Source organism: Paenibacillus sp. J22P169 (assembly GCF_059691995.1).
On sequence record NZ_JCAUAO010000001.1, the window covers coordinates 288,357 to 403,699 of the forward strand.

Below are 115,343 nucleotides of genomic sequence, written 5' to 3' on the forward strand. Positions count from 1 at the left end.
TCAGTTAAAATGGGATGAGTTAGCATGTTTAGTCAACCTTGCGAATATGATTGGTATTGGAAGCTATCCATCATTTCCGAGGAGGTACTATTCATGGATGTATTAAAAGTTTCAGCAAAGTCCAATCCAAACTCCGTAGCAGGTGCATTGGCAGGCGTATTGCGTGAGCGTGGAGCCGCTGAGCTTCAAGCGATAGGTGCAGGCGCATTGAACCAAGCCATCAAAGCAGTAGCTATCGCAAGAGGATTTGTGGCGCCTAGTGGAGTCGACTTAATATGTGTACCAGCCTTCACGGATATCGTTATTGATGGGGAGGACCGGACAGCTATTAAATTGATTGTCGAGCCTCGGTAGACGGTAAGGCAACTGTATAAGTGTTGACTTTCATGACTGACAACCAGTTCAAACGAAATGTTATCACAGTACCTATGAAACCTCTGTATAGAGGTTTTTGTGCTGTCTAGGCACTTATTTTCGAAGTTGAGAGGCGGTTATTGGATGAGAATTGTAGATGGACACTGTGACGCATTAACGAAGTTATATCAGCATACGAAGCTTGATTTTAACCAAGAAGGCTTAGAGCTTGATGTAAGCTTTCCGAAGTTACAGCAGGCAGGTGTTAAAGTGCAATTTTTTGCTATCTATCTTTCAGAATCCATCCCCAATCCAAGTTTTGAACATGTTTTGCAAATGATAGATATATTCCATCAGAAGATTACAAGCCATCCACAAATGAGATTTATACGATCCGCATCAGATTGGTTAGCCTTGGAGCAAACCCAGGAGATTGGAGCTGTATTAACATTGGAAGGAATGGATGCAATCGCTGGCAATTTTACATACTTACGAATTCTATATCATTTAGGCGTACGCTGTGCAGGACTCACATGGAACTACGCGAATTGGGCGGCTGATGGCATTATGGAGCATAGAAAAGGCGGTTTTACAAAAAAAGGGAAGCTCATGTTAAGAGAAATAGAAAGTATGGGTATAATAGTCGATGTGTCCCATCTTTCTGTTGCTGGATTCTGGGAGCTTGTTGAGATTTACAATAAACCATTCATTGCTTCACACTCAAACGCCTATCGCCTATGTCCTCATCCAAGAAATTTATCAGATGATCAAATTAAAGCTATCATCCAATGTAAAGGTTTGATGGGAATTACGTTTGTTCCTTACTTTTTAGAGAACATAAATACTACGGTTCAGATCTCTTCGATTCTGAAACATATCGATCATATCTGTGCATTAGGCGGGGAGTCCCATGTAGGATTTGGATCGGATTTTGATGGGATCGAACAGTGGGTAAAAGATTTAAGACATGTTGGAGATTACGGAAATATTATAGAAGCTTTGTGTAAAAACTATACGGAGTCGCAGGTGGAGGCATTTTTGTATGGGAACTGGCGTAATTTCATGTTGCAGAACCTTCCGCAATGAATAAGTGGAAATCAATCTAATATTGATATGGATACAATCTAAAAACTCTATCTTTTAGAAACGTTGAAACCTCTTGCAATTTACTCTGTAAAGGCATAGAATTTGGATGACAAGTGAAAGAAATTTTTTATTGAACATCTTAAATTACTAAACAATCAGCTTATCAAATTTTCTTCACGCAGCTACAATCAAAAGGAGTGGACGTACGGTGATTAGTCAGTTATCTTGGAAAATCGGAGGTCAGCAGGGTGAAGGGGTCGAAAGTACAGACCGCATTTTCTCTACTGCATTGAACCGTCTCGGTTACTATTTGTATGGGTACCGTCATTTCTCTTCACGGATTAAGGGGGGACATACAAATAACAAGATTCGCATCAGCACCAAGCCGATTCGCGCAATTTCAGACGATTTAGATATTCTTGTTGCTTTTGACCAAGAAAGTATCGATTTCAACGCACACGAACTTCGCGACAATGGTGTTATCGTTGCGGATGCTAAATTTAACCCTGTTTTACCTGAAGGAATCAAAGCTAGATTGTTCCCAGTGCCGATTACTGCAATCGCAGAGGAATTAGGAACTTCCCTATTTAAGAACATGGCCGCGTCAGGCGCTTCATGGGCTCTACTTGGCTTGCCGATTGACGTGTTTAATAAAGCAGTTGAAGAAGAATTTGGACGTAAAGGTGCAGCGGTTGTTGAGAAGAACATCGAGGCAGTTCGTAAAGGTGCGGAATCCGTACTTGAGCTTGCTGGCGGACCTATCGCTGACTTCCAACTTGAGCCTGCTGATGGACAACAAAAATTGTTCATGATCGGGAATGATGCAATCGCTCTTGGAGCTGTTGCTGCAGGTTGCCGTTTCATGCCAGCTTATCCAATTACACCAGCATCTGAAGTAATGGAATACTTGCAAAAAGTACTTCCTAAATTAGGTGGAACTGTTATTCAAACAGAAGATGAAATTGCAGCATGTACAATGGCAATCGGCGCTAACTACGCGGGTGCTCGTGCGCTTACAGCTTCAGCAGGTCCTGGTTTGTCCCTAATGATGGAAGCTATTGGTCTTGCAGGTATGACAGAGACTCCAGTAGTTATCGTAGATACACAACGTGGTGGTCCAAGTACAGGTCTACCAACGAAACAAGAACAATCCGATTTGAACGCGATGGTTTACGGAACACATGGTGAAATCCCGAAAATCGTATTGTCCCCAAGCACGATCGAAGAGTGCTTCTACGATACAATCGAAGCTTTCAACCTAGCTGAGAAATATCAAGTACCTGTTATTTTAATGACAGATCTTCAGCTTTCTCTAGGTAAACAATCCGCAGAAATGCTGGATTACAACCGCATCGTAATCGACCGCGGAACGCTAGTAACTGAAGCACCTGAACAAGAACCAAATCAGTTGTTTAAACGTTATGAGTTCACTGAGAACGGTGTTTCACCACGTGTAATTCCAGGCGTTAAACACGGTATTCATCACGTAACAGGTGTAGAGCATGACCAAACGGGTCGTCCTTCGGAAAGCACTGAAAACCGTCAACGTATGATGGATAAGCGTCTTGAGAAATTGAAACACATTCAAGTAACGGACGCAATCAAATTTGATGCTCCTCATGAGAATCCAGATCTACTTATTATTGGTATGGGTTCAACGGGTGGAACGATTGATGAAGCTAGAAGTCGTGTTGAATTGGAAGGTATCAAAACCAATCACGCAACTGTTCGTTTGATTCATCCGTTCCCAGCTGACCAACTTCGCCCGCTTGTTGAAAAAGCGAAACAAGTTATCGTTGTTGAAAACAATGCTACAGGTCAATTGGCAGATCAAATTAAATTGCATGTTGGTCATGCAGATAAAATCAAGAACGTACTTAAATATAACGGTAACCCATTCTTGCCAGCAGAAATCGAACAAAAATGTAAGGAGTTGACTTTAGCATGGCAACATTAAAAGACTTTCGTAACAATGTAAAGCCTAACTGGTGTCCTGGATGCGGAGATTTCTCCGTACAAGCGGCAATTCAACGTGCTTCAGCTAACGTAGGATTGGAGCCAGAAAACTTAGCAATCGTTTCAGGTATCGGATGTTCTGGACGTATCTCCGGTTACATCAACGCATACGGATTCCATGGTATTCACGGAAGATCCCTGCCTATCGCACAAGGCGTGAAAATGGCTAACCGCGATTTGACAGTTATTGCTTCTGGTGGAGACGGAGACGGCTTTGCAATTGGTATGGGGCACACTGTTCATGCTATTCGTCGTAACATTGATGTAACTTACATCGTTATGGATAACCAAATCTATGGTTTGACAAAAGGTCAAGCTTCTCCACGTAGTGCGGAAGGCTTCAAAACGAAAAGTGTACCATCAGGTACAATTGAGTCTGCAATTTCACCACTAGAAATTGCTATGGCTGCTGGTGCTTCTTTCGTAGCACAATCTTTCTCCAGTAACTTGAAACAGTTAACAGCTGTTATTGAAGCTGGTTTGAACCATAAAGGTTTCTCCTTGATCAACGTATTCAGCCCATGTGTAACTTTTAATAAAGTAAACACATATGACTGGTTCAAAGAGAACATCGTAGATTTGGATGAGATTCCAGACTATGATTATACAAATCGTGTTATGGCGATGACGAAGATCATGGAAACAAACTCCATGTTAACGGGCATCATCTACCAAAACAAAGATAAAAAGAGCTACGAAGATTCCATTCCTAGCTTTGCTAAAGAAGGTCTTACTAAACAAGATCTTAAGCTTTCCGAGGCTGACTTCAGCAAATTGCTTACAGAGTTTAAATAAACAATTTCCTTTGAAGGCATACGGTGAAATTCCGTATGCCTTTTTTGACGAGCGGCAATACTGAAAACTATGAACGTAATGAGAGGACGATTTCGACTATGCCCATGATTCCAATTGGAGTTTCAGCAAGACATATACATCTGTCCAAAAACGACTTATTCACTCTCTTCGGTGATGGTTATGAGCTTTCGGTATTCAAAGACCTTTCGCAACCGGGGCAATACGCGGCGCAAGAAACTGTTGCCATTGTTGGTCCCAAATGCCAATTTGATAAAGTCAGAATTCTAGGTCCGATACGGCCGCAAACACAAATCGAGGTTTCACGCACAGATGCCTTCTCTTTAGGGATTCATCCGCCGGTACGTGAATCAGGTAAAATTGAAGATACACCTGGATTACGTGTGGTCGGGCCAAAAGGGGAAGTTACCTTAGAAAAAGGGGTTATCGTTGCTGCGAGACATATCCATTTCCATACTTCAGATGCAATTCAATGGGGGATTCAAGATAAACAACTTCTTCGTGTTAAATTACGTGGAGAACGGCCATTAATTTTGGAAGATGTGATTGCACGTATTTCGGACCAATTTGCTTTGGATATGCATATTGATACAGATGAGGGCAATGCAGCAGGCGTTAAAACAGGAGACGAGGCAGAGCTTCTCCTTTAAAAATTAATGTCATTAATTATTTAACAGATTAATTATGCAAATGAAAACATCCTTTTGACAGACATGTAAAGGATGTTTTTTATTTGCATTTTTTACATTAAAATTACGTTAAGATGTAAGATTTGCATGTTTTCGAGTATATTCGACGTAAACATATAGTGGCAGTATTTAAATCATGGTAAGATGATTGTCTATAGAAACCAATAATTTAACGTAGGGTTAGGCTAATTTTTCAGGAAATGACTCCTGTGGTTTGTTATTATTAATGCCTAAAGTTAGGAGACAACATCGTGGAAACAATCTCAAGTACGTATAACTTACCACTCGTCATCTTCTCAATCCTTATTGCTATTATTGCCTCGTTCGCTGCATTGGATCTTGGCATTCGAATTCATAAGGCCAAAGGTTCAACGAGACAAGCTTGGCTGGCTGGTGGAGCATTTGCCATGGGAATGGGCATTTGGTCGATGCATTTTGTTGCGATGTTAGCCTTCCATTTACCTATAGCCGTCACCTATCAATTGTCTACGGTAATTTATTCGATTATACCCGCGCTGTTTGCATCTTGGTTAGCCTTGCATATTATCAGCCGACCTATCATGCGCAAATCACACGTATTCATCGGTGCGACGTTTATTGCTACAGGAATTGTTTCTATGCATTACATTGGCATGGAAGCGATGGTGATGGGCGCAACAATTATATATAATCCCTTTCTATGGGGGCTTTCTGCTATCATTGCTTATGTTGTTTCACTAGTTGCACTCCTGTTATTATTTTCGATAAAGCAAAATGCAAGCTCGCCACGGATTTTGTTGCGGAAATTAGGAAGTTCGTTGATCATGGGCGTAGCCATTTGTGGTATGCATTATACGGGCATGGCAGCTGCAACCTTCAAACATGAGCATGCACATGTGACAACTGAGCTTACTTTTGATACTACCTTGTTAGCTTATTTAATAGGCTTTGGCATCTTGTTCATTCTAGGGCTGTCATTTGTCAGTACGTTTATTGATAGACGATTTGAATCACAGATGTTAATGTCGGAGAAAAGGTTTCGTTCTGTCGTGGAATCAGCGCATGACGCAATTATTTTGGCAGATAACAAAGGAACGATCATTTCTTGGAATAAAGGTGCAACCCTCATTTTTGGCTACGAAGAAGGGGAGCTCATTGGTGAAAAGCTTCACAGTATTTTTCCGGATCGTTATCTAGCGGTTCATCAAGAACGGTTGGAGATTCTTCTAGCTTCACAGGATACGATTGAGCTAGGTAGAACACATGAATTGCAAGGATTAAGAAAAGATCAAACTGAGTTGCCAGTTGAATTATCGGTTGCTGTTTGGAAAGAAGAAGGAAGCACCTACTTCAGTTGCATCATCCGAGATATTTCAGAAAGAAAAAGGGCAGAAGAAAAAATCAATCAAATGGTGTATCGTGATCCACTAACAGGTCTGCCTAATCGTCTATTATTGAATGATCGTCTCGAGCAAGCGTTAGATCAAGCTCATGAAAATCAACAAAGCATTGGTATTATGTTTATTGATCTGGATCGGTTTAAGTATATTAATGACACGCTTGGTCATGCCATGGGCGATAAGTTATTGATAGAGGTAGCGAAACGATTTGAGGCGTGCATCGGCAAAGGCGATACGGTTTCGCGGCAAGGCGGCGATGAGTTTATAGTTCTTTGGACGAACACTACCGCTGATGAGATGATAAAGAATGCGAACAAAATGGTACGAATATTCTCAGAATCGTTTAACATCCTTGATCACGAGTTATTTGTTACTCCCTCAATTGGAATTAGCATCTATCCTTCGGATGGTGGAGATATTGAGACATTAATTAAGAATGCAGACACCGCGATGTATCGGGTGAAAGAACTTGGTAAAAACAATTTCCAGTTTTATACGCCTGAGATGAACGAAGCTGTGACCAAAAAAATGCAGATGGAAATCGGGTTGCGCAAAGCTTTGGAGCGAAATGAATTTAAAGTGTACTATCAGCCACAGATTGATGTGAATTCCGGTAAGATTATCGGCGCTGAAGCATTAATTCGTTGGCATCATCCGGAGTGGGGACCGATATCTCCAGCTGATTTCATTCCTTTAGCAGAAGAAACAGGATTAATTATCCCAATTGGTGAATGGGTGCTAAATGAGGCTTGCCGCCAAAATAAAGAATGGCAAAATCAGGGTTTTACGCCAATTCGTATGGCCGTCAACATATCATCTAGACAATTTAAGCAGAGCAATTTAATAGATATGGTGAGTAAGGCTTTAGATGAGAGTGGACTAGATCACCGATATCTAGAGCTTGAGCTAACGGAAAGTATTATTCAAGATTCCAAGTATGCAATAGAGACCATGCACGAACTAAAATCAATGGGTATCTTTTTATCGATCGACGATTTTGGTACGGGTTATTCTTCCTTGAATTATTTAAAACTTTTTCCAATCGACAGCTTAAAGATCGACCAATCTTTTACCCGAAATATGTTTGAGGATATCAAGGATGCAGCACTCGTACATACGATTATTTCAATGGCTCATAATTTGGATTTAAAAGTAATTGCAGAAGGCGTAGAGACGAAGGAGCAGCTTCAATTCTTATTGCAAAAAGAATGCAATGAAGCGCAAGGATACTTATTTAGCCGACCAGTACCTGCGCAGGAGATGACGGGTATTATGAAACAACAATATACGTATGGTTAATCGTGATTTCTAAGCCTTCTCTTCAGAGAAGGTTTTTCTAATCCTCGTGTTATGGAACCAATATGGATATACAGGTATCTTTTGTGCTATAATTTGATATTGGGTTAATACAATTAAGAGCTATATTTATAGATAAAGGGAAGTGAATTCATCATGCCAAAGGAGAACCAAAATACATCGGACTTAAAATCCGACAAGGTTAAGGATTACTCCAAATACTTTGACTTCTCGGATGCGAAAGTGTTAAGTCAAGAAGAGGGCAAAACGACTTATCGAATTAAGGGTCGGAATATCCAAATCAATTCTGCACCCAATTATAAGGATGAGAAGCAACGTGGTAAAGAGGACATTCAGGTTCATTACGATTTTACCATTCCGGAAGATATGCAGCAGTTTGGCAGGGATAAATTTTATTTAATCACAACGTATGGTTGTCAAATGAATGAGCATGACACCGAAGTTATGAAGGGCCTTTTCGAGCAAATGGGCTATACGGCCACGGAAGACAAGCAGATTGCAGATGTCATCTTGTTGAATACATGTGCAATTCGCGAGAATGCTGAAGATAAAGTGTTCGGTGAGCTTGGTCATTTGAAAACGTTAAAGGCGCAAAAGCCAGGACTAATTCTTGGTGTATGTGGATGTATGTCTCAGGAAGAATCCGTCGTTAATCGGATTATGCAAAAGCATGCTTTTGTCGATATGATTTTCGGTACGCATAATATTCATCGCTTGCCAAGCCTTTTGAAGGATGCCTATTTCAACAAAGAAATGGTTGTGGAGGTATGGTCCAAAGAAGGCGATATCGTAGAAAATCTCCCCAAAAAACGGGAAGGTATCCGTGCTTGGGTTAACATTATGTACGGCTGCGATAAGTTCTGTACGTACTGTATTGTTCCATATACACGTGGTAAAGAGCGAAGCCGTAGACCGCAAGACGTTTTGGCAGAAGTCAGGGATTTGGCTCGCCAGGGCTTTCAGGAAATTACGCTACTTGGACAGAATGTCAATGCCTATGGCAAAGACTTTGAAGATATAACGTACACTTTCGCTGATTTGATGGACGATATTCGTAAGATTGATGTTCCACGTATTCGCTTCACAACCTCGCATCCGCGCGATTTCGATGACCGCTTGATTGAGGTATTAGGCAAACGAGGTAATCTCGTTGAGCACATCCATTTACCTGTGCAAGCTGGCAATACGGAAGTATTGAAACGGATGAGCAGGAAGTATTCGAGAGATCATTATTTGCAGCTTGCTGGCAAAATCAAAGCTACGATGCCTGATGTTGTGTTAACGACGGATATTATCGTTGGTTTTCCAGGTGAGACGGATGAGCAGTTCGAGGATACGATGACGTTGTACGAGGAAGTTGGTTTTGATTTTGCGTTTACTTTCATTTATTCTCCGAGAGTAGGCACACCTGCAGCTGAGATGGAAGATAACGTGCCTATGGAAGTGAAGAAGCAACGGTTATACCGTCTGAATGAGCTGGTTAATAAGCTAAGTAAAGACAGTAATGAGCGTTTGCTAAATCAAACCGTTGAAGTCTTGGTTGAAGGTGAGAGCAAGAATAATACGGATGTGCTTGCTGGCCGTACGCGTACGAATAAACTAATCCATTTCACAGGCGATCCTTCCTTAATTGGTCAAATGGTTGATGTGAAAGTGACTCATGCACAAACGTGGATTTTGAAAGGCGAGATTGTACAAGAGCCTCTTCAAATGTCCGTTTAATAATATCGAACAGGATAAATAGGAGCGTGTTAAGAAATGTCCCAATGTGATCATACACATAATGATAATCAGCCTCATGCATTTCAAGTAGAGGAATTTACGAATACAGAAATGATCGTTCGTGAAGATATTTTGGCAAAAGCAAAAGAATTAGCTAATTTGCTTACAACTTCCAATGAAGTTCAGTTCTATCAAAAAGCTGAAAAGCAAATCGCAACAAATCCTGATATTCAAGGGCTGATTAGTTCAATTAAGAAAAAGCAAAAAGAGATTGTTGCTTTTGAAACGTTCCAAAACAAGAAAATGGTGGAAAAGATTGAGAATGAGATCGAAGTTCTTCAAGATGAATTAGATGGGATTCCGATCGTGAACGAGTTTAAACAAACGCAAGAGGATATTAACTACTTGCTTCAACTTGTCATGTCAGTAGTCAGAGACACGATTTCGGAGAAAATTAATGTTGAAGCTGGCGCGGCAGAAGCACCGACTTCTTGTGACTAAGATTGCCATGTAGAAGGTAAGAAATCGCCCTCAACGAGCACAGCAACAGCTTGACTTGAGTGGCGATTTTTTCCAAAATATTAGAAATTAGATGGTCTTACGTGAAGGAGAGTTGTCATGCTGACAGTTCGAAATTTAAGTAAAGTATTTCCTCCGGACAATCAGGTCCTATCGCAAATTAGCTTTCAAGTAGATGCAGGAGAATTTATCGCGGTGATTGGCAGCAGCGGCAGCGGAAAAACAACGCTTCTTCGTTGTATTAGTCATCAAGAGAAATGGACAAGCGGTCAGCTCATCTATAACTCGAATGATATTTCGAAACCAGGTCCATGGGACCGGTTTAAATTGGGGAAAGATTTCGCTTACCTTGAAGAGAAGCCTTTTCTAAATCGGAATAAAAGCGCTGTCAAAAATGTGTTGATGGGTAGGGTGTATCAAGCTCCGCTGCGTATTCTAACTGGAATGACCTCCAGAAATGAGCATGTAGATAGCATGGATTTCTTGGAGAAGGTTGGGCTTTTGGATAAAGGAGATAAAAAGGTAGGTCAACTTAGTGGTGGTGAACAACAACGTGTTGCTATTGCGAAGGCATTAATTCTTGGGCCGAAAGTTCTCGTTGCAGATGAACCGGTATCTGGCCTTGATCCGAAGTCTACGGAGTACATTCTTCAAGATCTGAAGTCACTATGCAAAGAACGGAACATGAGTGTTATCGCAACACTTCATAAGGTTGAACTCGCTGAGCGTTTCGCAACACGAATTTGGGGTGTCTCGGAAGGCCGAATTGTATTGGATATTCCAGCTCGACCGCTCACATTGAATGAAAAAATGCTTGTCTTTGGTCAAATATGATTAGGGTCTTATTCGTTTGTTTAGGAAATATTTGTCGTTCGCCCATGGCAGAAGCATTGTTTCGTCATCAAGTGAAGGAAGCCGGTCTTGATGGTGTCATCTCCATTGATTCTGCAGGTACTGGGGATTGGCATATCGGTCATCCACCACATCAAGGTACACGCGATATTCTTGATCGTCATCAGATTAGTTATGATGGTCTGCAAGCCAGGCAGGTTCGCTCCGATGATTTTCATCAATTTATGTATATCATCGCGATGGATGAAAGTAATGTCGTGAATCTCGCCTCATTTGCTCCTGAAATAGCAGGGGATGAGAAGCACGCATCGATACATAAATTGTTGGATTTCTCAAGTAATAAGGAGCATACTGACGTGCCTGATCCATACTATACAGGTAAGTTTCAAGAAGTGTATGAGATGGTAGAGGAAAGCTGCAGTCGGTTACTGGCTTTTATCGTTGAAAAGGAAAAAATAGTTACATAAGGGTAATATACATAATTAAAAAAGCAAGCTGGATAAGAGTGAACTCTTGTCTAGCTTGCTTTTTTAGTAGGTTCAGTATTGTTGGAAAACAATTGAACACTGTGTTCCACGATTAAGGCTGCTAGAGAATGAAATCTTGCCGTTCATTTTCTTTATTAGACTAATGACTACGACAAGCCCAAGACCTGTACCGTGTTCCTTGGTCGTATAGAACGGCTTACCTAAGGAATTCAATTGCTTATCCGTCATGCCTACCCCTGTGTCTGTAATCGAGATCTGCACAGCACTAGGATGTTTCCAAGTTCGTAGCGACAGCCTGCCACCATTAGGCATAGATTCAATTGCATTTTTAATGAGATTTAGTAAGCATTGGCGAAGCTTTTGGGACTCACCTAGAATATACAGCGGAGCTTCACAGTCGTGTGAGATATCAATAGCAATTTTGAAATCAATCGCGTAGGGTGTGATAAATCGAATGGTGTGTTCTAGCTCTTCTTTAATATCAAGTTGCTCCTGCAAGTCGAGTGATGGCTTCGCATAGTTTAGGAAATCGGTTAATAGGCTAATGGCTTGGTCTACGCCTGTTAAGGCATGGTCAACATAACGTCTACGGTCTGAAGTAGAAAGATCTGATCTCAGTAGTAATTGCAAAAAACCACGCGTTGAAGTCAGGGGATTTCGGATTTCATGTGATACTGTAGCGGATAACTCAGCGAGCATGCGATTTTTCTCCAAATGAGTGATATGCTTTCGCTGTACTTCATATTTGTTAATAAAATATAGTAGAGCGGTCATAATCCATAAAGAGATGAAAGCAAAGGCAATGACGTAGGCTGTATATAAGGAAATTGGTGCTAAGACATAAGGCGCCAGCGGAGCATACAAGAGTTCATACACGATAAGAATGGCAGTTGCATAAGTTAGTTTGATCATCAGTGGAGCATGAGTTACACGATTTCGAACTAAAAAGCCCAGAATGAGCAAGAATGTGCTGCTTAGCAGAGCGGGTTCCCAGTAATAGTGGAGTACGAACATACAACCGATATTGAAAATGATCCATGTCATGATCGATGGCGCAGTACCAACAGATAACGTCACAAAGAGTAAGCAGATAGGCACTAGTTGTAGTGAATAGATTAAAGGGTCAATATCCGCAAAGTTCCAGTATAGGAGTATAAAGACACCTAGAATCAAAGTGAAAAAGAGATTCAAATGCCGTTCTTTGTGCATAAAATGAGGCGCAATAATTAGATGAAGCAAGGAAGCGCTCATGATATAGAAAATATTGTGCAGCTCATTGGCAATGATGAAATGAAGCAATTCTAAGCATCCTTTCCATATTTCGACAATTTGGTAATTATTTCTACATTATCTCACAAATGCGTTTTGAATCAAGTGAATTGACCTGTTTGGAATGCTAAAGATTTCATAAAGACTTATAGTCATCCGCATATAAACCACTGTATAATAAAGAAAACATGAGATGCAAACGTTTACAAAGTTGGGGGATTTGAAGCCGAGGAGAGATGTGAATGCGATTGTGCTCACAGGTTTGCGGTGTTGTGTTTAATCCGATTGAAGACGATTATGTAGACGTTTGTGAGGATTGTGAGCAAAAGCAGAAGAATGAAGAGACGAACGAGGAGTCGTTAAGTTTCTATATGGGAAAATGCGGGTTAATCATTGATTATTTGCTTTAAATGGCTAATTTAAAAAAAGGTTGATTACCTGCCATTTCTTGTTACAATAATAGTAGATTTATTATTCACGCTATTCACTCTATATGCGGTTCATTTTTGAAAGGAGACCAAGCATGGTAACTTTACCTAAATTGAACGATCTCGGCTTTTTCGAGATAAGACTGGAATCCATCGGCGGTCTAGGCGCGAATCTAGCAGGTAAGATGCTAGCTGAAGCAGGAGTCGTTGGCGTTGGCTTGAACGGTGTCAGTTTCTCATCCTACGGGTCTGAGAAGAAAGGATCAGCAGTAAAAGCACATATTCGTTTTTGTGACATGGATACGAAGATTCGGGATACATCGCCCGTTGAACGACCGCATGTTGTAGGTGTTTTTCATGAATCACTTTCCAAAACTGTAAACGTTATCAGTGGCATCTATGAGGATAGTACAGTGTTAGTAAACTCAACCAAAACACCTGATGAGCTGAAGGAGAAGATGAAGCTCAGAGGAGGAACAATTGCCGTCATTGATGCAATTGGTATTTCACTCGAAGAGAAAAATCGCGTAAATATGGCAATGTTAGGAGCCATGTTCAGATTGTGTGATTTTCTGGATCCTGATGTCATGCGTGGCGTAATACGGAAGTCTCTTGAGAAGAAATATCCGCTTGCAGTTGCTCCAGCCTTGCGCACTTTCGATCGTGGCTACAATGAAGTGGTTTTCCAAACGTATGCGCTTCCAGAAGGGGAGTCCATGCCAGATTTTGTACGGTATGATACCCCGGTCTTGGGCTTCGCTACACAGCCTATCGGAGGTGTCGTTACGAATCCTGGTAATAGTATACTCAAAGATTTGAGCATATCCCGTGCAGGGATGATGCCGCATTTTCATGAAGATAAATGTATTCATTGCGCATCTTGTGATAATGTGTGTCCTGACTTTTGTTTCGTATGGGATGAGCTTCCCGACAAAAAAGGCCGTCCCCAAATGTTCCTGCAAGGCATAGACTATCAGTACTGTAAAGGTTGCCTTAAATGTGTACAAGCTTGTCCAACCGACGCGCTCTCCAGTGAGCGGGAAGAAGATGGTTATGCAGATCTAAATCGCATGCCTCATCGATTCAATCTAGCTATAAACTCTTAGAGAGTATTTATGGGAGAAGGGTGGAACTACTCGCATGTCCATTGATATCAAGCAGGAATTAGGGCAAGCCAAAGTCGAGCAACGCATCGTGTATGAATCCGGAAATGAAATGGCGGCCTATGCGGCGCATCAAATTAATTATCATGTTATGGGATACTTTCCGATATCACCATCCACGGAAGTAGCTCAGTTTCTAGATCTCATGAAGTCTAATGGACAGCATGACATTGTATTAATTCCTGCCGACGGTGAGCATGGCTCAGCAGGTATATGTTATGGCGCTTCAACTGCTGGTGGCCGCGTATTTAACGCGACGAGCGCCAACGGTTATTTGTACATGTTAGAGCAAATGCCAGTTCAATCCGGAACACGTTTTCCAATGGTTATGAACTTGGTTTGCCGATCCGTATCCGGCCCTCTGAATATTCACGGCGATCATTCGGATCTTTACTATGCCTTGAATACGGGTTGGCCGATCGTGATGTGTCGTGACCCGCAAGCTGTGTATGATATGAATATTATGGCGCTCAAATTAGCCGAGGATCCTGAGGTGCGTTTACCAGTTATGGTCGCTTCAGATGGCTATTTCACCTCTCACCAGAAGCGCAGAGTACAAACCTTCGCACATCGGGCTGATGTGCAGGCATTCGTAGGTGAGAAGCCACAGGGCTTCCCAGATACTTTGGATCGCAATAATCCGATAACTGTTGGTCCCTATATGAATGAGCCGGATTATATTAATAATTGCTATCAGCAATCGATGGCCATGTATAACGCTGAAGGTGTGTATGATCGCATTCGGCAGGAGTATGCCGAGTTGACGGGCCGTGACTATCCGATTCTTGAGCTATATCGGATGGAGGACGCGGAAGTCGCGGTATTCCTGATGAATTCGGCCTCCGAAATCATCAAGGATGTCGTCGATCAGCTCCGCGAGAAGGGCATTAAAGCAGGATCGATTGCTCCCAATCTGATCCGTCCTTTCCCAGCGAAGCAGATCGCAGAGGCGCTGAAGCATGTGAAAGCGATCACCGTTGGCGATCGCGCGGATTCCTATGGCGGGCATGGCGGCAACATGGTCAATGAAATTAAAGCGGCGCTGTTCACACATGGGAACAGAGATACGCTTGTCATAAGCCGAATCTATGGCTTAGGTGGCAAAGACTTTTATGCCGAGGATGGGCATAATCTGTTCCAATTCGCCATTGACGCGATGGAAAGCGGCAAGGTTGAAGTGCCTTTTGATTACTACGGGCATACACCTGGAGATCCTTCAAAGGCACCGAAGCGGGTATTGACGCCAATGAAATATGAAGATTTAAAGACAGGTCTTATTACCGTTTCACCTGATGAGACTACAGGGAAATTGAATGTTCGTATTCCGCCACTTCGTTCCTTAACGAAGAAACCGAAGCGGATTGCTCCAGGTCATGGCGCGTGTCCAGGCTGTGGTATTTTCTCAGGGCTTGAACTGTTCTTCAAAGGCATTGAAGGGGATATTGTTTCCATTTTCCACACAGGCTGTGCGATGGTTGTAACGACGGGGTATCCGTATTCCGCTCATAAAGCTACGTATATCCATAATCTGTTCCAGAATGGCGCAGCCACCTTGTCAGGCGTTGTAGAAATGTTCTGGGAGCGTAAGCGTCGCGGGGAGCTGGATCATCTGGGGTTGAAGGATGATTTCACCTTCGTCATGATAACAGGTGACGGCGGTATGGATATCGGGATGGGGCCTGCGATTGGGGCTGCACTTCGTAATCATAAAATGATTATTCTTGAGTACGATAATGAAGGTTACATGAACACAGGAGCTCAGCTGTCATATTCAACGCCGATGGGACATCGGACATCCACGTCCAATGTTGGGAAGCATCAGGGCGGTAAAGTGTTCCATCATAAGGATACCGCGCAAATCATGGCGGCGACTCATATTCCGTATGTATTTACCGGTTCTGAAGCGTACCCGCAAGATCTGGTTAAGAAAGCGGCGAAGGCGCAATGGTATGCGCAGCATGAGGGGCTAGTGTATGGTAAAATCCTCATCGCTTGTCCATTGAACTGGCTATCTGATGATCAAGAGGGCTCCAATATCGTCGGTGCTGCAGTTGATTCCTGTTTCTTCCCGCTGTATGAGGTGGAACATGGGGTGACGTCGATCACTTACAATCCGGAAGATAAGAGCAAGAAGATTCCACTTTCGGACTGGTTGAAAACGATGGGGAAAACGAAACATCTAACGAAACCAGAGTATGAAGGCTCACTGAAATCGTTCGAGACGGAAGTGGAGCGTCGTTGGAATATGCTGAAAGCGAAGCATGAAAATGCGTACTTGTAAGACGGTGTAACCGTTAATTACAAAGCACGCATACAATCGAAGCACATTCCCCTTGCGGTGAATGTGCTTTTTAATTAGGAGGTATAGCAGGATGCCGTATGTGCTGCAGCAAAAAGAAACCGAACAAATTTACACGACAACGCTTGTCAATCATTACGGACTTGCTTATTATGGTGTGAAATTCTGGACAGAACATGAGGAAGCTAATGAGCAAGCCTTCTCCTTTTTAGAATCACAAGCTACCCAGGATCCAAGTAGTTGGCAAGTGATCGAAATGGATGAGAGCGAGATGAAAATAAGTAACGTCAAGCTAAAAAACTCCTCGGTGTGGCAGCTGTTTTGGTCTGCGATAACACGAAAACCGGAAGTGCGTAAATTGGAAAATTAAACCTTGGCGTCAATAGGCATATTGCCTCGCATCCATTGACAATAATCGCTACCAAACACCTATGTTCGCATAAGACCCCCACAATCTATAATTAGGGTACGAAAGAAAAATTTAGCATCATACCCAGTGGAGGGAAAGACGATGAGAAAGTGGACAATGGTTATTGCGGTATGTATGGTAGCTTTCATGGCGCTATTACCCAAAGCTACGCAAGCGGAAGAAGGAGTCGTGACAAAGGCTCAGATCGTTGCAGGTGTAAGCTTTCGAGACCAGCCTAGTACATCCAGCAATGTCATGCGTATGTTGAAGGCGAACGAAATGGTTACGGTGAGCGCGTATACAACACCGAATTGGTTTCGAATCAAGGATGCACAAGGAGTAAGTGGATACGTATCTACAAACAGCAAATACATAACGATTGTAAGCAATGCAGAAATCAATTATGGCGTTAATTTCCGTACATTACCTTCATCAGAAGCTAGTTCAGGCTCGAAGGTAATTCGTATGCTTGCCAAAGGCGAAGAAGTGCTTGTCACTGATAAAGTCAATGATAACTGGTATAAAGTGAAAGATGCTAACGGCGTCAGTGGATATATGAGCAGCAGCAGTAAATACATAACTGCAGATTTCTCTGTGATCAAGCCCAATATGCCACTAACTGATGAAATTGAAGCGGTGATTGACGCAGGAGAAGTGTACCTGGGAACTCCTTATGAATTTGGTTCAGACCGTAATGATCCCTCTACATTCGATTGCTCTGATTTCGTACAAACGATGTTCTGGGATGCGCTTCGTCTGTCTTTGCCGAGCGATTCTGCTTCTCAAGGAACGTATGTTCGATCGTTGGGTCCTATCGTGAAAGATTGGACAAAGCTGAAGCGGGGAGATCTTTTATTCTTTAGTAGTTATAAAGGATCGAAAGCGTCTGATTACGATGGCATCAATGTTTTAACAGAGCCGATCACACATGTTGGTTTATATTTAGGCAACGGTCAAATGGTTCACACGTATTCCGTTGAATCTGGTGGTGTACGCGTAGATACGATTGATGGTAAGCAGTGGGAAAATCGATTTTTGTACGGTGGGCCTGTTTTAAAATAAGTTGATGGTTCGAACAGGCAAGGTTTGCCATATACTATAGTAGAGGTGGGTGCTGCCTTGAGCATCCACCTTTTTCTATAGTTTAAGGAGAAAGGGAGAGCCTTATCTTTGAAACCTTCGACGACGAACCAACCACTGGAATTTAGGAACACAACGGAAAGAGGACTTAACCTGGATACCGTGCACGAGCGTATTCTTCATTTCATGCGTCTTGACCCCGTGGCAACCTATAAATTCATTATTGGTACGGACTGCCAGGTGCACACAGGTCATACGAAATTCATTACCGGCGTAGTGATCCAGCGGCTAGGGAAAGGAGCGTGGGCATGTTATCGTCAAGTCATCGTACCAAGAGCACTTTACTCAATCAAAGAAAAACTTTCCATGGAAACCACCTTGAGTGAAGAAATTGCGATGTATTTTGACGAAAACAAGCGATTAGATATGGAAAATATTATTCTTCCTCATCTGTATCAAGGTGCCACTTTCGATATGTTCATTCATATTGATGCGGGGGATGATGAGAATAGAAACCGGACGGCAAAATTCGTCCAAGAAATGGTGAGACGTGTGGAATCTGTCGGTATGGTTCCGGTCATAAAACCCGATTGTTATGTTGCATCGGCGTATGCGAATCGCTTTTCCAAGAAACCATATCGACCCCAGTACGAGGACCATGAGGTGCTCGATGGCAGTATATAAGTTGGGAAAAGAACCGTTAGCTCGAATGGTCAAGGCGATCTAGGGAGCTAGCGGTTTTTATTTTACAAAGCATGGTTATTGTGTGTTTCTACTTAAAAAAAGGATTTTGGATGATTCTTAGCGAAGTATTGCTGAATGATGATTGTAGCATTAGGGGGGAAATCCATGAGCAAAACGTTTATTATCGAAGCTGTGATGTTAGCCGTGCATGGCCAGCTCATGCTGCCATCAAAGCCTGTCACTTATTTAATACCTTATACGACCATTCAAGAACTTTATGAGCTGCATAGTAGTCCCGAACCCATTATGCTTGAACAAGAGGATGATGGATTCGTCAAACAAATGATTGGAGAGCTCATTGCATTCTTTGAAGAATCTTTTAATAAGAAAAAAATTGAAAAAGCCTTGTCTGTGCCTTGGGGGAAAAGTCCACCGTTACCGATTAATGAGCATGTGACATTGAAGATCGTTTTTGCAATAGATAATGAAGCCTACGGGGATCAATTTGACCCCATCGAAACGGAATTAATTTTGACTGCGATTAAGGAGCAAGCTGTCTTATTGACAGATCAATTTGATTTTATTGAGAGATTAGTGGAGTTTGCTATACCAGTAGAGGCTTTCGATGTGGAGGATTTTGAGTTCGCGGTAGAAGGCGATAATCAAGTATAAGAGGAGCTGAGTCAGGGTATTATGCGAGTCATTGAACAAGAGGAGCAATTAGCATTACTCCCCGCTAATTGGTTCCCAACCCAAACATGGACACTACGTGTTGGTGCAGGTGGAATGAATAATACAACACGATTCGTCGAAGTAGAGGATTGCACTTATGTTCTGAGATTGTATGAAACACACCGTGACCGTAACAAAATAAAGTTTGAACATCGTGTCTTACTTCAATTGGCTGAAAGGAAAGACGAGCTTCCATTTGAAATTCCGATGCCATTAGAGCTTCCAACTGGAGGCACGGTGGTGACGCTTGGGGATGATGGCGGGAAGCTCGCGGCCTTATTTACTTTTACGGAAGGTTGCAATCCTATCGAGATTGGCTTGAGTCAACTGAAAGATATGGGGAAAGCAGCAGGACAATTATCCGCTTGCTTAGCCAAGATTACGATGGCGGATAAACCGGAGTACGCTCCTTACTATGAAATTGAACATATTCATCCTAGCTGCAAGCCAGATGCGATTCGAGCGTTTTCACTGCAACCGCCCGAGCCCTTCATAGCTCAGCAGGAAGAACTTGCGTATATATTTGATCGCTACATGGCTTTGTATACAGCCATTCCAACGATTCGTCAGCTGCCGCATCAGCTCGTTCATGGGGATATTAATGGTTCCAACATGCTAGTGAATGATGAGGGACGTTTTGTTGCCATTCTTGATTTTGAATTTGTTACGATCGATGCGCGTGTTATGGAACTAGCCGTGTGTTTATCCGATCTTATTGATCCTTTGCTTCCCGAAGATAGACTCCGAGCAAATAGTGAAGCGTTCTATGATGGGTACCGTCAGTTTGTTCAGTTATCAGAAGATGAGATCAGGATATTACCGCTGCTTATCGAACTTCGCAGGCTAGATGTTTTCATTCATTTCCTAGGACGTTACGTAGATGGGGTGGATCCGCAAGGCGTACTAGTCGATATTATTCGCAATACATATGAGAAGACAAAGTGGCTCCAGGAGCACAATACCTTATTACGTTTTGATTTGATGTAATCAATTGAACGTGTCCTACTAACCTGAAGGTTAGTAAGACACGTTTTTTTCAGTTCTTTTTTTGTTGATTAGCTTCATCTATACTAGTACATAGGAAACAGGGTACTTGTGAAAACTTTAGTGAATACATATGTTATTTGCTTAAGAAGGTTTTCTTAGAAATCTTAAGGAGGATAATCATGGTCTATCAAGCAAGTTCAACGCGCTATGCAGAAATGAAATATAATCGTACGGGGAAATCAGGGCTTAAGCTTCCAGCAATTTCTCTTGGTATGTGGCACAATTTTGGGGGATTAGATTTACATGAGAACGGAAGAGCCATGCTGCTTCGTTCATTTGATTTAGGGATAACACACTTTGATTTAGCCAATAACTATGGGCCGCCGCCAGGTTCCGCAGAGGAGTTAATGGGGCGCGTGCTTAAGAGTGACCTGGGCGCATATCGTGATGAGCTAATTATTTCTACAAAGTCGGGCTACCACATGTGGGAAGGTCCATACGGTGAGTGGGGCTCCAAGAAAAACATGGTGTCCAGCTTAGATCAAAGTTTGAAAAGAATGGGTCTAGACTATGTAGATATTTTCTACTCACACCGACCAGATCCGAACACACCATTCGAAGAAACAATGGCGACATTGGATTTAATCGTACGTCAAGGTAAGGCGCTCTACGTTGGTCTTTCTAACTACACGGCTGAGCAAACAAAAGAAGCTGCTTCCATTCTTAAAGGTTTGGGTACTCCGCTTCTTATTCACCAACCATCTTACAGTATGATGAACCGTTGGATCGAGGATGGTTTGCAGGATGTACTGGATGATGTCGGTGCAGGAAGTATCGCATTCTGTCCACTTGCTCAAGGATTGCTAACGAATAAATACGTGAACGGAATTCCAGCGGATTCGCGAGCTGGCGGAAAGAGCCAATTTTTGAAAGAAAAAGACATCACAGAAGAAAAGCTGAACCAAATTATTCAACTGAATGAATTGGCTAGCTCACGTGGTCAAAGCTTAGCGCAGATGTCGCTTGCTTGGGTACTTCGCGGCGAACGAGTTACATCCGCATTAATTGGTGCCAGCCGCGTATCGCAAATCGAGGAGAACGTTGCAGCACTCAAAAATTTGGAGTTTGCTCCAGAAGAATTAGCTGCTATTGAAAAGATCTTGAAGTAATCTCTGGTTACCAAGGATGATCATAAAAGATTTGAATCATACTAGATAGAAAATTGAATTGTGAGAAGCAAAACAAACCATGGGGGACCCTTCCCTTATGGTTTGTTTTAGTTAGTTCGATCAACAAATTGAAAAATTCATTAAAGTGAATAGCAACATTTCATGTGGGTTGATCGTTAGGGAACTGTAACTAAAATAAATAGAGGTGACTGATATGAAAAAATACAATCGAAAAACAACGATATATACTTTGCTTCTGTCGACTATGCTCATGGTAACGGCATGTTCTTCAACACAAGAACCGGCGTCGAATACGACGACTCCAAGTCCTAGTTCATCACCGAGTCCATCCGCTACGCCTGCAACGACTCCAGTGGCTAGTCCATCTGCGAGTCCTTCTGTGACTCCTGCTTCACCAGTGCCTTCGTCATCTACAAGTGCTAGCACAGTATCGAAGCAAATTAAGGATATGTTTGAACTTGCAAAATCAGGTAAAGTTAGCGGCATTGCGTTTGCAGCAAAGACTGGACTAATCGACGATGTCGAGAAATCGTGGGGAAAAGCAGATAAGAAAGAATCAGCGGGTAGTGGGATTTACGCGACATACTCGAAGAAGAATGCGGTTATTGGGTTTAACAAGGGAAGTCAAATCATCGATATCCGCTCCAATGATCCACAATTGCATTCGTTGACGTTAAACCAGATTGAACAAGCCCTGGGCAAACCAACTGACACCAAATTAAATGGTGATGATACGATTTATATCTATCAAGCCTCACAAGTATTTCAACTTAAATTTATTATTCCCAAATCCACTGGCAAAGTAGATCATATTTCTGTATTCGATACGGTTGATTCTATCAACAATATGGCTAATTAATGTTAAATCAATGAGCGTGTGTGGCTATTTTGTTATTTCCTGCGTGTACTTGACATCTGCCTCTTGCTCGTACTAATCTTAGTGTCAAGAGGTGGAGTAGATGAGTAAGAAACAGGACATTATGGCTGCCACGCTCGACTTAATACATGAAGAGGGATTGCAGGCAGTTACCTTCTCCAAAATATTTAAGAGAGCAAACGTAGGATCGGGCACGATATATAACTATTTTGCAAATAAAGAAGAAATCGTTAATGCTGTCTATAAAGAGGCACGAATGCATATGGGCGAATACCTAGTGCAAGGTTTCACACCCGAAGCGAGCCTATATGAGCGTTTTAAGCGTCTTCAGTTGAATAGACTTCAATTCGGCATCGATTTTCCAAAGGAGTACCTGTTTATTGACAGCTTTTCCTTTTCGTCATATATTTCGCCTGAGCTGCGTAACATGGATGATGCCCACAATTCTCGAGAAGTTGTTCTTTCTGTCATTGTCGAAGGCCAGAAGCAAGGAATCTTTAAGGAGATGGAATCTCACTTATGCCACCAACTGATCCACGGCATTATTACTTCCATCCTGAAAGGGTATTATGTACAGAAATATCCTTTGAACGAAATCCAGATTCAACAAATTCTGGAGGCATCTTGGAAGGCTATACTTGTATAGAAACAGCCATTTGGACGACTGCGAACCGTGGTCACGAAGGGCTGTTTTTTTTATTTTATAATGGAATTTTAATTCCAAAAGTACGGGGAATTAGTTATTATTTAGTCTAGTTACAAATGCTTGAATGTGGGTCGTTTCTGCATTTATTCGGCATTGTCCAGCCTTGATTTTAGACATGGAGACTATTCAGTACCTATATAAACAAATGGAATAACCTACTATGATGAAAATTTTGGATCACTTGGTTTGGAATTAACATTCCAAAATTCCTTGACTTGAAAGTCGTGCGGGGATATACTAACCATGGAATAAACATTCCAAACGCATGCTGAGGAGGAAAATGATATGTCTAAAGTTTGGCTCATTACAGGAAGTTCTAGAGGATTTGGCCGAAGTCTTGCTGAAGCGGTGCTGGCTAAAGGAGACCGACTAGTCGCCACGGCCCGCAATACAGAGCAACTCGCCGACCTTAAAGCCCGTTTCGGGGAGCTGGTTCGCATCGTACAGTTGGATGTAAATCGCTTGGATCAGGCAGAAGCAGCCATCAAAGTCGCTTTCGATACTTTCGGACGTTTAGATGTCCTTGTAAATAATGCGGGTTACGGGAACGTTTCTTCGATTGAAGAAACGTCGATGGAAGATTTCCGTGCTCAAATAGAAACGAACCTTTGGGGCGTCATTAACGTAACCAAAGCCGCGCTGCCCAAGCTGAGAGAACAGGGCTATGGTCATATCGTTCAGTTCTCTTCCATTGGGGGCCGGACTGGCGCTCCAGGTCTTGCAGCCTATCAGACGGCAAAGTGGGCTGTGGAGGGCTTCTCAGAGGTATTGTCAAAAGAAGTGAGACCACTGGGACTCAAGGTCACGTTGATTGAACCAGGTGGCTTCCGAACTGATTGGGCTGGCTCTTCCATGCAGCATATCGAACCTCGCGACGAGTACAAAGAAACAGTAGGAGGCTTACTGAAACATTTACGCGATACAACGGGGAAGGAGAACGGCGATCCGGATAAAGCGGCGCAAGCGATTATTAGGATCGTAAACGAAGATAATCCGCCACTTCGCTTATTGCTCGGTAGCGATGCCGTTGCCATTGCTAACGCAGTGGACGAAGGCAAGTTAGCTGAAACGAAGCGTTGGGAAAAGCTTAGCCGCTCTGCTGACTTTGAAACAAAAGAATTGGATACGGCTGTATCGCAAATGTACGATGAGTTTGAAGAATAAGCTTGTACATGTACGATAGGAAGAAGGTGCGTTGTTGAAACTAAGTATCAAAATTACTTTATTAGCACTGGCTGTTACTACTACCTTCGGAACGATGATGCCTGCGCCAGCAGTTAAACTGCTGGCCGTGGCTTTCCCGGATACCAACGCTTTGTTGGTTCAGTGGGTAGTTACATTGTCGTCCTTATTTATTTTGCCAACATTATTTATGGCAGGAAAGCTTGGCAGACGATACCCTCGGAAAAATATATTAATTGCAGGTTTGCTTCTTTATCTCATAGGGGGTGTCGGCCCGGCATTCATGCACTCTTTTGATATGATTTTAGTATGTAGGGCGCTCTTAGGACTAAGTATTGGTCTCATCTCGCCAACCTTTAATGCACTAATCTCAGAGAGCTTTCAAGGCGAAGAACGCTCACGGATGAATGGCATACAGACATCCGTCAACGGTATTGGAGGGGCGATTTTCCTTTCCTTAGGTGGAATTATCGCATCGTTTGGGTGGAGAGACGTATTCTTAACGTATAGCTATGCGGTTGTATTGCTCATTATGGTGGTGATATTTCTCCCGAAATATCCACCGATTAAGGTAGATCAGTCTGTGCAAGTCTCCGTAAAGCTACCGAAGTTTTTCTATGCAGTTGCGGTAGCTGGCGGTCTTCACACGATGATGTTTACATTGATTCCGACTAATCTTTCATTATTTCTTTCCAATAACGGTATAGGTAGCGTAACTTCGGTAGGATACTTGACGGCTTGCGCACTAATCGGCGTATTCGTTGGAGGGCTTACGGTGACGCCACTCAGCGGTGTTTTTAGGAAGATACTAGTCCCACTGGATTTAGGTTTGATGGCCAGCGGCTTCCTACTGCTCAGTTCGGCACACAGCTTGTGGATGGTCTCGCTCTCAGTATTCATGATTGGCTTAGCAGAAGGCATGCTGTTCCCTTTGTCCTTGATTAAAACAGCAGAGGTCGTTCCTAAACTCGGCTTAACAACGGGGATTTCCCTACTACTAGCGTTTGTGTATACTTGTCAGTTCCTCAGTCCGTTATTTGTAAAAGGGTTAGAGATGCTGCTGCATACGGATTCAACCCGCGGTGTGTTTTTGTTTGTTGCTGCAGCATTGGCATTATCGGCTGTCATCTATTTGCCGTTTGCTCGAAATAGGAAGACTGCATTGGTGCACTCATCCAGCTCGTCCATTTCATAAGCATTGTTACCGAAGGGAATACGGCCTTGGAGCTTAGTCCTTCTTAGCATACTTGTATAAAAAGTTGACGTGAATCCAAAGATAAGCAAAAAAAACTTATCCCATTGGATAAGTTAAAATAAATATGAAATGGAGATATCATAATGACTCATATATCTATGAATACGGACATGGTTACACTCATCAATGTATTTACAGTTGAACCCGCTAATCAGGAACGTCTAGTTGAGTTACTAATAAGTGCAACTGAAGTTTCTGTGAAATACGCTCCTGGATTTATTTCTAGTAGTCTCCATCGAAGTCTAGATGGCACGAAAGTTACCATGTATGCACAATGGAGAAGTGCGGAAGATTACCAAGCTATGCGAAATGACCCTAAACCACTTCCGTACCTACAGGAAGCTATGACGATAGCTACGTTTGAACCCGGTATGTATGAAGTTGTCAAAACATTTGAACCGTCCAAAGAATAAAGGGGATGGCTAACTAAGAATCACCGTAAAGCTCTAGGATTCTAAGCGCTTGTCAATCGCTTCAGACATCGTACGATCTGTGAGATGTGCATAGATTTGCGTGGTCTCAGGGGATGCATGGCCGAGCTGTTCTTGCGTTTTGTACAAGTCGTTCTGTAAGTAATAATCGGTAGCAAACGAGTGTCGCAGCTTATGTACAGACAGGTACGGCTTACCAAACCTTTTCGCGTATTTGATCACAAGTTCTTGAATCGCACGTTTCGTCATACGCTCGCCTTCTTTTTTGCCATTGGCCATGGCAACGAAGAGGGCTTTTTCTTTTTTTGCTGGCTTGTATCGCGAAGAGCGAATAGCCAAGTAGTCCGTGAGGGTTTGAATGGCATCAAAACGGAAGTATACCGGCGTTTTGAAGGTATCGTCATTTTTACCTTTTCGATACACATGGACAAGCTTTAATTTCATATCAATATCGTCGACGTTCAGGTTAAACACCTCAGATACACGTAGTCCTGAATTAAGGATCAGCGTAACGATACAAGTATCCCTGACTTTATTTAATTCATAGGCGTAGAGTGCCTGTTTATTCGTCGCTACATCGTGTCCGTAGCCTTCTTTCAAATAAGCAATGAACTCTGCAATTTCCTCTTCCTGCAGAAGCTTGCCTTCAAGCTTCGCCGCACTGTCTTTCGCCTTGTGTGCACGCTTAATTTCTACCTTAGCCATCACATTTCGCTTTAGGAGCGGATAGAAGTTATCATCTTCGGCAATTTGACTCAAATAATGAAATAAGGATCGAAGCGCAGACAATTTGCGGTTAATCGTTGTTTTACCATTAGCTTGTGCTTTACGAGTTGCAAGGAACATGCGAAAATTATTAACGCTGTCCATATGTAATCGCTCTAAGTCCTCAAGGGGAACTTGATTCATAGCAGTTGCTGTACTTAACCCTTCAGCAAGAAGCCAGGATAGGAATATTTCATAATCACGTACATATTCGAGCAGCGATGAAGGTGAGAGATCAGGGAGCTTATAATTAATGAATTTCTCAATATACCAGGGCATCGAAGGTACGCGTCGATCTAACTCATGACGGTCTTTGACTTTAATAATATTCATAGCGGTTCACCTCATAAGCGTCTTGCTGTTAGTATACCAGTGGATTCTCAAAATTGGTAGGGAAGGCAATCAAACTATTTTACACCCTGAGACGTCTTAGCTACAACACGATTAACTGCGCGGTAAAAGGAGCGTCATCAACGACATGACTAAGAATAGGAAGCTAGAAAACGAATTAATTACCTGCATAACCGAACATAAGGAGAATGTGTATCGTCTTGCTTATAGCTATGTAAAAAATCAAGAGGATGCTCTCGACATTGTGCAAGAAGCGATTCAAAAGGCTTTGGCTGGTTCTGATACATTGAAAAGCCAAGCTGCCATCAAAAGCTGGTTTTACCGAATTGTCGTCAATACATCGCTAGATTTCTTACGAAAACATAAGAAGCTTACCGTCATGGATGATGTGACCATGGAAGCCATAACGCCTGGCAGTGAAGATGCCTATACGAATATTGATTTGGAGCGGGCGTTGGATGATTTGCCAACGATGTATCGCAGTGTGATAACACTACGGTATTTCGAGGATTTGAAAATCGATGAAATCGCGGATGTGTTAAAAGAAAACACGAGCACAATCAAGACGCGGCTCTACCAAGCACTTAAGCTTTTACGGATAAAAATGAACGATGATACGCTTGTGGAGGTAAACTAATCATGGATGAGAAGCTAGAACAAATGAAACAAAACTATATGGACGTTCCAATCCCAGCAGAACTTGATTTCGTTGTAAATCAAGCGATAAAACAACATAGAAAAAAGCCGCGGACTAATCTGAAATGGATGACTGCTGTCGCGGCAGCGGCTATCGTATTAGTAGCGGGTCTTAATACAAGCCCAGCCTTTGCACATTCATTATCTGAAATGCCCGTCGTTGGCAAATTGATTAAGGTCCTAACATTTCGTGAATACCAATATGATGATGGCGCAAACAAAGCTAAATTAGAAGTTCCCATCATTACAAATCTGGAGAACAAAACGTTAGAGGAATCCCTAAATACGAAGTACATGGAAGAAAGTAAAAAGCTCTACGCCGAATTCATGACAGACATTGCGAAAATGAAGGCAAGTGGACTTGAGGGACACCTTGGGGTAGATAGTGGCTATATCGTTAAAACGGACAATGATCAAATCTTTTCAGTGGGTAGATACGTTGTCAATACGGCAGCTTCTTCGTCAACAACCTTCCAATATGACACGATTGATAAGAAAAATCAGTTACTTATTACGCTCCCTAGCTTATTTAAGGATGAGGGGTATATACAGGTTATAAGTGACTATATCAAGGCTCAAATGATACAACAAATGAAAGATGACCCTGCCAAAGTTTATTGGGTAGAGGGTATTCCGAATGATGTGAAGTTTTACTTTAAGTTGATCAAAAAGGATCAAAGCTTTTATATCAATAAGGATGGCAAGCTGGTTATTGTATTTCAGAAATATGAAGTTACGCCAGGTTATATGGGTGGACCTGAGTTCATTATTCCGACCAACCTACTAGAGGATCAGTTAAGTACACATGCTTATCTTTTGCCCGAATAAAATTGGACTTGGTTGCCTACATTAATTGGGTATGCAAAACATCAGCTGGGGGTATTACCATGCCGCAACAAAACGAACTTGGTTTAGCGCAAATTAAGGATGTTGCCCAAAAGGCAGAACAAGCAGCCGAACAAACGCTGCAAGTTGCACAGCAAATTTATTCGCAAGCTACGGCTGCAGCTCTCACTGAGGCGGAACAGCAGCTAGCGGATCTTCAAACTCAAATCAAGCAAGCGCAGCAAAAGACGGAAGATTTGAAGCAGGAAATGAAAACCCAAAGTGAGTCAACACAGTCATAGAAGGTAGGGAGCCCCACTCTCGTGGGGTTATACGTTCTGACTAAGGAGGAAACGATATGCCAAGACGTCGAAGTGGTCCACATACGATAGATCCGAATAAAGCGATGATTCAATCCGTGCATTATGAGAACGGGAGTATTGAGGCAGTTAAATTTCAAAATGGTCAAGTGGTGGATGTCCAGACTGCCATTGAGATGACCGAGGCTGATTTAATCGAAGATGCGAATACGGGTGTGAATCGAAAAGGCGAGAAAACATTGAGATCGTATCCAGATGGAGATCCAAGCAATAATTTATCAAATTTACCCCGATTTTAGTTTCCATGTTTATGTATATCAAGCTGTTTGCCATTGGTGAACAGCTTTTTCGGCATTAAAAAAAGCTGCTGAGTGGACTCAGCAGCTTTGAATGCGTTTGCACATTATTTTTTAAAATAGCCTCCGACATAATGGTAGACGACGCCAAGTGCACCGAGATAGTACGCGATTTTCAGAATAAAATCGGTATGATCTAGAGGCATCATGTTGGAAAGCAAGAATAAAGGGAACACAAAGTACAATAGGTCTTTCAAGTAAGATGTAACCGTAGAGCCTGAAAATGTTCCTGCTCCAAACGATTTGAACAAATCTACTACAAAGCTAAGACCCATGACCCCTAAGACAAGCCACATTGCATAAAGCATTAAACCCGATAGTGTAAGTGCCATGTCTGATTCACCTCCACATACGATGATTTGCTTTCAATCTATCATATGCGGTAATGTGACAAGTCGTGCTAAGTAGTCGAAAATTTTTGTAGTTAGGTATGCATCGTATTTCGAAAAATAAGAGGGGACACGCCTACATATTTCTTGAAAATACGTGAAAAGTAGAACACATCCTTGTAACCTAATGAATCGGCAATTTCTTTGACGGAATTGGTCGTATTCAACAAAACATTTTTCGCTTCGGCCATTTTCATTCTGTGCATGTACGTATTTAGCGGATATCCGGAATATTCACTGACAATTCTGCGCAGGGTAGAAAGTGAGATGTGATGGCGTTTGGCGATACTTTGCGCATCAAATGGCTGATATAACAAATTACTGAGCTCATCAATGAGATTGATGAATTGTTGCGTTTTGGTCGTCTCAATCGTGGCTTCAGCCCGTTGAATAAACTCAAATAGCAGTGACTCTACAAGTAAGGCTGCCCGATCAATATTAGCAGGAATGCCGCTTTCCATCCCGATGAAAATACGTTCAATCCGATTGAGTTGTGTTGTGTCCTCATAGCCAACCTGCTTCACTTGATCTAATTCTGTGAGCCAGCTGTTCTGCCATTCCTTTACACGGCTGCCTTCAAGTGTGAAGTAATATTCATCCCAGTATCCCCCGGGATCCGGGCCATATTGATAGACCTGATTCGGACGAAAGAAGAAAAGGCTTCCACTTTCGACTTTCTGCACCGGCCCGTCATTGACGCGGAAAGTTCCCTTGCCTCCTGCGATATAGACAATAGCAAAGTTCTCGAATTTGGCATGTCCCCGATACATAATCCGACCCGGCAAATGTCCAACATGGAGAATACGAAGAGATTGTAATTTTAATTTACTGGCATCGATAGGTAAAGTGATGATTCGTAGTGGATAGGGGCTTATCGTATTGTCCATGAATCTAGGCATAACATACATTCCTTCCGAGCAAACTCCGTGGTATGATGTTGAAAGTTAAACCGCATAAACTTTCGTTTATTTTCATTATAAGGGAGAATTCATGCACACGTAACCAGTTTACCAAAATTTCGTTTAGAAAGTGAGTACATCATGACAACCGCGCTTAAACGATTATTACTAATGAGTGCAAGTTCTGGCATTATTTTTAACTATATGGGCATATTTATTAACCTTTTCATTTGGGAGAAAGGGAATCAAATATTCGACGTTGCCTGGTTTAACCTGATCATGTTCCTAGCTTGGGGAGCTGCCTTTATGTTTGGTGCGAATCTCTTATCTAAGTTCACTATTGGTTCGGTAATGCGCGTTGCAGCGATAGGGGCAGGAGTCACATTCGTCCTTCTATCCTGGGTACACTTTGAACCCAAAATTCTGTATATTACGCTGATCGCTATTCCTGTTGGGCTTACAAATGGTCTGTATAGCTCTGCGCAAAATATGGGGATCTCTCTTTTCGGAAAAGGGAGAGAGTTTACCGCGTTTTTCTCCGCTGTGAATGTGATCGGTCAGTTGATTTCTTTCCTTAATCCCTTACTATTCGCAGTGATCATTAAGTGGATGGGTTTTACAGCGTCCTTCTTCATTATGTTCATCTTCATCGCACTTATGATTTTTACATCGTATTTCGTTCCACCCATTTCTTTAAAAGAAGCTAATGAACCCGTGTTTCGTAAGTTCCGTTTGGGCCAAGTATTCTCAACACCACAGTTGAAATGGATGGTTCCTTCACTAGTTGCTGGCGGATTTTTTATTCAGTTTCAGGGGATTTTCTCGCTGATCTTTACTTTTTCGGTAACACAAGATAAGCTCAACATTGCTTTGCTGCAAATTATGTACACATCTTTCACGATTGCCTGCGTATTCATTTATCGCCGTTTTAGTCGTACTCGTCAGATTAGCGATAACAAATGGTTAACCTTTGGCATGGGGGCCGCGGCAGCAGGCTTCTTGTTAGCGTTATTCCCGACGCCTTTGATTCTGATACTATCCAACATATTAACGACGATCGGATTGTTTTTCTTCGCTACGATTTGGAGCTCACGACAGTTTCTTGTGACCTATCAATTAGCACCCATTCATCAAACAAGAGTGATGGTATGGCGGGAGCTTATCCTTGTGATTTCACGAATGTTTCTGTTGGCGTTAATCCTCGGCATACAAGACTTCGATGGTTTCGTATTCAAGGCCGTGATGATCTTCAGTTTCTCAAGTGTCCTATTAATACCGTATTTTTCTAAAAAAAGCGATGAAACAGCGAATAAAACTGTCTTACAAAGCGCGGAATCATAGGATTCCGGCTTTTTTTGTGCTTGGATTTTATTTTATGGAGTGAAATATTAATGTCATTAATTAATTTGGGAAGGATAAAATGTTCATCGAGATGGGGTAGATGGGGAAACTATGGTATAATAAATCACAATATGGCATGAAAGCAGGCGACATACGCAGCATGAATGGACAAAATCGAAAAGATGTTATGCCCGGCAAAGAAGTAAATATCGTGTTAAAGCAAGACCAGCGAAGCGGGAAACTTACACGCGGGATTGTGAAGGATTTATTGACGAACTCACCTACACATCCTCATGGTATAAAAGTAAGACTCACAGATGGCCAAGTTGGTCGCGTGAAAGAAATTATTACGCCGTCCAACTGACGGAACATGGAGGAGAATAGGGGATGGCAAAAGCAAAGGTAGCGAAACGGCCAACACGTGACGAGTTCGTACTAGAAGAGATCGGGAACCAGTTGTCGGAAGCGAAGATGGAGAATTCCGAGATTGTGTTAACGGTTTGGGGACGCGAAGAAACGGTGCGAGGCACGATCGCGACAATGGATTCACGCACGGGCAGAGTACATATGGATTGCAAGGGTGAGTTGGATAAGGTGCCGTTCATGGATATTATGAAGGTGGAGTATCCGCGGGATTAATCGTTACTTATGAAAGGAATCCAACAATACGCTTATTCTTTACTCTAGTAAGTGCCAGTCATTACGAAACTGGTTTTGAGAGTAAAGAATAAGCATTTTTTCACCTCAAAAAATTGCACTAAATCTATATTTAACGCAATTTAGATTGTAACGGACGGAGTTTAACAGCATGGACACTAGTTTAACGTTTGATGATGAGTATTTGGAGCTTTTTGACTCCTGGATGAAGGATCAGGGGTTCACGAAACGAACACAGCAAGCTTATCTTGGTGATGTTCGTTTATTTCTTGCGAGTCTCGGTGACAAAGAGTTGGCATCGATTGCAGCGATTGATATTATGCGCTTCCTGACGAAGATGCGTCAGGGAGGGGCAGGGGATGCGGCGAGGAATCGGTATCTCTCGTCAATCCGCACTTTTTTTGCAGCGCTTGTTGAGCTGCAGATTGTCGTTCACAATCCATCGAGTACGGTGAAGAAATCGAAGGTTGAGAAGAATTCAGTTCCGACTTTTTTGAGTGAGGAGCTGCTTTCTGTTTTTTTGCAATCCATCGAAGGGAAATATCAAATTCGGAATGTAGCGATGTTCCTATTAATGAGCTATGCGGGCTTACGGGTCAGTGAGCTTCACCGCTTAAATATCTCCGATTTCAACAGGGGTACGAATTCATTGATGGTCCTAGGGAAAGGGCGAAAGTGGCGTGTGATCCCGCTTCCGAACGAGATCATTCACGTACTTCAGCGAGCACTTGATGAACGCATGGAAGCGAGGAATGGGGCCGAGCAGCCGTTCTTTGTCTCCCAATTCGGTCGGCGCATTAGCATTCGAATGATTCAAACGATCGCCGAGAAGCATTTCGGCCAATTGAAGGGGCAGTATATCGAGCTGCAAGGGAAGTCGTTCTCGAGTCATAAGCTGCGGCATACGTTCGCCACGATGCAAGTACTTGCTGGGACGGATATCCGGACGCTGCAGGAGCTGTTAGGACATGCGAGTATTCAAACGACGCAAATTTATACACACGTAGGGGATAAACAAAAGCAGGATGCGATGAATCGCGTATCGGCGTTCATACCTGTAGGCATGGGGATTTAAGTGTCATAATTCGTTGAAATGGTGCATATAAGGCAAAGGAGAGACTTTCCATTTCTAGATGATTTTTTAGCTAGGAGGCAGAATTATGGCTATTCGTCCCCCCATATTACAAAGTGGAGATACCATTGGAATTGTTACGTTAGGAAGTCCACTTGACGCGAGCACGATAGATGCCAGGATCCAGACGCTTGGAAATATGGGTTTCAACGTTGTTGTGGGGAAGTACGCTTATGCGTATGGGGGGATCGTTGCGGCTACAGCTCAGCAGCGGGCGGAAGACCTGATGAATATGTTCCTTAATCCGAATGTGAAGATGATCCTACCCACAAGAGGGGGGACCGGGGTTAAAGATATATTACCCAATCTGGATTATCCCACCATCAATCGTAATCCGAAAATAGTCACAGGATACAGCGATATTACGATATTATTAAATACCCTTTATCAATTTGCTAATTTAATTACGTTTCAAAGTCTGCTATTGATTGATTTTAATACGAGTACACCTGCCTATAATTTCAACCAATTTTACACGGCAACATCGACACTGGTGAGCCCGAGAGTGATACAGAATCCACCGGATATGCCATTAACTAGTTTGGTAAAAGGAAATGTAAGAGGGCAAATCGTTGGTGGTAATCTCACATCGTTCATAGGTACGCTGGGAACGCCGTTTGAAGTGAATACAAAAGGCAAAATAATCGTCATTGAAGAGACGCATGAACCAACGAATGCGATTTATCGTTCTCTAACGCAATTAATTATGGCAGGCAAATTCCGAGATTGTGTCGGGATCGTCATGGGCCAATGTACAAATTGTTCTGTTTCGTATTTTACGACTTATCAAGATTTAATTGTAGGATTAATTGCTCCGTTAGGTAAGCCTCTTCTAATTAACTTAAGCACAGCCCATGGTTTATATAAAGCAGCGATTCCTATTGGGGCCATGGCTGATCTCGATACGTACAATAATACACTTACTATCATTGAGCCTACAGTCAGTTCCTAGTGTATATAATTTCAAGCTGATTAATAGAAAGAATAGCCGACGGCAGTAACCGCGGCTATTTCTCATCCTTAGTTGATTATACGACGTGCTCCCCAATAATGCGCATCGTAATAGGGAGTACCAAACAAAGTGCTAATTTTAACTTCTCTCGTTCCCATCGTACCTGCCTGAAGAATTTGGTTATTACCAAGATAGATACCTACATGGGAAACACCAGTTGTATAAGTTCCTTGTAGGAAAACTAGGTCTCCTTTACGTAGATTGCTCTTCTCCACAGGCGTTCCCAATTGACTTTGCAAGGCAGCGGAATGAAGCAAGTTAAAACCATGCAGATTAAACGCATATTGAACAAAGCCAGAACAATCGAAAGCAACATTTGGCGTGCTGCCACCAAAAACATAAGGGACGCCAAGCTGCTTCATCCCCGTTGCAATAATCGCATCAGCTTTAACTTCCCAGCTTGCTTTCTGTGATACCTTAGCAGGAATAGAAATGATAACGCCTTCATAAATGTTTTGTGAATCGACTTTCGGATTACTTGCGATAAGCTCGGACAGTGACACATTAAACTTCTGTGAAATAGACCAGAAAGTATCGGAATCCGTGGCTATGTAAGAACTGGAAGGCGCGGCTTGCGCAATTCCGCCGAACATAAGACTAGTAGCGACGACCGTTGTTAGAATCAGTTTTCTCATCTTTTTCCTCCTTGATGTCTGATGTGTGTACTAACACATTCTATCAAATTGAAGAAATAGAGAATATGATCAAAATATGGATATCGATGAAATGCCACTAATTTGTTTACATAATATTAGTTATGTCTATTTAATCGCGAATGGGAATTAACAAATGAATTAAGTTCAAGAAAGTGGTTGCTGATTTTACACTATGTCAAATGGTAATTCTAATTTAGGAACAGAATGTATAATGAAAATTAAAGAAATCGTTATATAATATAACATATAGGGTTATTTATACTCACAGATATATGACGCAAGTGTACGTGGATAGAAGGAGGAACCCGATGAATTCAGACTTTTTCCGTTCGAAAGTGGAAATTTCGTTAGAAGGCGTCGGTATGGTGTTCGGTAAAAAGGGGAGGCAAGTAACTGTCCTTCAGAACATTACCTTCGATGTAGGGCAGAATGAATTCGTCACGATATTAGGGCCTTCAGGTTGTGGTAAATCTACATTACTTCGTCTCATGGCTGATCTCCTTCAGCCGTCCAGTGGTCAGATTACAATTCAGAAAGAGCACCCCAAAGAGGTGCGGTTACGTCGTAAGTTCGGCATTATATTTCGAACACCAAACTTATTTGAATGGCGAACTGTGCGAGAGAATATCGAGCTGCCGCTTGAAGTTCTCGAGCAATCCCGTCAGACATATCAAGAACGAGTAGACCAGCTCCTCGATACCGTTGGCCTAGCAAAGTTTAAGGATTACTATCCCTGGCAGCTCAGTACTGGCATGCAGATCAGAGTGGCTATGGCACGTGCGTTATCCCTCGACCCTCCCATCCTTTTTATGGATGAACCTTTCTCTACCTTAGACGAATTTACGAAGGATAAATTACAGCTAGATTTACTTGAAATGAAGAAGAAAATGAACAAAACCATCGTTTTCGTCACCCGCAGCGTTACAGAAGCCGTATTCCTCTCAGATCGGATCATCGTATTATCCGCAAATCCAGGCCGCGTGCATACGGTCCACCAAGTCCCCTTAGGTGGCGATCGTACTTTGCAAACGCGAGAATCCCCACTTTTTCATGAATTAATTGCAGCGATTCGAAAGTGTGTTGACGAGGGAAGTGAACCCTCTGACGATTAACTTTTATTAAAGCTAAGGTTTCATTTCACCTAATCCCACTCCGCACTTTTCCAGAAGAACCGACTCTACTAAATGAAAAATAACAATAAAAGCTAGGGATGACATTCTATTTGCTAACATAGAAATATAGGAGAGACAACGTTACAAGACAATTGGATATCGCTAGTTATCGTTCGTAAGGTCATCTATATGTAATTCTTGTTCTATCAACAGGAGGGGACCACGTATGAGTGCTCAAGGAGACGTTGATCCATTGAATAAAGAGGCGCTGCTCGAGAAAGATCGCAAATATGTTTGGCATCATATGTCGGCACATAATGAGAACCCCATGATCATCGCTTCCGGTGAGGGAAGCTGGGTGAAGGATATCGATGGCAACCGCTATCTGGATGGCATGTCAGGCTTATGGTGTGTGAATGTGGGTCACGGCAGGAGGGAGATTGCGGAAGCAGCGGCGGAGCAGATGATGAAAATCGCTTATGCGACGCTGGTACAATCCCACATCCCGGCTATTGAGTTAGCGGCGAAATTGAATGAGTGGCTCGAAGGGGAGTATCGCATTTTTTATTCCAATTCGGGATCAGACGCCAATGAAGTCGCATTCAAAATTGCCCGTCAATACCACCATCAGAATGGAAAGCCGAGTAAACATAAGTTTATCTCACGTCACCGAGCCTATCATGGGAATTCCATGGGCGCTTTGGGCGCAACGGGCCAAGCCCAGCGTAAATTGAAATACGAACCACTGGGAGTTGGCTTCCAGCATGTGCCTCCGCCTTATTGTTATCGATGTCCCTTCGGACAGACGAAAGAGACTTGCAGCTTACAATGTGCCAAAGCCATCGAGAATGCCATCGTCTGGGAAGGTGCAGATTCTGTGGCCGGTGTAATTCTGGAGCCAGTGATTACAGGAGGTGGAATGATTGTTCCTCCTGATGATTATTTACCGATGGTTAGGCGTATTTGTGATAAATATGATGTTTTGCTCATCGTAGATGAAGTTATTTGTGGTTTTGGTCGATCGGGCAAGCCCTTCGGTCATCAGAATTATGAGGTGCGACCGGACATCGTCACGATGGCAAAAGGCTTAACAAGCGCATATTCACCGCTCTCTGCAACCGCAGTATCCGCCGAATTATACGACTCATTCAAAGAAAAAGAGGCTACGAGCCATTTCAGACATGTCAATACGTTTGGTGGGAACCCGGTTTCTTGTCAGGTAGCCTTGACGAATCTCGAGATTATCGAGCGAGAGGGATTAGTCGAACGTTCGGCTAACATTGGGAAAGCATTCAGAACTGGATTAGAGCCGTTGCAGCAGCATCCGCACGTTGGGGAGATTCGCATTTTCGGTTCGGCTATGGGCATTGAGCTGGTGGAGGATCGTGAATCGAAGATTCCCGCTTCGGTAGAACGGGTAACAAGCATTATCCTAGCATGCAAAAGCAAGGGACTTCTCGTCGGTAAAAATGGGGATACCGTACCTGGCTATGCCAACATCATTACACTTAGTCCTCCGTTATCCTCAACGGACGAAGATGTGAATTTTATCATTGAAACTTTACTTACCGTGTTTGGTGAAGTGCAAGAGAAAGGATGATCTGACTTGTCGACAATCCCACATATCCGCATTAATGCAGAACGTCTACAGCAGCATATCGATGAACTCGCTCTAATCGGCAAGATCGGTGAAACGGGCGTTTGCAGACTTGCCCTTTCGAAGGAAGATCGAGCTGGCGTGGAGCTGGTGAAATCCTGGATGGAGGAAGCCGGGATGGAGGCTTATATCGATCCTTTCGCTAACCTGATTGGCGTATGGCGCGGGAGCGATCCACAAGCCCCTGTTCTGATGCTCGGTTCACATGTCGATTCGCAGCCCTATGGAGGTCGATTTGACGGCGCGATTGGCGTGCTGGGCGCGATAGAAGCCGTGCAAACGATGATTGAAGAAGGATTGCAGCCAGCGTGTAATATTGAGGTTGTCGCTTTCTGTGATGAAGAAGGCAGTCGCTTCAATAAAGGGTTGTTCGGGGTAAGGGGGATGACTGGTAAGCTGGAAGAGGATGAACTGGAGAGAACGGACAAAAACGGCATCACGCGTCGTGAAGCCCTCTTAGCGTTCGGATGCGATCCAGCGGATTTTGAAGGATATGCCTTCCAAGAGGGGCGGATCGGAGCATTTCTTGAGCTCCATATTGAACAAGGGCCCGTGCTTGAGTCCATGAATGAACCGATTGGAATCGTGAGCGGGATCTCAGGCCCATTATGGCTCACAGTGGAAATGACAGGCTTCGCCGGCCATGCAGGCTCTGTGCCGATGTCGATGCGTCATGACGCGCTGCTCGGCAGTGCCAAAATCATCGTTGCACTTAACGAGCTTGTGCAGTGTGAATCAGGCGCCCCAACGGTAGGGACGGTCGGCTCCCTCACGGTGTTTCCTGATTCCCGGAACATCATTCCAGAGAAGGTCAGCTTCACGATTGATCTGCGCGACATCGATATCAATCGCCGTAACGCGCTAGAAGTTGAGCTGCTTAGTGTCATCGAGAACGTAGCTTGTGAGCATGGACTCACCTACACAATTCGAGAAGATACGAACAGCGAGCCTCGTTATTGCGCGCCTTGGATCAAAGATACGCTTCACAAGGAAGCGGGTTTAATGGGGATGAAGCCGCCAGAGCTGATGAGCGGACCATTCCATGATTCGCTAACCATGTCTTACGTGTGTGACTATGGGATGATTTTCGTACGGTGCCTTGAGGGCATTAGTCACAATCCCAAGGAATATGCTAGTCCTGAGGATATTACATTGGGGGCTGAGTTGTTATACCGTACTGCTCGTCGTATTGTGTTTGAGAAAGGGGGCTCCCGAGCATGAGTCTCGTTCAAATCGGTCTCATCCAAGCCTCACATGACGTGCATGGAGATGCACCGATCGCCGAGCATAAAGAACTGGCCATTCAGAAGCATCTTGGCTTGGTACGCAAAGCGGCTGCAGAGGGAGCACAAATCATCTGCTTACAGGAGATTTTCTACGGGCCATATTTCTGCGCTGAGCAAACTACGAAATGGTACGATGCGGCCGAGGAGATCCCGAATGGGCCGACGACGAAGCTTTTTCAAGAAGTGGCGCAGGAGCTTGGCGTTGTGATTATACTCCCAATCTACGAGCGCGAAGGGATTGCCTCCTATTACAATACGGCGGCTGTTATTGATGCTGACGGTGCGTATTTAGGGAAATACCGGAAGCATCATATTCCTCACGTAGCGGCAGGCGGCGGATCTTGTGGGTTCTGGGAAAAGTATTATTTCAAGCCGGGAAATTTCGGATATCCCGTATTTGATACCGCTTTTGCCAAGGTGGGCGTATACATTTGTTATGATCGTCATTTCCCCGAAGGCGCTAGGGCGCTTGGGCTCAGTGGTGCGGAAATTGTGTTTAATCCATCAGCTACGGTTGCAGGTACATCAGAGTATTTATGGAAGCTTGAACAGCCTGCGCATGCTGTGGCTAATGGGTATTATGTTGCTGCTATCAATCGTGTGGGAACGGAAGCACCGTGGAACATGGGAGAGTTTTACGGCCAGTCCTATTTGGTAGATCCGCGCGGGTCGATCGTGGTGATAGGCAGTCGGGATCAAGACGAGGTAATTATCGGGAGCATGGATAAATCGCTGATTCGCGAGGTTCGTAATGTCTGGCAGTTTTATCGAGATCGCAGGCCCGAAACCTATGATCAAATTACCCAACTTTAAACGAGGGAGGAGGAGCGAAGATGAGTTCGACATTTATTTCGCTAACGGATTTGAAGCGTAATTTTGCCGAAGTGAAGGCGGGAATGAAGCCCAAAGAGGCGATCGAAGAATCTAACCGCTGTTTGTTCTGTTATGACGCTCCTTGTATAAACGCCTGTCCAACAGGCATTGATATCCCTTCTTTTATTAAAAAGATTGCCTCTGGCAACCTAAAAGGCTCCGCCCGAACGATAATGGATGCTAATCCGGTTGGCGCTTCCTGTTCGAGGGTATGTCCCACAGAGGAATTGTGTGAAGGGGCTTGTGTACTCAATCATTCGTCCAAGCCTATCTTGATTGGTCAGTTGCAACGTTATGCGACGGATTGGGCCATGAAGAATGAGCAAATCTTATTCAAAGCGGGTGTAAGTAACGGCAAATCAGTTGCCATTGTAGGAAGTGGACCTGCTGGACTTTCCGCAGCTCGTGAGCTAGCTCGCTTCGGCTTTAAGGTTACAGTGTTCGAAGCGAAGGAGCAGGCAGGAGGCTTGGATACGTACGGCATCGTGTCGTTCCGATTGCCGCAGGAAATCTCGCTGTGGGAGGTCGAACAAGTGCGGCAGCTCGGTGTCGAGTTTCGAATGAACACACGTGTTGGTGTTGAAGTAAGTCCTGCGGAGCTGCTAAATGATTATGACGCTGTTGTATTAGCTATTGGAATGTCCAAAGTGCCCATGCTCGGTATTGCCGGAGAAGCATTGACGGGTGTCTATGATGCGATTGATTTCGTAGAATCGACGAAAATCGCTCCGGATCTCGATGAGTCGCTCGTTGGGAAGCGCGTGGCCGTGATTGGTGCAGGGAATACCGCTATTGATGCGGCGACCTGTTCGATTAGGCTTGGCGCGAAACATGTACAAATCGTATACAGACGAACACAAGAAGAAATGACAGCGTATGATTTTGAATATGAGTTCGCTAAGCTCGATGGTGTTGCTTTTCAGTGGCTTACGGCACCGAAACAGATCCTCGGTGATGAACAGGGGAACGTGGTTGGTATCGAATGTGTACGCATGGAGCTTATTGAGACTGATGACGGGGGGCGCAAACGTCCAGTCCCTGTTCCTGACTCCGAATTCGTCATCGAAGTGGATGCTGTGATCAAAGCGATCGGGCAGACGAAGTATATCACGCTGATTGAGCAGTTCGGACTAGTGCATTCCCGGGGAACCGTGACGTTGGTTGATTCAACTGCCGGTCTAACGTCGAATCCGAAAGTGTTCGCTGCTGGTGATGTCATTTTCGGCGATGGGCAGGGCGAAGCGATGGTCGTATCTGCGGCCCAGCAAGGTAAGCTAACGGCGTATGCGATCTATAAGCAGCTAGTGAAAGGGCAAGAGGCATCGGCTTGAGTAGGCTTACTACAGAATCAGGAGGGATTCAGCATGGCTGATTTACGAACGAATCTAGCTGGAATTGTGTCACCCAACCCTTTCTGGTTGGCATCGGCTCCACCGACGAATACGGGGTATCAGGTTCAGCGGGCATTTGAAGCGGGCTGGGGAGGCGCGGTGTGGAAAACACTAGGAGATCCGATTATTAATACCTCTTCTCGCTTTGCGGCTGTTCACTTCAATGGGCAGCGTGTTGCGGGCTTCAACAATATCGAGTTGATCACAGATCGTCCGCTTGAAATCAATCTTAAGGAAATCTATGAAACAAAGAAACGGTTTCCCAATCATGCTTTGGTCGTGTCCCTGATGGTTGAGCCTAAGCGGGAGAAGTGGCACGAGATCGTCAAGAAGGTTGAAGCCGTAGGCGTTGACGGACTTGAACTGAACTTCGGCTGTCCACACGGGATGGCTGAACGGGGGATGGGCTCGGCATCTGGCCAGCAGCCTGACCTTGTTGAGGCACAGACCATGTGGGCGAAGGAAGCCGCACAGACACCTGTCATTGTGAAGCTGACGCCGAACATCACGGATATCACGAGCACCGCATTAGCGGCTGTTCGAGGTGGTGCAGATGCAATTTCGCTCATCAACACGATTAATTCGCTTGCTGGCGTAGACATTGACTCGTGGAACACAATTCCACATGTCGGCGGTAAAGGCTCGCATGGCGGCTATTGCGGTCCTGCTGTGAAGCCAATCGCGCTTCACATGGTCGCGGATTGTGCACGCAATCCAGGAGTGAACATTCCCATTTCCGGCATTGGCGGTATTTCCAATTGGCGTGACGCTGTAGAGTTTATGTTGATGGGTGCAACAGGGGTTCAGGTATGTACAGCCGCCATGCATCATGGCTTCCGCATTGTGGAGGATATGATCGACGGATTGAATAACTATTTGGATGAAAAAGGTCTTGCCAGCGTATCAGATCTCATTGGCAAATCCGTTCCTCGGTATTCGGATTGGGGCAACTTGGATTTGAATTATGCCGTGGTTGCGAAGATTGACACAGAAACATGTATTAACTGCAATAAGTGCCATATTGCCTGCGAGGATACCTCGCATCAATGTATTGAGAGACATACGGACGATCAAGGAAAAGCCTTTTTGCAGGTGCGAGAAGAGGACTGTGTTGGTTGTAATTTGTGTGCGATCGTGTGTCCTGTAGATGGGGCGATATCCATGGTTGAGGTGAAAGACACGGAGGAACCAATGACATGGAACGAGCGTCAAGTAACCGTCGCCAAGTTGTCAGAAGGTAAAGATTCGGATAAGAAGGAGGCTGTGTAGCCATGGCCAAGCTCATTAAGAATGGAACAATTGTCACTGCGTCCGATCAGTATCAAGGGGATATTCTCATCGAAGACGGCATCATTACCGGGATCGGGCTTAACCTCACGCGAGAAGATGCCGAGATTGTGGATGCCACAGGGAAATACGTCTTTCCTGGCGGCATTGATCCGCATACCCATCTGGATATGCCATTCGGAGGAACGGTCACAGCCGATGATTTCGAGACAGGGACAATGGCTGCGGCCTTCGGCGGAACGACGACGGTTATCGATTTTTGCTTGACGAATAAAGGGAAGCCCCTAAGTGAGTCTGTTCAGACCTGGCATCAGAAAGCAAAAGGGAAAGCCGTCATTGATTACAGTTTTCATCTGATGATAGCGGAAATCAATGATGAGGTGCTTGCTGAGCTGCCGTCCATGATTCATGATGAGGGGATTACTTCTCTGAAGGTTTTTATGGCGTATAAGAACGTCTTCCAAGCGGATGACGGCACACTTTATCGGACTTTGCTTGAGGCGAAAAAGCATGGTGCTCTCGTGATGGTACATGCGGAAAACGGCGATGTCATTGAATATTTAATCAAGGAAGCGCTCGAAGCGGGTCAGACCGACCCCATCTATCATGCATTGACGCGGCCCTCTTTAATAGAAGGAGAAGCGACGGGGCGCGCTGCTAAGCTCACGGCTTTAGCCAACTCGCAGCTCTACGTGGTTCATGTGACGTGTGAAGAGGCTGTGCAGCAAATTACGGAAGCACGCAATCGCGGTGTCGATATCTGGGGTGAAACGTGCCCGCAGTATTTGATGCTCGATCAAACGTATTTGGAAAAGCCTGATTTCGAAGGTGCGAAATATGTATGGTCACCGCCACTCCGGCCGAAGTTTCACCAAGACGTACTGTGGAATGCGTTGAAAACGGGCCAGCTGCAGACGGTGGGCTCGGATCAATGCTCGTTTAATTTTAACGGTCAAAAGGATTTAGGGCTCGGCGACTTTAGTAAAATTCCCAACGGTGGGCCATGCATTGAGGACCGTTTCTCCATTCTGTTCTCCGAAGGGGTAGGGAAAGGGCGGATCACGTTGAATCAGTTCGTAGATATCGTATCGACGCGAAGTGCGAAACTCTTTGGTCTATTTCCGAAAAAGGGGACGATTGCGGTTGGCGGGGATGCGGATATTGTGATTTTTGATCCGAATGCGAAGCGCACGATTTCCGCCGAAACCCACCATATGAATGTGGATTATAATCCGTTTGAAGGGATTGAGATAAAGGGAGAGCCGGTAACCGTTCTTTCTCGTGGAGAGTTCGTTATTCTGGATAAACAATTCGTAGGCGAGGCGGGAAATGGTCAATTCATCAAGAGGGGAACATATGTTTCATTATCGTCGAATGTGAACGAAACGAAGAAGGAAACTGTCCAGGGAGGCGCGCCCTATGTCTGAATATGAGCTCTTTCAAGCTGAAAAGCAAAAACTTGACGGCTACGTCGCACAGAAATTCAAAATTGTCGGAGTGCTCGAGGATCTAGAAGGGGCATGGCTAGACCTCGAGCACCCCGGCGGGGAAACGGCGAAGCTTCATTTGAAGACGGCTAACGCTAGAAAATACTACGTTAATGTGTTGTTGTCGCAAGGTAAATCGAAAGCTTAATCAAAAGCTTAATCAAAAGCTTAATGGATGGCTCCATTCAGATATTCATAGCCATGCAGGGCGAGCTCCAGCGCTATTCGCTTTTGAGGCAGCATGAAATCGTCCCCGAGAATCGCGGCGATTTTGTCCAGCCGATGGTACAGCGTTTGCCGAACTATAAACAGCTCCTTCGCTGTTTCCTGTTTCGAGCCGGATAGCGTTAGGTACATGTGCAATGTTTTCAAAAGCTGACCATTTTTCTCGCGATCATATGTGATTATTCCACCGAGATACTCATCAATGAACGATGTGAGTTGACCAGCTTGTTTCATAAGTAGGATCACCTTGTAGGCGTGCAGCTCGTGATAGAAAGGCTTCGGAAGCGCGCCGATATCCTTCTGAATCTCCAACGTTTCTAAAGCAGTTTCATAGCTGATATGAAGTTGAAGCGGGTCAATGATCGCTTTGCCAATGCCCATAAGTGTCGGAAATAGATTCGTTTCTTGTGCTTTTTGAAAACGTTGGATCGTTCGGAAGATACGCTCATGACTAGTTCCTGAAGACATTTGATCTAAGAGGATGAAGATGATCCGCTGCTCAAACACCGTAGGAAGTAAATAGAAGCCTTCTCTTTCAAACAAGGAGCGGGCGAGCATTTGTTTCTGAAAGAGGAGTGTTTCTTGCGATTTGGAGCCACCGTTTCCTGCAGCTTTATCGAATACACAAACGATGACTGGACCTAGCTTCACGACAGGCTTGACGCTCAGCACATAGTCGCGAATATCTTGAAGGGAATGCTTACCGCTTAACCAATCGGTCACCCATAGATCCTGTTTGTAGCGGGTTTTCTCCTCGATATAGGTGGTACGCATCATTTCTTGCGCAATAGCGGTCGCGCATCGATCTAAAGCGAGAATTTGGAACTCACTCAACTCTTGTTCGGCAAATAAAAGTAGGTCTGCGAACAAATGTTCTAGCGCAAGGATAGGGCGATGGGCGAGCTTGTTTTTGACATCGGATAAGTGAAATAGTTCACCGAAAATCCATTTTTCATAAAAGGCAGCGCCCTCTTCTTTCGGTAAGGAGGGTACAAACATGGCATCTGTATCGAATGGAAAAAAGGCAACCTGCACTTGTGTTGTCTCTTGTAGCAGCTTAAGCAGCGGCAGCAAGCCTTTACCGGATAAAAGCAGCTGATTGAGCTTCGTGGAAAGAGATTCAAGATCAGACACCATTTTGTGATGTTGATGAATGAAATGCGCATGTAAATCCTGTGTGATATCAATATAACGAACTTCCTCGTGGAAAAAAATGAGGGGGAAATTTGCCTGCAGGGCTAGCATCTTCATGCTTTCAAGCGGGTGCTTCGTATAGGTGCCTAACTCGATACACAGCCCGGAAGCACCGCTGTCGATCAATTGCTGAAGGAACGAAAGGCTCGTTTCCTCATTGTCCTGCCAACCAATTCCCGTGCTAAGAATGAGTTCATTTCCGTTCAAAAGGTGACCCACTTGCGTAACTTCCATGATGTGAACCCAGCGAACTTTACGAGCCAATGCTTCTTCGGTTGCAATCGCCTCAGCCTTTAAGAAGAGAGGGCGCTGCAGAATATCGTGCACGGTTAATTGTAAAAGGGTCTGTACCAGGCAAAATCACCACTTTCATGTGAGGAAAGATGACGTAATTGCGAATGTTAGGGGAATGAACTTTATTATACAATGTGTCCAATGTGTTGTGGAGAAAATTTCTAGCCCCCAGGAGATGAACGACAATGACGGACCTGCAAAATTTAATTAATGGCGTTTGGGTAGATGCAGTTGGTCGTGAAGTGAGTGATGTCATTAATCCTGCAACGGGAAAAGTGATTGCGCGTGTGCCGCTATCGAGCGCTATTGATGTGGAACAAGCCGTGGTCGTTGCCCAACATGCGTATGAATCATGGAGTAGAACGCCTGTTCCTAAACGCGCGCGCGTATTGTTTCATTATTGGCAGTTGCTTCAAGCTAACGAGCATGAACTTGCTGAATTGATTACCAAGGAGAACGGGAAAAGCTACAAAGAGGCGCTAGGTGAAGTACTGCGCGGCATCGAATGTGTGGAATTTGCTGCTGGTGCCCCCTCTCACATGATGGGAACTACACTAGCCAACATTTCTGCGGAAATGGATTCCGAGCTATTTCGAGTACCGCTAGGCGTTGTCGGAGGCATAACGCCGTTTAACTTCCCCATGATGGTCCCGTGCTGGATGTTCCCGCTTGCCATTGCTTGTGGGAATACCTTTGTCCTTAAACCATCTGAACGTACACCGTTGACCGCTATGAAATTAGCCGCATTGATGCAAGAAGCTGGACTTCCTGATGGTGTGCTGAATGTCGTGCATGGTGCCCATGATGTGGTCAATGCGCTGACGACGTCACCATCGGTCAAAGCCGTCTCCTTTGTTGGCTCGCAGCCTGTTGCTAAGTATGTGTACGAGAGGGCCTCAGCTGCAGGTAAAAGAGTGCAAGCCCTGGCAGGCGCTAAAAACTATCATATCGTCATGCCCGATGCGCACGTGGAGAAAACGATTGAGAATATCGTCATGTCGTCGTTCGGTTCTGCTGGCGAGCGCTGTATGGCGTGTTCCGCTGTCGTAGTTGTAGGAAATGGGGATGCGTTTGTCAACGGTTTGCAGGAAGCTGCTCATAATCTTGTGCTTGGCAATGGGATGGAGGAGCGGGTTACGCTGACTCCGATTATTCGTGATGAGCAGCGCACGCGAATAGCGGGCTACATCGAGAAAGGGATCGCAGAAGGAGCCGAGCTGCTGATCGATGGGAGAACGGCGGAGGCGTGTGAAGGCGAGGGCTTTTTCCTCGGTGCAACGATTTTCGATCACGTGAAGCCAGAGATGACGATTGCCAGAGAGGAGATATTCGGGCCTGTCTTGTCGTTATTCCGCGCGGCGGACTTGAAGGATGCGCTAGCTTTAGTGAATCAATCGCGATTCGGGAATTCAGCGGTCATTTACACGGAGAATGCGAAGGCAGTCCGTCAATTCCGCGAGGAAGTTGAAGCAGGGATGCTTGGCATCAATGTTGGTGTCCCAGCTCCGATGGCCTTTTTCCCATTCTCAGGCTGGAAGGATTCATTCTATGGCGATTTGCATGCCAATGGCAAGGACGGCGTTGAATTTTACACAAAGAAGAAGATGATCACTTCGCGGTATTTTTGAGCGTCGATGTGAGGAACTCCTGGGGCGATGCCTCAGGTGTTTTTGTTGTTGGGGGAGTTGTGAAATGCTGTAAGGTTGAAAAACACTGATACAGCTATCAAACTATTCGCTACGTGGACTATTCGTAACGACATGAACCGCCGATCGGCGGCTTTTTTCATTTTAGCCAAAGAGTCCGTTGTCGGGAAGGTGTCAATTTAGTATGATGGAATGTACGTCAAGAGGAATACGGAGGACTCCATTACGATGAAGAAGAATCGAAAAAATAGCAACTCCATGGGGCAATATCGCGAGCTGCTCGGCCGCTATTTGTTTCCGCAGAAGGGGACGCTGATCGGACTGACACTCCTGTTGTTCGCGTCCATTGGGCTGCAGCTGATTAATCCGCAAATTATCCGCTATTTTATTGATACGGCACAGTCGCAGGGGGCGATGCAGCCACTTTTTACAGCGGCGATCCTATTTATTGGCTTTGCGCTGGTGCAGCAGCTAGTATCCGTGATTGCGACCTATTACAGTGAAAATGTCGGTTGGAAAACAACGAATAAGCTGCGCGTCGATTTAGCGGCACATTGTCTATCGCTGGATATGTCCTTTCATAAGAGTCATACGTCTGGCTCGCTGATTGAACGCGTGGATGGAGATGTGAATGCGCTTGCGAATTTCTTCTCCAGTATGATCATTCATTTATTTGGGAATGTGCTGTTGATGGCAGGCATTCTGATCCTTTTATTTCGTGAAAATTGGTTAATTGGTGTGGGGATGGCTGTTTTCGTCGTCTTCGCGATCTATATGATTGGGTGGATTCGTCAGTTTGCTGTACCTGTTTGGGCGGGGTGGCGGCAGGCGAATGCTGAGTTTTATGGGTTTATCGGTGAGCATTTGGAGGGGACAGAGGATATTCGCGCCAACGGTGCGGTACGCTTCGTGATGAATCGCTTCTATACCATGCTCCGAAAAATGCTGCCGTTACGCGTCAAAGCATTTCTTGGTTTCTGCGCGATGTGGAACATGTCGATCTTCGTTTTCGCGTTAGGGAATGCCATGGCGTTTGGGATCAGCGCCTACTTATGGCATGGCCACCATATTTCCTTAGGAACCGTGTATTTAATTTTCTTTTATACGGAATTACTTGCTAAGCCGATCGAAAAGATTCGGACGCAAATGGAGGATTTGCAAAAAGCAGACGCAAGTATTTCCCGCATTCGTGAGCTATTCGCGATTCAGTCCAAGATACAAGATGGACCAGGGGCACAGCTTCCAGATGGACCGCTTGGGGTTGATTTCAAGGATGTCGTATTTAGCTATGACGAGGATCAGCCGACGATTGATAACCTGACGATGACGTTGAAGCCTGGCGAAGTGCTGGGATTGCTAGGTCGTACAGGGAGTGGGAAGTCCACGATTGCTAGGTTATTATTACGATTCTATGATCCGCAAAGCGGTGTGATTGCACTCAGCGGAACCGACATTCGCGCTTGTAGACTAGCTGATCTGCGTAAGCGTGTCGCGCTCGTGACCCAAAATATTGAAATCATCCAAGGGACAATTCGCGATAATTTAACCTTTTATGATGCGTCGATTCGTGATGAACAGATTATTGCCGTACTTCATGAACTTGGCCTAGGTGCTTGGTATGAAGCGATGCCAGATGGCCTGGATACGGGGCTCGCATCGGGGGGAAGCAGTTTATCTGCTGGGGAGGCGCAGTTGTTGGCTTTTGCACGTGTATTCCTGACGAATCCGGGACTCGTTATCATGGATGAAGCTTCATCGCGTCTGGATCCTTTGACTGAGCAGCGTATGGAGAAAGCCGTTTCCAAATTGTTAACTGAGCGCTCCTGTATTATGATTGCCCATCGACTTGCTACTGTACAGCGTGCAGATCACATCGTTATTTTGGATGGAGGGCGTGTGTTGGAATCAGGTCGAAGAGAAATTCTGGCTGCTGACCCGAATTCCCGCTTCAGCCAATTGCTCGCGACAGGGTTAGAGGAGGTGTTGGCATGACGACGTTTCAATATTTAAAAGGACTTATTATGTATCGGCCATTCCGGTATTTCATTAATGCTCTAGCATGGACAATCATTTACTTGGCGCCGATTGCTCCGGGTCTAATTACAAAAGCTTTTTTCGATACGTTAACGGGGAATGCCACTTTAAAGTTTGGTGTGTGGGGCTTAATCGCACTGCTGATCGGGGCAGCCCTGGGACGAATCTTGTTGATCGTTATTGGATTCATTACAGATGTACATTTTCGCTTTCGGATGGGGATGTTGCTTCGCCGCAATTTGCTAGAGCATGTTCTCAAGCAACCTGGTGCACAAGCCATCCCTGTATCACCAGGGGAAGCAATCAGCCATTTCCGGGACGATGTGGATCAATCCGAGGAAGCGGCCAGTTGGTCGGTTGATGTTTTTGGTATGACGTGTTTCGCCCTCGTGTCCGGATACATATTGATTCGTATTGACGCACAAATGACGCTGCTTGTGTTTATGCCAATCGTTATCGTTATCACGGCGGCTCAACTTGCAACCGTTCGATTGCAGAAATATCGTGCGGCGAGTAGAGAATCAACTTCGAAGGTAACCGGGGAGATCAGCGAAATGTTCGGCAATGTGCAGGCCATTCAAGTGGCTGGTGCGGAGAAGCGAGTGATGGAGCGGTTTCGCAGCTTCGGTGACAATCGCAGAAAAGCGATGCTTAAGGATCGGCTGATGAGTGAACTGCTCGATTCCGTCTTCTCCAATTCGGTGAATTTGGGTACTGGATTACTGCTTCTGTTAGCAGGGACGAAAATGAGAGCTGGGACTTTCACCGTAGGGGACTTAGCGTTGTTTGTTTACTATTTGACCTTCGTGACGCAGTTTATTACGAATGTCGGGAAGTTTATTACTTACTTTAAGCAAATGAGTGTTTCACTGGAGCGACTGACCTTCTTGTTGCAAGGAGCGTCGGCGAAAGTGTTGACGATGGTGAAGCCGTTGTATTTGAAGAAGGAGCGGGTGGTTGCCCGAAAGACGATAGATCGAGAAGAATTGAAAGATCGAAAACAAGCGAAAGAACGAGGTCATCAAGCGATAGATCTAGATCAAGCGAACGACAGCGTCGTTGCACCTCCGCTGCAACGCTTGGAAGTGAATGGGCTCAGCTACTCCTACCCGGATACGGGTAGAGGGATCTCTGACATTCACTTCGCCATGCAAAGAGGATCGTTCACTGTTATCACGGGAACGATCGGCTCTGGCAAAACCACGCTGGTTCGTTCCCTTCTTGGGCTGCTGCCCAAGGAGAAAGGAACGATTGCGTGGAATGGCGTGCCCGTCGAAGACCCGGGCACCTTCTTTACACCGCCGCAGAGCGCCTATACCGCGCAGGTGCCGCGGTTGTACAGCGATACGCTGCGCAATAATATTTTGCTCGGGCAGGCGGAGCAAGGTGACAGCTTGCAGCAAGCTTTGAACGCGGCGGTGCTCGAGTACGACGTCGCGCAGCTGCCTGGCGGGCTGGACACGGTCATCGGCCCGCGCGGGGTGAAGCTCTCCGGCGGCCAAGCGCAGCGGACCGCCGCAGCCCGCATGCTCGTGAGGGACGCCGAGCTGTATGTCTTCGACGACCTGTCGAGCGCGCTCGACGTCGAGACGGAGCAGAAGCTCTGGGAGCGGATGTTCGAGCGTCGCAGTGATGCGACATGTCTGGTCGTTTCGCACCGCAAAACCGCGCTGACGCGTGCCGATCACATCATCGTGATGAAAGACGGCCACATCGAAGCGGAGGGCACGTCGGAGGAGCTGCTGCGACACAGTTCCACATTCCGTGAGCTATGGTATGGGGACGACCGCAAGGCATAGCCCTTAGATGTATTCCTGCGCGCTTCGCGATCACCAATAAAGGAAATCCGAGCTGCGTCACGAATAGTAAAACATAAGCATAGCAAGGGGGAGACTGTCGTAGTTAGTCTGTCGTAACTCCAATAAACACATCATCAACATCCAAACACTTAAACAAATTAAATCAATTAACTGTAAAAACTACAGCTAATCTTCACGATTTTTCACCAAAATTCAAATTAACTGGATTTCCTGTAGTTAATTTCAACGGAACTCGCTGATAAGGATGAGATCCGTGAAATTAACTACATATTTTCCATCTAAATTGTCCAGTTCGGTGTAATCGACGAAATTAACTACATGTTTTCCATCTATTTCCGGCAGCTCCACCGAACGAAGGGAATTGAGGCTAGAAAATGTCGCCCAACCTCCGGCCAGGAGGCGCGAGGCTAGAATTTGCGATTGTACCACCGAACGAAGGGGACCGAGGCTAGAATATATTGCTCGAACCTCCGACCAGCAGGCGTCATGCTACAATTGGTCACTCTACCCTCCGATCAGTGGGTAGAACACAGATTATCCCTCACCCAATCCTCAAGAAACCCACCCGATGCAACCAACAGCAGGTGGGTTTTCGTTCGCTTTAGCACCTATCACTCATGAAAAGGATGAGAGCTGCGCATGATCAACACACTCATTTTGGTTTTCATATTAACGATGATTATTCACACCGCAGAGACGCTTTCGTACTCAATTCGTTATGCAGGTGTCCGAGTGAACAAACTCGCGGTAGCGCTATCGTTGGTCGGCATCGTCGTGCTCGTTTCGCGCACAGCGAACTTGATTCAGGCGCCTATGACGGCGCACTTTGTGGATTTTGCCAAGCACGAGCCTACGTTTGATTTGGTGCGATATTTACGCATATCATTGTTGGCGTCGTCTATCGGGACGATCATAGCTATCGCGTTATTCCCTACTTTTATCAACATCAGTGCTAGAGTTATTGCTCGTCTCGAGCTTGCAGGATCACTGCCGAAGATGCTCACGAATGTCACTATTTCACAACTCAAGAACACGACCAAATATATCAAGAAGCCTAAGGTGAAGCTAAGTCAGTTTCGTTATCTAGGTATATCCAAACGGTTTCTGTTCATCAATATCGTCGTGACGGCGTTCTATTCCGTAGGTGTTCTTGCCTCACTGTATGCGGCTCATTTATGGCCCGATCACGCGACGACAGCCTCACAAGCCTCTGGTCTAATCAATGGGATTGCCACTATTTTGCTAACGATATTCATAGATCCACAATTAGGTCTCATAACCGACAAAGCCTTACACGATGTGGAGCAGCGAAAGCAGTTGGGCAAAATCTACGCATTACTCATGACGACACGCTTCCTAGGAACGCTTCTAGCTCAAGTTTTTCTAGTTCCGTCAGCGTATTTTATCGGCTGGATTGTTCAATTGTTTTTCTAAAGTGGGTGAAATCCTTTCTTTCATCGCCCTCGCTTGGTATAATAGCCACTATCATAGTAGCGCAGCTAGAAACGGAGTCTGAACATGAAGAAGTTCAAGAAGTTTTATATTGAAATTACGAGCGTATGCAATTTGGCTTGCACATTCTGTCCGCAGACGAAGCGTCAAGCGAATTTCATCAAAATAGATACGTTTACGAATATCCTTGACCAAATCAAGCCTCATACGGATCACATCTATCTGCATGTGAAGGGGGAGCCGCTGCTCCATCCCAAAATTGATGAACTGCTCGATCTGAGCCACGAGAAGGGCTTCAAGGTGAATATCACAACAAATGGGACGCTCATTAACAAAAACAGGCACAAGCTGCTGGATAAACCGGCGCTTCGCCAAATGAACTTCTCCTTGCATAGCTTTGACGGTCATGAAGGTTCCGAGGATAAGGAAGGTTATGTGACGAGTATTCTGCGGTTTGCCAAGGAAATCGTCGCGAAATCGAATGTCATTATTTCCTTCCGATTATGGAATTTGGACACGGACAATCAGACGAATTTGGAGCGGAATCGGAATCGTGAAGTGCTGGAATTGCTAGAGAAAGAGTTCGAGCTTGATTACAAAATCGATGAGAAATTCGTCCGCGGTACTGGCGTTAAGCTTGCTGATCGCGTCTATCTGAATCAGGATCACGAGTTCCAGTGGCCTGATTTGAAAGCGGAGGAGATTGAGGGTCCTGGCTTCTGTCACGCCCTGCGCAATCAAGCGGGTATTCTCGTTGATGGAACCGTCATTCCATGTTGTTTGGATGGAGAAGGGGTTATCAATCTGGGGAACATTAACCACACGCCCTTCTCCGAAATCGTAGAGGGCGAACGTGCGAATCGTTTGTTTGAAGGCTTTTCCAGACGAGAAGTGGTCGAGGAATTATGTCGGAAATGCGGCTATCGCGAACGTTTTAGTATGTAAAAGGATGGCTCATTCCGGACAGCGGCTATGCTGTGGGAGTGGGCTTTTCATTTACTGCTCGATTTTTTGCTTTTAATAGACATTCATGAGATAATACAAGTTTGATTCAAACTATGGGTTGGGGGCACAAACGTGGGACGTTATCCATTTGCATATGATCATGCACAGCCATATATGCAGCAGGTGTCCGACTGGATTGCGGATATCTTCTATGACATTTTGCCTGAAGCAGGCTTTGAAGTTCGAGATGAACAGATTTACATGGCGTTTCAGCTAGAGCGGGCTTACGCGGAGAAACAGACGATTTTTGCGGAAGCTGGCGTCGGGACTGGCAAAACGTTGGTCTATTTATTATACGCGCTGTGTTATTCACGCTTTACGAAGAAACCGGCTATTATCGCCTGTGCCGATGAATCGCTCATTGAGCAGCTCGTGAAACCAGGCGGGGATATCGACAAAATTTCTCGTCATTTGAATTTGGAAATTGATGCACGGCTCGCGAAGTCACCGGATCAATATGCTTGCTTGGTCAAGCTGGACGAAGCTAGATTCGGCCACGAGGATACTGGGCTATACCGTGAAGTCTATGAGAGTCTACCTGATTTTGTTCATACACGTGAAGCCCTACAAACGTTCTATGCATACGGGGATCGCAAGAACTACTCGCAACTGAACGATGAGCAGTGGCACCGCATGAACTGGGATGCTTACCAAGACTGCTTCGTGTGTGATAAACGCCATCGGTGTGGACAAACCTTATCCCGTGAATCCTACCGGAAGTCAGCTGATTTAATCATATGTTCGCATGATTTCTACATGGAGCATGTATGGACATACGATGCTAGAAAGCGTGAAGGACAGCTGCCATTGCTGCCAGATCACTGTACCGTCGTATTTGATGAAGGACATTTAATGGAATCCGCTGCACAAAAAGCGTTGACCTATAAATTGAAGCATATGGTGTTCGAGGAATTGGTTATTCGTTTGCTAAAAGGGGAAGTTCGTGAAACCTTAGCGGTCTGTATTGATCGTGCAATTGAGCAGAGCGAACGTATGTTTGAGGTGCTGGAAAACTCCTGTCGCCCGATTGCAGGCTCTGATCGTAAGCAAATTATCATGAGTGATCTCTTGAAAAGAGAGATTCATACATTCTGTGATATTTTGTCCGAGATTGAAGAGGAGCTCGTCTTTGAAGGAGAAATGTTTACCCTCAATGACTATCAGCTGAAGATTGTCGAGGAGCATTTGGAGATGATGCAGAAGGCACTTGCGTTATTCCGCAACGATCATTCTTTCATTTGCTGGGCGACGGAAAGCATAACTGGACTCAGTCTTGTCATTATGCCAAGAACGGTGAAGGAAGTGCTGAAGGAGCACGTCTTTTCATCTAAAATGCCGATTGTGTTCTCCTCGGCGACACTTTCGGTGGAGGGCAGCTTCGACTATGTGGCGAATAGCTTAGGCTTGGAGAAATATCTCTCATTCTCCGTAGATTCTCCGTATGACTATGCGGAACGGATGGAAGTCATTGCCCCGCGCTTCACGGAAGGCGGAACGTTCCAAGAGAAGATGACTTCAGCCGTTAGTTTGTTGAAAAGAACGGAAGGCAGAGCGCTGATTCTGTTCCCGACACATCAGGAATTACAACGGTTCAAAACGGAGATGTCATCCCGTTCGGATTGTAAGGATCTAACCTTTTTCTATGAAGGAGATCAAGAAATCTCGCATGTGATTGCTTCGTTCCAAGAAAATGAACACAGTGTATTGGCTGCCGTTAGCTTGTGGGAGGGGCTGGATATTCCTGGTCCATCACTTTCGAATGTGATTGTCTGGGCGCTGCCGTTTCCTCCGCAGGATCCAGTGTTTAACGCCAAACGTGAGGCAGCAGCTTCACCTTATGAAGAAGTCGATATTCCGTACATGCTGCTAAGGCTGCGTCAAGGTATGGGCCGACTGATCCGAACGCGAGAAGATAGCGGGATTATTGCAATCTTCAGTGAAGAGCTGCATACGAATGCTTCCTTGCGTGAGCATGTGGAGCGGGTTTTACCAGCTGGCGTTGTGATGAAATCAGAGTAGGCGATTAGTAAATCAACAAATATATATACAGGGGGTTAGACTATGTCTAGCCCCTTTTTCATTTTAGTTTGTTTTCAAACCGCCGCTTTGTCTTGATTGAACGCTATTGTGGGTGATGAGCTTCTCTGAGATATTTTAATTGGAAATAGTACAGCTATTTCAGCAGTTTTCGAATTTATATACGAATTAACTGGATTTTCTGACGTTAATTTGAGACGAAATCGGTAGAAACGGCTAAATCCGCGAAATTAACATCATATTTTCCATCTAATCGATCGCATATGGAGAATCTCGCTAAAATAACTGTATAATTTCCAGTTAAACCCACTAGCAAGCGGTTATGAGGAGATAGGAGGAAGATGTAGCATACAAGCGGTCATGAGGAGACAGGAGGTAGATGTAGCATACAAGCGATCATGAGGTGATTGGAGGTAGATGTAGCGATCATGAGGTGATTGGAGGTAGATGTAGCGATCATGAGGTGATTGGAGGTAGATGTAGCGGTCATGAGGAAATAGGAGGTAGATGAAGCATACAAGCGGTCATGTGGAGATAGGAGGTAGATGAAGCATACAAGCGTTCATGAGGAGATAGGAGCTAGATATAGCATACAAGCGGTATGAGGAGATAGGAGCTAGATATAGCATACAAGCGGTATGAGGAGATAGGAGGAAGATGTAGCAAGCGGTCATGAGGAGACAGGAGGTAGATGTAGCATACAAGCGGTCATCAGCTGTAAGAAGTGGTTGTAACTTACAAACGAGAATGAAGCAAAAAGAGCTAGATGTAACACACAAGTGTGCAAGCGGCAACGATTTTCGCCCACTAGCGCTTTTCGAAGAGCAAGTTGATCATTTTTTACCTATGAACAGTCTATTGCCTAACAAAAGCGTGTATATATAACATATATTTGAAAGCGTTTACAACTTGTCCAAAGAAGTACGATCGACCCAATCAACCTCGGCCAATCAGGTGTTAGCAGCATGAATACGTCGAAGGAGGTCGTCGCATGCAATTCTCTTATACCCCTGATCAGCAAGATATGCGAACGAAGGTTCGTGAATTCGCACTCACACGAATGGAGCCAACTTCAACAGAAAGGGATGAACATGAGCGATTTGATCGTGGAATTTTCGACAGCCTAGGTGAACTTGGCTGGGCCGGGATACCCTGGCCAAAAGCATTTGGTGGCAGAGGGGCTGATTTTCTAACCTATGCGATGGTGATTGAAGAGCTTTCCCGTGTGTGTGCTTCGACAGGCGTCATGCTCTCCGTGCATACGTCGCTAGCCAGCTGGGCGATTCATACGTATGGGACGGATGTACAGAAAGCAAGGTTTTTGCTCCCAATGGCCCAAGGGCATAAGCTTGGCGCCTACTGTCTGACGGAGAGCGAATCCGGCTCAGACGCTGGAGCTATGCGTACGACCGCTACCAATGTGGGAGATGCGTATGAGCTTAACGGCTCCAAGCTATTCGTTACGAATGGCGGGGAGGCGGAGGTGTATATCGTTTTTGCGTTAACGGATGCAATGAACAAGCAAAAGAGCTGCACAGCCTTCATCGTTGAAAAAGGGATGGGAGGGCTTATTTTCGGTACCAAGGAAAAAAAGCTAGGCATCCGCTCATCCACAACGATGGAGTTGAGGTTTGAGGGGTGCAGCGTGCCAGCGGAGAACCGACTAGGTCCCGAAGGGGAAGGTTTTCGAATTGCCATGCGAAGTCTGGATGGCGGAAGGATTGGGATTGCTGCGCAAGCAACGGGAATAGGCCAAGGAGCCTTGGACGCTGTCGTTGCTTATGGAGCGGGATCTGGCTCGCGCAGCGGCGAGCTATTCGAAGCTCATATTTCCGAGATGGCCACGCACATTGAGGCCGCAAGGCTGCTGACCTATCAAGCCGCTTGGCGTAAAAGCCAAGGGCTCTCGTATGGGAAGCAGGCTGCCATAGCGAAGCTTTTTGCCAGTGATACGGCTGTTAAAGTGTGCTTGCGAGCTGTCCAGCTCTGTGGCGCATGGGGTTGCCTGAAGGAGTCAAAAGTAGAGCGTTATCTGCGAGATGCCAAAGTGACGCAAATTTATGAAGGGACGAATGAAATTCAGCGTATTGTGATTTCGCGTTTGTTGCTTTCTGAAAGTACGTAGGAAGGGAGAGCGAAAACATGAGTGATCACTATTTGCCTGGACTTGAGCATGTGATAGCCAGTGAGACTAGCATTTCATATCTCGATGTGGAGAAGGAAGAAATTGTGATTCGTGGGTATGATCTGATGGAGCTTGCTGAGCAAATGACCTATTTGGATGTTGTTGGGTTGCTGTTAGAGGGTAATTTGCCGAATGAGACGAGGCGCCAAGCGATTGAGTCACAGATTCAAGCGGTCTATGGATTACCTCCAAATGTGCGTGCGATGCTCCATTTGATGCCGGATCGGGCAGACATGATGGATGTGCTTCGAACGAGTATCTCCGCGTTAGCGAGCTTTGATGAGGAGCTTGATGATCGATCACCTGAAGCGAATGGACGTAAAGCGATACGCCTATTAGCCAAAGTGCCGCAAATTGTCGCCTATGGCTATCGGGCAATTACGAAGCAACCGCTCATTGAGCCAGAGTCTAAGTTATCCTATACAGCTAACTTTTTGTACATGATCACGGGAACGATTCCTTCTCCGATGGAGGAAGCGATTTTTGATCAATCCCTCATTGTGTATAGTGAACATGAATTACCGAACTCAACGTTTACGGCTCGCGTGATCGCTTCTACGCAATCTGATTTATATGGTGCGCTTGTTGGCGCGGTTGCGTCGCTCAAAGGCACTTTGCACGGTGGAGCGAATGAAGCGGTCATGCACATGCTGCTTGAAGCGGGTTCAGAAGATGATCTCGAAGCATTAATTCGTTCTAAGCTTGCCCGGAAAGAGCGCATTATGGGCTTTGGGCATCGCGTCTACATGCGTAAGCCTGATCCGCGCGCACTTCTGATGAAGGAAGCCTTAGCGCAGCTCGCACCAGCATGTAATCAACAGGAGCTATACGACATGTGCGTGCGTGGGGAAGACGTCATGAGGAGAGAGAAAGGTCTCCATCCCAATTTGGATTACTATGCCGCCCCTGTCTATTACTTGCTGGGCATTCCCATTGAGCTGTTTACACCTGTTTTCCTTGCTGCGCGCACGCTTGGTATCAGTGCACATGTGATGGAGCAGCATGCGAACAATCGTCTCTTCAGGCCTCGGGTCCGTTATACCGGCGCGCGAGATTTACACCCGCCTCAGGCACAAAGTCTTTCCGAAAGTGAGGACGAGATCGTATGAGTACGTCTAGTGAGTCGAATCAGAGGGAGATGATTTTTGACCCGCTCATTGTAGAAATTGCGGATTACGCTATTCAAGCTGAGATTGAAAGTGAGGAAGCGTATCAGATTGCGCAGCATGTCCTATTGGACTCTCTGGGAACAGGATTACTAGCTTTGCGTTTTCCAGCTTGCACGAAACATCTCGGTCCGATTGTTCCCGGTGCTGAGGTCATAGGCGGTGCGCGTGTACCTGGAACTCGATATGAATTGGATCCCGTGCAAGCGGCCTTTAATATCGGGTGCATGATTCGGTGGCTCGATTACAACGACACGTGGCTAGCGGCGGAATGGGGGCATCCCTCCGACAATTTAGGAAGTATCCTTGCTGTTGCCGACTATGTGAGTCGGAAGCGTATAGCCGAGGGGCAAGCGCCATTCACCATGAAAGACGTCTTAACCATGGCAATCAAAGCCCATGAAATTCAAGGCGTGCTTGCTTTGGAAAATAGTTTGAACGCTGTTGGCTTGGATCATGTCCATTTGGTGAAAATTGCCTCAACCGCAGTGGCGACGGTCATGCTGGGAGGGACGAAGGAGGAGGTTTGCAACGCGATCTCCAATGCGTGGATTGATGGCGCGAGTTTACGAACGTATCGGCATGCGCCCAATACAGGGTCAAGGAAATCATGGGCAGCTGGGGATGCAACGAGTCGGGCGGTTCGAATAGCGTTAATGGCAGTTGGCGGGGAGATGGGATATGCGTCTGCGTTGACCGCGCCGAATTGGGGCTTTCAGGATGTACTCTTCGAGGGCAAAACCTTAACTCTCGCTCGCCCCCTGCGTAGTTATGTGATGGAACATATTTTATTCAAAATTTCGTTTCCTGCGGAATTTCATGCTCAAACTGCTGTCGAGTGTGCACTTACACTTCATGAACGTGTTAAGGATCATATAGTTGACATAACTAAAATTATGTTAACAACTCACAAATCAGCTTTACGTATTATTGATAAAAAAGGTCCTCTGCATAATCCGGCAGATCGGGATCATTGTCTCCAGTACATGGTTGCCATAGGACTCTTATATGGGACGTTAACTGCCGAGCATTACGAAGATGATATCGCTGCTGACCCACGAATTGATGCGCTTCGCGAGCGCATGGTCGTTGTCGAGAACGAGCAGTACAGTAAGGATTATTTGGATCCAGATAAGCGCTCGATTGCGAACAGCATCCAAATTTACTTTAAGGACGGAACATCGACGGAAAAAATCGTCTGTGAATATCCAATCGGACACCGTCGGCGGCGTGCTGAGGGGTTGCCAAAGGTGATCGACAAGTTTAAAGCGAATGTACAAACGCGTTTTCCAAGGAAACAGACGGAAGAAATTATGAAGCTATCGCTTGATTACGAGAAGCTCATTCATACAACCGTACCTGCGTATATGTCACTATTCGTGATTTAATTGTCTGCAAATCGGCTGTATGAAGTAGGAGGTCAATATGTCATGGCTGATTGAGGAGGAGCCAAGTCAAGAGCAGTTAGCTGCGCAATGGCGCCGTTTAGTCGAAGCGGGTCCTATTCTCCAAATTGTGGGTACCCACGATGGCATGGCAGCTAGAATCGCCAAACAGGCACAATTTCAAGCCATTTACCTATCAGGTGCTGCCTATACGGCCAGCAGAGGGTTGCCTGATTTGGGGCTTATTTATTCCAATGAAGTGGCTGAGCGTGCACGTGAGCTGGTCCGCGCAGCTGGACTTCCGTTATTGGTGGATATTGATACGGGATATGGCGGCATCCTGAATGTCGCACGAACTGCGAAGGAGATGGTAGAGGCGAAGGTCGCCGCTGTTCAAATTGAGGACCAAGAGATGCCGAAGAAATGCGGCCATCTCAGCGGTAAAAAGCTCATTTCTACGGAGCAAATGTGTCAAAAAATCCGCACGCTCAAAGCGGTTAGCCCGACTTTGTATATCCTTGCACGGACGGATGCGAAAGGAGTAGAAGGTATGGCGGAAGCCATTACCCGTGCCAAGCATTACATCGCCGCTGGAGCTGACGCGATTTTCCCTGAAGCACTTGAAAGCGAGGAGGACTTTCAGCATTTTCGAAAGGAAGTGGATGCACCTCTTTTAGCTAATATGACAGAATTTGGACGTACACCTTACTATACGGCAGCGCAATTTGAAAATTGGGGATTCCGGATGGTTCTCTATCCAGTTACGTCGCTTCGTGTCGCTGCTAAGGCTTATGAGCAGGTATTTGAGGGAATTCGTAAGCAAGGAACGCAGATCGGATCACTAGATGACATGCAGACGCGCAGCGAGTTATATAAAGCGATTCGTTATGAAGATTATGAGGCCTTGGACGGTTCTATTGCACGATCAACATGGGAGGATAAGAGTTAAAAGTGCAAGCGGCTTGAGGGAGGGCTCCACATGGATTATAGCCTTTCAGAGGAATTGGAAATGATTCGCAGCATGGTACGCGATTTTGCGGCAGGGGAGGTTGCGCCAACGGCGGCGCTGCGTGATGAAGAAGAGCGATTTGATCGCCTGTTATTCGAGAGTATGGGGGAGCTTGGCTTAACTGGGATTCTTGTTCCTGAGGTCTATGGCGGACTTGGCTCGGATGCTTTGACGAATAGTTTGGTTTTGGAGGAGTTGGCTCGTGCGTGCGCATCGACGGGGTATACCCTTTTTGTGCATAGCGCGATGGCAGGTGCGGCGATTTCAATGTTTGGCACGGAGGAGCAGAAGAAGGTCTTCCTGGGGCCGATGGGTGAGGGGAGAAAGATTGGGGCATTTGCTTGGTCAGAAATGGCACAATCAAAGGGTGCTTCGAGCGTAGAACTGCTTACGAAAGCGTTGCGTGATGGAGAAGATTATGTGTTGAATGGAGCCAAGGCTTTTGTTGCAAATGCGGGAGAAGCAGATGTGTTTGTGGTGTTTGCAGCGATGGGGGATGATCTAACGACGCATGCGAGCAGTGCTTTTCTTGTTGAGAAAGGCACACCGGGGCTCACTTTAGGTAAAAAGGAAAAGAAACTCGGCACGCTAGGGTCTCCTAGCCTGTCGTTTGAGCTTGTGGACTGCCGTATTCCAGTGACGAATCGACTTGGCGAGGAAGGAGACGGTCATCGGATTGCTTTGCGAACGTTGGAGAGTGCCCGCAGTGGCATTGCCGCACTAGCAGTTGGGCTCGCGCAAGCAGCCATGGAGGTGGCTATTGCCTATGCGAAGACGCGCAAGCAATTTGGTAAGCCGATTGCGCAGCAGCAAGCTATCGCTTTTAAGCTTGCGAATATGGCTGCGCAAATCGAAGCAGCCCGATTGCTCACGTATCAAGCCGCATGGCGCGAGAGTCAAGGTGGAGATGGTGGTGGCGATTTGCTGTATGCCAATCTTTTCGCCGGGGATACGGTGATGGCAGTAGCCATTGAAGCCGTTCAAATTCTTGGCGGCTATGGGTATACGAAGGCATTTCCAGTTGAAAGGTACTTACGAGATGCGAAAATGCTCCAGATGGTTGAAGCCACAATGGAAGAGCAGCGGAGAGCGATTGTTCGCTTGTTGAAGAAGGAGTGAGATGAGGACTGGAGGGCGAGGTGTATGAGAGAAAGTGTCATCGTTGGCGGTGCGAGAACCCCATTTGGCAAGTTCGGCGGTTCACTTAAGGAGGTTCCAGCTGTTGAATTGGGTGGGATCGTCATTAAAGAAGCCATACGACGAGCGTCTCTGGATCCTTCGTCAATTGATGAAGTCCTGATGGGCATGGTGCTGCAAGGAGGTGCAGGACAAATTCCTTCCCGTCAGGCGGCGCACAGAGCGGGACTTGCGTGGAATGTCACGTCAGAGACGATCAACAAAGTGTGCGCCTCAGGCATGCGAAGTGTGACCATGGCTGACCAAATCATCCGTGCAGGCGATGCGTCAACTCTCGTAGCTGGCGGCATGGAGAGCATGAGCTCGGCACCATATCTGGCAACGCATGCGCGTTGGGGCGCACGAATGGGCGAGCAACGACTTATTGATCTTATGATTCATGATGGTCTGACATGCCCATTCGACCATGTGCATATGGTTGTCCATGGAAGTCGCGTTGCTGCTGAGTTCAGTATTGGACGCCTGGAGCAGGACGAGTGGGCTTTGCGCAGTCATCAATTAGCCTTACAAGCGATGTCTAAAGGATATTTTGCAGAGGAAATTGCACCTGTCCTTGTGGGTACGAACGTAGTGAATCACGATGAGGGGCCGCGTATGGACACGAGCTTGCCTAAGCTCGCCGCATTAACGCCAGTATTCGATAAACAAGGGAGTATTACAGCGGGGAATGCCCCTGGCGTGAATGATGGAGCAGCTGCTTTGGTTGTTATGGCCAAGGAGGCCGCCTTAGCTCAAGGTATTCTACCTATTGCGACAATTATTGGTCACGCCAATGTCGGTGAGCGAGCGCCTTATATCGCGACAACTCCCGCTTTGGCGATTCGGAAGCTGCTGCAGCAAACGGGAATGAAGCTGGATCAAATGGATCGATTCGAGGTGAATGAAGCTTTTGCCGCTGTCGTGCTCACTTGCGAAAGTTTATTAGGCTGGGACACGCAGCGGGTCAATGTCAACGGCGGTGCAATTGCGCTCGGTCATCCAATTGGTGCGAGCGGCACGCGAATTATTCTAACACTAATTCATGAGCTTCGTAGAATTGGCGGTGGTTATGGGATTGCTGCGATATGCAGCGGAACGGCGCAAGGCGACGCGATCCTGCTGCGTGTGGATTAAGGGATAAGGGATAGAAAGAAAGCCGCTGTTGAAGAATTTCGATTGAATGAAGCCGTAGGAGCGATATACCATGTCTATTCAAACCATTATGGTTGTAGGCGCAGGGCAGATGGGAAGCGGAATAGCTCAAGTTGCTGCAGCTGCAGGGCGTACGGTGCTCTGGCACGATCTTTCCACGCACCTGATCGACAAGGGCCTATTGGGCATCCGTCAACAACTTGATCGGCGAGTAGCGAAGAGCAAGTTGACGGAGGAAGCGAAGGAGGGGATACTTAGTCGTATTCAGCCTGCGGAAGTCATTGACGAGGCTGCGCAAGTGGATCTTGTAATCGAGGCGATATCCGAAAATATGGCCTGGAAAACAGCACTTTTTCAGAAGCTGGACGGGATCTGTTCGCCGCATGTAATATTGGCAACGAATACGTCATCCTTGCCGATTACTGAGATTGCTGCGGCAACCACACGTCCATCACAGGTCATCGGGATGCATTTCATGAATCCGGTGCCCGTGATGCCGCTTATAGAAATCATTCGTGGTCTCGAGACCTCACAAGTCGTATTTGAAGCAATCTTTCAGCTTAGTCAGGAGCTTGGAAAAACGCCGGTGGAGGTGCAGGATTTCCCTGGGTTCGTTTCGAATCGCATTCTCATGCCAATGATCAATGAAGCCGTATTTACAGTTTATGAAGGTGTAGCAACGGTGGAAGCTGTAGATAAGGTGATGAAGCTCGGGATGAACCATCCAATGGGGCCCTTAGAGCTAGCCGATCTAATTGGTCTGGACACCTGTTTATCAATCATGGAGATCCTCTATGAGGGATTCAAGGACTCTAAGTATCGCCCGTGTCCGCTTCTTAGAAAATATGTGAGGGCGGGGCGCCTTGGACGCAAGTCAGGGCAAGGATTTTATACGTATTCAAGTTGATTGTTTTGCTAAAAGATAAGGGATATGCAGTCACTCTGAGGAGGGGCTGTTTTTTTGTTCTTGAAGGGAATATCAGGGGGAGAATGGAATATTTAAGCAGCGAAAAGATATAGATTGTGATCAGAAAGGATGGATACGACCGATGGAGAATGCTTGCTTAGGATGTCAGTTGGCGAACGGACAAGTTGATGCGCACGTGGTGTACGAGAATGAGTGGTTGACGGCTATCTTAGATATTGCACCCTTAAATGAAGGGCATGTTCTTCTGCTTCCTAAGCGTCATGTTGCTGAAATGGAGGAATTGGGGGAAGAGGTTGCAGCAGCTATGCTTCATGCTTCCATGCGAATGTCTCGTTTGATTAAAAAGCTCTATCAACCAGACGGCATCACGATTCTCCAAAATGGTGGTACATTTAACGATTTAGGCCATGTACATGTGCACGTTTTCCCAAGATATGAAGGGGATGGATTCGGTTGGTTGGAGCCTGAGGATCGAAATAACAATCGAAATCGGTTGGCAGAGACAAGAAAAGATATGATTAATGCCATTAATGATTTAGGTGATTAATTATAAAAAGTTGGCATCCCTTTGGTAACATGATAAACTGCTATGGGGCAACACCGCAGCGGATTGATCTGATTCTCAAGGAAGCAGCAGGCCAAGCTGGTGTTCAACAAAGGAGGCATTCTCTGTGAAATTTCGAGCCGTATCGAATGAGACCAAGATGAATTATATGCTTTGGTGCATAAAGAATGAAATAAGGAAAGAAAATACGTACTTAGCATCCCTTCCGTTTGATCCTTCACCCATCATAGCCGTTGTGAAGTATCATCTGGATCAGTGGGATCCCATGCAATTGCTTGAGAGTGGAAGTCTAGAGGATGAGTACGATGGTGAAGCTCGTAGCGTAACCATTTATATAACTAAGCATTTGGATGATATGAGCGTTGCGGGGTTGGGACAAGCGATCCAACAGATTTTCAGGAAATCTTTCTTGGAAGAGTTTCTATCCGATGAGGAGACATTTGAGATCGCAATTGCCATCCTGCGTGATTTGACTAGTGGAAATGAGGAAGAATTGTGAGTGAAATGGTAGGGAAGTATTGTGCAAAGTTTTTTGGCAAAACAGGTGTTATTCTTGAAATTGGTGTTGTGAAAAAGGTAGCAAGTCGTACCATTCATGTGGATTGGGGAACGAAAACATGGGTGTACCAGAATCGCGATTTCAACTGGACGCCGCTTACTAAGGAAGAGTTCGAGGTCAAATACAAAAAGCCGAAATTCTCAGACGCCGCACTCGTGCGTGCCGCTGAATTAGGCTTGAAAATTACGTATAATTAAGTCACGGCTGCCTTTGGGCGGCCGTTTTTTTGTTATGTCGATAAAATCGAAATTTCTCACCTGGCTAAGCCGGCCTTACACGGAAAAATTGAATACTACTTATTTTCTCCAAATAAATGGGCTGTGAGCATGATAAAATAAGAGTGTGGGATGAATTCTAGTGAGGTGCAGCCATGAAATTTGTACTCGTATTCGGTCCGCAAGCTGTTGGTAAAATGACAGTCGGCCACGCGCTTGAAAAAATAACCGAATTGAAGCTTTTCCATAATCATATGACGATTGATCTTGTTCATCCATTATTCGGGTATTCCGCAGAAACTTGGCGGTTAGTTGATTTATTTCGTTGTGAGATTTTTGAGGCTGTCTCGAAAAGTGAGCTGTATGGCTTAATTTTCACGTACGTATGGGCTTTGGATGTGCAAGCGGAGTGGGACTATGTGCAAAAAGTCTGCTCGATTTTCGAATCCAAAGGAGGCGAAGTCTATTTCGTTGAACTTGAAGCACCCGTGGATGAAAGGATAGAGCGCAACAAAACGCCCCACCGACTCGCGCATAAGCCTACCAAACGAGACGTGGCACAATCAGAACAGAATTTACTCGCAAGTATGGAAAAGTATCGATTAAACTCACTCGAAGGTGAAATCACTAGAGACCATTACTTACGAATCAACAATGCGGATTTGAGTCCAGAGGATGTTGCTGCAATGATTAAAGAAAAGTTTCATTTCTGAATCCCATCACCATTAGGATGGAGGCTGCCAGGATGTTACACATTAGAGAATTGCTGCTTACAGAGGAATATCCGATTCACTTGTTTCTATTAGCTGATCCAGAACTTGCGATGGTTGAGTCCTATGTCTATCAAAGTAAATGCTTCGTGCTGGAAGAAAATAATGAAATCATCGGTTCTTATTTGCTGCTGCCGACGAGGCCGAAGACAATTGAATTGGTTAACATTGCGGTTATTACGAAGAAACAAGGCAGGGGCTATGGAAAAGAACTAGTCAAGCACGCGGTAGAGACTGCAAGGACGTTAAACTATCAGACGATTGAGGTTGGCACGGGGAATTCAGGGGTACAGCAACTAAGCCTCTATCAGAAGTGCGGTTTTCGTATCTATGGTGTGGATCTTGATTTTTTTACAAGACATTATAAGGAGCCTATTTTCGAAAATGGCATTCAATGTCGAGACATGATTCGTTTAAGTCAGGACTTATAAATGGAATAGGAAAACTCCCGTAAACTGTGCCGTTAAGGCTTAAGTGCGGGAGTTTTCTGTATAAGTAACGCCGTTCGCGTCTATTTATTATTTCCCAACTTGCTAATAGGTATACTCATTGACTTGAAAAAGAAGCTGAGGTATACTTCAGACATCGGTTTATTTAGTAATTTAGTAAATTAGTAAATCGGAGTAAAGAAAATCCATAAACCGAAATTAGTCTGAATTCTATTCAAATTTGGAGGAATCACAATGAAAATACCTACAACACTTAAACATAAACCTGTCATCGTCGCCGAGAATTATGCCAATATTGACGGTAGATATACACAGAACACCGATACGCAAGGACTTTCCCTCGGCCTAGCACAGTGGAATGACAGAGGGAAGGTTGATATTTCTGCTAAAGTCTGGCGTTATACCGGCGAGAAATGGTCACGCCAATCCGAAGAGCTGCCTTTGCATCGTGTGTTAGATCTGGCCATTCTGGTGTGTCGCACGAAGCTGCATTTCCAAGAGGATGCTTATCGTTATGAGAATTCCTATAATCCCGAAAACCCCGTTATTGACCGAATAGGATTGCAAGGGGATGCTATGACGGTTGGCGTATGTACAGATAATGAGAAAATCAACGAAGATATCAAGCTCTTTAGCCAAGCATTGAGTGATGACGGAGAGTTGATCGGGGAACGGTTACGCACGCTTTCTAGGATTTTAAAAGAAATGGGGTACTAATCATCATGTTAGACAAACAAAAGAAGAAGGAGCTTGCTACCAACTATAAGCAAACTTTTCGTGCGATGGGTGTATATCAAATTCGCAATACTCAAAACGATAAAATCTTTGTAAATAGCAGCATGGATTTAGATGGCATGAAGAATCGGCTTGAATTTTGTAAGCAGATGAATACCAATACCTTCAATGAACTCCAGAAGGATTGGGCAACGTTCGGAGGCGATTGCTTCGTGTTTGAAGTACTTGATCGCATCGAACCACGCGATGAAATCATGCTGGATGCCGCGGATCTGAAAAGCTATCGGGCCGAAGTCGATGCGTTGCTAGAACTATGGTTAGAGAAGCTAGAGCCGTACGAAGAGAAGGGCTATAATAAACGCAAGCGCTAGTCTTACGTTCTGTTACATCTACCAAGGGGGTTCCGTTATTAGCGGACTCCCTTTTTTTTGCATAAATAGGCAGGTTTCCTCTTATCCTATGGCGAAATGGTGAGAGATGAAATCTTTGGAAGTATCTTGATGAGACCTACATAGAAGGAGTGGAAGATATGAAATACCGTCAACTTGGTGATACAGAACTAAGAATTAGTGAGGTTAGCTTCGGGACTTGGGCCATCGGTGGTGGCTGGGGTGAGGCGAATGATGATGAATCCATTCGAGGGTTACACCGTGCGATGGATGCAGGTGTTAACTTTTTTGATACGGCAGATGTGTATGGTTCCGGACATGCGGAAGAGCTGCTCGCGAAAGCAACGAAGGGGAAAGAAGATAACGTGCATATCGCGACAAAGTTTTGCCGTTCTGGCGATATCCATGATCTTGCTACCTACTCGGAGCAAGCGGTACGCCAATTTGCTGAAAATAGCTTGAAACGGTTGAATCGTGAGCGAATCGACCTCTACCAAATTCATTGTCCGCCACTTGCGATCTTGAAAGACGGTTCCGTCTTCGAAGTGCTTGAGAAATTGAAAGCTGAGGGAAAAATACGTCACTACGGCGTGAGCGTTGAAACGGTGGAGGAAGGTCTGTTCTGTCTCACTGTTCCTGGTGTTAAAGCGCTGCAAGTGATCTTTAACTTGTTCCGTCAGAAGCCTGCTGAAGCACTCTTCCCACAAGCGAAAGCTGCAGGCGTAGGTGTTCTTGTACGTCTTCCGCTGGCAAGTGGCTTATTAACCGGGAAATTCACAGCGACCAGTACATTTGCGGCAGATGATCACCGGAATTTCAATGCCAACGGCGACCAATTTAACGTTGGTGAAACGTTCGCAGGGCTGCCATTTACGAAAGGCGTTGAGCTTGCGAAGGAGCTGGCTTGGATCGGCGAGGGTCGTGGCAACATGGCGCGTGCTTCGATGCGTTGGATTCTAGAGAATCCGAACATCACTTGTATCATCCCTGGCTTTAAAAACGTAAGGCAAATTGAAGATAATTTGGCAACCCTTGAAGTACCTGCTTTTACTGCGGAAGAGCAAGCGCGTTTGCAGAGTTTCTATGCGACTCAAGTACACGAACATATTCGGGGCGCTTACTAGCCTAATTAGAAGGGAATGGGGTTTCAGGAGGAAGCGAAATGGATATAATAACACCACAACGTTTATATCATGGAACGACGGACAATCTCGTCAACCTTTTTCAAGATAAATTATTGGATAGCAGATATTGGCGGCCTGGCCGGGATTTCGGCGAAGGATTTTATACAACGATCTCAGCAGCGCAGGCGCGGAATTGGGCGCGCAAAGCAGCGGCTCGATCCGTTATGGGGCATGAACACCCTTGTGTACTTGAAATTGAGTTGATCGCGATTCCTGCGAAGATGGAGCCTCTTATTTTTCTAAGTGATTCCTTAGCATGGGCGGAATTTGTGATGTCCCATCGAAGTGTCATGAAAAAGGGAGAAGTTGACCCATGTCACAAGCATCCGGATATAATTATAGGTCCAATGGCGGATGGTGATACTGGACGAATTATTGAAGAAGCAGTACAATTAAATAAAGATGTACATTGGTTTTATGATCAAATTTTACGAACCACGCGCGGTCGGAAATTAGATGCTTTACGACTTGGCAATCAAGTGGTTTTCTCCTCAGAGAAATGGGAGGCATCCCTTCGTTTCGTTGGTTATAACATTTTTACGGGAGGCAGGTGGATCTACTATGAAAACACAAGTTCGGCTGAATCTGTATGAACGCGGAATCGTTGATGCACTTGTTCAGAGTTTCGGTTACACCCCGCAAGGTGCTCGGAAGCTTGTTGTCGATTATGCGGAGGTCATTCGTAAATTAGGTGGCTATGACACCTGTTATGATCATGCGGAGCGGTTAGTTCAAGCGACAACCATCAATTGTAAGCCAGAAGAGTGGTTGAAGCGGATTAATGTGATCGCGAAGGAAGCCGTTCAGGATAAAGGCATCCTGCATCTAGAGGGACGATTGCACGTGCATGTACGTTAAATAATTAGATTAGAAGCTCATCCTACGGTTGAGCTTTTTTTGTGACCATTCAAGGGAGGGAAACGTATGATCGAACATATTCGCACGAGCAATGTACAGCGCTTTACTGGATTTGGTGCTTTATACGATGAAAGCCGGCCGACTGCTCCGCCGGAAGTAATCAAGATTTTGACAGCTTATTTGGGTAAAAAGCCTCAAACTGTTGTGGATGTAGGCTGCGGCACTGGCCTTTCTTCGTTCCTTTGGATAAATGAAGCAGATCAGGTCATCGGCGTTGAGCCAAGTGATGATATGCGTGCTGTTGCCTTAACCAAATGGGAGGCAATGGACAAGCCTGAATCTCTTACCTTCATGAAGGCGTTGTCTCATGAGTTGGAACTGCCATCAGATTCTGCAGACATTGTAACGTGTTCACAATCGTTTCACTGGATGGAGCCGCAAAGCACTTTGCGTGAATTCGCTCGTATCCTTCGCCCAGGTGGGGTGTTCGCCGCTTATGATTGTGATTGGCCGCCTGTCATTGATTGGGAAATCGAACAGCAATATATGAAGCTTACCTCGTTAGGTGATCAACGAGCTGTTGAGCTGGCACCGAGGCATGAGCAAGCTCATAAATGGAATAAGGACGAGCATTTGAAACAAATCCAATCATCAGGCTTATTCCGTTATGCTAGAGAAATTGTGTTTCATAATTGGGAGTCTTGCGATGCAACCCGCTATGCTAATCTAGCGTTAAGTCAAGGCAGCTTACAAACCGCGATAAAGTTGGGTGCGAAAGAGCTTGAGGCTGAGGCAGCAGCATTTCGCCAGCTTGTGGAGAAGGCTTTTGCTGGTGAAGAACGGTCGATATTATTTGGATACCGCATGCGGGTAGGCATTATTTAGCTCTCACAGAAGAAAGAAGGGAACAGCTACGAAACTAAATGCATTTTTATTATTTTATGTCGTCATTTACATGGGTAACGCGGTTTATGGAACTTTCATGCCGGTGTATCTCAACAACGCGAAGTTTTCTCAGGAGCAGATCGGGCTACTTCTAAGTCTCGGGCCCTTGATTGCCATGATTGGTCAACCGATTTGGGGGGCGTTAGGGGACCGTGCCAAGTCGAAGAATCACATCTTAAGACTACTAATCATAGGAAGCGGTATTTCGATCTTATTCTTCCCGATCTCGCATCAATTTCTCTATATCCTTATTTTCATTTGCATTTTTACCTTTTTCCAGACCTCCATATTTGCACTAAGTGATGCAATTACCCTAGAGGAATTAGATCGTCAGCCTACATGGAACTTTGGCTGGATTCGGCTGGGAGGAACCGTAGGCTTTGCCATGATGTCACTCCTTTTCGGGTTCATTGCCAAGTCCTACATTGGATCGATGTTCCCGGTTTATGCGTGTACAATGGTTGCCGCATTGCTTTGTTTATGGCGGTTTCCGGCTGCCGCTGGGCGACCAGTAAATGTGATGGGGCGGAAATTCCGTGAGCTTTTCAAAAATGGCAAACTCATGTTCTATATTGGCATGAATTTTATTATCCAAATCACACTTGGTTATTATTACGCTTTTTTCCCGATCTACTTCAAGGAAATGGGTGGAGATAGTGTAATGTTAGGATGGTCGATGACCATTTCGTCCTTGAGTGAGCTGCCCTTTCTGTTATTTTCGGCAAAAATATTCAAGCGAATCCCTATCTCGATCATTTTACTTGCTGCAGCCCTGGCGTCATCCTTACGGTGGTTCTTATTCTCCCAGATTGAAGTGGCGCACTGGATACTACCCGTTCAAGTCTTGCATGGACTCATCTTTATCGTACTATCCGTTACGATTGCCACGATTATTAACCGCGAAGTACCCGCTGAATGGAAGGCAAGCGGGCAAACCCTCAACGGCTTACTTAGCCTTGGAGCCGCTCGCATTATCGGCAGCTTCATAGGTGGCTTCATGAGCGCAGCCTATGGGATGAGACAAGTTTTCCTGTATAGCTCCTGGCTTTCTATGGCGTGTGTCGTGGTGATTGGCGTAGTTCTATTTACGCGAAGAAAGCAAAATGAACTAGGGATATAATGCGAAGGAGGAAGCGAAATGTTAATGTTGGCTAGCGAGCAATTTGTCAGAGCACGAGACTTTCTACTTAGTCAGGCGAGAGAGAGTGAGAAGGTGATGTTTCTGTATGAGTTCGAAGGTGGGAATCCTGCAGACGTAGTAGCTGCGCTTCAAACCTATCAGAACGAGGATCAAGGCTTCGGTCGTGCGCTTGAGCCAGATCTTCGGTGCGAAGCTTCTTCTGTGCTAGCTACAACACATGCGCTTCAATATTTGTCCAAGATCACTTCAGATGTTAGATTAGGCATGGTGAAGGATAGTTTTGATTATCTGAAAAATACATACATCGAACGATATCAAGGCTGGGAAATTATCACATCGGCTGCGAATGAAGCTCCACGTGCGATATGGTGGAATTATCAGGGCTTTCAGGCTCATTGGGGAAACCCGAATGCTGAAATTCTTGGATATTTCTACGCGTTTGCAGAGCTTGCAGACAAGTCTTTGACACAAGAGTTACAAACGAAATGCTTTGATCATTTGTTACATAAATCAGAGTTAACAGACATGCATGAACTGTTTTGTTATGTCAGATTATTTACTCGATTACCCATGGATCTACAAAAAGAGTTCAGGCCAACAATGGAAGCTTTCCTCGACAACTGTGTAGTGAAAAATCCATCAGAAAGGGCCGGCTACTGTGCGGTTCCACTTCAAATTGTGGATAGTCCGGAATCCCCTTTTTATGACAAATATCAGGATGTGATCTCTTCTGACTTAGATGCTTTGATTCAAAAGCAAGGTCAAGAGGGGAGCTGGGAGCCTAACTGGGCGTGGGCGAGATTTGAAGAGGAATGGCAGCAAGCAAAGGCAGAGTGGAAGGGATATTTGACGTTACAGCATTTGTTGACGTTGAAAGCTTTTGGTCGCATCGCGTTGTAAATAGTTGATTGTTTGGATTATGGAAGTAAATTCGATTATGATAGTAAGCAGAGAATTGGATGAAAGGGAGTGTTGGATGATGATCAAACATGAAGCGATTCTCACCTATGAGCCTGGAGGTCAGCAGATTTGTATGACACGTGTGTTCAATGCGCCTCGCGAGCTTGTGTTTAAAGCGTTTACGGATGCGAAGCTGTTCGTGGAATGGCTTGGACCTCGCGCGCTGACGATGCAATTGGTGACATTTGAACCGTGGAGTGGCGGCAGCTGGCGTTATATCCATAAGGATAATAATGGGAATGAGTATGCGTTTCGCGGTGTGTATCATGAGGTCACTGCACCTGAACGGATTATTCAAACCTTTGAATTTGAAGGACTCCCAGAGAAGGGACATGTTATCCTGGAAACGGCTAGATTCGAAGAGCTAGAAGGCGGACAGACGAAGCTGGTGATGGAGTCTGTGTTCCAATCGGTCGCTGATCGTGATGGCATGCTGCACTCCGGTATGGAGCAAGGGATGCAAGATTCCTATGAGCGTCTAGCAGATCTTTTGGAGCGCATGAAGTAGAAGGAGGAGCAGGAGCTGAGGCGTCCTGCTTTTTTTATTACAGTTCTTTATATGTCAGCTAAAGAGGGCGAATTCTCCTTCATAAGTTAATTAACATCATTAATAATTAATGTGGTGTAGTATTTCCGTGTTGCAAGAGTTCGCTTAGAAAATAGCAGAATAAGACATCTATCTGCGTTTTCGAATATGGTGATTGGCGCATGACTTTGATAAGCTATTGCCAAACAGGACAAACGAAAGGATGGAAGCTATGCCATTTCTATCACTAACGAGTTGGAGTTTACATCGGAATCTAGGTCCATTGCGATGGACACGCTGGGACGAAAGCACACGTACACAGTTTACAGCGGCTCAAGATCAACCAGAGCTGCTCTCTTTGATCGAGTTGCCAGCTGTATTAGCAGGGAAAGGGTTCACGTCAATGGAAATATGTCATTTTCATTTTCCAGAGACAAGTGAAGTGTATCTACAAACGTTGAAGCAAGCATGTGCAGAAGCAGGTCTGCGCTTTTATACGTTATTACTTGAATATGGCGATATCTCTAGCCCAGATGAGTTCCGTAGACAATCAGACATTGCGTGGATCAAAGGCTGGATTGAAATCGCGGCTCGCGTAGGTGCCGAAAGGGTGCGCATCATTGCTGGGGAAGCAGAGCCATCGGATCGAGATGCATTAGCGCGATCCATAGAAGCACTTCGCGAGCTAGGGCAGTACGGTGTTGAACATGGTGTTCGTGTTGTCACAGAGAATTTCAAATCCCTGTCCTCCACCGCAGATAATTGCCTATCCATCTTGGATGGATGTGGGGACACCATAGGATTAACTTCGGATTTCGGGAATTTCAAAGGCTTGGACAAATATGAAGCCCTTGCCCGGACAATTCCACATAGTGAATCCATCCATGCCAAAGCACAAACGAATGCCGATGGATTGCCAGATGAGACGGAGTTTACAAGATGCTTAGACATCGCTAAGCAGGCGGGCTATGAAGGGCCGCTAACACTTGTTTACGATGGTCCTGGCGATATGTGGGACGGTATCGAGCGCGTGAGGAAGTTGGCGGAGCCATACTGTTCAGATCGAAGATGATTATGCTATGATACTAGGAAAGATTCCCCATTATTTAAATGCTAGAATAGGAGACTTTCACAATGAGCCAAGTATGTAATTATTGCAGCAAGAATGAGGCATTAGCGAGCTTGATGATTGAAGTTGGTCAATTGCGTGTTTCGACGTTGTACTTATTCAGAGAACAAACGTATAAGGGACGCTGTATTGTCGCTTTGAATGAGCATCATACCGAATTCTTTCACTTGTCTCAAGAGAAGCAAGATGCGTACATGCGTGATGTGGCTCAGGTTGCTTCTGCTGTTGAACGCGCTTTTTCTCCGGACAAAATTAATTATGGCGCCTTTGGCGATACGATGCCTCATGTTCACTTCCATATTGTGCCGAAATATAAGGATGGGTACACGTGGGGTAAGATGTTCGAAATGAATCCTGCTGACAATAAGCAACTGACGGAGCAAGAATATGCGAATATCATTGATCAATTGAAAGCACATTTATAGAATTCATTGACAGGAAGTATCTGGGATTATAAACTTACATCACATTCAGTCAATTTCATACGTAAACGCAATGATTGGGACTAGTAAGGAACCCCTATTGTCCAGAGAGCTGTCGCTTCGGTGGAAGACAGCCAATAGCTTCCCCAACTCACCCTTGAGCGGTAAGATCGAAGTGTCTAGTAGATCTTAACGGTTAACCTCCGTGATCGGGTCTCGAGGATTTGTAAGCATGTTTGGTGCAAATCAAGAAGAGTGGTACCGCGAAGGTTAGACCTGTCGCCTCTTTGTAGGCGATAGGTCTTTTTTGTATTTTCAAAACAGGGAGGAAAAGCTAATGAAGAATGTGATCGATTACTATGCCAAGTTTGATGAATGGGGACGACTAGATCGCGAGCCGATTGAGTTTACGGTGAATTGGCACTACATGCAGAAGTATCTCCCTAGCGCAGGTCATGTCCTAGATAACGGGGCTGGACCTGGCAAATATGCCATGGAATTTGCGAAACTAGGCTATAATGTGACGCTTTCCGACCTTACGCCTAATCTCGTCGAGCTCGCGAAGGATAAAGCAATTGAGTTGGGCTTAGCAGATAGGTTTAGTGGCTTTCATACATTGAACGCTACGAGTTTGGAGGGAATCTCGGATGAAACCTTCGATGCTTCGTTGATGCTGGGACCTCTTTATCACTTACAGGAAAAAGAAGATCGCGATACTGCCGCGAAGGAATTGTATCGTGTAACAAAGAACGACGGTATCGTGTTTGTCGCTTTTCAAAGCCGGATGCGGATGCTTCTAACCTCGCTGCTCTTTCCACAAGCTTGGAAACCAAATGACAATATGGCGGCTATTGCGCATTTTATAGACGAAGGCAATTTTAATCATACAGATGCAGGTCGATTCACGGGTGCCTATTATTACAATGTGGAAGACATTAAGCCTTTTATGGAAAGCCATGGATTTGAGACGTTAGATCTGATCGGATCTTCCAATCTTGGCGCATTGTTATCGCAAGAACAGAAGCAATATTGGACTGACCGAGGGGAAAAGGACGAGTTCATAGAACTTCTAATCCGGCTAGCCCGGGATCCATCCGTGTTAGGCATTTCCTCACATTTGTTATATATCGGAAAAAAAGTTGGAGCGTGAAGAGATGACAGAACGTGATGTGAGCCATAAATGGTTAGACTGGGCCAAACAAATCCAAGCAATTGCACAAATTGGCTTAACCTATTCGAAGGACGTCTACGATCTGGAACGTTTTCAAGCATTGCGGGAAATAAGCGTGGATATCCTTGATACGTATACCTCAGTGGGATTGGAGAAGATTAACCTAAGCTTTGCGAATGAAACAGGGTACGCAACTCCGAAGGTTGATATTCGAGGCGTGGTTTTTGAAGATGATAAAATTCTACTCGTGAAGGAAAAAGCAGATGGCGCCTGGGCACTGCCAGGAGGTTGGGCAGATATTGGTTACTCGCCTTCGGAAGTTGCTGTGAAAGAGATCAGAGAAGAAGCTGGTTTTGATGTGGTTCCCATTAAATTGCTCGCCGTTCTGGATAAGAAGTTTCATGACCATCCGCCGGAGCCATATCACATCTATAAGATGTTCATTCTTTGTCAAATAATTGGCGGAAATGCGGTAGGTGGTGTGGAAACGAGCGAGGTACAATTTTTTGGTGAAAATGAACTGCCGGAATTATCAGCTGAACGGAATACGGTAGCTCAGGTCAAGAGTATGTTTGAATATCTAAGAAATCCGAATAAAGCGGTTAGATTGGACTGAAATAGGGCTGCCGAGTCTGTTCTCGGTGGCCTTTTCTCATCTTCTTTTGCAGGAATTGGGAGGGATTTTGTCGAAAAGGAATGATTCGTGGAAATCAAACAGTGTGTTACGGAGGTACAATGAAAAATGGTTTGAAAATGAATGTCAAGCTAGCAGCGGTGATTACTGCATTATCCATTGTTATCGGAAGTCCTAGTCTACTTGCAGCGGAAAACGACGAGCAGAGCGCAGCTGCAGCATTAGACTACCTAAACGACGTAAGGGCCCATATGGGAATTCAATCGATGAAACTAGATCCTGCTCTTACAACAGCAGCCGGCAACCATGCGAATTATCTCCTCATGAACCAGGAGAACGGACATACAGAAACACCAGGCAAGCATGGTTTCTCTGGGAAACTTCCTTGGGATCGGGCAGCATCTGCAGGCTTGGATACTGATAAATTCGGTGTGTTTGAGGATGTTTCGTTCAATACCGATTCGCCAGAGGATGGTGTGCAGTCTTTGCTGGATGCTCCGCTTCATAGATCGAGTTTGATTCTCCCGGACATGACCCTATTAGGTGTAGGTTATAATACGCATGCTCTAGTCCTAAATCCGGCAAAAAAATGGTTCACACAAACGGGAACAAGCGTTTATCCATATGATGGGCAGACAGGCGTGCCGATTGGATTCTATGGTTTCGAGATACCTAACCCTTTGGAAACATTTGATTTGGAGAAGTCGGGTTACTTTATCACGTATGCTGGGGTTGCTCAAGACAAAACGGACGTGTCCGCCTCGCTAATGAATAGTGAAGATCAATCTATCGAGATTTTAAAATTAAAGCAAGAGCTTGGAGATACGAACGCATGGCATATCATTCCGAAACATGAGCTTGCCTATGGGGAAACGTATACGGTAACTGTCGAGGGGAAGACGTGGTCTTTCACAACGATAGGAAATCCGAACTCGCCGCCTACAGAACATAAAGGAAATCCAGTCAAAACGGGTCGACCAAAGCCATATAATCAGAATGATGTAGGAATTCGCCTCAATGGCACCTATATAGACGTTACGCCTAAAGCCAAAATTATTGGTGAAAGTACGTTTATCCCGCTTCGTGGAGTTTTCGAGGCAATGGGAGCTAAAGTGCTATGGGAGGGAACACGCAGCGAAGTTACGATTGTGAAAGACTCCAAAACAATTGTTCTGACCATTGGGAAGCAACAAGCGCTTGTTAACGGAAAATGGCGGACACTATCGATAGCTCCTTTCATTTCCAGCGAAGGTTCAACATATGTACCCCTTCGATTCATCACGGAATCACTTGGGGCACAAGTTACCTGGGAAAGCGATAAATGGACGGCCGTTATTAACCAAAGTGAATAAGCGAGATGAAGTCGAGTGTAAGTTGCTCGGCTTTTTTTCATGATGAAACATTTCCTCGGATAATGCGTCTAATGAGATGTAATTGTTAAAATATGGGTTCTATATAGGAGGGGGAATCAGCCATGAAGAGATTTATTCTGGGCGTGAGTTGTGGTCTACTTATTGCAGGCTCATCTGTTGCCTTCGCTTCAGATACGATTCAAGCGTTATTGTTTCCAGCAAGCTTTTTGATAAATGGCAGTCAAGTTGATATGAAAAATGAATATCAGATTCTCAATGTGGATGGACATGCGTATGTACCGGTTCGCTTTGTAGCTGAAAATTTAGGAGCAACGATTGATTTTGATTCAGAGGCTCAAAGAATTGTTGTCAAAAATAAACCGTTAGACATAATAGATCCCGATTACAACGCAATCTCAGTGGGGAATTTAATTCTAACGAAATCAGGAAATAAAACCAGAGTCACAGGACAAATGAAATATGAAGGCGTAGGAAACAGTCAAAATATGATCGGGGCGGGCTTATCCTTTTACAACGAGGAAAATGTGAAAATAGGCGAAGCCGTCATTTCGGGAACTAATTTCGGGGTGGAGACACAAACGTTCGTCACGGAAGGGGAGGGTGATTTCAAGAATTATGATGCCGTTTACCTTCATATTGGCGCCGTCAATCATCGGATTATTAGTGAAGTGCCACACATGCTTTATAAAAGTTCGAAATATCAATTCACGCTGAATATTCCTTCTAGTTGGGAGGGGAAATATGAGGTCGAAGAACAGATAAATGAAGCCATGCAAAGAGCAAGTTATCAATTTATTGACAAGGCAAATAAGGAGTATGGCGGTATTATATTTAGTATTTCCATATGGACAAAGGAAGATTGGCTTGCAAATGGTCCAACGGCGAAGGGAATTGGTCGACTTTACAAAGTTGGAGAAGATGCAGATCACGTGTTCATTTTGATTCCACCAGGGGATGTGGAGTACAACACCCAAGATGAAAAGCTCTCTGCGGAATTTAAGTCGATGACGGACCAGATAAGTAAAATTAGAACGAGTTTCAAATTCGAGCAATAGTGTAAAAAGCGAGCAAGTACCGAGCGAATTCGGTGCTTGCTTTTTTCTTTTAATAAACCCTTGAATTTCTTATAATTCCAGTTACATCCTACTGATATATAACAACTAGAACCAAATCGTTCGATTCAGTTGTGAAGGATGCAAAAGTGCATCCTTTTTTATCGAATTAACCTCTCAATCTGAAATGCTTGCGATTGTGCAACTATTTCTCCCGACACTTATCTTTTGGCGCTATTTCGGTCCTAAAAGATGCATTTCTGCACTAATTTATCAGTGTTTAGCAGTTTTCCTCGAAAATAAGTGTACTTTAGCATTTTTGACCAGTACCGCTTACATGAAGCGTATTTACTTAGACTAGATTCTTTCCGCAACGTTGCCTCTATTGCAAGGGGCCCAGCTTTGAAGCCCTGAAATATGTATCATTTACCTTAACCGCGATAACATCACTCGCATCTAATCCATTTACCTCAAACAAAAGGCTGCCAACAGGCTTATCATTCGCGTCTCCATTTTTCTTAGGCATTGGTGAAATTCTTCGCTCAATTTGACCAATTTGCTTGCCAATGTCTTGCGTGGAGATTTCGGATACTGAAAGTCCATACAGGATGTTATTCCAAGCAACAGCGCTTGGATAACTACCATTTTTGTTACTTGTCAGTGAAGAGCAGCCAGCTAAGACGAAGATAACGCACAAAATAACTGAAAGTCGTTTCATCACACTTATCCTCCATTTCATTCTTCCTCTTCCGTAAACGGAAACGTAATCTCAACCTCGGTCCCCACACCTGGAACGCTTCGATAAACAAGCTTCGCAGGCTCTCCGAAATAGTGGCGAATACGTTCGCCTACGTTCTTGACGCCGAAGCTGCTGCCACCAATTCGACTGCGGCTAATGCCTGCCATCATATCCTCGATGAGGTTGGGACTCATGCCCACACCATCATCTTTGATGAAGAGATGCATCGTTTGAGCATCCTGATAAGCCCGGATCGAGATACTGCCTTCACGCTGCGTTCGACCTAAAATACCATGAAGAATGGCATTCTCGACAAGTGGCTGAAGGGTGATTTTCGGAATCGGATGATTGAGCAGCTCTTCAGGTACGTCAATCTGAAAATCAATCTTATTTTCAAAACGAATATTCTGAATCTGCACATAAAAGGAAACATGCTGCAGCTCTTCGCGCAGGGTGATAATATCTTTGCCGCTGCTGAGGCTGACTTTGTAAAAACGAGCAAGAGCTTTGACGACTTTCTTAATGTCTGTGTTCAGCCCGCTGTCCGCCATCCAATTAATGAGATCCAATGTATTGTAGAGAAAATGCGGATTAATTTGTGATTGAAGTGCTTTTAATTCGGCATTTTTGACCTCTTGTCCCAGCCGGTAATGTTCCTTATTCATAGAGCTTATTTGCTCAATCATGTAATTATACGTTTGGATGAGCTCACCAATTTCATCTCGCCCTTGCGTTTGAGCGAGCGCTATCAGATTTCCTTTCTGTACATCCCGCAGACGGCTGGTCAGCTGGGTGATGCGCCGAGTGACGGAGAAGGAGAAGAGGTAGGCTAACAAGTAGGCGATTACGGTCACGATGAGCAAAATGACTAGCAAATCATTGCGCAACTGATGACTCTGCTGCACAACTTCATGGAGAGGAATGACGGTGACCATACCCCAATTGGAAGGCAGTTGCCTGAACAAATAGTAATTATTATTCGTTTGCCAAGTGGTGGAGACAGCATCGTCCAGCGTATCTGGCAGATCGACCTGAGTAATTGCGGCCGGATCTGAGGAAAGGACAATTTGTTGATTCTGATCCACAAGCAAGGTCGTGCTGTTCCTAACCACATTAGCTTTGCTCAGCATAGAACGAATCGTTTCCGCCTGGACATCCACGCGCAATTGACCGATCGGGTTAGCGTAATTGTTAGGATCTAAAATACTGCGGACAACATAAAGCGAAGAATTGTCATGGGATGCTTTCTTACCTAGCTCAGGCGCAGAGCACCATAAATATTTGGCATGCAATTCATTTAATCGATCAAAGCAAGGACTGTCTTTGGTTTCACCTAATGGTAAGAAATTCTCAGTCTCATTGGCGAAAATAAACACACTCGGTACGTACAGAATTACGCGTGAAATATCGAGACTGTCCTGCATGGAGCGGAGCAGTTTTTTGAGATTGGCGTATTCCTGCAGCTCCCGATTAATATCACTTGTTACATTGTTATCCATCAGAATGTCCGAAATGGCGGAGTTGGAAACAAGAATATTCGTCGTCTCTGCAATCCGCTGCACACGATAATTAAGAAAGGAATACGTCTGATCAAAGCCTTGCTTAGCCGAATAGGTGACATGATTGATAATGATATCAGACATTTTCTCGGAAGCGATGAACTGATAAAAGCCGAGAGGCAGCATGATCAACAGCAAATAGGTGTACATGATTTTATGGCGCAGCTTCGTGTTATACAGCCATTTGCGCAGCATTTGTATGAAAGAGAAGATCATAGCTGACAGCGCTCCCGATATTCTGAAGGCGTCATGCCCGTTGATTTACGGAAGATTTTAGCAAAATGTTCCCCGTCCTTAAAGCCCACTTGAGAAGCGACATCAAGCACCTTCAATCGGTTGTTGCGCAGCAGCTCCTTCGCTTTTTCCATCCGATATTCGGTCACGTATTGCTTGATCGTTTTCCCGGTAGCTTCTTTGAAAATCGAAATCAGATGAGAAGCCGTCATCTGCATATGATCACTCACATCCTGCACGGATAGATCGTCATCGGCATAGTGCAGATGGATGAAACGCATGATGCGTGAGCTCATGGAGGACATGCCGCCAGTAGAGCGCTCTTGAATGGCTTTTTTCAGATCATCTAGCTTTGTCGACATCACACGCTGGATATCGTCCAAATAATGGCATTCGAGAATTAGTTTCCAAGCCACGTCATTCTCCTCAGAGGTGTCGAAGAGGGTAATGTTCCGACTATGCGCAAACTTATCCATTTCGAGGAGGAAACGATAATAAAGTTCTTTCACGCTGACGATGAGCGTGCCCGGATGCTGACGTATGTCGGACGTTATCGCCGTAATTAGCTGATCCGCGTCAGCAAAACTCTCTTCCGCTAATGCTTCCGTGAAGCGGGCCAGCTGATCTGGCTGCGCCACATAATGCAGCGAGTGAGCGTCGCTCCCCGTGTTATCATGCAAGATGAGGGAGCAGGGCTTGTGAAAAAACGACTCCTGTAAGCGGAGCACAGCACTCGTATAGGACTCCTGCAGCTTATGAGCGGAAGGGACGATTTTACCTGCTGCGATCGAAAACAAACCATATTCCCGCTTCAATGCGGTGGAAAGCACATAACACAAATGCTGAACCTGGCTCATTTCAACGAAGTCATGCTGATGAGAAAAGAAGTGAAGGATCGCGTGATGGTCATCTTTCCAAGCGTACAAATAAGGCTTCTCGCCTGCAGCCAGCACTTCATCAATTAAAAAACCGAGTGTTTCCTTATGGGACCCGGGGGAAATTAACTTAATCATAGCCGTTGCCGCAGGCGCTTGCATGACAGCTGTGAAATCTGCAGCTAATAAGCGATTGCGCAGCATCTCTTCGTCATATCCGCCGCGAATTAGCTGCAAAGCGGCTTCTTGCTTCATGTAGCTCTTGTTCTCTTTCGCTACCGTATCATTCGCAACATGTCGCTGTTCTTCGAGCACGATGTCAATCGCACCCCGCAGAGCGTCTTCCAATTCTTCCACATCAATAGGTTTCTCAACATAACTAACCGCTTTCAACGTAATCGCGGCTTTCAAATATTCTTTATCGGCATAGCCGCTCATAAAGACGATTTTGCACTGCGGGTATTTGCGGCGAAGGTGAAAGGCAAGCTCAATCCCATCCATCCGCGGCATGCGAATATCGGTGAGGACGATGTCTGGCTTGAACTGTTCGGCGATTGCAACAGCGTCCAGACCATCCACAGCTTCGATGAGTTCGGTAATGCCGAGACGCTCCCAACTGACGGACTTGAGTACGCCTTCTCGCGTGAATTTCTCATCTTCTGCAAATAGAAGTTTCATAACGGGCAACCCCCCTTAGATGTAGCTATAGATTATCTCATATTTACATGCAATACCACTAGTCGGAGGGCCATCTGCAAAAGTTACAGGGAATCGATATTTTGTCGGGTTATCACATTCCGAGTAACCTGTTAATTTATATACAGGAGAGAGACAACTAGAAACGGATGGGGGAAAGGTTAGAGATGAGAACAGGACTCCTGTATCGCATGAGATCCAAGAAAGCGCTGTTATTCATGATTGCGCCGGCAGTGCTTTACTTCTTGCTTTTCAGCTATGTACCTATGGCAGGCATTGTGCTGGCGTTCAAGCAGTATCGCTATGATTTAGGAATTATGGGGTCGCCTTGGGTAGGTTTGGACAACTTCAAGTTCTTCTTCCTGACAGGGGATGCCTTCCGAGTAACCAGGAACACGCTGCTCTACAATGCGGCATTCATTCTGATTAATAATGTTCTGCAAATTATTGTCGCCATCTTCATGGCGGAGATCGGGTCCAAGCTGTTTCGTAAAACAGCGCAAACGGTCATGTTTTTACCCTATTTCTTATCTTGGGTTGTTGTAGGAGCGGTTGCTTATAATTTGTTCAACTACGAGCATGGAACAGTAAACACGCTGCTGCGTGCGCTGCACATTCCTGAACTAGATATCTATACGACTACGGAGTATTGGAAATATATCTTAGTTTTCTTCTCGGCTTGGAAAGCAGTGGGGTATGGCGCTGTGTTCTATATGGCCTCCATCCTGAGTATTGACCGTGAGACGTATGAAGCAGCAGAAATCGATGGAGCTAACGTGTTTCAGCGCATTCGATACATCACGTTACCTTCACTGCGACCAACGATTACGATACTTGTCCTATTAGCGATTGGCGGCATTTTCCGTGGAGACTTCGGCCTCTTTTATCAACTCGTGGGTAATAATGGCCTGCTTTATGAAACGACGGACGTAATTGACACTTACGTATATCGCTCCCTGTTGGTTAATAACGAAATCGGCATGTCGTCCGCAATTGGCTTCTATCAATCGATTCTGTGTTTTGTAACTATCATGGTGACGAATTTCCTAGTCCGTAAATCGGATAAAGATAATGCCTTATTTTAAACTTACAGCAACTAGCGGGGTGAACCTATGAGTACGACCAGTGTGAAAAAGAGTCAAATCGATCAGCGAGTCCTTGATATATTTGGCTATGTCTTTATCGTGGTGATATGTTTGGCTTGCTTGATTCCATTCTTGCTCATCATTAGCGGATCATTAACGAGTGAATCGTCGATTACAAGCGATGGGTTTCGATTATGGCCGAAGGAGTTTTCGTGGGATGCCTATACGTTTGCGCTCAAGCATCCTGAGCAATTCGTGAGCTCTTACCTGCTAACTATAGCATTGACGGTGACAGGTACAGTTGTTGGGTTGTTCATTTCTGCGATGGCAGCGTATGTCCTGCAACGACAGGATTTTGAGTGGCGAAGCGGATTTTCTTTCTTCTTCTACTTTACAACCCTGTTTAACGGTGGACTTGTTCCTTGGTATATCTTAATGGTTAACTATTTACACATGAAGAATACGTTCTGGGCGCTGCTTGTTCCTCCATTGTTAAACGTGTTCTATATCATCATCTTACGAACGTTCCTACGGAGTATCCCAGATGCCATTACCGAGTCAGCGAAGATTGATGGAGCAGGGGATTTCACGATCTTCATACGATTGATTATCCCTTTGGCGAAACCTGGTCTAGCGACGATTGGCTTGTTCACGGCTCTGAATTACTGGAACGATTGGTTTAACTCGTTGCTGTTTGTGCAGAATGAGAAACTGTATACCCTGCAATATTTACTATATAAAATGTTAGGAAATCTCGAAGGGATCCGCAAGGTTATGGCGATTACCGGTATGCAGGTAACTGACTTGCCTGGCGAGAGCTTGAAGATGGCTCTAGCCATTCTTGTCACAGGACCGATCATTTTCTTGTATCCGTTCGTACAGCGTTATTTCGTTCAAGGCTTAACCGTTGGCGCTGTAAAAGGGTAAAAAGGGTAGCCCCGGGAATTCCAATTCCCGGTTTATCATAACTTATCTATCATTTATAAGGGGAGAATAACATGGCAAACACGAAGAAATTAGCCACACTCAGTCTTGCATCCTTATTTGCAATGGGAACGGTATTGTCAGCTTGCAGCACCAAAGAAGCCTCGCCTTCACCTAGTGCTTCATCAGCGGCTCCACAAGCAAGCGCTTCCGCAACTGCGGCTGCTAACACGGGCATTGATACAAGCAAGGAAGTTAAGCTGAAAACGGTTCTGTTGGGCTCCAAGCCGAAGGCTTTTGATGAGGTATATGGGGAAGTCAATAAATTGTTGAAGCAAAAGATTAATGCAACGCTCGACATTAGCTTCCTTGATTGGGGCGAATATCAACAGAAATATCCTTTGATGTTTGCAGCCAATGAGGATTTCGATCTTGTATTCTCAGCGACTTGGTCTTATTATGCGCAGCAAGCTACGAAGAACGGTTTCATGCCATTGACCGAAGATTTGATTAAGAAATTCGCGCCAAAAACATGGGCTGAAGAGCCGAAGGTTGCTTGGGAGCAAGCGAAAATCAATGGAAAAATTTATATGATTCCGCAAAACAATTTTGAATATAGCTATCATATGATCGGTATTCGTGGTGATCTGCGTCAGAAGTATAATTTGCCTGAGCTGAAAACGTATGATGATTACGTCAATTACTTAAAAGTGATCTCGGAGAAAGAGAAGGATTTCAAACCAAGTATTGGGGTAAGTGAGTTCAATTCGGTAGAGTTGATACAGCCGAACGAGTGGAACTTTGTCGTGCCGCAGTTACCTATCGTGTATAAAGTAACAGAAGCAACAGGCAAGCTTTTCAACTATGTAGATACACCAGAATTCGCTACATTCTCTAAGAAAATGTTCGATACACAAAAAACGGGCGCGTGGTCCCGTGATGCGATTGCCAACAAAATAGATAAAACACAAGCATTCAAAGATGGTAAATTAGCATCTGTCGAGTGGAATCTTGGAACTCTGCTGCGTACGAAATCCGAAATGCAAACGACGCATCCGGATTGGAAAGTAGAGCTATACGATTTAAGTGCCGACAAGAAACGTCTTTCCAATCCATTCATCAACAATGGAATGTCCATTCACGCAGGCTCCAAGAACTATGAGCGCGCTCTGATGGCGATTGACCTTCTTCGTTATGACCCAGAAATTCATGATTTGACGAACTACGGTATCAAAGGCAAGCACTATGAGCCAGTAGGCAAGGATCAGTTTAAGCCGCTTCCCGCTTCGGCCGATTTCCCGCCATCTGGTACAGATCCATGGGGCTGGAACTCATTGAATGAGCGTCTGGATTCGACAGTTGCCGAAGAAACCATTAAATTCACTGAAAATTGGAAGAAAACGGTAACTGTCAATCATCCTTTAGAGACATTTACATTTGATGATTCCAAAGTGAAGAACGAAGTTGCTGCTGTCAGCAATGTGATGGAAACTTACGGCAAGCCACTATTCTATGGCTTAGTTGATCCTAGCGATGCAGGACATGGTTTGCAAATTTTCAAAGATAAGTTGAAACAAGCAGGCATTGATAAGATTGTGGCTGAAATGCAAAGCCAAGCAGATCCTGTTATAACTAAAAAGTAAGAGTGAGGACCGCTTCCTGCGTGCAGGGGGCGGTTTTGTTATGGATGGGATAGTCGAAATGATCGACTAACTCGAATGAAACCGGCGCCTGCGGGGTGAGTTAGTCGAAAAAATCGACTAACTCGAATGAAACCGGCGCCTGCGGGGTGAGTTAGTCGACATAATCGACTAACTCGAATGAAAACGGCGCCTGCGGGATGAGTTAGTCGACATAATCGACTAACTCGAATGAAACCGGCGCCTGCGGGGAGAGTTAGTCGAAATAATCGACTATCTCGAATGAAAACGGCGCCTGCGGGGTGAGTTAGTCGAAAAAATCGACTAACTCGAATGAAGATGGCGCCCTGCGGGGTGAGATAGTCGAAATAATCGACTAACTCGAATGAATACGGCGCCAGCGGGATGAGTTAGTCGAAATAATCGACTGCCTGAAAAATGACAGACAATCGATAATTTGTAGGGTATAAAAAGGGACAGGAAGCTGATAGAATGGGGTCATATTTCTATTTTAATTAAATCCATGAGGTGATCTGCTTGTCGCTTACCTATCCACCCATTAGCCCGAAATTGCCGGTTTTCATGCACGGCGCTGATTATAATCCTGATCAATGGCAACACGATCCGCAAGTCTTAGAAGAAGACATCCGCATGATGAAGCTGGCCAAATGTAATGTGATGGCTATCGGCATCTTCGCATGGTCCGCACTTGAACCCGTCGAAGGTACGTACACCTTCGAGTGGTTAGATCGCGTGCTCGACACCTTCGCCGCGAATGGGATCTATGCTTGGCTTGCGACGCCGAGTGGCGCAAGACCCGCTTGGATGGCCGAGCAGTACCCGGAGGTACTGCGGGTTGGGGCGAATCGCGTGCGCAATTTATTCGGCGCGCGTCACAATCATTGCTTCACCTCCCCTGTGTACAGGGAGAAGGTAGCAATGATGAACAGTCGGCTTGCAGAGCGCTACGCGCAGCATCCGGCTGTAGTGGGTTGGCATATTTCCAACGAATATGGTGGGGAATGCCACTGCTCGTATTGCCAGGAAGCCTTCCGAGGCTGGTTGAAACAGAAATATGGCACGCTGGATGCGTTGAACATGGCGTGGTGGACTTCTTTTTGGAGTCATACGTATACGAGTTGGTCTCAAATTGAATCTCCTGCTCCGCACGGTGAGAACCTCGTACATGGCATGAACTTAGATTGGAAACGATTCGTGACGGATCAAACGGTTGACTTCTGCCGTCATGAAATCGCGCCATTGAAAGCTGTGAATGCGCAGCTGCCTGTTACGACGAATCTAATGGATGCGTTTGAAGGTCTTAACTATTGGAAATTCACGGAAATCCTTGATGTCATTTCATGGGATGCGTATCCAACCTGGCATGATGCGAAGGATCAACGTAATTTGGCCGCATGGTTCGCACTCAATCATGATTTGTTCCGTTCCCTCAAAGGCGGAAAGCCGTTTCTATTGATGGAAAGCACGCCGAGCTTAACAAATTGGCAGGCTGTCTCCAAGTTGAAAAAGCCAGGGATGCACTTGCTTTCCTCCTTGCAGGCCGTAGCGCATGGCTCCGATTCTGTTCAATACTTCCAATGGCGGAAGAGTCGTGGTGCCAGCGAGAAGCTGCACGGTGCGGTGATCGATCATGTTGGACATGAGCATACTCGTGTATTTCGTGATGTGGCTGAGCTTGGTGGTGCATTAGAGAAGCTTTCTGATGTGATTGGAACTTCGGTTCCAGCGGAAACGGCTTTGATTTTTGACTGGGAAAATCGCTGGGCAGTGAAGAATTCACAAGGACCTCGTAATATGGGGATCAAATATGAACAAACGGTTCTCAGCCACTATCGCGCTTTCTGGGAACGTGGGGTACCTGTCGATGTCATCGATATGGATGTTGATTTTAGTAAGTACAAGCTAATCGTGGCGCCGATGCTGTATTTGGTTCGACCAGGAGTTGGAGAGCGAATTGAGCAATTTGTTGCAGGAGGGGGGACGTTCGTTACCACGTATTGGTCGGGAATCGTTGACGAAAATGACCTCTGTTTCCAAGGTGGATTCCCAGGACCGCTTCGTAAAACGTTAGGGATTTGGTCCGAGGAGATCGATGCTCTCTATGATAATGAGAAGAATCGTTTGATTTATTGTGAGGGGAACGGGCTTGAATTAGCAGGCGAGTACGAGTCCAGTGAGCTCTGTGAACTCATACATACCGAGGGTGCGGAGACACTTGCCGTGTATGGGGAAGATTTCTATGCAGGTCGGCCTGCATTAACAGTGAATTCATTTGGCCAAGGAAAAGCTTATTATATCGCGACGCGAACAGATACTGAGTTTTTGAAACCATTTTATAAGCAAGTGATTGAGCAAGCTGGGGTCAAACCCGTGCTGCAAACAGAGCTCCCGGCTGAAGTAACTGCACAAGTTAGAACGGATGGGGAATATGCGTATGTTTTCCTTATGAATTTCGGTCAGCAGGCGCAAAGGGTTGAGCTAGACGGGGACAAGTATTGGGACATATTGCTGCAGGAAAACGTGGAAACAACAAGCTTGCAGCTGGATCCTTATGGGGTAAGCGTATTGAGAAGATCGAATTAACCGAGTTGCAATGGTGCAAGCGAGAAATAAGGAAAGTGCTGGATTGGGGAAACCTGATTCGGCTTTTTTTTGTGAGTTGAAATTAAATGACATAATATATGTTATGTAAACTAATTGCATATTTTTAGAAATTATATCTGATATTGCATCGCCGAACTTTGAAAGAAGCCGTTGTCCGGCGACGCAAAAATGAGTGCTTTCATGGATAACCCTAGTCAGTTATTCCTCGACATACATCATTTTAACTGTCATACCGCCATCAATTGTCAGGTTCTGACCAGTAATGAATCCTGCCTTCTCGTTAGCTAAATAAAGACAAGCCATGGCAATATCTTCTGGTTTACCTACTCTGCCTACCGGGTGCTGGCTTTTATCCGCTTTCGTGTGGGAAAAGCTGCCTTCGTCCCGTACTTCAATCCATCCTGGCGATATCGCGTTAACGCGAATTCCATAACCGCCTAAACTAATAGCCATTGCATGGGTCAGCGCAGCAATACCTCCTTTTGAGGCCGAATAAGCCTCCGTATTAGGCTCCGACATGATAGCTCTGGTCGACGAGATATTAATGATCGCGCCGCCGCGCTCTTGAGCTTTCATGATGCGGGCTGCAGCCTGCGAGCAGAGAAAAGTACCTCCCAGATTTACGGAAATGACCCGCTGAAATTGCTCAGTGCTAAGTTCCAATACATCGGTATTATGCATAATCGCTGCATTATTCACCAAGACATCGATACTGCCCAAAACGGAAGACGTACGTTCCATCCATTGCTCAACTTCCTCTTGCTTGGAGACATCAACCTTCATGAAGAGTACATCCTCTGTAAAGGGACGCAGTAGCTCAACTGTCTCCAATCCTCTGTCTTGATGAATATCCGCTATGGAAATGCCATAACCTTCTTGAGCAAAAGAAAGAGCAATGGCTCGTCCTATGCCATGACCTCCGCCAGTAATGACTGCGATTTTTCTCATTTGAATCACCTCTATCACTATTTTCCAACAGTTTAACACAACTGCTGCTTCAGAACCTACGAAGGCAGGGATAGCCGCCGATTGTGTTATTTATTCGAATAAGGCAATAAACATCCGCACATAATATGCAATGAAATTTATGGAAAGAGGGGGAGGGAACGTGGAGCCTACCATGCCTTTGGATGTGAGCGAGAGCATTCAAATCAATCATGACGCGTTGCATCACATTTTTCATAATTGTGCCGATGTTGTATTTAGACCGCTAAAATTATCGGATCAGACGAACATTCTCCTCGTTTATATTGAAGAATTAACGGATTCTACTAAATTGGAACAGATTATTTCGACATGTATGATAAGTCATGATATTGACCGCCTGACACAGTATAAAATTGTAATTAACATTGCGGAAATCGTTGCGAAAATCCTGAAAGGAAGTACTGCCATCTTTTTAGATGGGAAGCCTTTTGCTTATTTAGCAGATCTAACCGCTTTCAAACAACGCGCGATCAATGAACCCTCAAATGAGGCCTCTATACGCGGTCCACGTGAGGGATTCACAGAAGACTTAAAAACAAATTTAAGCATGATTCGAAGAAAAATAAGTAATTCGAAACTAAAGTTCGAAAATCATCAAGCAGGTGAGATGACGAATACTTCGTTTGTCGTTGCGTACATCGAAGATATAGTCAAACCAGAATTGCTTCAAGAAGTTAAGGCAAGACTTCAAGCTTTCCATACAAATGAACTATTGGATTCAGGTTATATTGAAGAATTTATTGAGGACAAATCCTTTTCGCTTTTCCCGCAAATCCAAAATACAGAACGTCCAGACACCGTTTCCGCAAGTTTATTATCAGGTAGAGTGGCCATTATCGTTGACGGTTCCCCAAACGCACTGGTGTTGCCAATGACATTCTGGGCGGGTTTTCAAGCAGCAGAAGACCATTATGAGCGCTTCTTATACGTCTCGTCAGTCAGACTTTTACGATTCCTATTAGCCATTATGTCGTGCCTGCTTCCTTCCATCTATGTTGCGCTTACGACGTTCCATCCACAGATGATCCCACTTTCGTTGATGCTTAGTATTTCTGCATCTAGAGAAGGCATTCCGTTTCCATCCGTAATTGAAACTTTGTTGATGGAGCTTATGTTCGAAGGATTACGGGAAGCAGGACTTCGTCTGCCTAAAGCCATCGGTTCAGCTGTGAGTATCGTAGGTGCACTGGTTATTGGGGAAGCAGCTGTCCAAGCTGGCTTTATTTCTGCACCCATCGTGATGATTGTTGCTGGTACTGGAATTGCATCGTTCGCCTTTCCTAGCTATAGTTTGGCTTTACCTTTTCGAATTTTGCGATTTCCTCTTCTAATCTCAGGCGGAGTGCTGGGCCTGTACGGTATTGCGATTGGCATTATATTCATCATGATTCATCTTGTGACACTAAAGTCGTTCGGTATCCCTTATTTAACACCGTTAGCGCCAATCGGTTCAAATTTCTGGAAGGATACGCTTATACGGATGAATAAACGGTACGTATCGGCAATACGAAAACAATGAAGAAAATGCGGAATTTCATCATTTTTTTGATACTGGTACTGATTCTTTCTGGATGCTGGGACAGAAATGAAATTAACGATTACGCATTCTGGATTGGAACGGCCTTAGATATATCAGAAAGCGGTAAGCTTCAAAAAAGCGCTCAAATCGCTGTTCCCGCTGATTTCAGGAGTATCCGAGGCGGTGGGGGAAAGAGTGAAAGGGCAAACATTGTATTAACAGCTACGGGATCGTCAATCGTAGATTTGACGCAACAAATTCAAGACAAGCTGCCCCGTAAAGTTTTCCTAGGGCATCGCAGATCCATTTTTATCGGAGAAAAGCTGGCGCGAAAAGGGCTAATCGATGTCATGGATCAATTCACAAGAAATACGGATACGCGCCTGCGGACAGATATTTTTGTTGTGAATAACGGAGAAGGAAAGGAAGTATTGAATATTAACTCTCCGTTCAATCAATTTTCATCGATTGTGGCTGTTGATCAAGACCGTTATTGCCGCTTAGGAGACACTGCTTTACGAGATGTATTAATCGATGTTCGGCGGGATGGTATTCGACCTGCCATGCCAATGGTTGAGATTTCACCGATGAATAAGCAAGAGAAAGGCAAAATATTTGATGTCAGATCAGTTGCCATATTCAATAAAAATTTGCAAATGGTTGGAGAAGTGAGTGGAAGAGATTCTCTTGAATTATTTTGGGTTAAAGGTGTATTGAAAAATCAATTCGTGACTGAAGAGCTAGATGAAGGAAGCATAGCTTTATATGAATCGAATTTAAAACAAATCATCCGAACTAGTTATGATGGGAATAAAATAAAGGCTTATATAAAACTAATGGGAACCGGAAGAGTACTTGAAAATAACACAGATATTGATCTTTCTGTATCCGCTGATCGTATGCATGTAGAAAAAAAGCTAAACGCAATTAAAGCAAAGAGAGTAGAAGAAACAATAAAGAATATACAGTCTCAGTTTGGGCAGGACGTGTTCGGAATCGGCGAAGAATTTCATAGAGAACATCCGTATCAATGGAAAGAAATTCGAGATCGGTGGGATGAAATATTCCCGACGATTGAAGTGGCCGTTGATGTCAAGTTGAATATTCAGAGTACGGGAGATATCCGCAAGCGAATCGTTAGGAAAGGAGGAAAAGAATGAAAATTTCAACGTGGCAGTTATTTTGGATGTTTACCACATTAGAAATCTCAATGTCAATATGGTTAACGATATCGCCTACGATTGAAATCGCAAAACAAGACGCTTGGATCTCGCTTGCGGTTGCGGGTTTGATTGGTCTGTTCGTAACGTATATTTTAGTTCGAGTGAGTCAGCGACATGCTTCACAAACGCTGGTAGAGTTTGCTCAGAAGCTTTTTGGAAAGTGGGTTGGAAAGTTAATAAGTCTGTTGTATATTCTGGTATGGTATTCCGTATGTGCTGATATATTGCGTATCTTTTCATTATTTATTAAGCAAATTCTATTCCACGATACACCGGTATGGAGTATCTCAGCTTTAATGATGGCGGCAATGATTTACATAACCTTCGCTGGCAGCGTTGAAGCCATTGCACGTTTCAGTGAATTGGCTGGACCTTTGATACTCCTCGGCATTGTGATCACATTTGCATTAAACATACCCAATTTGCATCTAGCGCTCATTCTGCCGATTTACGCGGATTCTGGTGTTATACCGATTTTAAAGGGTTCATTAGTAAATGCTTCTTTCCTTGGGGAATCTATGATGATGATGATGTTAACGCCATTTATTGCTAAGCCGGAAAAGCTGCTCAAACCGATTCTATTGTCAATTTGCATTCCATCTTTGCTCGCAATTGTTGCGACAATGATGGTTATTTCAACATTCGGCATACACATCGGATCCAGCATGTATTTTCCGTATTTTGCTATGGTTCGATTTATTAATTATCTAGATTTTATTCAAAATATGGATGTCTGGATTGTGTTCATCTGGATTTTCAGCGTATTAGTCAAGTTGTCTATCTACTTGTTCATCAACAGTTATGGTACAGCACAATTATTTGGAGTCAAGAAATGGCGGGGAATGATTGCAGTAACTGCACCCATCATTTTCATTATCTCATTAGTACCTGCAAACATCTTTGGGATATTGGATTATGCGAACCTTGTCTGGACTGCGTTTATTTTCCCTATTTTCATCGTCGGACTTCCATTAGTTTTTCTTCTTGTAAGTCTTATTAGAGGAAGACATGTGCAAGAGGTGTAAAAGGACATAGACTATTCAGCATGTATGTGACTTTATCACAGAATTCCATTAGCTTTTATGTTAATATGTTACGAAAAAAGCATTTCTTAAGGAGCTGAATCAGTTGATTCTGCCTGAGCATTTATCGCGAATCATTTCATTATTTCCCAGCCTGGCAGACATCACCGAGCAGGATTGGAATCAAGATGGCATAAAAGTTCTAAAAATGGAACCCAATTATACCATTGAAGAAGGACAATTTCTGGAGTACGCCGTTTTGATTTTGGATGGCACAGTCAGAATGTATAAAATAAGCGCCAGCGGCCGGGAAATCACGCTTTACAGGATTCATAATGGAGAATGCTGTCCTTTGATGACTTCAAGTATTTTAGGCGAAACGGAATATGAAGCTTCCGCCTGCGTAGAAACGGCCGGCTTGGTGTTAGCGATTCCTGCAGGGATTTTTCGCGACTGGATGGATCGCTATCGGAATTTTCGCCAGTTCATCTTTAAATCTTTCGCCAAACGGATCGTCATCTTGTCCAATCTGCTCGATAGCGTCAACTTTAAGTCCATTCGTGGACGAATATCGGAATTTCTTATTCAAATGGCACAAAAAGCCGGTAATTCCGATACCTTGCATATCACCCACGACAGCTTATCCATAGAGCTCGGTACGGCCCGCGAGGTAATTAGTAGAACGTTAAAGGGACTTGAGAAGGAAGAAATCATTCAACTTTCAAGAGGGAAAATTACGATTAGAAATCGAAAGGCGCTTGAACGCTATATTGAAATATAAGGAGGAGCCAGAGCTTGAAGCGTGGCTGTGCCTTAATTATAAAAACAAACGCCGGACAAGCTCCGGCGTTTGTTTTTATTTTCTGTTGTTCCTACTTACGAAGTTATGTGACAAAGTTACGGTTCGTTTGCATCAGTCCTGATATTATCGTAACTGTGAGAAGTACAAATACAACAATTCAATATAAGAAAGGAGAAATATATCATGAAAAACGTTGGGGGAGCTGACCGAGCCATTCGCATTATTTTAGGAATTGCACTTTTATCATTATTTTACTTCCTGCCGGGGTATTGGAAATTATTTGGTCTGATTGCTTTGCCGCTTCTGGCTACTGGCTTGGCACAAAAATGCGCCATCAATCAATTGTTGGGCCGCAATACTTGCAGCATCAGATAAGCTGCTATAAGCTTTAATGAGATAGACGGAAAGAGCTGAATTAGGAGAATCCTAATTCAGCTTTTTCTAGGTTTCGTGGCTGGATAATGAAAAGGTATTAACGCAATGACTTCAAAGCCCCGCTCCAAGCAATGACTTGATCAAACAAGGTGTTTGCGGCGGCTTCCTGACGCGGATTGGGTTTGAATGTGGTGAAGTTTTCAAAATCTGTGAACAGGGATAACGTTACTTGGGCACGTACACTAGCTACATGCAATTCACTCAAGATGAGCCTAAGGTTCTCTGCTGCACGGGCTCCGCCAGTACCACCGCCATAGCTGACGATTCCAGCAGCTTTATCCTTCCATTCATTGAACAAGAAATCAATCGCGTTCTTAAGCGCCGCGGGAACGGCATGATTATACTCCGGTGTTACGAAGATGTAACCATCGTACGCACGAATTGCGTTCGACCAAGCAATGGTATGTTCTTTGGTGTATTTCATCATCATAGGTGGATGAGGTTCGTCATAAAGTGGCAAATTAAAATCTGCCAGATCAACGATCTCAAACAGCGCATCGGTGCGTTTACTTGCAACTTCATGTATCCACTGAGCGACGACTTCACCTCTGCGTCCTGGGCGAGTACTGCCGAGAATAATTCCGATTTTTAACATCATTATGGCCTCCAATAGGTTAAGTCTATGCGAGTAGCATAACGGTTAAAAGGAACCTCGTGCAATTGAAAATACGGTTATAACGATTGTTTCCGCAAAGCAATAGAATAGAACGGAAATTAGTTTACATAATAAATGTTATGTATCATCATTTATGAAAAGTGACAGCTTAGCGTCATAAAATTTTAATAATTTGAATTTTGTATGAACATGCAAACTATAGTATATGATTTATAATACAAGCTCCTATATAATTTAGTTAGGGAAGATTAAATAAACAAAAAGGTGGTTGATTTTCTTATGAATACGTCCATATATTTTGTGATATTTTCAATAATTTTATTATTTGGTCTTTTATCGACATTTATCATCGGCTTTTCTCGTAAAAATCGCGAAGGGGACCAGTCCTATTTTCAAAAAACAGGTACGAAGTGGGTAAGGCTTACTTCTTTATATGTCATCTCGATTGCTGCAGGCTTATTAGCCTTGTTAGCTTTTATTCGATACTCGATTGAATAGATATAAGAAATTTAATGTAAGTTCATAAGACCCTTCAGCTATTGCTGTGGGGTCTTTTTGGTATAGGACGAAAGGAGGGAATAGGACAAGAACTTTCGCTATATGCTGTAGGAAAACGCTATACTTTGGAAATCGTTTAGGCTTAGTAGGCGCTTGTCTGTACAGTGAGGGGAGTGTGAGGAGTTTGTCCACGATCGGAAAGGCGATACCGCGGGTTGAATCGAAAGATAAAGTAAGCGGATTTGCCAAATATACGAATGATACGCAATCCCCTGGTCTGTTGCATGGCTGGTTATTGATTAGTCCTTATGCACATGCCCAAATTGTGTCTATTGATGTGTCTAAATCATTAGAAGTAAGCGGTGTTTTTACGGTAATCACGGGAGAGAATTGTCCTGTTCTTACGGGGGGACTACTTGCCGATCGTCCCATTCTTGCCTACCAGAAGGTGCGCTATTATGGTGAGCCGATCGCTGTCGTGGTGGCAGAAACGGAACAAATTGCTAAGCAGGCTGCCGAGCATATCCGTGTGGAATTCACCCAGTTGCCCGTTGTTAATTCGCCTAGCGGTGCACTACAGTCGAATGCGCCTTTGGTACATGAGAAGCTGGGGAGCTACCAGAAATCAGGAAGCATCTTTCCCGTTCCCAATACGAACATTGCTAGTCATGTTAAAATCCGAAAAGGTGACATGCATCATGGATGGTCATCCAGTGAAGCTGTTGTTGAGAGTACATTTGCTTTCAATACTTCGGATCATAGTGCGATGGAACCGCGTTGTTCCATCGTTGAAGTCATGCCCAGCGGAATCATTCAAATCCAAACCTCTACACAAGATCCCTTTATCATCAAACGTTCATTTGAGCGCTTCTTTCAGGTTGATCAGTCCAAAGTCGTTGTCCATGTGCCATTCGTAGGGGGAGGATTTGGCGGCAAAGGCTCTATTCAATTGGAGTATATTGCCTATTTGGCTTCGAAAGCCTGTGGCGGCCGGCCAGTTAAAATCAATAATACACGTGAGTCAGACATGATTAGCTCCCCCTCTCATATTGGCTTGGAAGCGAAGGTCAAGATCGGTGCAACCCGAAATGGGAAACTGAAAGCCATGGAAATTAGTTTCTTGTTTGATACCGGCGGATACACGGATGAAGGACCAGCTGTAGCCCAAGCAGCTGCCGTTGATTGCACGGGACCTTATCAGATCGACCATGTGTGGTGCGATGCATTAACTGTGTATACGAATCATCCTTACGCGAACGCTTTCCGTGGTTTCGGACATACGGAGGCGGCTTTTTGCGTGGAGCGAACGATGGATCTACTTGCGAAGAAGCTGCACATGGACCCGATGGAATTGCGTCTACGGAATGCCATTAAGCCTGGTGATACAACACCTACGCAAGCACCGCTCAACCGCAGCAATATTGGAGATTTGATGGCATGCCTAGTTAAATTAAAAAAGCTTATCAACTGGGATGAAGGGCAATGGATGGAGGTCGATTCTTTTAAATTTAGAACCAAAGGAATGGCTTGTGTTTGGAAAACCTCAGGTTCCTCGATTGATACGGGTTCCGGTGCAACGATTACTTGCAATCATGATGGCAGCTTAAATCTCAGTGTAGGCTCCATCGAACTGGGTCAAGGAAATCGCACGATTATGGCGCAAATTCTCGCAGAACGGATGCAAATGTCAGTCGATCACATTCATATTAAAATGGATGTAGACACGCAAATTACACCTGAACATTGGAAAACGGTGGCAAGCAGCAGTACGATGATGGTTGGTCGTGCTGTATTAGACGCGGCAGAGGATGTTATTGCCCAACTGAAGGTAAATGCTAGTCTTGTTCTTAAGTGTAATCCAGATCTACTGGAGGTCAGCCAAGGTAAAGTGTTCCTGAAAGATCAACCAAACATCAGTTTGCAGATTAAGCAACTGGTTAGTGGCTACATGTATCCAGATGGCAGCGCGTCTGGGGAGCCCGTTATCGGCCGCGGGCGATATAGGGTGCATCACAACACCAATCTAGATCCTGAAACAGGAAAGGGCATACCTGGTCAGCAATGGACCGTTGGTGCGCAGGCCGTTGAAGTTGAATTCGATATTCGTGATTGTACATATCGCATTCTCAAAGCTGCTTCCGTATTTGACGCTGGCAAAGTAATTAATGAAGCCACGGCAAAAGGTCAAGTTATGGGTGGAATGAATATGGGACTTAGTTTTGCTAGTCGAGAGGGATTCCTCTTCAATGATTCTGGCATCGTGTTGAATCCACAGCTGCGCTCTTATAAATTGACGCGTTTCGGCGAAAATCCTACCTATCTCGTTGACTTTGTGGAAACGCCGTTCTTGGATGGCCCCTATGGGGCACGTGGTGTTGGGGAACACGGTACAATCGGAATGGCGCCGTGTCTAGCAAATGCGTTATCTCTCGCTGCTAGGTGTGAGCTGAATAGGCTTCCTCTCATCCCGGAGCTGATTTGGCGTACAAGGGGGGAAAGGGATGATTTCGTTTGATTTCGAATACGTCAAGCCATCTACTTATATGGAGGCTGTTCATCTTTTTCAGCAAGCAGAAGTGAATGGTCAAGATCCACTTTATTATGCAGGAGGTACAGAGATTATCTCGATGGCTCGCCTAAATCAGCTTCGTACAGGTGCTGTTATTGATATAAAGGCGATTCCTGAATGCCATATCTTGCAGATACATCATGAGCAGCTTGTCGTGGGTTCGGCTGTTACACTGACGAAATTATCGGAATCTACTTTGTTTCCTCTTTTAGCTGAGACAGTTCGACATATTGCTGATCATACAAATCGGAATAAAATAACCATAGGCGGCAACCTTTGTGGGAAATTCTTTTACCGGGAAGCCGTACTGCCATTTCTACTCGCCGATAGTCAAGTTGTGCTGATGGGATCCAATGGGATTCGGCATGTCTCGATCCACCAGATCCTAAATGGTGAACCTCGCATTGCAAAAGGGGAGCTGCTTTTGCAAATCGTAACGGATAAACGTTTTATGGAACTGCCCTTTATTACTGTTAAAAAAACGAAAATGGAAAGAATTGATTACCCGATCGTCCGGATCTCTGCGCTGCAGACCATCGAGGGGATTCGAATCGCATTTAGCGGCGTCAGTGCCGTTCCTTTTCGATCTGGGAAGATAGAAAAGGTTCTGAACGATACCTCGCTACCCTTGGAGGAACGTATCGAACGGGTAATCCGTATATGGCCAGTACCGATCTTGAGTGATATTTTAAGTTCAGCCGCCTATAGGACATTTGTCTTGCGTAATACGTTGTCTGACGTCATGACTGCTCTCGAAGGAGGTGTAAGTAATCTTGCATGGAATAGGCAGAAGTGAAATCGAGCTGCAGGTTAATGAGAAGCGCCAACACGTTGCAATCCGTTCAGCGGATACGTTGTTGCGTGTACTTCGTGAACACGTAGGACTCACAGGAGTGAAGGCTGGATGTGAAAACGGGGATTGCGGTGCATGCACTGTTCTCGTAGATGGAATCCCAATCAAATCATGCTTAATGCTTGCCATAGAAGCGCAGGGCTGCAAGATTACAACAGTTGAGGGATTGGGGGGAGATTCGCCCATTCAACGTGCATTCGTTGACAACTTCGCATTCCAATGCGGATTTTGTACGCCAGGTTTTATTATAGTCTGTCATGCATTGGTGAATAAGCAGCCGAACGCTGATGAATCTGTGATTCAGGAGTGGCTGCAATCCAATATTTGTCGGTGCACAAGTTATGCGGAAATAGGGGCAGCAGTCCGTTCGGTAATTTCAAAGGAACTAAATGAGTAAAGCAGAAGCCCTTCCACGAATGGAAGGGCTTCTGCTTGTTTTTATGCGTTCACAGCTGGAAACGCGTTGATTTTGATAAAGTGAATCTGCAAGGAGCCGAAAAAAGCTTTCCCTTGATTGTAATGCAGCTCACATTTGTATCCATACTCACAAGCAATGGCTTGTAGTGATTTGAAGCCTGGAAGTGCTCTGACCTTTGACGTGATTTGCTTCGTAATATGATTTGGTAATTTCATTACCATTGTGGACGCATTAATTCCATCAACAACGGAGATAAAGCTAGGGAACTGGGATTTCTTGAGAAGAGAGAGGTTGATATGATCCTCAGCAATTTGTAAGATTTCTTTGTTCAGACGATTTAAGTTTAAGGTCATATTTTTATAAAAGTAGATGCCAAATCCGATTTTGTTCGTCAAAGGATTTAACCGTTTCTTCCATTTCAATACGTTTGCTTCCCAATAAGACTCCAGTTGCTCGCTAATCGTATGCCAGCTCAATCGTGATGTGAAATTTTTTTTCATTCTTATACTCCTTAACCATATTAATTCTATCTCTTAATAAAGACGTTGGTAAAAGGGATATCGTTCAATTACGTCAAATTACGTTTGAAGAATCTCGACAAAACCTTCTGCAGCAACCGATAGTTTCATATCGCGGCGCACAGCTAAGCCTATACTTCGCGGCGGAAGTGGGTCATCGATTTGGAGCTCAAAAAGAGTGCCTGATTGAAGCTCTTCCTCTACAAATGACCGACTTATGAAGGCAACCCCGTAGCCTAACCTTGCGAATTCCGCTAGGAGATCAATATTTCCTAATTCAATATCTGGATGTACCTCGAATCCTTTAGCGGCAAACCATTTTTCGATGAAAACTCTGGTACTGCTACCAGGAGATAATAGGATTAACGGCAGCTCTGCTAGTTCTTGCGTTGTAAGCTGACGATTTGTCAACTCAAGAAAAGCCTCCCCAACCACAAAACAATCCTCCAGCACCGCCAAAGTTTGAATAGACAGCTCAGGATCATCGATCGGCATGTGCACAATTGCACAGTCAATCTCGCCTTCCTTGAGGCGTTTGGTGATTTCATTCGTTTTCCCATGTGAAAGTCGGATCCGTATTCCTGGATATGTCTGATGGTACGCATTCAACTGAGGGAGCAGAAGATGCTTAATCAGTGAATCACTGGCCCCAATTCGAAGTTCACCTTGATGTAACTGTTTAAGATTTTGAAGATGCTTCTGGCCAGAATCCAGTAAGGCAAAGGATTTCTTCACATAGTCAAAGAGCGTGCGTCCTTCTTCTGTTAGTTCTACACCTTTCGATAACCGATGAAACAATTTAAGCCCAATAGCGTCTTCAATCTGCTTTATGGCATAACTCACCGATGGTTGCGTAATATGAAGTTCTTGCGCAGCTTTCGTTAAATTCCGGCATTTTGCCGTATGTAAAAAAATACGATACCATTCTAGGTTCATCATTTGGTATAGATCACCTCTATGACATTCTATTGAAATTCCGATTTCATTTATCTCAACCCACTTATTATAATTGGATTATATAAATAATACAAAAGAGGTGGAGAATATGGCAGCGCATCAGCCGGATTGGGAAGCTCGTTCCCCGTGGTCAACAAATAAGGCACAAGAAGTGAAGATCAGTCCTCCAAAATCCAAGGTAAAAGGCACAATCAGAGTACCAGGGAGTAAAAGCTTGACTAACCGTGCGTTGATTATCGCATCGTTAGCCGAAGGTAATTCAAAGCTAGAAGGCTTATTGAAAAGCGATGATTCGTACTGGTGCATTGACGCATTAACCAAGCTTGGTGTGTCTATCGTCATTGAGGGAGATACCGCATATGTGGATGGTTGCGGAGGGAATTGGCCCAACTCATCTGGGGAGCTATATATGGGAGCTGCAGGTACAATTGCACGTTTCTTACCGGCAGCTTTAGCTAGTGGACATGGTCATTGGACGATAAAAGGGAGCAAACGATTAAGTGAGCGGCCATTAGCACCGCTGCTTACTGCACTTTCCAGCATTGGTGCTGCTTTTGACTATCAAGACGTAGAACATCGCTTGCCATTGAGCCTCCATGCATCTGGCTTACAAGGAGGCAGTGTGACGCTGCCTGGTTCAATGTCCAGCCAATTTATTAGTGGGCTTTTGCTAGCAGCACCCTATACGGAATCACCGCTTACCATTCAGATTGATGGTGAAATCGTGCAACGGGATTATGTGCAGATGACCGTGGATATGATGACTGCATTCGGTGTCACACCACGATTTTCCGCAGACGGTCAATCCATCCAAGTCCCATCTGGGAAATATCAAGGGCAGACGTTCCAACTTGAGCCAGATGTCTCTACCTGTTGCTATTTCTGGGCGTTAGCTGCACTAACATCAGGCAGTGTACGAATCAAAGGTATTCATGCAATGAGAACAACACAGCCAGACATTGAAATATTAAACGTATTGGAACGAATGGGCTGTACCGTCATACGTGGTGAAAATTTTGTGGAAGTACAAGGCACAAAGCACCTCAAAGGCGGCTTTACGCTCAGTATGAAAAAATGGTCAGATCAAACTTTAACGATTGCCGCATTGGCTCCTTTTACGGATGGACCGATTACACTAACTGATGCCGCTCATATTCGACATCATGAATGCGATCGCATTGCTGCCATTTGTACGGAGCTTGGCAAGCTTGGCATTCGAGTAGATGAGCATCAAGATGGTTTAACGATTTATCCCGGGCAACCGACGCCGGCTTTAGTGGATTCCCATGACGATCATCGCATGGCCATGGCGTTGTCTTTGATCGGCCTAAGAGTTGCAAACATTCGTATTACCGACCCAGGCTGCGTATCCAAAACGTGTCCAGGATATTTTGAACAGTTGTCCGCGTTAGGCGTAGAAATCACTTACTAAACAGGAGGCTTATTTCAATGGCAGGGAATACATTCGGTGAAATTTTCAAAATAACAACCTTCGGGGAATCTCATGGGGCCGCCGTAGGCGTCATCGTGGATGGTGTAACACCTGGCGTCGAGATCGATGAAGCGTATATTCAAAAACAGATGGATCGGAGAAAGCCTGGTCAATCCTCCGTCACTTCACCACGCAAAGAATACGATAAGATTCATATCTTATCTGGCGTTTTTGAAGGGAAAACAACAGGTACGCCACTTTTTGTCAGCCTTTATAACCAAGACATGAAACCAGAAGCATACAACGACATCCAGCACTCGTTTCGACCTGGCCATGCGGATTTCACTTATTTGCAAAAATACGGAATCCGGGATCATCGGGGGAGTGGACGAGCTTCGGGAAGAGAAACAGCAGGAAGAGTGGCTGGCGGGGCTGTGGCTCGAAAGCTATTAGAGCAAAGAGGCGTGCAAGTGTTGGCCTATACGCATGAGGTCGGAGGCATTTCGTGTGAGACCTTTGATGAACATGCGATTGAGCTTAATGCAGTTAGGGCTTGCGATCCTATTGCTGCTAACCAAATGATTGAAAAGATTGAGCAATTAGCGGCGATTGGCGATAGTTGCGGAGGCATCGTGGAATGTCGTATTCGCGGTGTTATGCCTGGACTTGGAGAGCCTGTTTTCGATAAATTAGATGCAGAATTGGCGAAAGCAATGCTCTCAATCGGCGCGGTCAAAGGAATCGAATTCGGTGCTGGTTTCGCAGCGGCTTCGATGTTAGGCAGTGAGCATAATGATGAAATGGATAGCTCCGGATTTCTAAGTAATCATTCAGGTGGAATTCTAGGCGGGATCAGTACCGGTCAAGAAATCATTTTCCGAATTAGTGTTAAACCCACTTCTTCCATTTCGGTTTCCCAGAAAACGTTAAACGTGAACGGGGAGGAACAAGACATTCGAACAGTAGGCAGACACGATCCGTGTATTTGCCCAAGAATTGTACCTGTGGTAGAATCGATGGTTTGCTTAGTACTGGAAGATCAGTACAAGAGACAAGCTGCGATGTTAGGATAGATGAGGCTGCCGATCATTCGGCAGTTTTTTTATTAACAAAAAATTAGATATTGTGCAGATAAATCGGTTATTATTACTCATATAGTCAGAAATTAATAACCTATCCCCTGCTGAAAGAAGGAAGAAGATCATGTCGACAACGGATAAAATTAAACTAACCTCCTATTCAACCAAGGGTGGCTGCGGCTGCAAAATTGGTCCTGCCGATCTATCTGAAGTCATTAAGAAATTACCGCCAGCACTGCCTAATCCTAATCTCCTTGTTGGGATCGATACAAGTGATGATGCTGGTGTTTATCAAATAAGCGAAGAGCTTGCTCTCGTACAAACGGTAGATTTTTTTACCCCGATTGTTGATGATCCCTACTCATTTGGACAAGTAGCCGCTGCGAATGCGATAAGTGACATTTATGCCATGGGTGGCAGACCGTTAACGGCATTAAATATCGTTGCTTTTCCGATTCGGACATTGGATAAAGAGGTGCTGGCCGACATATTAAGAGGTGCTGGCGATAAAATGAAGGAAGCTGGCATCACGCTAGTTGGCGGACATTCGATTGATGATAACGAACCGAAATTCGGTTTAGCTGTAACGGGTTTAGTACACCCGCAGAAGATACGTACTAATGCGGGAGCGCTTCCAGGTGATAAATTAATATTAACGAAACCCATTGGCGTAGGAATCTTGACGACATCCATTAAGAAAGATCGGTTAAGCGAAGATGAAGTGGCCCGAGTCACACAGGTAATGGCTACTTTGAACAAAATAGCTGCTGAAACCATGGAGCCATTCGACGTACATGCCTGCACAGATGTGACTGGGTTTGGCTTGATCGGGCACTCGCTTGAGATGGCAAAAGGCAGTCAAGTCGGTATTCGTATCACCGCAAACGATGTACCTCTATTGCCAAGGGTAAGGGAATTGGCTGAAGAAGGATTCGTACCTGGTGGCACGAAGAATAATTTCGCTCATGTCCAGAACGAAGTTACGTACCCGGACACGTTGGATCAAATCGGCCAATGGATCCTATGCGACGCAGTCACATCGGGAGGACTTCTTATCTCAGTGTCTGGTGACCAGGCAGAGGACTTACTCGGTAAACTGAAGCTTGCTGGTGTGGAAGCTAGTCTAATTGGAGAAACAACGGAAGAACATCCAGGACGTATCGTAGTTATCTAAGCGAGTGTGGTTGAGGCTAGTTTTCTTACGAAGACTTTAAAGGAGCGGTATCCATTGTTTCAAGACATCAGCATAGAAGAGCTATTAGCACTCAAAGACAAGAAAGAATTGGTCATGATCGATGTTCGTTCGCCCTCTGAGTTTCAGGATGCCACGATTCCCGGCAGTATCAATATTCCTTTTTTTGATGATAACGAACGCGCAGAAATTGGCACCATTTATAAACAAGTGAGTGTACATGCGGCTAAAGATCGGGGACTTGAGATTATTTCTGCTAAGCTGCCATCATTTGTCAAAACGTTTGAAACGATCAAAGAGCAGAAAGCTGTTTTCTGTTGGCGCGGCGGCATGCGGAGTCATTCGTCAGCTACTGTGCTTTCGTTAATGGGCATACGTACATATCGGTTGACAGGGGGATTTCGTTCCTATCGAAGATGGGTTGTTGAGACGCTGGAGAAGATGGAGTTCAAGCCACGTGTATGTGTGATTTCTGGGAATACGGGAGCAGGTAAAACAGCTATTCTTCGACGTCTACAGGCGGAAGGATTTCCTGTTTTGGACCTAGAAGCCTATGCCGGGCATCGTGGATCTATATTTGGACATGTTGGACTCCAAGCAAACAATCAGAAGACTTTCGAAGCGCATCTTGTAACGAATTTATTGAAATTTAAGGATTCTCCTTATTTAATCATTGAGGGTGAAAGTAAACGTATCGGTAAAGCCGTGATACCGGAGTTCATGTTTAGTAAAAAGGAAACCGGCACACACTTGTACATTAAAATGCCGATGCATGAACGTGTTCGCCATATTATTGAGGATTATCGTCCTGGGGAAAATAAAGATCAGTTGCTGGAAGCCTATCATCATATTAAAGACCGCATCCACACTCCAATTGCGAAAGAGATTGAAATGGCTTTGAAGGAAGAACAATTTGAGAAGGCTGTAGATCTGCTCTTAGCGCATTACTATGATCCGCGTTATGAACATGCCATGAACAAATACGAACAGGAAATTCAAGAATTTCATACGTTGGATGTCAAAAATCTGGATGAAGCTGTTGATGCTGTTAAGGCAATCCTTCAGAATGATCATAAATAATCGGGTACGGGTCCGTATTAACCATGGGGAGTGCACGAAATGGTAACAAGTGAACAAAGTAATGATGAACAATCACGTATTTATCTTGACTATAATGCGAGTACGCCGATCGATTCAGAAGTAATAGATGAAATGCTTCCATATGTATTCGGACACTACGGTAACCCATCGTCTTCTCATTGGGCTTCCGAAAAGCTTGAAGAAGCGATTGATCTTGCTAGACAGCGTATTGCCACAAGCATCGGTTGTAAATCAAGTGAAATTGTCTTTACTAGTGGCGGAAGCGAGTCTAATAATCATGCAATTAAAGGCGTTTATTTTGCCATTAAACATCGTGGAAACCACATCATTACGACGAAAATAGAGCATCCGTCTGTCCTTCATCCATGTGCTTTTCTTGAAACTATAGGCGCTAAGGTGACCTACCTAGATGTGGATGCGTATGGGGTCATTGACCTCGAACAGCTCAAGGCAGAGATAACCGAAGATACGATTCTAGTTTCTGTCATGCATGCAAATAATGAGACCGGAACGATTCAACCGATCAAGGAAATTGCTGAAATCACGAAACGTCAGGGGATCCTTCTCCATACTGATGCTGCACAATCTGTAGGGAAAATCGATGTGAATTGGGATGACATGCAGGTGGATTTACTTACTCTTGCGGGTCACAAGCTATATGCACCTAAAGGGATAGGCGCCTTACTTATCAGAGAAGGAACCGCTATCACTTCACACAATCACGGCGCTGGTCACGAGTCTGGCCGAAGGGCGGGTACTGAGAATGTGCCATACATCGTAGGCTTAGGAAAAGCGGTAGAGCTGGCTTACTCCGAAAACAAGATGGTGGATACCCTAGCCTTAACGAACCTGATGTGGGAAAGATTATCGGATACATTTCATGATCGAATCGTAAGGAATGGACATCCAGATCAACGATTGCCAAATACCTTAAACGTCAGTTTTCTAGATAGGATTGGGCAAGAGATCTTAGCTCGAATCCCAGAGATAGCTGCCACGACAGGTTCGGCTTGCCATACAGGAAGCAGTGCGATGTCACCGGTGTTGAAGGCGATGAAATTGACGCCGGAGGCTGCGGCTGGCACGGTGCGATTTTCGGTGGGACGCTACACGACGATGGATGAGATCGAACGTGCCTGTGCCTTGTTAGTAGCACGAATAGGGACAGGGAAATAAAAAAAGAGCAGACCCATTCATAATGAATCGGTCTGCTTTATTATTTTCATTTATTTACTTTGTTTGAAACCCTTCAACAGCTTTAGTAGCATTCTTCACAATTTCTGTTGCATCTGTAAGGGTGATGCCATCTTGTGGGTTGAAAGTACCATCCGCATTTAACTGCACAATATCTAAGGCAAGCGCAGTTTGAATGGCGCCAACATGTAAGATATCGATCTTATCATTATCCTTCACTTCAACAGGAGATATCTTAATCATAGGCAATTTCTCACTGGTTTGAAACGTATGGATGAGCAAATACGTGAACGATTCGCGAGTCATTTTGGCATCGGGGTCAATCTTAATCTGAATATCTGTACCTACATTTCCAAGTGCATCTTTGATCAGTTGAACACCTTGAGCTGCTGCAATGGGGTCCGTTGATACGATTGGATTTTGATGAGCTTTCAGATACTCTAGCGCATTAAAAATTTCCTCAGCAGCATCTGCACGCGTAATCTCATCTTTAGGATTAAATTTACCCTCGGCATTCAATTTGATAATCCCATATTTAAGGGCACGTTGGATAGATCCAGAATACTCGACATTGAGTTGATCTGTATCTTTGATATCTACAACAACCGGGTTAATTAACGGGAGTTGCTTGCTAATTTCAATTGCTCGTACAAGCTGATGCGTGAACTCTTCACGTGTTATTTTTTTATTTGGATTTAGATCTTTTGGAAGGTCAATACCGTTGACGGCTGCAGTAATAAACGCATTTGCGTACCAAGCATCATTAGAAGCATTTGCAAAATAATCAGTAGCCTTCGGCTCTTTTACGAATCTCACTAAGTCTAAATTGAGACCAAGTGCATTTACAAACAATTGAACAGTTTGAGCAGTTGTAAGCTTCTCATGAGGGGCAAATAGATCAGTTGTGATCCCTGAGACAACGCCAGATTGTTGAAGTGCAATAATTTTATCTTTTGTCGCAACGTTATCCAAGTCAGTAAAGGTAGTGGAGGCCGCGAAGCTTTGACCAATTAATGTAAGCGATAGCAAGGCAGTTGCTGCTGTTAGCGTGAGAGTTTTGATCGTTTTTTTCATTTCTAATTCACCTCATAATAGAATTTTGTTGGTATTTCTGGGCTTTCAGGATCATAAACGGATACGTTAATGAAAAGGTTGCACCTATTGTAAAATTAGTAACTATAATTTGGAATGTTGTATTGGATTTACAAGAATTCGTCAAGTTATCTTTACACAATCTTTATCTGACTATGTTACAAATAGTCGTAAAGGCAGGCACCTTCTTTTATGAAAATTTCCAGTAGGTAAATACAATAATGATTTTTCGAATAGAATGTTGCCCATCAGCGGGGGAGAAAACAGATGCAAAAAACGATATTAGTTGTTGGAAGATGAAGATATGAAACTATGTAGAATCGAGGCGATCCCAATGAGAAAAACAATCATCCCTCTCATCGTTGCATCAATGACGGCTATTCATAAAAAAGACGATTTTTATAAGAAAACACCATTTTCGGTTATTCATGTTTTTAAGATAGAATACCGCCATCAATATAGAAATGAGACATTGAGATTCTTACATCAGCCCTGTAAAGTTTGAATTGTAAAATAGAAAGCGTTTTCAAAAGTCATGTTAATAGCCATTGCCTTTATTTTATCCTTTCAAAGCAGTGCCAAAGCCGCAGGTCCTTATGAGGTTGGCGCCTTTTATTTTGACAATTGGAATCCGCAATTAAATCCGACAGCCATCGCAAATTACAAAAAAATCTATGGCAGCTCAGCCAATCAATGGAGCGGAGTTTCCGATACGCTAACGGTCCCAGGACTATGGGGGTTTGGCCCCATTGCCAATCGGGAGCCATTAGCTGGCTGGTACGATGATCGCAATCAGAGTGTCGTTGATCAACAAATTTTACAGGCAGCCAGCCGTGGTCTTGATCACTTCGCCTTCTATTATTACTAGAAAGAATCAGGTGGCGGAGAGCGTCCCGGACAGCAATCGATTTATAATTTTATTAATTCGCCTTATAAGGATTTAATGAAGTTTTATATGTATTTTATTGCCGATGGACAATGGCCAGCCAGTGATTGGAATACGTACATGGTGCCTAAATTGGTTACGATGATGCAAGACCCTTCGTATAAAAAGACGCCTGATGGCAGACCGATTGTCGCATTTTATAGGAATTTTGCTACACGGTTAGGCGGGGCGACACAATGGCAAACGGCACTCCAAAGCTTACGAACAGCCGCCATGAATGCGGGCTTGCCGAATCCATTATTACTGGATAACTAAAACCATTTGGTATTAGATTTATTGTATATCATTGAAGTGTAGCACTTATAAGAAGCACAACATCAAGGAGAAGTTTGTCGTGTGACGATTGAAATTCAATGGCTATCGAATGCCAAAAACAGCAAAATCACAGCCTTATGGGCTGTGATTTTGCTGTTTAGTTGATCGATTGATGACGTAATAACCTTAAAAGAGATTAATCGCTGTTGCTGTGAGCGAAAAAGTCGCGCGTTTCCTGGCGCGCCTTAGGACTTAACACACGATCGAGCTCTTCGTTCAGCCAAAGCAACGATTTATTGAGGAGATGATTACGCATACTTTCCTCGGCATCGCGCATCGTTAAGTTAATGACACAGGGAGTAGCTCGGGTGCATGCCGCAAACTCCTCGTCACGGCACAGATAACTGTTATTTTTAATATTTTTGCATTGAAAAATGGGAGTTGAGCCTTCAACGGCTTCTACGACATCCCAAAACGATATTTCCGCAGGAGGCTTGGCTAATCTATAACCGCCTTTTACCCCAGGCACGGAGCTAACGATACCAGCCTTCGTTAATTTCCCAAAAATTTTCGAAAGGTAGGTCTCCGAGATGCCTTGAAACGCAGATAGTTCTTTAATCCCTATAGTCGCCTTAGACGGAATGTCGATCAAATATACCAAGCAATGCAGCGCATATTCAACACCTATACTGTACTGCATGCAAACACCTGCTTTCTGGACGCAAAACTTGATACTAAATATCTTAAGTGGAGTAATGCCTCTTGTCAAATCAAGGTTTGGCGGTTTTTGTAAAAATTGGTCTTCATTATGGATTGACAAGCACGAAGGAAGTCGATATTGTAGATAATGTTTATAGACGATAATGTTTATCGACGTTTAGTGTTTGAGAAGCAAGATTGCGAAAGCAGCCTGATTTAACTGTGTCACGTCGGCGAAGAGAAAAGAAATAATGGAGGTTAGACATCATGAACCATCATCAAGAAGAAGTGAAAAAACGTAAAGCTATTTCCCACCGGAAAGAAGAAATCGACTGGCAGCAAGTGGAACACGTTCCAGGAGAACAAATCTGTATTCGCGTAAAAGGCGAAGACACTAATGGCGCATACTCCATTTTGGATCTAGTTAAGGATTCTTCCTATGGTTCATCGTATGGACCGCCAATTCATGTTCATCAAAGAACAGACGAGATTTTCCGTGTCATTGAGGGAAAAGCTCGATTCCACTTGGACGGAAAGGAGTTCGATGCGAAAGCGGGCGATATCGTTGTCGTTCCAAAAGGAACGACTCATACTTTCGCTAATTTTGACACTGACACTCCTCTGCTTATGCAGATTACGTTTACTCCCGCGGGAGATGAGCTTGCATTCCAGGATTGTATCGGAAAGACAATCGAAGAAATTATTGAACTGTCGAGAACGAAATACCAAGTCATCTTCACAGGGCCGCCACTTGAAAAATAAATGGAGGTATAACATCTTGAACAAACATGAACAACTTGTGAAAGAACAACATGCCATTTTCCAGCAAAATAAGGAAGCTGAGTGGATCGACTTGATCCACACCCCGGGAGAAAGGTATAGAATTCGCGTGAAAGCCGAAGATACGAATGGAACATACTCTATGATTGAAGTCATGATGGATCCTAAGGATGAGCCGCCGTATGGACCGATGCTTCACATTCATCAGAGAACCGACGAAATATTCCGCATCCTAGAAGGAAAGGCTCGATTTCAAGTGAATGGAAAAGAGTTCGATGCGGGAGTTGGTGATATTGTCAAAGTTCCAAAAGGTACACCTCATGTTTTCGCGAATTTTAGCAACTCTCGTTTACATTTGCAGATCATATTTACTCCCGGTGGAGAAGAAGCTTTTTGGCAGAAAATAAATGGTATGCCATTAGATGAAATGGAAGAAGTATGTAAAACATTTCACGTACTTCTAGTGGGACCACCTCTCCATAAATAACACTTCCAGATAATTGACGGGAATTAAAAAAGATTGCTGTATTCACCGTAAACAGGAGATAGCTGATTGCCAGCTCTTGCCTGCTTGACATTTTACTTACTAGTAAGTAAAATGCAGAGATGAGAAACAGAAAAACACAAATTGTTGACCTAGCGCTGCAGCTAATTCGAGAAAAAGGTTATGTTGCCATTAGTTACGAGGATTTATCCAAGCAACTACGTGTATCCAAGGCAAGCATTCATTATCATTTTGAAAAGAAGGAGGATTTAGGCATTGCCCTTACGGAGAAGATACAAGAGAATTTGGAACATTTCATGAAGCTGATAATCAATTCTACTATGACAGTCGAAGAGAAACTGATGCTTTATTTTGAAAGACAGTATGCACCCTTGTCCAGTGAAGAGATATGTCCTATATCATCTCTACAATCTGATTACGTATCCTTACCAGAAGTTATACGAGAAAAGGTTAAGGAATTAAGCGAATTTGAAATTAAGGTAATAACAACTATTTTAACTGATGAACAGGGAACAAATACTGCTAACCAATCAAAAGATATAGAAGCATTAGTCTATACCGTACTGTCATGTTTAAAAGGAGCTTTGCAATATAAGCGATCATTGGGAAAAGATGTTTTATCTCTCGTTCAGACGCAAATAATCGTCTTGTTAAATAAATAGGCGGTTTCATTTTAAGTATAACTTATCTACTAGTAAGTTAAAATTTAGGAGGTAAGTCTTTGCGTCGAAGGTAAGCAAATAAGGTAGTCATTGCGTAGTGTAATCGAAAATGCGAAATAATATTACGAATATTAAAAAAATACAGACTTAAGGGAGAGACTTAAATATGAGAAAAGAATTTGTATTTCACTTATATAATGTTGAACATGATAATTTTTTGAAATTGCTTACTAAATGTCCTGAAGATCACCGGAAGGTCATTCCAGATGGTTTCAACACGAGCCTTTACTGGCACTTAGGCCATGTGCTTCGAGTTACTGAATTTCATTTATTTGATCTTTCGCAGCAAACCTCGATGAAAGTCGTTCCAGAAAGTTATCATGACCTGTTCTTTTATGGAACAAAAGCTACGGAATGGAATGCAGAGCAGCAAGCTAAGATGCCTGCCTGGGATACGATGATTGAACTATTGAAACAACAACGTGAGCATATTTACAATTCAACGAAAGAAAGACTAGAAGAGTCTGTGCCTGAAAACTTTAAAAAGGCTGAAAATTTCGGTGAGCTTGTTCTTACTACCGCGGGACATCTATCCAATCATAACGGCGTTGTTGCGGCAATGCTACAAGTACTGCAACAGAAGTAAACTTTATCTTAGAGGAGCGTGACGTGAATGCAAGTGAACCAGGTAAGCAAGACAAGCTTAATGATGAGATACACCATTATTTTTCTTACGACTGCGTTAATCATTGGAACTTTTTTTGAATTTGCTTGTGCCTTTAACAACTGATTCGAACGACTTTGGCAATTGTAAACTTATCTATTGTAGAATGATTTTTCAAAATCGGGGAGGGCCATATGTTGGATTTTCCATTGCTATGGTCCTTCCAACAATTCCAAAAACAGTTTGGTGGGGGGATCACGAAGTGAAACTTAACGCAAACCAATGCTTCAATGTCGATTTTAACAAGAAGGAACGGTTAAAGACGCTGACCAAACTTCAATATAACGTAACACAACATGGCGCGGACGAGATGCCATTTAACAACGAATATTGGGATAATGACGAGGAGGGTTTATACGTAGATATTGTTTCGGGTGAGCCATTGTTCAGTTCAAAAGACAAATATGATGCGCTTACAGGCTGGCCTAGTTTTACAAAGCCTTTGGATCCAAACAACATTGTGCTTAAAAGCAAGTACTTCTCTTTTGGATCCGAAGTCAGAAGTCGGGATGCTGACTCCTTCTTAGGAGATGTGTTTAAAGATGGGCCAGAACCAAATGGATTACGATTCTGTATGAACTCAGCAGCCATGGAGTTTATTCCGAAAGCTGATCTCGAAAAAAGAGGATATGGGGAATATGCGACCCTTTTTAGAGAATAGAAGCAATATAAACGTCGAGTGAC

113 protein-coding genes, 1 pseudogene and 1 other annotated feature are annotated in these 115,343 nt (G+C 44.6%); of the genes and pseudogenes, 99 read left to right on the forward strand and 15 right to left on the reverse strand.

The genetic code is table 11. The features are described from left to right. The first annotated feature begins 93 nt into the window (after positions 1-93). The 10 genes from AC58QG_RS01455 to AC58QG_RS01500 all read left to right on the forward strand — a co-directional run bounded on the left by AC58QG_RS01455 (position 94) and on the right by AC58QG_RS01500 (position 11,214). Positions 94-354 (forward strand): stage V sporulation protein S, encoded by a 261-nt coding sequence (locus AC58QG_RS01455; protein WP_028558349.1) that lies wholly within the window; start codon positions 94-96, stop codon positions 352-354. 144 nt (positions 355-498) lie between these two features. Then, positions 499-1,440, forward strand: a complete 942-nt coding sequence (locus AC58QG_RS01460) for a dipeptidase (protein WP_497360061.1) — start codon at positions 499-501, stop codon at positions 1,438-1,440. A 208-nt stretch (positions 1,441-1,648) separates the two neighbouring features. Then, the gene (locus tag AC58QG_RS01465) at positions 1,649-3,397 is read left to right on the forward strand and encodes a 2-oxoacid:acceptor oxidoreductase subunit alpha (protein WP_497360063.1); all 1,749 of its coding nucleotides are present in this window, start codon (positions 1,649-1,651) and stop codon (positions 3,395-3,397) included. Beyond that, the gene (locus AC58QG_RS01470; protein WP_057315638.1) at positions 3,385-4,251 is read left to right on the forward strand and encodes a 2-oxoacid:ferredoxin oxidoreductase subunit beta; all 867 of its coding nucleotides are present in this window, start codon (positions 3,385-3,387) and stop codon (positions 4,249-4,251) included. Before AC58QG_RS01465 ends, AC58QG_RS01470 begins: the two co-directional genes overlap by 13 nt. A gap of 98 nt (positions 4,252-4,349) precedes the next feature. Then, on the forward strand, positions 4,350-4,919 hold the full coding sequence (pduL, locus tag AC58QG_RS01475; protein WP_497362756.1) for a phosphate propanoyltransferase: 570 nt from the start codon (positions 4,350-4,352) through the stop codon (positions 4,917-4,919). A gap of 290 nt (positions 4,920-5,209) precedes the next feature. Continuing rightward, positions 5,210-7,636: an EAL domain-containing protein gene (locus tag AC58QG_RS01480; RefSeq protein WP_497360065.1), complete on the forward strand. Its 2,427-nt coding sequence runs from the start codon at positions 5,210-5,212 to the stop codon at positions 7,634-7,636. A 153-nt stretch (positions 7,637-7,789) separates the two neighbouring features. Continuing rightward, positions 7,790-9,376 carry a tRNA (N6-isopentenyl adenosine(37)-C2)-methylthiotransferase MiaB gene (gene miaB / locus AC58QG_RS01485; RefSeq protein WP_497360067.1) on the forward strand — a complete coding sequence of 529 codons (1,587 nt, stop codon included), beginning with the start codon at positions 7,790-7,792 and terminating at the stop codon, positions 9,374-9,376. Between the two features lie 36 nt (positions 9,377-9,412). Then, a complete protein-coding gene (locus tag AC58QG_RS01490) occupies positions 9,413-9,877 on the forward strand; it encodes a YlbF/YmcA family competence regulator (protein WP_497360069.1) in 465 nt (154 codons plus the stop codon). Positions 9,878-9,994: 117 nt separating this feature from the next. After that, complete coding sequence (locus AC58QG_RS01495; protein ID WP_497360071.1) at positions 9,995-10,729, forward strand: phosphonate ABC transporter ATP-binding protein; 735 nt, start codon at positions 9,995-9,997, stop codon at positions 10,727-10,729. After that, positions 10,726-11,214 carry a low molecular weight protein-tyrosine-phosphatase gene (locus AC58QG_RS01500; RefSeq protein WP_497360073.1) on the forward strand — a complete coding sequence of 163 codons (489 nt, stop codon included), beginning with the start codon at positions 10,726-10,728 and terminating at the stop codon, positions 11,212-11,214. Before AC58QG_RS01495 ends, AC58QG_RS01500 begins: the two co-directional genes overlap by 4 nt. Positions 11,215-11,286: 72 nt before the next feature. Here the strand turns inward: AC58QG_RS01500 and AC58QG_RS01505 are convergent, their stop codons facing one another. Then, positions 11,287-12,534 (reverse strand): ATP-binding protein, encoded by a 1,248-nt coding sequence (locus AC58QG_RS01505; RefSeq protein WP_497360075.1) that lies wholly within the window; start codon positions 12,532-12,534, stop codon positions 11,287-11,289. Between the two features lie 212 nt (positions 12,535-12,746). On the opposite strand from AC58QG_RS01505, the gene AC58QG_RS01510 reads away from it, so the two are divergent. The 14 genes from AC58QG_RS01510 to AC58QG_RS01575 all read left to right on the forward strand — a co-directional run bounded on the left by AC58QG_RS01510 (position 12,747) and on the right by AC58QG_RS01575 (position 25,909). Beyond that, positions 12,747-12,914, forward strand: a complete 168-nt coding sequence (locus tag AC58QG_RS01510) for a hypothetical protein (RefSeq protein WP_497360077.1) — start codon at positions 12,747-12,749, stop codon at positions 12,912-12,914. Between the two features lie 113 nt (positions 12,915-13,027). Further along, positions 13,028-14,038 (forward strand): 2-oxoacid:acceptor oxidoreductase family protein, encoded by a 1,011-nt coding sequence (locus AC58QG_RS01515; protein ID WP_497264205.1) that lies wholly within the window; start codon positions 13,028-13,030, stop codon positions 14,036-14,038. A 34-nt stretch (positions 14,039-14,072) separates the two neighbouring features. Beyond that, positions 14,073-16,376 carry a thiamine pyrophosphate-dependent enzyme gene (locus AC58QG_RS01520; protein ID WP_497360079.1) on the forward strand — a complete coding sequence of 768 codons (2,304 nt, stop codon included), beginning with the start codon at positions 14,073-14,075 and terminating at the stop codon, positions 16,374-16,376. Between the two features lie 91 nt (positions 16,377-16,467). Then, entirely contained in the window at positions 16,468-16,764 is a 297-nt protein-coding gene (locus AC58QG_RS01525; RefSeq protein WP_497360081.1) for a hypothetical protein, read from the forward strand. A 141-nt stretch (positions 16,765-16,905) separates the two neighbouring features. Next, positions 16,906-17,865, forward strand: coding sequence for a C40 family peptidase (locus tag AC58QG_RS01530; RefSeq protein ID WP_497360083.1), 960 nt, complete (start codon positions 16,906-16,908; stop codon positions 17,863-17,865). Between the two features lie 108 nt (positions 17,866-17,973). Then, a complete protein-coding gene (locus tag AC58QG_RS01535; RefSeq protein WP_497360085.1) occupies positions 17,974-18,567 on the forward strand; it encodes a ribonuclease H-like YkuK family protein in 594 nt (197 codons plus the stop codon). Between the two features lie 165 nt (positions 18,568-18,732). Further along, positions 18,733-19,239, forward strand: a complete 507-nt coding sequence (locus tag AC58QG_RS01540) for an ADP-heptose synthase (protein WP_497360087.1) — start codon at positions 18,733-18,735, stop codon at positions 19,237-19,239. Positions 19,240-19,260: 21 nt separating this feature from the next. After that, positions 19,261-20,286 (forward strand): phosphotransferase, encoded by a 1,026-nt coding sequence (locus AC58QG_RS01545; RefSeq protein ID WP_497360089.1) that lies wholly within the window; start codon positions 19,261-19,263, stop codon positions 20,284-20,286. Positions 20,287-20,465: 179 nt separating this feature from the next. Further along, the gene (mgrA, locus tag AC58QG_RS01550; RefSeq protein WP_497360091.1) at positions 20,466-21,455 is read left to right on the forward strand and encodes an L-glyceraldehyde 3-phosphate reductase; all 990 of its coding nucleotides are present in this window, start codon (positions 20,466-20,468) and stop codon (positions 21,453-21,455) included. A 214-nt stretch (positions 21,456-21,669) separates the two neighbouring features. Continuing rightward, on the forward strand, positions 21,670-22,335 hold the full coding sequence (locus AC58QG_RS01555; RefSeq protein WP_497360093.1) for a YjgB family protein: 666 nt from the start codon (positions 21,670-21,672) through the stop codon (positions 22,333-22,335). Positions 22,336-22,435: 100 nt separating this feature from the next. Continuing rightward, a complete protein-coding gene (locus AC58QG_RS01560; RefSeq protein ID WP_497360095.1) occupies positions 22,436-22,999 on the forward strand; it encodes a TetR/AcrR family transcriptional regulator in 564 nt (187 codons plus the stop codon). A gap of 345 nt (positions 23,000-23,344) precedes the next feature. Further along, on the forward strand, positions 23,345-24,223 hold the full coding sequence (locus AC58QG_RS01565) for an oxidoreductase (RefSeq protein WP_497360097.1): 879 nt from the start codon (positions 23,345-23,347) through the stop codon (positions 24,221-24,223). Positions 24,224-24,254: 31 nt separating this feature from the next. After that, positions 24,255-25,436 (forward strand): MFS transporter, encoded by a 1,182-nt coding sequence (locus tag AC58QG_RS01570; protein ID WP_497360099.1) that lies wholly within the window; start codon positions 24,255-24,257, stop codon positions 25,434-25,436. Between the two features lie 143 nt (positions 25,437-25,579). Next, the gene (locus tag AC58QG_RS01575; protein ID WP_497360101.1) at positions 25,580-25,909 is read left to right on the forward strand and encodes an antibiotic biosynthesis monooxygenase family protein; all 330 of its coding nucleotides are present in this window, start codon (positions 25,580-25,582) and stop codon (positions 25,907-25,909) included. Positions 25,910-25,942: 33 nt separating this feature from the next. Here AC58QG_RS01575 and xerS read toward each other — a convergent pair whose 3' ends face one another. Beyond that, entirely contained in the window at positions 25,943-27,025 is a 1,083-nt protein-coding gene (gene xerS / locus AC58QG_RS01580; protein ID WP_497360103.1) for a tyrosine recombinase XerS, read from the reverse strand. Positions 27,026-27,170: 145 nt separating this feature from the next. On the opposite strand from xerS, the gene sigV reads away from it, so the two are divergent. From sigV to AC58QG_RS01600, 4 genes are read left to right on the forward strand one after another with little or no spacing between them, the layout of a single operon-like run. Further along, positions 27,171-27,680: an RNA polymerase sigma factor SigV gene (sigV, locus tag AC58QG_RS01585; protein WP_497360105.1), complete on the forward strand. Its 510-nt coding sequence runs from the start codon at positions 27,171-27,173 to the stop codon at positions 27,678-27,680. 2 nt (positions 27,681-27,682) lie between these two features. Beyond that, positions 27,683-28,567, forward strand: coding sequence for an anti-sigma-V factor RsiV (gene rsiV, locus AC58QG_RS01590; protein WP_497360107.1), 885 nt, complete (start codon positions 27,683-27,685; stop codon positions 28,565-28,567). 59 nt (positions 28,568-28,626) lie between these two features. Next, positions 28,627-28,866 carry a hypothetical protein gene (locus tag AC58QG_RS01595; protein WP_497360109.1) on the forward strand — a complete coding sequence of 80 codons (240 nt, stop codon included), beginning with the start codon at positions 28,627-28,629 and terminating at the stop codon, positions 28,864-28,866. A gap of 56 nt (positions 28,867-28,922) precedes the next feature. Further along, positions 28,923-29,183, forward strand: coding sequence for a DUF3892 domain-containing protein (locus AC58QG_RS01600; protein WP_497360111.1), 261 nt, complete (start codon positions 28,923-28,925; stop codon positions 29,181-29,183). Positions 29,184-29,287: 104 nt separating this feature from the next. On the opposite strand, the gene AC58QG_RS01605 is transcribed toward AC58QG_RS01600, so the two are convergent. After that, positions 29,288-29,572 carry a hypothetical protein gene (locus tag AC58QG_RS01605; RefSeq protein WP_497360113.1) on the reverse strand — a complete coding sequence of 95 codons (285 nt, stop codon included), beginning with the start codon at positions 29,570-29,572 and terminating at the stop codon, positions 29,288-29,290. A 92-nt stretch (positions 29,573-29,664) separates the two neighbouring features. Next, positions 29,665-30,528 (reverse strand): helix-turn-helix domain-containing protein, encoded by an 864-nt coding sequence (locus AC58QG_RS01610; RefSeq protein WP_497360115.1) that lies wholly within the window; start codon positions 30,526-30,528, stop codon positions 29,665-29,667. Positions 30,529-30,669: 141 nt separating this feature from the next. On the opposite strand from AC58QG_RS01610, the gene AC58QG_RS01615 reads away from it, so the two are divergent. From AC58QG_RS01615 to AC58QG_RS01635, 5 genes are all read left to right on the forward strand, one after another. Next, positions 30,670-31,869: a hypothetical protein gene (locus tag AC58QG_RS01615; protein WP_497360117.1), complete on the forward strand. Its 1,200-nt coding sequence runs from the start codon at positions 30,670-30,672 to the stop codon at positions 31,867-31,869. Between the two features lie 160 nt (positions 31,870-32,029). Beyond that, complete coding sequence (locus AC58QG_RS01620) at positions 32,030-32,233, forward strand: YwbE family protein (protein WP_497286350.1); 204 nt, start codon at positions 32,030-32,032, stop codon at positions 32,231-32,233. Positions 32,234-32,256: 23 nt separating this feature from the next. Next, a complete protein-coding gene (locus AC58QG_RS01625) occupies positions 32,257-32,508 on the forward strand; it encodes a YolD-like family protein (RefSeq protein WP_173108267.1) in 252 nt (83 codons plus the stop codon). 169 nt (positions 32,509-32,677) lie between these two features. Next, complete coding sequence (locus tag AC58QG_RS01630; protein WP_497360119.1) at positions 32,678-33,601, forward strand: tyrosine-type recombinase/integrase; 924 nt, start codon at positions 32,678-32,680, stop codon at positions 33,599-33,601. An 85-nt stretch (positions 33,602-33,686) separates the two neighbouring features. Continuing rightward, positions 33,687-34,610 (forward strand): S66 peptidase family protein, encoded by a 924-nt coding sequence (locus AC58QG_RS01635; protein ID WP_497360121.1) that lies wholly within the window; start codon positions 33,687-33,689, stop codon positions 34,608-34,610. A 68-nt stretch (positions 34,611-34,678) separates the two neighbouring features. On the opposite strand, the gene AC58QG_RS01640 is transcribed toward AC58QG_RS01635, so the two are convergent. After that, positions 34,679-35,305, reverse strand: a complete 627-nt coding sequence (locus AC58QG_RS01640; RefSeq protein WP_497360123.1) for a C40 family peptidase — start codon at positions 35,303-35,305, stop codon at positions 34,679-34,681. Positions 35,306-35,634: 329 nt separating this feature from the next. Between AC58QG_RS01640 and AC58QG_RS01645 the strand changes: the two genes are divergently transcribed. The 8 genes from AC58QG_RS01645 to AC58QG_RS01680 all read left to right on the forward strand — a co-directional run bounded on the left by AC58QG_RS01645 (position 35,635) and on the right by AC58QG_RS01680 (position 44,567). After that, positions 35,635-36,438 (forward strand): ABC transporter ATP-binding protein, encoded by an 804-nt coding sequence (locus tag AC58QG_RS01645; protein WP_497360125.1) that lies wholly within the window; start codon positions 35,635-35,637, stop codon positions 36,436-36,438. 226 nt (positions 36,439-36,664) lie between these two features. Further along, the gene (locus AC58QG_RS01650) at positions 36,665-38,038 is read left to right on the forward strand and encodes an aspartate aminotransferase family protein (protein WP_497360127.1); all 1,374 of its coding nucleotides are present in this window, start codon (positions 36,665-36,667) and stop codon (positions 38,036-38,038) included. A 6-nt stretch (positions 38,039-38,044) separates the two neighbouring features. Beyond that, on the forward strand, positions 38,045-39,316 hold the full coding sequence (locus tag AC58QG_RS01655) for a M20 family metallo-hydrolase (RefSeq protein WP_497360129.1): 1,272 nt from the start codon (positions 38,045-38,047) through the stop codon (positions 39,314-39,316). Then, positions 39,313-40,194: a nitrilase-related carbon-nitrogen hydrolase gene (locus AC58QG_RS01660; RefSeq protein WP_497360131.1), complete on the forward strand. Its 882-nt coding sequence runs from the start codon at positions 39,313-39,315 to the stop codon at positions 40,192-40,194. The genes AC58QG_RS01655 and AC58QG_RS01660 overlap by 4 nt, the downstream gene beginning before the upstream one ends. A 20-nt stretch (positions 40,195-40,214) precedes the next feature. Next, on the forward strand, positions 40,215-41,585 hold the full coding sequence (locus tag AC58QG_RS01665) for an NAD(P)-dependent oxidoreductase (protein ID WP_497360133.1): 1,371 nt from the start codon (positions 40,215-40,217) through the stop codon (positions 41,583-41,585). A gap of 33 nt (positions 41,586-41,618) precedes the next feature. Beyond that, positions 41,619-42,914 carry an NAD-dependent dihydropyrimidine dehydrogenase subunit PreA gene (gene preA / locus AC58QG_RS01670; RefSeq protein ID WP_497360135.1) on the forward strand — a complete coding sequence of 432 codons (1,296 nt, stop codon included), beginning with the start codon at positions 41,619-41,621 and terminating at the stop codon, positions 42,912-42,914. Between the two features lie 2 nt (positions 42,915-42,916). Continuing rightward, a complete protein-coding gene (gene hydA, locus AC58QG_RS01675) occupies positions 42,917-44,359 on the forward strand; it encodes a dihydropyrimidinase (protein WP_497360137.1) in 1,443 nt (480 codons plus the stop codon). After that, the gene (locus AC58QG_RS01680; RefSeq protein WP_497360139.1) at positions 44,352-44,567 is read left to right on the forward strand and encodes a hypothetical protein; all 216 of its coding nucleotides are present in this window, start codon (positions 44,352-44,354) and stop codon (positions 44,565-44,567) included. Before hydA ends, AC58QG_RS01680 begins: the two co-directional genes overlap by 8 nt. A gap of 20 nt (positions 44,568-44,587) precedes the next feature. Here AC58QG_RS01680 and AC58QG_RS01685 read toward each other — a convergent pair whose 3' ends face one another. Next, a complete protein-coding gene (locus tag AC58QG_RS01685) occupies positions 44,588-46,165 on the reverse strand; it encodes a PucR family transcriptional regulator (RefSeq protein ID WP_497360141.1) in 1,578 nt (525 codons plus the stop codon). 152 nt (positions 46,166-46,317) lie between these two features. Between AC58QG_RS01685 and AC58QG_RS01690 the strand changes: the two genes are divergently transcribed. The 33 genes and pseudogenes from AC58QG_RS01690 to AC58QG_RS01850 all read left to right on the forward strand — a co-directional run bounded on the left by AC58QG_RS01690 (position 46,318) and on the right by AC58QG_RS01850 (position 80,207). Further along, positions 46,318-47,760: a CoA-acylating methylmalonate-semialdehyde dehydrogenase gene (locus AC58QG_RS01690; protein WP_497360143.1), complete on the forward strand. Its 1,443-nt coding sequence runs from the start codon at positions 46,318-46,320 to the stop codon at positions 47,758-47,760. Positions 47,761-48,006: 246 nt separating this feature from the next. Further along, the gene (locus AC58QG_RS01695) at positions 48,007-49,770 is read left to right on the forward strand and encodes an ABC transporter ATP-binding protein (RefSeq protein ID WP_497360145.1); all 1,764 of its coding nucleotides are present in this window, start codon (positions 48,007-48,009) and stop codon (positions 49,768-49,770) included. Then, positions 49,767-51,611, forward strand: a complete 1,845-nt coding sequence (locus tag AC58QG_RS01700; protein WP_497360147.1) for an ABC transporter ATP-binding protein — start codon at positions 49,767-49,769, stop codon at positions 51,609-51,611. Before AC58QG_RS01695 ends, AC58QG_RS01700 begins: the two co-directional genes overlap by 4 nt. Positions 51,612-52,271: 660 nt before the next feature. Continuing rightward, entirely contained in the window at positions 52,272-53,066 is a 795-nt protein-coding gene (locus AC58QG_RS01705; RefSeq protein WP_497360149.1) for a lipid II flippase Amj family protein, read from the forward strand. An 84-nt stretch (positions 53,067-53,150) separates the two neighbouring features. Beyond that, on the forward strand, positions 53,151-54,029 hold the full coding sequence (locus AC58QG_RS01710; RefSeq protein ID WP_057315601.1) for a radical SAM/SPASM domain-containing protein: 879 nt from the start codon (positions 53,151-53,153) through the stop codon (positions 54,027-54,029). Between the two features lie 132 nt (positions 54,030-54,161). Continuing rightward, on the forward strand, positions 54,162-56,108 hold the full coding sequence (locus tag AC58QG_RS01715; RefSeq protein WP_497360152.1) for an ATP-dependent DNA helicase: 1,947 nt from the start codon (positions 54,162-54,164) through the stop codon (positions 56,106-56,108). 1,009 nt (positions 56,109-57,117) lie between these two features. Next, on the forward strand, positions 57,118-58,251 hold the full coding sequence (locus AC58QG_RS01720) for an acyl-CoA dehydrogenase family protein (RefSeq protein WP_497360154.1): 1,134 nt from the start codon (positions 57,118-57,120) through the stop codon (positions 58,249-58,251). Between the two features lie 17 nt (positions 58,252-58,268). Continuing rightward, the gene (mmgD, locus tag AC58QG_RS01725) at positions 58,269-59,420 is read left to right on the forward strand and encodes a citrate synthase (protein WP_497360156.1); all 1,152 of its coding nucleotides are present in this window, start codon (positions 58,269-58,271) and stop codon (positions 59,418-59,420) included. Beyond that, positions 59,417-60,865 carry a bifunctional 2-methylcitrate dehydratase/aconitate hydratase gene (locus tag AC58QG_RS01730; RefSeq protein WP_497360158.1) on the forward strand — a complete coding sequence of 483 codons (1,449 nt, stop codon included), beginning with the start codon at positions 59,417-59,419 and terminating at the stop codon, positions 60,863-60,865. The genes mmgD and AC58QG_RS01730 overlap by 4 nt, the downstream gene beginning before the upstream one ends. Before the next feature lie 37 nt (positions 60,866-60,902). After that, positions 60,903-61,811 (forward strand): methylisocitrate lyase, encoded by a 909-nt coding sequence (gene prpB / locus AC58QG_RS01735; protein ID WP_497360160.1) that lies wholly within the window; start codon positions 60,903-60,905, stop codon positions 61,809-61,811. Between the two features lie 30 nt (positions 61,812-61,841). Continuing rightward, positions 61,842-62,990: an acyl-CoA dehydrogenase family protein gene (locus AC58QG_RS01740; protein ID WP_497360162.1), complete on the forward strand. Its 1,149-nt coding sequence runs from the start codon at positions 61,842-61,844 to the stop codon at positions 62,988-62,990. A 24-nt stretch (positions 62,991-63,014) separates the two neighbouring features. Then, positions 63,015-64,181 carry an acetyl-CoA C-acetyltransferase gene (locus AC58QG_RS01745; RefSeq protein ID WP_497360164.1) on the forward strand — a complete coding sequence of 389 codons (1,167 nt, stop codon included), beginning with the start codon at positions 63,015-63,017 and terminating at the stop codon, positions 64,179-64,181. 70 nt (positions 64,182-64,251) lie between these two features. Next, complete coding sequence (locus tag AC58QG_RS01750; protein WP_497360166.1) at positions 64,252-65,106, forward strand: 3-hydroxybutyryl-CoA dehydrogenase; 855 nt, start codon at positions 64,252-64,254, stop codon at positions 65,104-65,106. A gap of 142 nt (positions 65,107-65,248) precedes the next feature. Further along, positions 65,249-65,674, forward strand: a complete 426-nt coding sequence (locus AC58QG_RS01755; protein WP_497360168.1) for an HIT family protein — start codon at positions 65,249-65,251, stop codon at positions 65,672-65,674. A 124-nt stretch (positions 65,675-65,798) separates the two neighbouring features. Continuing rightward, a complete protein-coding gene (locus AC58QG_RS01760) occupies positions 65,799-66,191 on the forward strand; it encodes a DUF1871 family protein (RefSeq protein ID WP_497360170.1) in 393 nt (130 codons plus the stop codon). Continuing rightward, positions 66,188-66,448 (forward strand): hypothetical protein, encoded by a 261-nt coding sequence (locus tag AC58QG_RS01765; RefSeq protein WP_056625290.1) that lies wholly within the window; start codon positions 66,188-66,190, stop codon positions 66,446-66,448. The genes AC58QG_RS01760 and AC58QG_RS01765 overlap by 4 nt, the downstream gene beginning before the upstream one ends. Before the next feature lie 173 nt (positions 66,449-66,621). Then, on the forward strand, positions 66,622-67,179 hold the full coding sequence (locus AC58QG_RS01770; RefSeq protein ID WP_497360172.1) for a DEAD/DEAH box helicase family protein: 558 nt from the start codon (positions 66,622-66,624) through the stop codon (positions 67,177-67,179). Positions 67,180-67,211: 32 nt separating this feature from the next. Then, complete coding sequence (locus AC58QG_RS01775) at positions 67,212-67,667, forward strand: GNAT family N-acetyltransferase (RefSeq protein ID WP_497360174.1); 456 nt, start codon at positions 67,212-67,214, stop codon at positions 67,665-67,667. Positions 67,668-67,919: 252 nt separating this feature from the next. After that, positions 67,920-68,402, forward strand: a complete 483-nt coding sequence (locus tag AC58QG_RS01780) for a DUF6530 family protein (RefSeq protein WP_477593919.1) — start codon at positions 67,920-67,922, stop codon at positions 68,400-68,402. Positions 68,403-68,407: 5 nt separating this feature from the next. Further along, entirely contained in the window at positions 68,408-68,791 is a 384-nt protein-coding gene (locus AC58QG_RS01785; RefSeq protein ID WP_497360176.1) for a GIY-YIG nuclease family protein, read from the forward strand. Between the two features lie 158 nt (positions 68,792-68,949). Further along, a complete protein-coding gene (locus AC58QG_RS01790) occupies positions 68,950-69,933 on the forward strand; it encodes an aldo/keto reductase (protein WP_497360178.1) in 984 nt (327 codons plus the stop codon). 38 nt (positions 69,934-69,971) lie between these two features. Continuing rightward, positions 69,972-70,586 carry a DUF3990 domain-containing protein gene (locus tag AC58QG_RS01795; protein ID WP_497360180.1) on the forward strand — a complete coding sequence of 205 codons (615 nt, stop codon included), beginning with the start codon at positions 69,972-69,974 and terminating at the stop codon, positions 70,584-70,586. Beyond that, positions 70,555-70,851 carry a hypothetical protein gene (locus tag AC58QG_RS01800; protein WP_497360182.1) on the forward strand — a complete coding sequence of 99 codons (297 nt, stop codon included), beginning with the start codon at positions 70,555-70,557 and terminating at the stop codon, positions 70,849-70,851. Before AC58QG_RS01795 ends, AC58QG_RS01800 begins: the two co-directional genes overlap by 32 nt. A gap of 66 nt (positions 70,852-70,917) precedes the next feature. Next, positions 70,918-71,736: a class I SAM-dependent methyltransferase gene (locus AC58QG_RS01805; protein WP_497360183.1), complete on the forward strand. Its 819-nt coding sequence runs from the start codon at positions 70,918-70,920 to the stop codon at positions 71,734-71,736. A gap of 58 nt (positions 71,737-71,794) precedes the next feature. After that, positions 71,795-72,916 (forward strand): annotated as a pseudogene (locus AC58QG_RS01810) (MFS transporter); the annotation flags it as partial. An 18-nt stretch (positions 72,917-72,934) separates the two neighbouring features. Next, complete coding sequence (locus AC58QG_RS01815; protein WP_497360185.1) at positions 72,935-73,837, forward strand: hypothetical protein; 903 nt, start codon at positions 72,935-72,937, stop codon at positions 73,835-73,837. 76 nt (positions 73,838-73,913) lie between these two features. After that, entirely contained in the window at positions 73,914-74,405 is a 492-nt protein-coding gene (locus tag AC58QG_RS01820) for an SRPBCC family protein (protein WP_497360187.1), read from the forward strand. A 250-nt stretch (positions 74,406-74,655) separates the two neighbouring features. Continuing rightward, on the forward strand, positions 74,656-75,495 hold the full coding sequence (locus tag AC58QG_RS01825; protein WP_497360189.1) for a sugar phosphate isomerase/epimerase family protein: 840 nt from the start codon (positions 74,656-74,658) through the stop codon (positions 75,493-75,495). A 62-nt stretch (positions 75,496-75,557) separates the two neighbouring features. After that, a complete protein-coding gene (locus AC58QG_RS01830; protein WP_497360191.1) occupies positions 75,558-75,977 on the forward strand; it encodes an HIT family protein in 420 nt (139 codons plus the stop codon). A gap of 61 nt (positions 75,978-76,038) precedes the next feature. Further along, positions 76,039-76,264, forward strand: a binding site (T-box leader). A gap of 47 nt (positions 76,265-76,311) precedes the next feature. Next, positions 76,312-77,124, forward strand: a complete 813-nt coding sequence (locus AC58QG_RS01835; protein ID WP_497360193.1) for a class I SAM-dependent methyltransferase — start codon at positions 76,312-76,314, stop codon at positions 77,122-77,124. A gap of 4 nt (positions 77,125-77,128) precedes the next feature. Beyond that, on the forward strand, positions 77,129-77,761 hold the full coding sequence (locus tag AC58QG_RS01840; RefSeq protein WP_497360195.1) for an NUDIX hydrolase: 633 nt from the start codon (positions 77,129-77,131) through the stop codon (positions 77,759-77,761). Positions 77,762-77,880: 119 nt separating this feature from the next. Next, positions 77,881-79,131 carry a stalk domain-containing protein gene (locus tag AC58QG_RS01845; protein ID WP_497360197.1) on the forward strand — a complete coding sequence of 417 codons (1,251 nt, stop codon included), beginning with the start codon at positions 77,881-77,883 and terminating at the stop codon, positions 79,129-79,131. Between the two features lie 122 nt (positions 79,132-79,253). Next, positions 79,254-80,207, forward strand: a complete 954-nt coding sequence (locus tag AC58QG_RS01850; RefSeq protein WP_497360199.1) for a stalk domain-containing protein — start codon at positions 79,254-79,256, stop codon at positions 80,205-80,207. 379 nt (positions 80,208-80,586) lie between these two features. Here the strand turns inward: AC58QG_RS01850 and AC58QG_RS01855 are convergent, their stop codons facing one another. The 3 genes from AC58QG_RS01855 to AC58QG_RS01865 are packed head-to-tail and all read right to left on the reverse strand — an operon-like array spanning position 80,587 to position 84,289. Next, the gene (locus AC58QG_RS01855; protein WP_497360201.1) at positions 80,587-80,922 is read right to left on the reverse strand and encodes a hypothetical protein; all 336 of its coding nucleotides are present in this window, start codon (positions 80,920-80,922) and stop codon (positions 80,587-80,589) included. A 17-nt stretch (positions 80,923-80,939) separates the two neighbouring features. After that, positions 80,940-82,718 carry a cache domain-containing sensor histidine kinase gene (locus AC58QG_RS01860; RefSeq protein WP_497360203.1) on the reverse strand — a complete coding sequence of 593 codons (1,779 nt, stop codon included), beginning with the start codon at positions 82,716-82,718 and terminating at the stop codon, positions 80,940-80,942. After that, entirely contained in the window at positions 82,715-84,289 is a 1,575-nt protein-coding gene (locus AC58QG_RS01865; protein ID WP_497360205.1) for a helix-turn-helix domain-containing protein, read from the reverse strand. The genes AC58QG_RS01860 and AC58QG_RS01865 overlap by 4 nt, the downstream gene beginning before the upstream one ends. Before the next feature lie 185 nt (positions 84,290-84,474). On the opposite strand from AC58QG_RS01865, the gene AC58QG_RS01870 reads away from it, so the two are divergent. The 4 genes from AC58QG_RS01870 (at position 84,475) to AC58QG_RS01885 (ending at position 90,560) form a co-directional block, all read left to right on the forward strand. Further along, positions 84,475-85,392 carry an ABC transporter permease gene (locus AC58QG_RS01870; protein WP_497360207.1) on the forward strand — a complete coding sequence of 306 codons (918 nt, stop codon included), beginning with the start codon at positions 84,475-84,477 and terminating at the stop codon, positions 85,390-85,392. Between the two features lie 27 nt (positions 85,393-85,419). Continuing rightward, complete coding sequence (locus tag AC58QG_RS01875; protein WP_497360209.1) at positions 85,420-86,319, forward strand: carbohydrate ABC transporter permease; 900 nt, start codon at positions 85,420-85,422, stop codon at positions 86,317-86,319. Positions 86,320-86,390: 71 nt separating this feature from the next. After that, the gene (locus AC58QG_RS01880; protein WP_497360211.1) at positions 86,391-87,959 is read left to right on the forward strand and encodes an ABC transporter substrate-binding protein; all 1,569 of its coding nucleotides are present in this window, start codon (positions 86,391-86,393) and stop codon (positions 87,957-87,959) included. A gap of 579 nt (positions 87,960-88,538) precedes the next feature. Next, positions 88,539-90,560 carry a beta-galactosidase gene (locus AC58QG_RS01885; RefSeq protein ID WP_497362757.1) on the forward strand — a complete coding sequence of 674 codons (2,022 nt, stop codon included), beginning with the start codon at positions 88,539-88,541 and terminating at the stop codon, positions 90,558-90,560. Positions 90,561-90,779: 219 nt separating this feature from the next. On the opposite strand, the gene AC58QG_RS01890 is transcribed toward AC58QG_RS01885, so the two are convergent. Then, positions 90,780-91,529, reverse strand: a complete 750-nt coding sequence (locus AC58QG_RS01890; protein ID WP_497360213.1) for a glucose 1-dehydrogenase — start codon at positions 91,527-91,529, stop codon at positions 90,780-90,782. A 160-nt stretch (positions 91,530-91,689) separates the two neighbouring features. On the opposite strand from AC58QG_RS01890, the gene AC58QG_RS01895 reads away from it, so the two are divergent. The 5 genes from AC58QG_RS01895 to AC58QG_RS01915 all read left to right on the forward strand — a co-directional run bounded on the left by AC58QG_RS01895 (position 91,690) and on the right by AC58QG_RS01915 (position 96,509). Next, positions 91,690-93,087 (forward strand): spore germination protein, encoded by a 1,398-nt coding sequence (locus AC58QG_RS01895; protein ID WP_497360215.1) that lies wholly within the window; start codon positions 91,690-91,692, stop codon positions 93,085-93,087. A gap of 5 nt (positions 93,088-93,092) precedes the next feature. Continuing rightward, complete coding sequence (locus tag AC58QG_RS01900) at positions 93,093-94,247, forward strand: Ger(x)C family spore germination protein (RefSeq protein ID WP_497362758.1); 1,155 nt, start codon at positions 93,093-93,095, stop codon at positions 94,245-94,247. After that, positions 94,244-95,335: a GerAB/ArcD/ProY family transporter gene (locus AC58QG_RS01905; RefSeq protein WP_497360217.1), complete on the forward strand. Its 1,092-nt coding sequence runs from the start codon at positions 94,244-94,246 to the stop codon at positions 95,333-95,335. Before AC58QG_RS01900 ends, AC58QG_RS01905 begins: the two co-directional genes overlap by 4 nt. Before the next feature lie 103 nt (positions 95,336-95,438). After that, on the forward strand, positions 95,439-96,113 hold the full coding sequence (locus AC58QG_RS01910; protein WP_497360219.1) for a Crp/Fnr family transcriptional regulator: 675 nt from the start codon (positions 95,439-95,441) through the stop codon (positions 96,111-96,113). Between the two features lie 204 nt (positions 96,114-96,317). After that, positions 96,318-96,509, forward strand: a complete 192-nt coding sequence (locus tag AC58QG_RS01915; RefSeq protein WP_497360221.1) for a YgaP family membrane protein — start codon at positions 96,318-96,320, stop codon at positions 96,507-96,509. 97 nt (positions 96,510-96,606) lie between these two features. Here the strand turns inward: AC58QG_RS01915 and AC58QG_RS01920 are convergent, their stop codons facing one another. Next, positions 96,607-97,164, reverse strand: coding sequence for an NADPH-dependent FMN reductase (locus AC58QG_RS01920; RefSeq protein WP_497362759.1), 558 nt, complete (start codon positions 97,162-97,164; stop codon positions 96,607-96,609). Positions 97,165-97,464: 300 nt separating this feature from the next. Between AC58QG_RS01920 and AC58QG_RS01925 the strand changes: the two genes are divergently transcribed. The 4 genes from AC58QG_RS01925 (at position 97,465) to AC58QG_RS01940 (ending at position 101,502) form a co-directional block, all read left to right on the forward strand. Beyond that, a complete protein-coding gene (locus AC58QG_RS01925; RefSeq protein WP_497360223.1) occupies positions 97,465-97,683 on the forward strand; it encodes a hypothetical protein in 219 nt (72 codons plus the stop codon). Positions 97,684-97,867: 184 nt separating this feature from the next. Continuing rightward, on the forward strand, positions 97,868-100,198 hold the full coding sequence (locus AC58QG_RS01930) for a xanthine dehydrogenase family protein molybdopterin-binding subunit (protein WP_497360225.1): 2,331 nt from the start codon (positions 97,868-97,870) through the stop codon (positions 100,196-100,198). Continuing rightward, positions 100,185-101,048 (forward strand): FAD binding domain-containing protein, encoded by an 864-nt coding sequence (locus tag AC58QG_RS01935; RefSeq protein ID WP_497360227.1) that lies wholly within the window; start codon positions 100,185-100,187, stop codon positions 101,046-101,048. Before AC58QG_RS01930 ends, AC58QG_RS01935 begins: the two co-directional genes overlap by 14 nt. Next, a complete protein-coding gene (locus tag AC58QG_RS01940) occupies positions 101,035-101,502 on the forward strand; it encodes a (2Fe-2S)-binding protein (protein ID WP_497362760.1) in 468 nt (155 codons plus the stop codon). The genes AC58QG_RS01935 and AC58QG_RS01940 overlap by 14 nt, the downstream gene beginning before the upstream one ends. 41 nt (positions 101,503-101,543) lie before the next feature. Here AC58QG_RS01940 and AC58QG_RS01945 read toward each other — a convergent pair whose 3' ends face one another. Both AC58QG_RS01945 and AC58QG_RS01950 read right to left on the reverse strand, forming a co-directional pair. After that, a complete protein-coding gene (locus AC58QG_RS01945) occupies positions 101,544-102,023 on the reverse strand; it encodes a hypothetical protein (protein ID WP_497360229.1) in 480 nt (159 codons plus the stop codon). 78 nt (positions 102,024-102,101) lie between these two features. Beyond that, positions 102,102-102,980, reverse strand: a complete 879-nt coding sequence (locus AC58QG_RS01950; protein WP_497360231.1) for a LysR family transcriptional regulator — start codon at positions 102,978-102,980, stop codon at positions 102,102-102,104. Between the two features lie 106 nt (positions 102,981-103,086). Here AC58QG_RS01950 and aroA point away from each other — a divergent pair, with 106 nt between their 5' ends. The 5 genes from aroA (at position 103,087) to AC58QG_RS01975 (ending at position 108,978) form a co-directional block, all read left to right on the forward strand. After that, positions 103,087-104,430, forward strand: a complete 1,344-nt coding sequence (aroA, locus tag AC58QG_RS01955) for a 3-phosphoshikimate 1-carboxyvinyltransferase (RefSeq protein WP_497360233.1) — start codon at positions 103,087-103,089, stop codon at positions 104,428-104,430. A 17-nt stretch (positions 104,431-104,447) separates the two neighbouring features. Continuing rightward, entirely contained in the window at positions 104,448-105,503 is a 1,056-nt protein-coding gene (gene aroC / locus AC58QG_RS01960) for a chorismate synthase (RefSeq protein ID WP_497360235.1), read from the forward strand. Positions 105,504-105,633: 130 nt separating this feature from the next. Further along, on the forward strand, positions 105,634-106,683 hold the full coding sequence (gene selD, locus AC58QG_RS01965; RefSeq protein ID WP_497360237.1) for a selenide, water dikinase SelD: 1,050 nt from the start codon (positions 105,634-105,636) through the stop codon (positions 106,681-106,683). A gap of 54 nt (positions 106,684-106,737) precedes the next feature. Next, positions 106,738-107,781: a tRNA 2-selenouridine(34) synthase MnmH gene (gene mnmH / locus AC58QG_RS01970; protein WP_497360239.1), complete on the forward strand. Its 1,044-nt coding sequence runs from the start codon at positions 106,738-106,740 to the stop codon at positions 107,779-107,781. A gap of 39 nt (positions 107,782-107,820) precedes the next feature. Beyond that, on the forward strand, positions 107,821-108,978 hold the full coding sequence (locus tag AC58QG_RS01975) for a cysteine desulfurase family protein (protein WP_497360241.1): 1,158 nt from the start codon (positions 107,821-107,823) through the stop codon (positions 108,976-108,978). A gap of 54 nt (positions 108,979-109,032) precedes the next feature. Here AC58QG_RS01975 and AC58QG_RS01980 read toward each other — a convergent pair whose 3' ends face one another. Then, positions 109,033-110,070, reverse strand: a complete 1,038-nt coding sequence (locus AC58QG_RS01980) for an S-layer homology domain-containing protein (RefSeq protein WP_497360243.1) — start codon at positions 110,068-110,070, stop codon at positions 109,033-109,035. Positions 110,071-110,623: 553 nt separating this feature from the next. Between AC58QG_RS01980 and AC58QG_RS01985 the strand changes: the two genes are divergently transcribed. Then, a complete protein-coding gene (locus AC58QG_RS01985; protein WP_497360245.1) occupies positions 110,624-110,956 on the forward strand; it encodes a hypothetical protein in 333 nt (110 codons plus the stop codon). 75 nt (positions 110,957-111,031) lie between these two features. Continuing rightward, positions 111,032-111,289 carry a hypothetical protein gene (locus AC58QG_RS01990; protein WP_497360247.1) on the forward strand — a complete coding sequence of 86 codons (258 nt, stop codon included), beginning with the start codon at positions 111,032-111,034 and terminating at the stop codon, positions 111,287-111,289. Positions 111,290-111,485: 196 nt separating this feature from the next. On the opposite strand, the gene AC58QG_RS01995 is transcribed toward AC58QG_RS01990, so the two are convergent. Next, on the reverse strand, positions 111,486-111,989 hold the full coding sequence (locus AC58QG_RS01995; RefSeq protein ID WP_497360249.1) for an RrF2 family transcriptional regulator: 504 nt from the start codon (positions 111,987-111,989) through the stop codon (positions 111,486-111,488). A 266-nt stretch (positions 111,990-112,255) separates the two neighbouring features. Here AC58QG_RS01995 and AC58QG_RS02000 point away from each other — a divergent pair, with 266 nt between their 5' ends. The 5 genes from AC58QG_RS02000 to msrB all read left to right on the forward strand — a co-directional run bounded on the left by AC58QG_RS02000 (position 112,256) and on the right by msrB (position 115,320). Next, complete coding sequence (locus tag AC58QG_RS02000; RefSeq protein ID WP_497360251.1) at positions 112,256-112,750, forward strand: cupin domain-containing protein; 495 nt, start codon at positions 112,256-112,258, stop codon at positions 112,748-112,750. A 16-nt stretch (positions 112,751-112,766) separates the two neighbouring features. After that, on the forward strand, positions 112,767-113,255 hold the full coding sequence (locus tag AC58QG_RS02005) for a cupin domain-containing protein (protein ID WP_497360253.1): 489 nt from the start codon (positions 112,767-112,769) through the stop codon (positions 113,253-113,255). A 119-nt stretch (positions 113,256-113,374) separates the two neighbouring features. After that, positions 113,375-113,935, forward strand: a complete 561-nt coding sequence (locus AC58QG_RS02010) for a TetR/AcrR family transcriptional regulator (protein WP_497360254.1) — start codon at positions 113,375-113,377, stop codon at positions 113,933-113,935. A gap of 166 nt (positions 113,936-114,101) precedes the next feature. Next, the gene (locus AC58QG_RS02015; protein WP_497360256.1) at positions 114,102-114,581 is read left to right on the forward strand and encodes a DinB family protein; all 480 of its coding nucleotides are present in this window, start codon (positions 114,102-114,104) and stop codon (positions 114,579-114,581) included. 280 nt (positions 114,582-114,861) lie between these two features. Beyond that, positions 114,862-115,320 (forward strand): peptide-methionine (R)-S-oxide reductase MsrB, encoded by a 459-nt coding sequence (msrB, locus tag AC58QG_RS02020; protein ID WP_497360258.1) that lies wholly within the window; start codon positions 114,862-114,864, stop codon positions 115,318-115,320. Positions 115,321-115,343: the final 23 nt, after the last annotated feature.

Coding starts and splice junctions, on each gene's coding strand:
- AC58QG_RS01795 (WP_497360180.1), top strand. CDS start 69,972: ATGGATATAATAACACCACAACGTTTATATCATGGAACGACGGACAAT.
- AC58QG_RS01710 (WP_057315601.1), top strand. CDS start 53,151: ATGAAGAAGTTCAAGAAGTTTTATATTGAAATTACGAGCGTATGCAAT.
- prpB (WP_497360160.1), top strand. CDS start 60,903: ATGTCATGGCTGATTGAGGAGGAGCCAAGTCAAGAGCAGTTAGCTGCG.
- AC58QG_RS01455 (WP_028558349.1), top strand. CDS start 94: ATGGATGTATTAAAAGTTTCAGCAAAGTCCAATCCAAACTCCGTAGCA.
- AC58QG_RS01835 (WP_497360193.1), top strand. CDS start 76,312: ATGAAGAATGTGATCGATTACTATGCCAAGTTTGATGAATGGGGACGA.
- AC58QG_RS01730 (WP_497360158.1), top strand. CDS start 59,417: ATGAGTACGTCTAGTGAGTCGAATCAGAGGGAGATGATTTTTGACCCG.
- AC58QG_RS01615 (WP_497360117.1), top strand. CDS start 30,670: ATGACAACCGCGCTTAAACGATTATTACTAATGAGTGCAAGTTCTGGC.
- AC58QG_RS01660 (WP_497360131.1), top strand. CDS start 39,313: ATGAGTCTCGTTCAAATCGGTCTCATCCAAGCCTCACATGACGTGCAT.
- AC58QG_RS01555 (WP_497360093.1), top strand. CDS start 21,670: ATGAAAAAATACAATCGAAAAACAACGATATATACTTTGCTTCTGTCG.
- AC58QG_RS01470 (WP_057315638.1), top strand. CDS start 3,385: ATGGCAACATTAAAAGACTTTCGTAACAATGTAAAGCCTAACTGGTGT.
- AC58QG_RS01545 (WP_497360089.1), top strand. CDS start 19,261: ATGCGAGTCATTGAACAAGAGGAGCAATTAGCATTACTCCCCGCTAAT.
- miaB (WP_497360067.1), top strand. CDS start 7,790: ATGCCAAAGGAGAACCAAAATACATCGGACTTAAAATCCGACAAGGTT.
- AC58QG_RS01770 (WP_497360172.1), top strand. CDS start 66,622: ATGAAATTTGTACTCGTATTCGGTCCGCAAGCTGTTGGTAAAATGACA.
- AC58QG_RS01500 (WP_497360073.1), top strand. CDS start 10,726: ATGATTAGGGTCTTATTCGTTTGTTTAGGAAATATTTGTCGTTCGCCC.
- AC58QG_RS01740 (WP_497360162.1), top strand. CDS start 61,842: ATGGATTATAGCCTTTCAGAGGAATTGGAAATGATTCGCAGCATGGTA.
- AC58QG_RS01850 (WP_497360199.1), top strand. CDS start 79,254: ATGAAGAGATTTATTCTGGGCGTGAGTTGTGGTCTACTTATTGCAGGC.
- AC58QG_RS01975 (WP_497360241.1), top strand. CDS start 107,821: ATGGTAACAAGTGAACAAAGTAATGATGAACAATCACGTATTTATCTT.
- AC58QG_RS01635 (WP_497360121.1), top strand. CDS start 33,687: ATGGCTATTCGTCCCCCCATATTACAAAGTGGAGATACCATTGGAATT.
- AC58QG_RS02015 (WP_497360256.1), top strand. CDS start 114,102: ATGAGAAAAGAATTTGTATTTCACTTATATAATGTTGAACATGATAAT.
- AC58QG_RS01495 (WP_497360071.1), top strand. CDS start 9,995: ATGCTGACAGTTCGAAATTTAAGTAAAGTATTTCCTCCGGACAATCAG.
- AC58QG_RS01645 (WP_497360125.1), top strand. CDS start 35,635: ATGAATTCAGACTTTTTCCGTTCGAAAGTGGAAATTTCGTTAGAAGGC.
- AC58QG_RS01650 (WP_497360127.1), top strand. CDS start 36,665: ATGAGTGCTCAAGGAGACGTTGATCCATTGAATAAAGAGGCGCTGCTC.
- AC58QG_RS01515 (WP_497264205.1), top strand. CDS start 13,028: ATGGTAACTTTACCTAAATTGAACGATCTCGGCTTTTTCGAGATAAGA.
- AC58QG_RS01595 (WP_497360109.1), top strand. CDS start 28,627: ATGCCGCAACAAAACGAACTTGGTTTAGCGCAAATTAAGGATGTTGCC.
- AC58QG_RS01925 (WP_497360223.1), top strand. CDS start 97,465: ATGAATACGTCCATATATTTTGTGATATTTTCAATAATTTTATTATTT.
- AC58QG_RS01640 (WP_497360123.1), bottom strand. CDS start 35,305: ATGAGAAAACTGATTCTAACAACGGTCGTCGCTACTAGTCTTATGTTC.
- AC58QG_RS01510 (WP_497360077.1), top strand. CDS start 12,747: ATGCGATTGTGCTCACAGGTTTGCGGTGTTGTGTTTAATCCGATTGAA.
- hydA (WP_497360137.1), top strand. CDS start 42,917: ATGGCCAAGCTCATTAAGAATGGAACAATTGTCACTGCGTCCGATCAG.
- AC58QG_RS01935 (WP_497360227.1), top strand. CDS start 100,185: ATGATTTCGTTTGATTTCGAATACGTCAAGCCATCTACTTATATGGAG.
- AC58QG_RS01530 (WP_497360083.1), top strand. CDS start 16,906: ATGAGAAAGTGGACAATGGTTATTGCGGTATGTATGGTAGCTTTCATG.
- AC58QG_RS01575 (WP_497360101.1), top strand. CDS start 25,580: ATGACTCATATATCTATGAATACGGACATGGTTACACTCATCAATGTA.
- AC58QG_RS01695 (WP_497360145.1), top strand. CDS start 48,007: ATGAAGAAGAATCGAAAAAATAGCAACTCCATGGGGCAATATCGCGAG.
- AC58QG_RS01985 (WP_497360245.1), top strand. CDS start 110,624: ATGTTAATAGCCATTGCCTTTATTTTATCCTTTCAAAGCAGTGCCAAA.
- AC58QG_RS01855 (WP_497360201.1), bottom strand. CDS start 80,922: ATGAAACGACTTTCAGTTATTTTGTGCGTTATCTTCGTCTTAGCTGGC.
- AC58QG_RS01630 (WP_497360119.1), top strand. CDS start 32,678: ATGGACACTAGTTTAACGTTTGATGATGAGTATTTGGAGCTTTTTGAC.
- AC58QG_RS01890 (WP_497360213.1), bottom strand. CDS start 91,529: ATGAGAAAAATCGCAGTCATTACTGGCGGAGGTCATGGCATAGGACGA.
- AC58QG_RS01540 (WP_497360087.1), top strand. CDS start 18,733: ATGAGCAAAACGTTTATTATCGAAGCTGTGATGTTAGCCGTGCATGGC.
- AC58QG_RS01705 (WP_497360149.1), top strand. CDS start 52,272: ATGATCAACACACTCATTTTGGTTTTCATATTAACGATGATTATTCAC.
- AC58QG_RS01525 (WP_497360081.1), top strand. CDS start 16,468: ATGCCGTATGTGCTGCAGCAAAAAGAAACCGAACAAATTTACACGACA.
- AC58QG_RS01880 (WP_497360211.1), top strand. CDS start 86,391: ATGGCAAACACGAAGAAATTAGCCACACTCAGTCTTGCATCCTTATTT.
- AC58QG_RS02000 (WP_497360251.1), top strand. CDS start 112,256: ATGAACCATCATCAAGAAGAAGTGAAAAAACGTAAAGCTATTTCCCAC.
- sigV (WP_497360105.1), top strand. CDS start 27,171: ATGACTAAGAATAGGAAGCTAGAAAACGAATTAATTACCTGCATAACC.
- mmgD (WP_497360156.1), top strand. CDS start 58,269: ATGAGTGATCACTATTTGCCTGGACTTGAGCATGTGATAGCCAGTGAG.
- AC58QG_RS01780 (WP_477593919.1), top strand. CDS start 67,920: ATGAAAATACCTACAACACTTAAACATAAACCTGTCATCGTCGCCGAG.
- AC58QG_RS01805 (WP_497360183.1), top strand. CDS start 70,918: ATGATCGAACATATTCGCACGAGCAATGTACAGCGCTTTACTGGATTT.
- AC58QG_RS01980 (WP_497360243.1), bottom strand. CDS start 110,070: ATGAAAAAAACGATCAAAACTCTCACGCTAACAGCAGCAACTGCCTTG.
- AC58QG_RS01755 (WP_497360168.1), top strand. CDS start 65,249: ATGGAGAATGCTTGCTTAGGATGTCAGTTGGCGAACGGACAAGTTGAT.
- preA (WP_497360135.1), top strand. CDS start 41,619: ATGGCTGATTTACGAACGAATCTAGCTGGAATTGTGTCACCCAACCCT.
- xerS (WP_497360103.1), bottom strand. CDS start 27,025: ATGAATATTATTAAAGTCAAAGACCGTCATGAGTTAGATCGACGCGTA.
- AC58QG_RS01915 (WP_497360221.1), top strand. CDS start 96,318: ATGAAAAACGTTGGGGGAGCTGACCGAGCCATTCGCATTATTTTAGGA.
- AC58QG_RS01820 (WP_497360187.1), top strand. CDS start 73,914: ATGATGATCAAACATGAAGCGATTCTCACCTATGAGCCTGGAGGTCAG.
- AC58QG_RS01905 (WP_497360217.1), top strand. CDS start 94,244: ATGAAAATTTCAACGTGGCAGTTATTTTGGATGTTTACCACATTAGAA.
- aroA (WP_497360233.1), top strand. CDS start 103,087: ATGGCAGCGCATCAGCCGGATTGGGAAGCTCGTTCCCCGTGGTCAACA.
- AC58QG_RS01785 (WP_497360176.1), top strand. CDS start 68,408: ATGTTAGACAAACAAAAGAAGAAGGAGCTTGCTACCAACTATAAGCAA.
- AC58QG_RS01460 (WP_497360061.1), top strand. CDS start 499: ATGAGAATTGTAGATGGACACTGTGACGCATTAACGAAGTTATATCAG.
- selD (WP_497360237.1), top strand. CDS start 105,634: ATGTCGACAACGGATAAAATTAAACTAACCTCCTATTCAACCAAGGGT.
- AC58QG_RS01520 (WP_497360079.1), top strand. CDS start 14,073: ATGTCCATTGATATCAAGCAGGAATTAGGGCAAGCCAAAGTCGAGCAA.
- AC58QG_RS01690 (WP_497360143.1), top strand. CDS start 46,318: ATGACGGACCTGCAAAATTTAATTAATGGCGTTTGGGTAGATGCAGTT.
- AC58QG_RS01920 (WP_497362759.1), bottom strand. CDS start 97,164: ATGTTAAAAATCGGAATTATTCTCGGCAGTACTCGCCCAGGACGCAGA.
- AC58QG_RS01800 (WP_497360182.1), top strand. CDS start 70,555: ATGAAAACACAAGTTCGGCTGAATCTGTATGAACGCGGAATCGTTGAT.
- AC58QG_RS01885 (WP_497362757.1), top strand. CDS start 88,539: ATGCACGGCGCTGATTATAATCCTGATCAATGGCAACACGATCCGCAA.
- AC58QG_RS01565 (WP_497360097.1), top strand. CDS start 23,345: ATGTCTAAAGTTTGGCTCATTACAGGAAGTTCTAGAGGATTTGGCCGA.
- AC58QG_RS01625 (WP_173108267.1), top strand. CDS start 32,257: ATGGCAAAAGCAAAGGTAGCGAAACGGCCAACACGTGACGAGTTCGTA.
- AC58QG_RS01950 (WP_497360231.1), bottom strand. CDS start 102,980: ATGATGAACCTAGAATGGTATCGTATTTTTTTACATACGGCAAAATGC.
- rsiV (WP_497360107.1), top strand. CDS start 27,683: ATGGATGAGAAGCTAGAACAAATGAAACAAAACTATATGGACGTTCCA.
- AC58QG_RS01830 (WP_497360191.1), top strand. CDS start 75,558: ATGAGCCAAGTATGTAATTATTGCAGCAAGAATGAGGCATTAGCGAGC.
- AC58QG_RS01870 (WP_497360207.1), top strand. CDS start 84,475: ATGAGAACAGGACTCCTGTATCGCATGAGATCCAAGAAAGCGCTGTTA.
- AC58QG_RS01815 (WP_497360185.1), top strand. CDS start 72,935: ATGTTAATGTTGGCTAGCGAGCAATTTGTCAGAGCACGAGACTTTCTA.
- AC58QG_RS01775 (WP_497360174.1), top strand. CDS start 67,212: ATGTTACACATTAGAGAATTGCTGCTTACAGAGGAATATCCGATTCAC.
- AC58QG_RS01990 (WP_497360247.1), top strand. CDS start 111,032: ATGAAGTTTTATATGTATTTTATTGCCGATGGACAATGGCCAGCCAGT.
- AC58QG_RS01945 (WP_497360229.1), bottom strand. CDS start 102,023: ATGAAAAAAAATTTCACATCACGATTGAGCTGGCATACGATTAGCGAG.
- AC58QG_RS01620 (WP_497286350.1), top strand. CDS start 32,030: ATGAATGGACAAAATCGAAAAGATGTTATGCCCGGCAAAGAAGTAAAT.
- AC58QG_RS01745 (WP_497360164.1), top strand. CDS start 63,015: ATGAGAGAAAGTGTCATCGTTGGCGGTGCGAGAACCCCATTTGGCAAG.
- pduL (WP_497362756.1), top strand. CDS start 4,350: ATGCCCATGATTCCAATTGGAGTTTCAGCAAGACATATACATCTGTCC.
- AC58QG_RS01610 (WP_497360115.1), bottom strand. CDS start 30,528: ATGCCTAGATTCATGGACAATACGATAAGCCCCTATCCACTACGAATC.
- AC58QG_RS01865 (WP_497360205.1), bottom strand. CDS start 84,289: ATGAAACTTCTATTTGCAGAAGATGAGAAATTCACGCGAGAAGGCGTA.
- AC58QG_RS01560 (WP_497360095.1), top strand. CDS start 22,436: ATGAGTAAGAAACAGGACATTATGGCTGCCACGCTCGACTTAATACAT.
- AC58QG_RS01700 (WP_497360147.1), top strand. CDS start 49,767: ATGACGACGTTTCAATATTTAAAAGGACTTATTATGTATCGGCCATTC.
- mgrA (WP_497360091.1), top strand. CDS start 20,466: ATGGTCTATCAAGCAAGTTCAACGCGCTATGCAGAAATGAAATATAAT.
- AC58QG_RS01605 (WP_497360113.1), bottom strand. CDS start 29,572: ATGGCACTTACACTATCGGGTTTAATGCTTTATGCAATGTGGCTTGTC.
- AC58QG_RS01665 (WP_497360133.1), top strand. CDS start 40,215: ATGAGTTCGACATTTATTTCGCTAACGGATTTGAAGCGTAATTTTGCC.
- AC58QG_RS01600 (WP_497360111.1), top strand. CDS start 28,923: ATGCCAAGACGTCGAAGTGGTCCACATACGATAGATCCGAATAAAGCG.
- AC58QG_RS01825 (WP_497360189.1), top strand. CDS start 74,656: ATGCCATTTCTATCACTAACGAGTTGGAGTTTACATCGGAATCTAGGT.
- AC58QG_RS01995 (WP_497360249.1), bottom strand. CDS start 111,989: ATGCAGTACAGTATAGGTGTTGAATATGCGCTGCATTGCTTGGTATAT.
- AC58QG_RS01790 (WP_497360178.1), top strand. CDS start 68,950: ATGAAATACCGTCAACTTGGTGATACAGAACTAAGAATTAGTGAGGTT.
- AC58QG_RS01490 (WP_497360069.1), top strand. CDS start 9,413: ATGTCCCAATGTGATCATACACATAATGATAATCAGCCTCATGCATTT.
- AC58QG_RS01860 (WP_497360203.1), bottom strand. CDS start 82,718: ATGATCTTCTCTTTCATACAAATGCTGCGCAAATGGCTGTATAACACG.
- AC58QG_RS02010 (WP_497360254.1), top strand. CDS start 113,375: ATGAGAAACAGAAAAACACAAATTGTTGACCTAGCGCTGCAGCTAATT.
- AC58QG_RS01840 (WP_497360195.1), top strand. CDS start 77,129: ATGACAGAACGTGATGTGAGCCATAAATGGTTAGACTGGGCCAAACAA.
- AC58QG_RS01900 (WP_497362758.1), top strand. CDS start 93,093: ATGCGGAATTTCATCATTTTTTTGATACTGGTACTGATTCTTTCTGGA.
- AC58QG_RS01680 (WP_497360139.1), top strand. CDS start 44,352: ATGTCTGAATATGAGCTCTTTCAAGCTGAAAAGCAAAAACTTGACGGC.
- AC58QG_RS01720 (WP_497360154.1), top strand. CDS start 57,118: ATGCAATTCTCTTATACCCCTGATCAGCAAGATATGCGAACGAAGGTT.
- AC58QG_RS01845 (WP_497360197.1), top strand. CDS start 77,881: ATGAAAAATGGTTTGAAAATGAATGTCAAGCTAGCAGCGGTGATTACT.
- aroC (WP_497360235.1), top strand. CDS start 104,448: ATGGCAGGGAATACATTCGGTGAAATTTTCAAAATAACAACCTTCGGG.
- AC58QG_RS01750 (WP_497360166.1), top strand. CDS start 64,252: ATGTCTATTCAAACCATTATGGTTGTAGGCGCAGGGCAGATGGGAAGC.
- AC58QG_RS01875 (WP_497360209.1), top strand. CDS start 85,420: ATGAGTACGACCAGTGTGAAAAAGAGTCAAATCGATCAGCGAGTCCTT.